We start from the raw sequence: 115,343 nt of genomic DNA on the forward strand, positions 1-115,343 counted from the left end.
AAGTAAAAATTTTTTTATAATCGATTATCTTTAATCAGAAAGGATTAAAATTATTCTATTTTTTCTAAAACAAATACATTATTGAAATAGGCTGTTTTATCAACTGGCAATAATAGGCTAAACAGAACTCCAAAAAAGTTGAAAAAGATGATGAAAGGAATAAGAAATACCTGTCTTACATTTTTATTATCAGGGAGAATATTCTTTATGTAATTTAAATTAAATTGAAAAATCACTTCAATATAATTTCCTGTTTTAAAATTCTCCATCACCTTAAAACCATTTTTTTGATACAAATGTTTTAAAGCCGGCGTTGTATATCTTGCAAAATCAGAGGGCATTTCATGCTCTTCCCACATAAAAGGAGTTGTAATCAGTGCTGTTCCATTTTTCTTCAAAACTCTATTAAATTCCTTTAATAATTCGTCAATATTAAAAACATGTTCTAAAACCTCAGTGCATAAAAGAGAATCAAATTGTTCATTTTCAAATGGAATTTTTTTGCCATCATAAAACTCATCGACTTCATTATAATTTTGTTCTCTTCCTTCAATCTTATAATCTACGCCAATGTATTCCTTTACGTTTACAAATAGTTTTTTATAGGGTTTCGTTCCACAACCAAAATCCAACAAAGAACCATCAAGTTTATGCGCATTTTTTTTTATGGCATTTCGAATCGATTTCCTGATCAAAAAATTATAATTGATGAAAAACCCGATAATTCCGGGATGGAATTTTTCTTTCTTAATCTTTTGTTTGATAAACTCTTTATACATTAAAATTCTTTTTTTCGATAGTAATTCAATCACTGTTATTTCAAATAAATAGATTCTAGTTCAGAAATATTTTTTTTGATGTTGTGTTTTTCAGCATACAAATGGAAAGCATTTTTTGAGAATTTATCCAATAATTCTTTATCGTCCAATAGCTTTAAAATTCTACATTTAAAACCATTTATATCCTCGTTACCAACAACAAACCCATTATGATTATCAATAATTAAATCTTTATTTCCGTCACAATTCGTAACTACGCAAGCTTTAGACAGTGCCAAACTTTCAATAACAGCATACGGCATTCCTTCATATCTTGAGGTTGAAAGATAAAACTTAGAATGACTGATAATATTAAAAACATCGGTTCTTTCTGTCCAATCTAAAAGTGTTACGTCATTACTCATGTCTAACTCCTGAATCAAACTTTTAACTGATTTCAACTGCCCTGATACCGGACCAACTCCCATTATGACTAAATGAATTTTATTTTCTTTATTGACCTCATGCATCACTCGTATCATTTGCTCAATATTTTTTTGATAGGACGGTCGACCAACGGTACAAATATATTCATCCGGCCACGTTTTAGGAATCGTTAAGGGATGTATTTTAGTTATTGGTTCAATACAGTTGTTGAAAACTATCGCGTTTTCTGGTTTATACCCAACTTCTTCTGTAGCGCGCTTTTTTTCTGATCGTGATGTAGCTAAAAGCAGACTGTTTCCATTGGCAAGAAACTTTTCAATACTTAAAAAAAAACTTCTTTTCAGGATGTTTTGCGTACTTAAATAAGAGAAAGCGTGCGGCGTATAAATTACTCTTATTCCTAATAATCTTCCCGTAATTCGGCCTACAATTCCACCCTTAGCGCTGTGTGCGTGTATTACATTTGGCTTTTCTTTTTTTAGAATTTTATACGTTTGAAAAAGTGATTTAATATCATCAACTATTGAAATATCTCTAAAAATAGAAACTCTGTATTCTTTTACTTTATTTCCATTTTTATCAAAAAAAGGTTTAATAGTGTCTTTTGTTCCGTGAATAACGATGTTTTCAAACGAATCAATATTCATATTTTCTAAAATAAGTCTCAAATAGACATCAACTCCGCCTATCGAATGTAATAAATGAACGATCTTTAGTTTTGCCATTTTCTGATGTAAAAAAATAATAATCGTTATTTATTTCTTGCGTAATTATAGTTAAAAATTCAAATGTATCACAAATTTAATAATTACAAAGTATTGCTTTCAATTAAAGGCAAATCACATTTATAAAATATATTCAGTTTCTTTGATTAAAAAAAATAACGATATTTACCAAAATTTTAATTTTTACCATTTAAATAAATTCAAATGAAAAAAACGTTTATGATTGCGACTCTAGTTGCTTTATTTTCATTGTCTTGTGGAAACAAGAAAGAGGAAACGACCCAGCAAGATGCCATTCAAGAGGTTGTGCCTACAGCGAATAATGAAGTAAAAATTGAAGTTACTGACTTTGACCGTTACGAAGGCAAAATTGTTTTGGGAACTAATGGTCAATGGTATTTAATAAAAGAAGGGGTTCGCTGGAGAACAAATTCTGTGGCTGCTACAGATGATTATATCAAAACGCTTCCTCCCGGCAAAGATTATGTTGTAAAAAATGTTCCTATGGAGACATTGCAGCAATTTTCAGAAGTTGGAGAAATTCTTCCAAAACTGGAATTTAAAAAAGATGTAATTAAAACCGCTAAATAAGCGGTTTTTTTATTCTAAAAATATTACGTAACAGTAAGTTTGTTCTTTTGTTGCAACCAATAACTGGCGAATATAGAAATCCATAACCCGCTGAAAACAATTCCATCAAAACGAAGAAGGAAGTCATCTGTAAGGTTTGAAGTAAAAAACAGGAAAAAGAAAGAAATTATGACTGGATTTTTCGTTTTAAATCCCATAAAAGCAATAAATCCAATATAAAGCAAAGCAACAATTGGTCCCAATATTCCAAATTTTAATAAATAATCTAAAAATTGATTGTGTGTTGGAAACTCATATTTTGTCAAAAATATTTGATTTGTTTCTTTAAAATACTTAATTAATTCTGTCTTCCCATCTGATGCTCCTACTCCAAAGGGAAGATTTTTAAGAGACAATTCCCAAGCTGATTTCCAGATTGATAATCGGGTTACAAACGAACTGTATACGGCTATTTCAGGATGATTTATTTCATCTAATTTACCTACTTTGTCCATATTCGAAAAAATCTGCGTCGAATACTTTTCTTTCATGTAAGGATCCTTTTGTAGGAATAAAAATAAAACGGAACCACTCAAAATCAGTGTTATTATTGCTTTTTTGAAAATAACTTTAAAACTATACCTTTTGGAAATTTGAAAATATCCAACCGTCATAAAACCAACCAAAGTAGCTAGTAAAGCCATTCTGGTATTCACGTATAAGACAAAGAAGAACGAGAGAATAAAAAGGGTTAAATTTCTAATTTTAAACCACTTATTCTCATTTATATTTGAAGGTTCAAACAAAAAATAAATATTAGAAAAAGCGACAAAAGCCAAATGCATATTGAGCGCGGGAGCATGAATCCCAATACTGTCAGAAAACACATAACCCATTTCCCAAAGATGAATTCCATTGAGGTATTTGAAAAAATGCTCCGGATCCAGTATTATAAAACGCACAAAAAAGAAAGTCATAATAAAAGTTGTACCCATGCAATAGGCTTTCAAAATTTTATGAAATTGAATTCGCTGATAGTTTCCAATTATAAAAAGTGGAAAAAAGAGCAGTGATAGACTTTTTTCCAATGATTTTAAACCAAGATCGTAAGAATTATTAGTTCCAAAAAACAATATTTCCATCAAAAATGGAGATGCTATTACCAACATAATCGGTAATTGGCTTTTTGAAATTTTTATTTTTTTTAAAAACAATAAATTAAAAACTACAAAAACGATTAAGAAAACTGTACATAGTTTTCTGAAAATTAATGTAATAGCAATTAAAAATAAAAATAAATTAAATACTTTGTCGAATGTCTTTTCTGAAATCTTCATAATACAATGCAAAATATATTAAAGGAAAAAGTCCTATTTTATGTCGGATGGAAGTGCCTAAATCTGGTTCAAATATCCCTTGAACTATAAAGTAAGCAAATAAAATTAATAAGGTCCACAACTCAAATTGATATTGTTTTCTGTTTTTTAAACATCTGGAAAACCGGACAAATAAAATATAAAAAATCAATAATTGCCAGATTACGAAAGCGAGTACTTGCGGAGATAAAATATGCTTTATTGCCTCGACAACAGGGACATTTACAGCCATAAAACCATAAACAATTCCAAATGCCTCTCCATACCAAGTGTCTTGCGAAATAGGTGATACGATTGCCGTATTAATACTGTTTTTATTCGCATTAGTAACATAATTTTCCCTTGTTTGCTTTGAAATATATTCTCCTTTTATAACTCCATGACTCAAGGATAAAAAAATGGCAATCAATAATCCATAAAAAATAGTAGAAAATGTTTTGTTCTCAAATTTGATAAACGATACTAAATACATCCCCACCGCAAGTATTGGCATTAAAAGATAATACGGTCTGAAAAATGAAAAACAAGCGATTAAAAAAAGTGAAAAAATAATTTTAAACAACGGTTTTCTATTGGACTGAAAAATAAAAGGAATGGTACAAAACATCAAAAAAGTAATAAATTCCTTAGTGGGCATAGACATGTATATTCCTAAAAGCAGCAAGGCAATGTAGACCAAAATATTTTTTACGTTCAGCTTATGGAAGTTAAAAGGTACGCCTATTTTATATAATATGTACGTTACAATAGGAAATTGAATCAGGGCAATAAGAAAAAAAGGAAGATGCCGCAAACCTGTAAGTTTGTAAAACATAATCGCGAACGGATAACTGCCTAACCAGCCTATTTCGTGACCCTTATCAAATACGATTATTACCGTATCATTAAAATATCTTTCCGGCAAAATATAAGGCGTCAGAAAGGCAATTATTAAATTATAAAAAAACAACCCTGTAAATACTGCCTTATTTTTTTTTATTAATGTTCGCATCTTTGCTTTTTATAGGAAAATCTTATTTTGTTTGTAAACAATCATACAACAAAAAGCTTTTTTTTTCAGTCTATTCTAATGAAATAGAACTACTACCTTGTCTTTTTTATAAATAATTATTGCTGTAACTATGTTCCAAAAAAGTAAACTCGAAACAAAAGCAATTGCCGCTCCGGTAAGAGAATATATTGGAATTAATATAATATTTAGAATTAAATTGACCAATACCGCAAAGATTAAGACAATTTGAAAAATACTCTGTCTTCCCGTCATATTCAAATATATCGCTGATACTCCAAAAAAAGAAGCCATTAATTGACCCACCATTAATATCAAAAGTGCTTGTTTCCCTTGTGTGTAATTTTCTCCAAAGAAATATAAAATATTTTCGGAAAACAAACAAACAAATAAAACCACCGGTAATGTCAACAAAACAATTATTCTGGCGCTGTGTTTCAATGCCTTTAATAGTTCTGTACGGTTCTTGTCCGTATAATGTTGTGCGATTTTTAAAGAAACAGAAATATACACTGAGTTATTAATCATAAACAAAATCGAAACTAACTTCATTGCAACAGCATAGTAGGCAACGGTTTCATCGCCTTTTAATTTTTTCAAAAACACCACATCAAAAGTCATCATCAAGAAAATAGCTAAATTGCTTATAGCCATCGGATATGATTTGTGAGCAATAAAGGAGTACGAAAATGGATTGGTGTCATTTAGCAATATTGAATCGTTTTTTTGCTTTTTGAAAAGACGAAAAATAATAATCGTTGTTATTATCGAAAGTGGAACAAATCCTATCAAAAAAGTATCTACCAAATAGGTTTCCTGATGGTAATGAAACAATACGACCGCCCCAATAATAACAAAAACATACTTAAAAGTATTTCTAAATAATTCAGCAATATAAATTTTGTCTAATGCCCGAATTGTTTCTGTATTAAATAAAGTTATCGAATAGAAAAATAACGCAATAATTGCCTTTGTCATCAGCAAATAAGTGCTTTTATCATTAAAAAAAACAGCAATTCTATTTGATCCAATGCTGAAAAACACAATTAATACCAGTAAACACAATACAAAAATAAGCACTATAATTTTTTTGTAAATTGATTTTAATTTTTGGGTTTCATTTGTGCTTTTTAATATCCCGGTAAAATATAATATGGATTGATCTGTACCTAGAACACAAATACTGCTTAGGACTAATAAAACCATCCTTATAAAGTCATATTGACCAATGATTTTTGGATCGTAATTATGAGTTAAAAATAAGGAAAATCCAAAAAGAGTGACTATCCCTACAATTCTTAAAAACATCGTTTTTAAACTCTGTAAAACAAATGGATTTTTTTTTATTTTATTGAAACCCATATTGATTTTTTTTCAAAATTTTAGGAAATTGAAGTCCTTGTAGTAAATAAATTTCTTTTGGATTCAGTTTTATCTTAAAAACTGCCTAAAAAGGCTTTACGCCAATTTTTCTTTTTTCATTTGACTTCTATAATACTTTAAAAATAAGTGAATAAAAATAAAGGAAAGCAAAAACAAAATTGGTAAAATCAATTTTAATCTTCCATTGACCGAGTTCGTAGTTTCAATATTTGATGTGGTGCTGTTGTCCTTTACAATTTTATTTAATCCAACCAATTTTACTCTGTATATTCCTTGTTCGTTAATTAAAGTCTCTTTGGTTTTAATAACATCATTCAGTTGCGTATTTTCATTATAATAGATTAGTTTATCACTTTTTTGAGCGCCATTTACCATATTTGAAAACCCATTCAAAATACCATTTATTTGTGAAATAATAGTGTCATTTTGAATCATCTTTATTTGAATATTATTAACCGTTTCTTTCTGGATCTTTTTATAATAATCTGTTTCGTTCAGATAGTTTATAATAGGCTCAACAGTTTCCGAATCGTTTATTGTTCTTTTGGTTTTGAAAGTAATTGCATGAGAGGTATAATTTTTACTGGTCATATTATCTTCCAAAATTTTATTAATATCTCGGCCCTCAGCCATTAACTTGATTAGCTCAAAATTTTCAGGTTTATTCTCAATAAATTTATAGACATCTACTATTGGCTTGACATCTATTTTTAGTATTTCTTTAGGCTTTTTTATCCCAACAACATCTTTAAGAAAAACAGTATCTCCTTCTTTGATTTTAGATTCAATCAAATCTATTTTAGAATACAAATAATCGGTGCTTCCAAAATTTGGGGTCGCTATAATTTGATGATCGTATGTTTTTTGTATTTCGTCTAAAAACATTCCCAAACCGACTCCAACAACCAATAAAATGATAATTATAATTGCATTTTTCACAAAAAACCGAATGCATTTGAATATCAAAGTACTAATTCCTTCAAAAAAACTTCTTATCTTTTTGGAAATTTGTGTTAAATCAATTTCCTGATCATCAGGATTATGTTGGGGTAAGTTTGCACTCATATTCTGTTTTTATTTTACGTTGAAAATTTGTTCCAATATTTTAATGGTAATCAAATAGGTTGGCTTTACTCCTGTTGTTCCCAGTCCGCCAGAAGCCAGTGTGCTACCCGTTTCTAGTGGATTATCCGAAGCATAATATGCATATCTAACTTTAACATCCAATGGAACGCTTTTTCTGATTTTGGAAGCGGACTGAATGGCCTTTTGATAATATGAACCTTCCATTTCCAGACCAATTACGCCCCATGTTGATTCGTGGAAAAACTTCAATAAATCCCTGTTTTGCAATGATGTTCCAAGTACAGTAACCATTGGTCCTGCAAAAACTGAAATTCCATTACCTTCAAACATATCTGCTGTTAATTCATTTTTGAAAAAATAATTATCTGCAGTTCCCTCATTGATATGCGCATTAGGAATCATAATATCTCCTTTTCCACCTTCCAAGATTCCTGCTTTCCCCATTATAGAAACGGATTCTACATTAAGCAAAGTCTCTTTTTTGTACGGTTTCAATAATTCATCGATAGTTTCATAGGCTTGCTCGCCAAAAGCATAATCCATGACTATTAATACTGGTTGTTTAGTTTTTGTATTAGCTTTTGGAAACGAAGTTTTAGCCCAATCCATTTTGGCTGTATCAAAAATTTGAACGTCAATATTCGTTCCAGATGTGTCTGGTAACGAAATCATTCCACATTTCAAAGCTACTTCTTCAACTTGATTGCGAACTTCATTTGCGCCTGACTTGCTTAATTCTTCATAAATAAAGAAATCTGATTTGCCTTTAAATTTGGTTTTTAAAACCTCCGTTGCAAAAATAGAGTTCATTACACTATGCATATTGGCACTGATAACATGAATTGGACGACCTAAAAGATTGTTTTCTTTCAAAACCTCCTTGATATTTGTTGCCCATATTTCACCATGAATATGATGTCCTAAACGTTCTCGCAAAATAGGACTGAAAGTTATCGTCCTTTTATTATCATCAACAACTTCTTCTATTGCCAATTTTCCTAACCAAAAAATCACGTGCAAAAAACGATCCGGTGAAGCAGCCGAACCAAATGCGTCGTAAATGTCCAATACTTCTTCAAATGTTCGTCCTAAGATGTTCGCTGCATGTGAAATCGCTTTCTCTTTTTCTACAAGCGTCAGTTTTTTATTTTGGGAAACCGCTTGTTCGAGTTTAAACCAATCGCGTGATACTTCACCGGCGTCATCCAGCAAAACTCTATTTCTGATTTTATGGGATTCGATGAAAATAAAGGTCAAATGCGTCAAAATATCATAAATATCGGAACGTCCGCGGGTAATTTCCACATTCATTTGTTCCTCATCAATTCGATAACAATTGCGTCGTCTTTTAGGTGGAACAATCGCTTTAAAATGAGATTTTGAATACCCTTCTTCCGAGGTTAAATTGATAAAACGACATTCTTCAATTCCTAGTGGAAGGCGTTCAATAACATATAAAAGTCCGTTTAATTCTACTTTTTCTTCACCAATATTTCCATATATTTCTGGGCGTAGCGCCAATAAAGCTTCTCTTAATGTGTCTCCAGAAATTCCCATTGGTTTATAAAAACCTCTATTGAATAAATGACGCATGGTAATGTACATTTTTTCAATAGCCGCCGATGATTCTTGTGCTCTGGATCTTGATATATTTCTAGTCTCTTTCATTCTTTTTTATTTTCTAACCCGTAAATGTAATTCTTTTATTTATTGTTTTAATAAATCCACAATACTCCTATCATTAGAAAGTCTTGGTATTTTATTCTGTCCGCCTAATTTTCCTATTGATTTCATATAGTCCTGAAATCCATTTTTTGCCACTTTTGTTACAACTACTTTTCGCAATACATTCCCCACAATCAGATCGTCATAATACATATTCTGTTTTCTCATGGCATCGTCTATTGCTTCCGCAAAAGCTCCGCTGTCTTCCGGTTCGTTCTCGAATTCTATAAACCATTCATGGTAAGGCAATCCTTCTGCTGGCGTGATCTGAGGCGCGACAGTAAATTCATTGATCCGAATAGTCGTCCCAATTATTGCTTCCTGCAACGCGCTTTCTACTTCCTTGCCAATCACATGTTCCCCAAAAGCCGAAATGTAATGCTTGATTCTTCCGGAAACAATAATTCGATACGGTTTTAATGAAGTAAACTGAACGGTATCGCCAATATTATATCCCCAAAGTCCCGCATTAGTAGAAATAATCAAAACATAGTTTACCTTCAATTCTACTTCGCCAATCGTATAACGTCTTGGTCCCGAACCTTCGGAATCCGTATAAAATTCGTCACTTTTTATAAATTCATAAAAAATTCCCGCATTCAACAGCAACAGCATTCCCTTTTCTTTTTGGGAATCTTGGTACGCAAAAAATCCTTCCGAAGCAGGGAAAAGTTCTATGCTGTCTACTTTTCGACCAATTAAATTTTCAAATTTGGCGCGATACGGTTCGTAGTTGACACCGCCGTAAATAAATAAATTGAAGTTTTTAAAGATTTCGCCAACTGGCTTCCCTCCTTTTTGTTGCAGTTTTTCAAAATACATTTGCACCCACGAAGGAATACCGGAAATCACCGTCATATTTTCGTTGAATGTTTCTTCCACGATCGCATTTACTTTGGTTTCCCAATCTTCGATGCAATTCGTTTCCCACGAAGGCATTCGGTTTTTTTGCAGATATTTTGGAACAAAATGAGCTACAATTCCAGATAATCTGCCCAGTTTTATACCATACTTTTTCTCTAGAATTGGGCTTCCCTGAAGAAAAATCATCTTGCCGTCAATAAAATCCGCTTTTCCCGTTTCATGGATATAATGCAAAATCGCATTTCGTGCCGCTTCAATATGAAAAGGCATCGATTCCTTAGTTAACGGAATATATTTTGCTCCGGAAGTTGTTCCCGATGTTTTGGCAAAATAGAGTGGTTTCCCTTTCCAAAGCACATTTTCCTCCCCTTTTACCACCCTATCCACATAGGATTTTAACCCTTCGTAATCACGAACTGGAACATTTTTGGCAAAATCGGCGCTTGATTTTATTGTATCGAAATGATGGTCAATGCCAAATTGCGTTCCCTTAGCTTCTTTAATTAATTTTTGTAAAACTTTGTTTTGGGTTGCAACAGGCTTAGTAGACCAAGCCTGTGTTTCTTTATATATTTTCTTTGCAAATAGTTTTGCAGCGACTGATTTTATTGACATTTTAAAAAATTTGTAAATTTAGTTTTTATTGCTTTTTCTGTGAAATAGAAAACAAAAATAGGGCGAAAGAGTAAAGAAAAAATCCCTAAAATTAATTGTTGATTCTCTTTTATTGCAAAAAAAAGAATGGTACTACTAACTGCTGGTACTATAAATCCGGCTTGTGTAATTTTAATAGTAGCATATTCTTGAGAAAAAGCCCAAACTTCAAGATTTTTCATAGAACTTGAAGTCCTGTAACCATCAAGATAATTGCTGTTTTTGGGAGGAAATAAATAGGAAACTAAACCCACTATTATAAAAATACTTCCACAAAATAATGGCATTTCGAGCCGTTGATGAATCCAATTCATAAATTATTTAGATTTCTTATTGGATAAATTGAATTTTACGTTTTTTTCCTCTTTCGCCACTTGTTCCCTTAATTCCAGTTCCTTTTTTGAGGGAGATAGATTAACGGGCGAAGGAATTTCTTCAGTTGCGGAAAGAATGGAATCTTTATTGAATTTGGCAAATTCCAATTCACCGGTTAATACTTTCTGAATCGATTTAATATACGCTTCGTTTTTCTTCAATGCAAATGATAAAGAATCTGCTTTTAAGGCTAATTGGGTGGCATCTTTTTTAAGTTGGGAAGACGAATAACCAGGAATATATTCACGTAAAGGGGTAAAGGCAATGATAAAAGTAGTAACCGTGATAATAATTATGGTGCTCAAAGTAATAAATACAAAAACATTCATCAAAGTAAGTTTTAAAGAAAATGTTTCTTCAAAAGTATCTTCGTTTAGAATTATTAAACGTCTTTTATTGAATAAATTTTCTTTAATTATTTTACGCTTTTGTCTTTTCTTGGACATCTAATTTGATTATTGAACAAATATAAACAATTAATGTCATTGATGTTATTTGTATAATTTCAACGCTTTTCACAAAACTGTAATTTTTTTTTAATAAACTTTTAACGTTGGCCAAACCAAATAATTGCCTTAAAATGAGTTTCTATTAATTAATTTATAATTATCTTTGTCACTAGTTTTTATTACAAATTTGCTTCGGCGTAAATTATTCAATCATGGGAAGATTAGGTGTTACAGAAATCCTTGTTATATTGGCGATTGTTTTATTACTTTTTGGAGGTAAAAAAATTCCAGAATTAATGAAAGGATTAGGAAGCGGAATTAAAGAATTTAAAAACGCCGCTAAAGACGGTCAAGCAGCCGATAAAAAAGAAGAAGAAGAAACAAAATAAAAAAAGGCTTTTCATAAATGAAAAGCCATTTTTTTTGTGGTTTAAATTATCATTGTCAATTGAATTCTCTTTCTATCGTCATCAACTTCCGTTACTTTTACCTGAACATGCTGGTGTAATTTAACCACTTCATTCACATCGCTGACAAAACCCGCTTTAAGTTGGGAAATGTGAACCAAGCCGCTTTCTTTCACTCCAATATCTACAAAACAACCAAAATTGGTAATGTTATTCACAATTCCAGGCAAAATCATTCCAGTTTTTACGTCTTTAATCGTTTTTACATTTGGGTCAAATTCAAAAACTTTGGCTGATTTTCTGGGATCTAATCCCGGTTTCTCCAATTCTTTAATGATGTCTTTCAATCCCAGTAAACCAATCTCAGGCGTGATGTAATTTTCGGGCTTTATTAAAGTCGTTTTTTCTGTATTGGCAATCAAATCATTGACGGTCAATTTCAAATCTTTGGCCATTTTTTCCACAATACCATACGCTTCAGGATGCACGGCTGAATTATCCAAAGGGTTTTTTGCATTCGAAATTCGGATAAAAGCCACACCTTGCTGATATGCTTTTTCACCTAATCTTGGTACTTTTTTTAGTTGTTTTCGATCTGTAAAAGGACCATTTTCGGAACGATATTGAACAATATTTTCAGCCAGCTTCTCTCCTATTCCACTCACATAACTCAATAAATGTTTACTCGCCGTGTTGATATTTATCCCCACTGAATTCACGCATCGAATCACCGTGTTATCGAGTTCTTCTTTTAACTTATTTTGATCAACGTCATGCTGGTATTGGCCTACGCCAATGGCTTTCGGATCAATTTTTACCAATTCGGCCAAGGGATCAGAAAGTCGTCTCCCAATAGAAATCGAGCCACGAACCGTTACATCATAATTAGGAAATTCCTCCCTTGCAATTTTAGATGCGGAATAAACAGATGCGCCAGCTTCGGAAACAATGAAAACTTGAACCGGTTTATCAAAAACTATTTTCTTAATAAAGAATTCGGTTTCACGAGAAGCCGTTCCGTTTCCTATAGAAATAGCGTCGATTTTATAGGAATTCACCATCGAACGGATTTTTTTCATCGCCATGGCTTCCTCTTTTTGAGGTGCATGTGGATAAATCGTTTCATTGTATAATAAATCTCCTTTTTCGTCTAAACAAACAATTTTACAACCGCTTCTAAATCCAGGGTCAATCGCCAGAATCCGTTTTTCACCCAAAGGCGGTGCTAATAATAACTGCCCCAAATTATTAGCAAAAACCTGAATCGAATTGGCATCAGCCTTAACCTTTGCTTCCTGCAAAGCTTCATTGGAAATTGCCGGATTCAACAATCGTTTATAACTGTCTTCAATTGCCAACTGTACGTGTGGTGTAGTTTTATTTTGACCTTTTAAAACTAATGCGTCAATAATATGATAGGCTTCATTAATATCAACTTCTACTTTAAACTTAATAAAACCTCCATTTTCCGCACGAAGAATCGCTAATAATCGGTGCGATGGCGCCTTAGTCAACGGTTCTGACCAATCGAAATATTGATTGAATTTCTGCGCGCCTTCATCGTCTTTTTTTGTTTTTACCACCTTTGTTGTAATGATTGCTTTACGTTCGTACAATCTTCGAAGTTGTTTTCGAACATAAATATTTTCGTTAATCCATTCGGCAATAATATCGCGCGCACCTTGTAGGGCTGCATCTTCATTGGTTATATTTTTATTCAAATATTTGGTAGAAATAAAATCGACATTATCATTATTTTGCGCCATAATGATTTTTGCCAATGGTTCTAATCCGTTTTCACGAGCGACATCGGCTTTGGTTTTTTTCTTTTTTTTATAGGGTAAATAAAAATCTTCTAATTCCTGTAAATCGAAACTGATTTGGATCTTTTTTTCTAATTCCGGGCTAAGAACATTTTGTTCCTGAATAGACTTTAAAATTGCTTCTTTCCTTTTTACAATAACTTCGTAATCCTTTTGGAATTTGGCAATTTGCTCAATAAAAACTTCATCGAGATTTCCAGTTGTATCTTTTCGATAACGGGAAATAAACGGAATCGTACAATCCTCTTTTAATAATTGAACCGTATTTTGAATATTAATTGCTTCCGTCGAAACATATTTGGCTATAAATTGTATATTGGTCATCCTGTAATTAGATAATTTTAAATGCATTACTCTGAAAAAGTTTTAATTAGAAAAAATGAAATCGTCTAATTAATTTTTAGCTAAAATAATAGCTTTTAACTTCAAATTTATATCAATTATGACTTTATTATATAGTTTTTTGACCTTAAATATTTTAGCTTTTATAATTACCGCTTATGACAAACGATTGGCGATTGTGCAAAAAAAAAGGATCTCTGAAGAAACTCTTTTAACGTTCGCTGCTGTTGGCGGCACAATTGGTTCGGCATTAGCCATGTATATTTTCCGTCATAAAACTTCTAAAAAATACTATCTCTTTAAGTTTTACAGAATTGTATTTATCCAAATATTAATTATTGGATGCCTATTTTATTTTGGCATTTTAAATGAAAATCACATTATAAAATCTAAATAATTACTTTTATTAATTACTTCAAAAGTAGCTTCTGGATATGCTTTTGCAAAAGCTGTTGGAATTTTTGTGTTTTTATATTCATTCCATTTAAACTCAAAACCAGCCAAAACAGTAGCTTTTTCTTCTAACCAATCTAATTCTTGCTGATCGTAAGTACGCCAGAAATAATTATTTGTTTTCGTTTTGTGATAATTTTGCTTTTTTATCCTCTCTGAAGCGAGATAATTTTCCCATAAATCTCCAACGTCATTTCTTGAATCCAATCGATTAAAATTATTGATAATTCCATTCCTGATTCCATTGTCATAAAAATACCAACGGCTGGATTTCACAATTTCCTTTCGAAGATTGCGACTGAATCCTTCTACTTTAAAGACAATAAACACTTTAGAAAGCAAATCTAAATAATTAGCAACGGTATTTTTAGACATTTGCAACTGATTTGCCAATTCTTGCAACGATACTTCTTTTCCTAATTGATACGCTATCAAACGAAGTAAATCATAAATTTTATCGGCATGTTTTATTCCTTCAAAAACTAAAATATCTTTGAGTAAATAGGAATTAATGATTTCAAATAAATAGTCTTTTTTATCTTCCCAGTCTGGATATTGAACTAGCTCCGGATAACCGCCAAACAACAATCGTTGTTCTAAATTTTCTACAGTTTGTTTGTAATTTTCTTGTACCGAAAATTCTATTTGTGCTAATGGAAAAAGGTATAAAGTGTTTTTTCGTCCTACTAACGGTTCGCCAAGATGATTATTTAAATCAAATACGGAGGAGCCTGTCGCAATTATTTTGATTCCCTCAATAGAATCTACAATTAGTTTTAAAATCAAACCAATATCAGGAATAGTTTGGGCTTCATCTATAACTAGTAAATCAATATTGAGTAATAATCGCTTGTAATTAGCTACGGAACGATCTTTGAGCAAATTAGCGTCATTGATATCTTCTCCGTTCAGTTGCAAATAACTTCCGGTAGGAATAGTTTGAAGGTAATTTTTTATTAGTTCAGTTTTCCCAACACGACGAGCGCCCAGTAAAATCAAAACTTTGTTTGGTAGTACTTTTTTACCAAAATCTTGAAATAGTGCTCTTTTTAAATAATTTTCCATTCTATTTAATTTAAAAATCTAAACCAAATATAATCAAAAAATAGTAATTCAGTCAATGCACTGACTGAATTTACATTAATTCAGTCAGTGCATTGACTGAATAAATGTAAATTCAGTCAATAAAAAATTTCTAACAAGAAATTTTATCCACTCTTGTTTGATGTCTTCCACCTTCAAATTCAGTATTTAAAAAAGCATCTACCATTTCTACTGCTTGCGGTATAGAAGTAAAACGAGCTGGAATACTGATTATATTAGCATTATTGTGTTGGCGAGCCAAAGTTGCTATTTCTTTGATCCAGCACAAAGCGGCACGAACTTTCTCGTGTTTGTTGGCTGCCATAGCGATTCCGTTTCCGCTTCCGCAAATAATGATTCCAAAATTAGCTTTTGCTTCCGATATGTCATTTGCAACAGCATGCGCAAAATCAGGATAATCTACACTATCTACAGAATCGGTTCCGTGATTAGTTACTTCATGTCCTTTTGCTTTAAGCATTTCAACAATTGCTTTTTTGTATTCTGGACCAGCGTGATCGTTTCCTATGGAGATTTTCATTTGTAAAAGAGTTAAGTTGTGTGCTACAAATTTAAATAAAGAAATTTAGTTTTGTTGAATTTAATTCTCGCTTTCTTTAATAGCGTAATTTGATCTAAACTAGTCCTTAAAATTAAAGTGTGCTTTAGATTCTATAACTATCAGATTGCTATTAGATTAGGCTTTATTAACAATTCTATTAAATCTACAAATGACTGTAAATCAATGTAGATTATATAATAAAATTGTTAATTTTTTACATTGTTAATAGCAAAACTTAATCACTTGATATTCAGTTAACTTTAAATTAACATACATTGTTTATAACTTTAGATAGAATATTAGAAGTTTTTTTGGGTTGTAACCAAAAAATAAGTAATCCAAAACCCACATTAGAAATCCAAATTTTGTTTGGTGAATTTTTAGAATAGTTATCATTATAAAAAAGTACTTTATTAACAAAAAATTTAAAAATACTTATTTACAAAAACGATTCATTTTACATTATTAACCATTGTTAATTAAAATTTAAAAACACTTTAAAACTAAACCTTTATCATAAAATAAGTATGTTGATAACTCTATATAACATCCTAAAACTTCATTTCAATACATTTTAAAATAAATTTATTGCCATTATTAACAAGCTATAATAACAACCAAAAAATAATTTAAATTTAATTTTTCTTTTTGTTTATATTAATATATGTTGATAACATTTAACTTTTAAAAAATTTAAAATCATGTTTTAGAAATGTAAACGCTATGAATTAATTAAACAATTCTAAGATTGTTATTCAGATTGTCTAAAATATCTTGAACCGCTTGAAAATCGTTTGGATGTACTTTTAGTTTAATCCCGCCTAAAGCTGCAGAATAAAAAGGAGCAACCGCTAATGTAGTTTCATTTTCAAAAAAATAATGAATTCCCTCCTGATCTAAAATATGTTTTAGAATAACAATTTCATGTGAGTAATTGAAAATAGCAATGGTTTGAAAGTCTTCCATTTTAATTGTTTTTATAAAGATACAACTATTCTGTAAAGTTATATTTTCTTTAAATCTGTTAACCATTTATTGATAACCATTAACTATTTCGTAATTTTATAGCTTATAAGAAAAGATCTATGAGCAAAAGATTAAGAAAGCCGATAAAAAAAGAGAAAGATTTCTCTGATAAAATATTAAAAATATTATCGCAAAGTGCTAATAAAGCATTCAATTACAAACAAATAGGAGCAAAGCTAGAACTCGATGATACCCAAAGCAGAAATCAAATTATTAAAGATTTGAAAATTCTCGCTTCCCAAGATAAAATTATCGAATCAGAACCCGGAAAATATTTAGTTAAAGCAGTAAGTAAAGATTATTACGAAGGTAAAATTGATATGACTGGTCGTAAGACAGCTTATTTCGTTTGTTCTGAACTGGAAGAAGATGTTTTTATTCCAACAAATAATTTGAATCACGCTTTAGATAAAGACATTGTAAAAGTATATGTTTACAACAAAAGAAAAGGTAAAAAACCAGAAGGTGAGGTAATTGAAGTAATTGAAAGAAATAAAACCGACTTTGTTGGTGTAATTGACATTCAAGCTAATTTTGCTTTTGTTTCTACAGCCAATCCAAAAATGTATACTGATATTTTTATTCCAAAAGATAAAATAGGCGAGGCGGAGCAAGGAGATGTGGTTTTGGTTCATATCGAAGATTGGCCAGCCAGAGCCGATAGTCCTTTTGGTTCTGTAATAAAAGTATTAGGGAAACCAGGAGAACACGATACCGAAATTCATGCCATTCTTGCGGAATACGGATTACCATCAGAATTTCCTATAGAAGTAGAAACATTTGCACAAAAAATAGATACTTCGATAGAAGCAAGTGAAATTGCGAAACGTCGTGACATGCGTGATACATTGACTTTTACGATAGATCCAAAAGATGCTAAAGATTTTGATGATGCTTTATCATTCAAAAAATTAGAAAATGGTAATTACGAAATTGGAATTCACATTGCTGATGTTTCCCATTATCTTCAGGAAGGAACAATCCTTGATGATGAAGCGTATCAAAGAGCCACTTCTGTTTATTTAGTGGATAGAGTAGTACCCATGTTACCAGAAGTGTTGTCAAATTTTGCTTGTTCGTTACGTCCAAATGAAGAAAAATATACATTCTCTGCTATTTTCGAAATAACGGAAACCACGCAAGTAGTCAATCAATGGTTTGGTAGAACTGTAATTTATTCGGATCAAAGGTTCTCTTACGAAGAGGCACAGTACATCATAGAGACGAAAGACGATGTTATACCATCAGCAATTTCTATAACTGGAAGTTCGTCTAAAGTTTCGAAAGAAATCGTTGCTGCAACGCTAAAAATGGATGAATTAGCTAAAATTTTTAGAAAAAGAAGAATGGCTGATGGCGCTATTTCTTTTGATAAAGTGGAAGTAAAATTCAATTTAGATGCTGATGGAGAACCGCAAGGTGTTTATTTTAAAGTATCAAAAGATGCCAATCATCTGATTGAAGAATTTATGCTTTTGGCAAACAGAAAAGTTGCAGAATTCATTGGAAAACAAAAGAAAACCTTTATTTACAGGATTCATGATGAGCCAAATGAAGATAAATTAATTGCCATGCAAACTTTAATTGCAAAGTTTGGTTACAAAATTGATTTTAGAAACAAAGGTGATATTTCAAAATCATTAAATGCTTTAATGGAAGAAGTGAACGGTAAAAAAGAACAAAATTTAATTGATACTCTTGCGATTAGAAGTATGAGTAAAGCCAAATATTCTACCGATAACATTGGGCATTACGGTTTAGCTTTTGAATATTATTCTCATTTTACATCACCAATTCGTCGTTATCCCGATGTAATGGTGCATCGATTATTGCAGCATTACCTGGACGGCGGAAAATCAGTAGATGAAGAAACGTATGAAACAAAATGTGTTCATTCTTCCACGATGGAAGGTTTAGCAACAAATGCGGAACGAGATTCTATAAAATACATGCAGGTAAAGTACATGCAAGATCATCAGGATCAGGAGTTTTTGGGTGTAATTTCCGGTGTTACAGAGTGGGGAATTTATGTTGAAATTATCGAAAATAAATGTGAAGGAATGTGTAGAATCCGAGATATAAAAGACGATTATTACACCTTTGACGAAAAACAATATGCATTAACTGGCGCAACTTCTGGAAAATTATTACAATTGGGAGATGAAATTTACGTTAAAGTAAAAAACGCCGATTTAGTTAAAAAACAGCTGGATTTTAATTTTTTAAGAAGAATTGAAGAACCAATAAAATAAAAAAATGAAAAAATTAGTCATTATTGCAGTTGTATTATTAAGCCAATTAACAAATGCTCAGGTAACTAGAAACTTAGGAGATTTTGATGACGTCAGAGTATTTGACAAAATCAATTTAAAACTGATTCCTGCTTCAGAAAATAAAACAATCATTACAGGAAATAGAGCGAATGAAGTAGAAGTGGTGAATAAAAACGGTATTTTAAAAATTAGAATGCCTTTTCCACAATTATTATCCGGTGATGATATCATAGTGAAATTATATTTTAAAAAGATTGAGGGTATTAGCGCAAGTGAAGGAAGTTATGTTTCAAGTGAAACTGATTTTAAACAAACAATATTAAATTTGAATGCAAAATCAGGTGCGGAGATTAACATAAACATAAATGTTGAAAAAGTGAATGTAAAAGCAAATGCAGGAGGAATAATTGAATTATCAGGAACAGCATTAAATCAAGATGTTGTTATTACTTCAGGAGGAATTCTAAAAGCAAAGGATTTACATACTACACAAACATCAATAAGCGTTTCTGCAGGAGGAAAAGCGGATATCTATGCTACAGCATTGGTAGATGTAAAAGTGAAAGCCGGAGGAGCTGTTTATATTTACGGAAAACCTAAGCAAATTAATAAAGAAGTTTTCATTGGTGGAACTATCATCGAAAAATAATAGTTTTGTAATTCTATTTGATAAATTTTAAATTTTAATGATAAACGATATTTTATCCGGTATTCCATGGGGAATTTTTTTAAGTTTTATGATAGGTCCTGTTTTTTTTATTTTATTGGAAACAAGCATTGTAAAAGGATTTAGAGCGGCATTAGTATTTGATTTAGGTGTAATATTAGGTGATATTGTTTTTATAGGAATTGCTTATTTAGGCAGCTATAGACTAATTCAAAGTTTAAAAGATAAACCGGCCCTCTTTATTTTTGGTGGAATATTGATGTTAGTTTATGGTATTATTTCTTTTATGCAATTAAAAAAAGAAGAAAAGGTAAATACTGATATAATTGACCGGGAGATTATTAAGAAGAATTACGGAAGTCTGTTTATAAAAGGTTTTTTTTTAAATATCATCAACATTGGTGTTCTTGGTTTTTGGCTGGCAATTATCATTTCTGTTGGACCAAAACTGGAAATGCAGACTTCCAGAATGATCACTTTTTTTGCAACGGTAATTTTATCTTATTTATTTATAGATTGTATTAAAATTCTATTAGCCAAACAGTTAAAAAATAAATTGACACCCAATAATATTCTTAAAATCAAAAAAGGGATTAGTATTGTTCTAATGATTTTTGGTGTTGTTTTAATCACTCAAGGTTGGTTTCCTAAGGAAAAACAAATGGTAAAAAATGCTTTTGAGAAGATTGAAAAATAAGTAAAGAAGCTTTTATTTCAAAAATTGAAAAGCCTAAATCAGATAGAAATATTCAGATTTAGGCTTTTTTTTATCTTGTAAATTATCATTTGCGACTAAGTAGAAAAACTAATCTTTAAAAGAAATTGCTCCTTCGGCCGAATGACAAAAAATGATAGTTTCTTAAATGAAATTATACGCCTTATATGGTTTGAAATTCTAAACATATAAGGCATATAAGTTTTAAAAAAGCACTGTAATAAATTTTATTTCTGATTGATATTTTCTTTATTTTTTAAGAAAAAGTTAAGCAAAAAAAAGAGATACAGGAATGTATCTCTTTTAGAGGCATCGTCCGGATTCGAACTCTAACTTTACTTGATTTTTCTTAAAAATTTGACATAAAAAAACCTCAAAATTACTGTGAAGGTTTAGAGGCATCGTCAGGATTCGAACTATAACTTTACTTAATTTTTCTTAAAAATTTGACATAAAAAAACCTTCAAATTACATTGAAGGTTTTAGAGTATTGTCCGGATTCGAACTATAACTTTATTTAATTTTTCTTAAAAATTTGACATAAAAAAACCTCCAAATTACTTTGAAGGTTTAGAGGCATCGTCCGGATTCGAACCGGAGTAGGAGCTTTTGCAGAGCCCAGCCTAGCCACTCGGCCACGACGCCAATTATTTATTGGTGTGCAAATATACTAAAAAAGTTAAAAAAGGAAAGCCAATAACGACAAAGTTTTGAAAATTCGTAATTACTAATTCTTAATTGGTAATTAACTTAACTTCTAGTTTCATCCATTTCTATGGTAACTGCTTCAACATCACCGCCAATAGGAGGATTTAATTTTGAAACTTCTAAAATTACTCTGGAAATAGAAGGAATTTCTTTGAATGTCCTACTGATTATGCGTTGTGCCACATGTTCCAATAAGTTGGATCTAATAGCCATTTCTTCTTCTACAATTCGATTTAAATGCACATAATCTACGGTGTCATTCAATTCATCTGATAATGACGACTGTCGTAAATCTGTTTTTATTTTTAAATCTACTCTATAATCCGAACCTATTTTGCTCTCTTCAACTAAACAACCGTGATACGAGAAGGTTCTGATATTTTTTAATTTTATAAATCCCATTTTTATAATTTTAATCTTGTGGTGTTTGAATCTTGGTAATTGGAGGTTACAGCTTGAATCGAAACAATTTTCTCTAATTCATCAACTGTAAAATGGATTGTATATGGGAATTTTTTAAGCGGTAATATTCTGATTTTGTTATATTTTACTTCAAAAAATGGAATGTTAGTTAACGTTAAAGCATAGTTTTTGAACTCTTTATAAAATAATTTACCCAATCCTTTTCTTGTAGATTCATGATATTCGGCTGCTTCATTAACTTCTTGTTTTGCTCTAGGAAGAATGGTGATTTTATAATTTTCTTTTAAAGCCATTTTTTGTCTAATTCTTTCAAAGCGTCTTTTAAAGGAATATAATCTTCGGGTTTAGCGTTTTTCATTCGTTCTAAAACCATTTCTTGTTGCCATAGCGGAACTTCATTCACTGTGTTGTCATTTATAGAAACGTCAGGAATATGTTTGAAAAAACTAATAAAAGTTTCGTAAAAATCGTCTGGAATTGTAACTGTTACTTGTCTCATGACCTTTGATATTCGTACAAAAATACAAATTTTTGTTTATAGTTTGTTCTTTATGGCGAATCTAACTACAAACCATAAACCACGAACTATAAACTTTTTATATCTTTGCTTAAATTAAACAAAAATATGTCAACCGAAGAAAAATCGCTCCATTTTATAGAACAAATTATTGAAGACAGTTTAGCAAGCGGTTTTCCTCAGGATAAATTGCGTTTTCGTTTTCCACCAGAACCGAATGGCTATTTGCACATTGGCCATGCCAAATCGATATGCTTGAACTTTGGTTTAGGATTAAAATACAATGCGCCAGTTAACCTGCGTTTTGATGATACTAATCCAGCGAAAGAGGAGCAGGAATACGTCGACGCTATCAAGGAAGATCTGAAATGGTTGGGTTTTAATTGGACGGAAGAATTATACTCTTCTGATTATTTTCAACAATTATATGATTGGGCTGTTGCGATGATCAAAAATGGTAAAGCATATATTGACAGTCAATCATCTGAAGATATGGCGATTCAAAAAGGAACTCCAACACAACCAGGTGTTGATGGTCCTAATAGAAACCGTTCTGTAGAAGATAATCTTACTTTATTTGAAGGAATGAAAAGTGGCAATTTTCCAGAAGGAAGCCATGTTTTACGTGCCAAAATCGACATGAAATCAACTAATATGTTGATGCGTGATCCTTTAATGTACCGTATTTTACACCGTCATCATCACAGAACCGGTAACGATTGGAATATCTATCCAATGTATGATTATGCACATGGAGAAAGTGATTATATCGAGCAAATTTCGCATTCTATTTGCACACTTGAATTTGTTATGCACCGTGAATTATACAATTGGTTTTTAGACCAAATTTATGATGATTTAAAAGTTAGACCACATCAATACGAATTTGCGCGTTTGAACTTGAATTACACCGTAATGAGCAAGCGCAAATTATTACAATTAGTTCAGGAAAATATTGTAAATGGTTGGGACGATCCCAGAATGCCTACCATTTCCGGATTGAGAAGACGTGGTTTTACAGCTGCTTCTATTCGTAAGTTTTGTGATATCATTGGTGTTGCCAAAAGAGAAAACGTCATAGATGTTTCACTTTTGGAATTTTGCTTGCGTGAAGATTTAAACAAAACGGCTCCCAGAGTTATGGCAGTTTTGGATCCAATAAAATTGATTATCACTAATTATCCAGAAGATAAAGAAGAATGGCTTGAAGCCGAAAATAATCAGGAAGATGAAAGTGCAGGATTTAGAAAAGTTCCTTTTTCAAGAGAATTATATATTGAGAGAGAAGATTTTCTTGAAGAAGCACCAGCTAAATTTTTTCGTTTGAGTTTAGGCAGAGAAGTTCGTCTTAAAAATGCTTATATCATTAAAGGTGAAAGTGTTGTAAAGGATGTCGCTGGAAATATTACGGAAATACATGTTACTTATGATGAAGACAGCCGAAGCGGAAGTGGGAGTGAAGCTAGTCAAAGAAAAGTGGCCGGAACTTTGCATTGGGTTTCTATCCAACATGCTTTAGAAACCGAAGTTCGTTTGTATGATCGTTTGTTTATCGATGAAGCGCCGGACAATCATAAAGAGAAAAATTTCTTGGAATTTATGAATTCTAGTTCTTTACAAATTGTAAAAGGATTTGTTGAGCCAAGTTTATCAGACGTAAAAGCGGATGAAAAATTTCAGTTTCAACGTTTGGGTTATTTTAATGTTGATAAAGATTCAAGTGAAGGTAAAATTGTCTTTAATAAAACCGTTGGATTGAAAGATGCTTGGGAAGAAAAAGGCAAGAAAGAAGAAAATTTATTGATGAACACTCAAAAAGAAATCAATAAATATGTAAAGGAAAAAGACGAGAATAATGCTGATTTGATTTTAAATTCTATCATTGAAAACATAAAAAGTATTGATAATTACAGTTTAATTATTCAGACAATTGTCAAAAATATCAAGAATGATAATAATTCCCTGTTGTTTTCTAATTTGATTTTGCACTATTCTGATAAAGTTAAAATTAAAGACATAGAAGAAGAGTCGTTGACTAAACTGTATTCGATGTCTTTAAAAAGTCAAATGGCTACCGTTAGAATTTTAGCTATTCAGAATTTACAAAATGATTTAAATAATTACAGTCTTTTTGAAACTCAACTTTCGGAAATTAAAAATGTTGAAAAAAACGAGAAAGTTCTGAAATTACTAAATGATTTAAAATTATAATACTCGATTAATCCTATAGATTTTTTTAATTGAAAGCGCCCGTAAAAGGCGCTTTTTGTTGTTATAGTAAATTCTTATTAAGATTATAAAAAACATAAGATTTAGTAATTAAAAACAACTTATATTAATGAAATTTAAGGCATTTTTTTAACTTTTACCATTTGGTTTATCGTAGGTTATTTTTTGAACAACATCGTGCTTTATTTACTGTTTTGGTCTTATAAAAAACAATTTAACGGCTTGTTAACAACACGATGTTAATAAAATTCGTAATTTTAGATTATTAACAACAAAAACAGAAATTATGTCAAATAACGCAGGAAGTACATTATTGGCTTTATTAACCGGTGCAGCTATCGGAGCTGGATTCGGAATTTTATATGCACCAGACAAAGGTTCCAGAACCAGAGAAAAAATTAACGATGGATATGATGAGGCCAAAAATAATTTAAAACATAAATATGAAAATGCAGCTGAAGAGTTGAAGCATAAAATTTCTCTTTTCAAACAAAATAATTTACAGGAAACTTATGATGAGATGCTTTCCAATGTGAGTCATAAAACGGAAGATGTAATTTCTTTTTTAGAAGAAAAATTGGCTAGTTTGAAAGAGCAAAATGCGAAGCTTCAAAAATAATATTGGTTACCATTACTAATTGATATTAAAATAATAGAGATATGGCTTTTGAAGAATTAAAAGAAAACACAGAGAATATTCATGAACAGCTGCAGTCTTTTTTGGAAAGCAACGTGGCTTATTATAAATTACGGGGTTTTAAGGTTGCAATGAAATCAACCACCATGATGCTTAAGTTTACCTTGATATTTATATGTTTTAGCATGGTTTTGTTATTTTGTTCTATAGCAGGAGCTTTTGCAATTGGTAAATATTTAGATAATTATCCTTTGGGATTTTTAATCATTGCAGGAGCATACCTTGTCTTAACAGGTCTTTTATTCACCATTAGAGATAGATTTTTTGAAGGGTCAGTATTAGAGAAATTTTCTGAAATATTTTTTAACGACGATTAAATTATGGAAACAAAAAGATATTCGTCCTATGCTCAGATAGATAGGGAATTGGAAATTTTAAAAATTGAAAAAGAAATTAGTTATCAAAAACTAGTTTTCGGGATTAAAAAAACCAAAGAGAGTTTGACACCGCAAAACATTGTTAGTGGTGTTATAGGTTCTTCATTGAATGCTTTTTCTGGTAATTACGGAACGCTAATAAATCTAGCAATTCCATACGTTACTAAAGCAGTTCCTTTTGTTTCCAAGGCTTTTCCAAAGGTTATCAAATGGGTATCAAAACTAAAAAGAGGCAATTAAGCCTCTTTTTTTATGTAGTGTTATATTTCTGTTTCGGGTTCTTCAGAAGCTGGAGGTGTTTGATGACCTGTATGATGTTCCTCATCGGCTTTTGGTTTTCTTTTTTTATTCTTATTTTTCATCATTTCCCCCACTTGATTGGAGGCGCTGAAAGAAGCGACCATATTATTCAACATATCACTTCCTGCCTGTGGAGAATTAGGTAACAAGATTAAATTAGAATTAGCGTCTGCGCCAATGGCTTGCAGCGTATCATAATGTTGCGTCACAACAATTAGTGCTGAAGCTTCCTGGGAGTTTATCCCCACTTTATTTAAAACATCTACACTTTCTACCAAACCTCTTGCAATTTCACGTCTCTGATCCGCAATTCCCTGTCCTTGTAAGCGTTTGCTTTCTGCTTCTGCTTTGGCTTTAGCCACAATTCTAATTCTGGATGCTTCTGCTTCAAATTCTGCTACTGTTTTTTCTCTATCGGCGGCATTGATTCTATTCATGGCATTTTTTACTTGAATATCCGGGTCAATATCAGTAACCAAAGTATTGATAATTGTATAGCCATAAGTGGTCATTGCTTCATTCAATTCTCTTTTTACCGCAATTGCAATATCATCTTTTCGTTCAAAAACATCATCCAGTTTTAATTTTGGAACTTCGGCACGAACAACGTCAAATACATAAGATGTAATTTGGTCATGAGGATATTCCAGTTTGTAAAAAGCATCATAAACGGTTTCTTTGATGACCATGAATTGTACCGATACTTTTAGTTTTACAAAAACATTGTCTTTCGTTTTGGTTTCGATGATAACATCTAACTGTTGAATTTTTAGATTAACGCGTCCAGCAATTCGGTCGATTAAAGGAATTTTAAGTTGAAGCCCCGATTGCCTCACACTCAAGAATTTGCCAAAGCGTTCAATGATGACGGAGGTTTGTTGTTTGACGGTAAAAAAAGAAGAAAGTAAAATAAATAATCCGAAGACAATAATAATAATTAGTGTAATGTTCATAGTATGAATAATTTAATTAATAAGTTACCGTTAAATTACAAAAAAACTTTAGGTTTGTCCTGATTAAATTTTAAAACATGAAAAAGATAGCATTAACTACTGTTTTTATACTGATTTCAATAGCAGCGTTGTCGCAATATAATTATAGAGATGCTAACAGGATTGGGATTACTTTTGGAGTAAATCAGTTTACATTGAATACTAATAATTTCCAGACCAATGCTGGCTCAGGATGGAACGGGGGACTTTCCGTTAGAGGAAATTTCTATAATGATTGGGATATGGTTTATGCATTGCAGTTTAGTGAAAACAATTTTTCAGTAGCCACAAAAAGCTTTTTTTTAACAAATGAAGCCGTGAATTACAAACTGCCATCAGCTCAAATAGCATTGCAGTTGAGTTACAAATTGATCGAAAATCATTTGAGTGTTGAGTTTGGTCCTTTAGTTCAAGTAAACGGAAAATTTAAAATTGATTCGAACAAAGAAAATAACAACATTTCCGGAACCGCATTGTTAGCCAAAGATATTGTGGATATTTCTAAATTTAATTTCTATCCAACTATTGGAATAACTGCCGGAGTTCGTCATTTGCGAGTTAATGTCTCGTATCAATATGGTCTGAACAATATGCTGGGTAACTTGAACACGAAGAATTTAGGCGTAAATTTCAAAGGAAATCCGGGAATTATCAATGCAGATTTGATTCTTTATTTATAAAAAACAAGAAAGCTCCCAAATTTGGGAGCTTTCTTGTTTTTTATAAAGCAGCTATTGCCTTCTGAATTCTCTTTATCGTTTCTTCTTTTCCAATTACTTCAACGATATCAAATAGGTGAGGACCTTTCAATGCACCAACCATACTCAATCGAAACGGTTGCATTACTTTACCCATTCCAATTTCGTTTTTCGTCATCCAATCTTTTACGATGGTTTCGATATTCATGGAGGTAAAATCGGTGATTTCCTCCACGACAGAAATTAATTCTTGCATCAATGTTGGCGTTTCGTCCTTCCAGTTTTTCCGCGCTTTTTCATCATACGATGTTGGAGACACAAAAAAGAAATCACTTAATTCCCAAAATTCCGAAACAAAATGGGCGCGTTCTTTGATTAAAGAAACCACTTTTATTAGAACACTTTGATCAACATTAAACCCTTTTTCAGCCAAAATAGGAGCGTAGGCTTTCGCCAAATCTTCATCTTTCTGTTTCACCAAATATTGGTGATTGAACCACTTGTTTTTTTCTGGATCAAATTTAGCTCCGGCTTTATGTACTCGACTCAAATCGAATGCTTCCACTAATTCTTCAAGTGTATATAATTCTTTTTCAGTTCCGTCATTCCAACCTAATAAAGCCAGAAAGTTGATTACAGCTTCCGGGAAAAACCCTTTTTCTCTGTATCCTGATGAAACACCTTCTTCAGTCTTCCAGTCCAATGGAAATACAGGAAATCCCATTTTGTCACCGTCTCTTTTTGATAATTTTCCGTTCCCGATAGGTTTCATAATCAATGGCAAATGTGCAAATTCAGGTGCTTGCCAACCAAAAGCTCGGTACAACAAAACGTGCAAAGGCATAGAGGGCAACCATTCTTCACCACGAATCACGTGAGTAGTTTCCATTAAATGATCATCCACTATATTAGCTAAATGATAGGTTGGCATTCCATCGCTTTTAAACAAAACTTTATCGTCTAAAAGATTTGTTTCAAATTTCACATCACCACGAATGATGTCATGCATATGCAATGTTTCGTTTACGGGAGTTTTAAAACGGATCACATAATGTTCTCCATCAGCGATTCTTTTGGCGGTTTCGTCTGCAGAAATCACTAATGAAGTGTCCAGTTTTTCTCTGTTATGGTGATTGTATATAAAAGTATTTCCTTGTTCTTCTTCTAATTTTCTATGTGCATCCAAAGCTTCTGCTGTATCAAAAGCATAATACGCATTACCGGAATTGATTAACTGATCCGCATATTGTTTGTACAAATGTTTTCTTTCGCTTTGACGGTAAGGACCAAATTTCTCATTTTTTCCAATCGTTTCATCTGGCGCAATTCCTAACCATTCCAGTGCTTCCATGATATATTCTTCGGCACCAGAAACATAACGGTTTTGGTCCGTATCTTCAATTCTTAAAAAGAATACACCATTATTTTTTTTGGCAAACAAATAATTGAATAATGCGGTACGAACTCCGCCAATATGTAAAGGTCCAGTTGGACTTGGTGCAAAACGCACACGAACTTGCTTCGACATTTTTGTAAATTTTGGTGCAAAGATAAATTAAATGGATTTGTAGATTGGTAGACTTCCTCTTTTTTTAGATAAATAAAGAAAGTATGAAAAGCTACCTCATTTCTACAGGAATTCTTTTATTCATTACAGCGAACCATAGCTGAGGGAAAAAGGATAAAACCATAGATGTGGGATAACCATAAGGCATTTGCGGGGAAACGTCATGGTATTCTAATATTTGGTACTTCTTTTGAGATTTAAAATGGTGATCGCTGTGGCGAGTAAGTTCATATAGAATAATTCTTCCAAGAACGTGATTTGAATTCCAAGAATGTTTCTCTGAAACTCGTTCAAATCTTCCGGATGCAAGGCGGTTTCTTTTTAATCCATAATGCTCAATGTAATTGATAGTTTCCAGTAAAAGAAAGCCAACAATTCCAGCAAACAAAACAAACAAAAAACCTTTGAAACCAAAAAACAAAAAAATTAATAGTAAATAACTAATTTGAATTATCGTAAACCAAAACATATCATTCTTAACAGAAAAGAAGGAACGATTATCAATGATATTTAATTTTTTTTGAATTTCCCAAGCTTTTTTATATGTTCCTATCACGGTTTGAAACCAAAAAGCATACAGGTTTTGATTGTATTTTGCCGTTGATGGATCTTCAGGGGTAGAAACATGTAAATGATGTCCGTGATTGTGTTCTATATAAAAGTGGGTATAATGACTTGGAATTAAAAGAAATTTTCCTAGAATTTTTTCGAAATGATTCTTTCTATGACCCAGTTCATGGGCGACGTTAATGCCATTAGCTCCAAGAATAACTCCAAGACTCAATGTCATCCCAATGATTTCGGTTTTGGATATTCCAGGTTGGGTAATTTTATACAAACAAAAAAATATTGCGCCATAAACAATGGGAACATTCAGGTAAAGTAAAACATCAAAAAACTTATTTTTTAATCTATCCGAAACGGTTTCTTGATCATAATTCTTTTGGTCTACTGGCAAAAGGAACTCTAAAAAAGGAATTATAACAAAAGTAAAGAGTAGTGCAGAGAACGACCAAAAATCACCTAAATATATTCCTAGAATACCAACAACAGGAATACTGTATGCCCATAAATATTTCATATCAAAAGATTTGCATAAATTTACTAAATCGTATCGGTTTTTCCAACTATTTAATTTTGCCTATTTTTTTAACGTTTTCTGATTGAGATAAATTTGTACTTTTAACGGTTATTAATAAGAAGTTAGAAATTTTGGAAGCAGGAAATGTTATTTTTCAAAAATTGGAGGCTTTTATCAAAAAGTATTATACCAATGAACTGATTCGGGGATTGTTATTCTTCGTCGGTTTAGGCTTGTTGTATTTTTTATTTACGCTTTTTGTAGAGTATTTTCTTTGGCTTAAGCCAATGGGAAGAAGGTTCTTGTTTTGGACTTTTATTTGTTTTGAAATTTTCCTGTTGTTCCGATTGATTTTGTTTCCAATATTTAAATTATTCAAACTCCAAAAAGGAATTGATTACAAACAAGCTTCAGGTATTATCGGAAATCATTTTACGGAAGTAAGCGATAAACTAACTAATTTTCTGCAATTATCAGATGCTGATAGTCAACAGCATAAGTCGGAATTATTAGTGGCCTCGATAGAACAAAAAGCGAGAACCTTGCAACCGATTCCTTTTGGAAACGCGATTAATTTAAATAAGAACAAAAAGTTCCTGCCTCTTGCATTATTTCCTGTTGTGGTTTTATCCTTCTTTTATTTGTCGGGTAACAGTACAATAATTTCTCAAAGTTTGAATAGAGTAGTGCATTTCAATTCGCCATTTTTGCCTCCGGCACCATTTAAATTCATTCTTTTAAGTACTAATCTGCAAACAGAACAAAACAAAGATTTCGTCCTTCATATAAAAACCGAAGGAAAAGTTGTCCCTGAAAATGCCACGATCTTTATTGATGATGAAAGTTATTTCATGGAAACCACTAAGTCCGGGGATTTTAAATTTAAGGTTTCAAAACCGGCCAAAAACGTTTTGTTTCACGTGGAGGCTAATGGAATCTCTTCTGAAGATTATGAATTGAAAGTAGTGACAGTGCCTACTATTTCTAATTTTGAAATGATATTAAACTTTCCGTCTTATCTAAATAGAAAAGCAGAATATATTAAAGGAACCGGAAACGCCATTATACCGGAAGGAACCAGCGTTACCTGGAAAATGAACACTCAAGCGACTCAAAATGTGGTTTGGAAGGATGTATCATCCGTTTTTCCTTTTTCGAAAGCAGAAAACACATTCAGTTTTTCAAAATATATTCTTCAAAATACAGAATATCAAATTCTTATCTCTAATGATAAAGTAAAAAACCATGAAAAGTTGGACTACCAGCTAACAATAATCAAAGATCAGTTCCCAACGATCAAAGTTAATACTGCTCCTGACAGTTTGAAGGTAGAAAAAAAGTATGTATTAGGTCAAATTTCTGACGATTATGGATTGTCTAAACTGCAAGTGGTTTATTATGAAAGAGACAAGCCGCAAACTGCTAAACGTGGAATAATTGTTGTTAAGGCATTAGTATTTGATCAATTCGTATTTACTTTTCCTGGAAATCTTCCGGTAGAACAAGGGACGTCTTATGATTACTATTTTGAGGTTTTTGATAATGACGCAATCCATCACTTTAAAAGCACAAAATCATCGGTTTTCTCCAATCGAGTTTCTACAGATGAAGAAAAGGAAGACCAGATTTTGAAGCAACAAAATGATAATATTAATAGTTTAGAGAAGTCTTTAAAAAATCAGGACAAACAAATTTCTGCCATTGAAAAAATTCAAAAGAGTGGTAAAGAGAAAAGTAATTTGGAATTCAATGATCAACAAAAAGTAAATGACTTTATCCAGCGTCAAAAACAGCAGGATGAAATGATGCAGGAATTTGCAGAAAAAATGAAAGATAATTTAGATAAGTTTAAAACGGATAAAAAGGACGAACTAAAAGAAGATTTGCAAAAACGTTTGGACAAAGCCGATAAAGACTTTGAGAAAAATCAAAAATTATTGGATGAACTTAAATCATTAAATGATAAGATTAAGAATGAAGACCTACTTGATAAATTAGAAAAATTCAAGCAAAATAGTAAAAACCAAACTAAAAATTTAGCACAATTAGTTGAACTTACTAAGCGTTATTATGTAGATAAAAAAGCAGAACAAATTGGGGATAAATTAGATAAGCTTTCTGAGAAAGAAGATAAGTTGTCGGAGAATGAAAAGGACAATAAATTAGAGAAGCAGCAGGAAATAAATGATGCTTTTGATAAAATTCAAGAAGATTTAAAAGATTTAGAAAAAGAAAATAAGGAATTGAAATCTCCAATGGATCTTCCAAAAGATGCAGAGAAGGAAAAAAGTATAGATGAAGATTTGAAGAAAGCTTCCGAAGAATTAAAAAAGCAAAATCAATCTAAAGCAAAACCGAAACAAAAAAGCGCAGCAAAAAAAATGAAAGAGATGTCCATGAAAATGGAACAAAGTATGGAAGGTTCCGAGAAGGAACAATTAGAGGAAGATGTCAAAATGTTGAGACAAATCTTAGATAATTTGTTGGCATTTTCATTGTCTCAGGAAGATGTGATGCTTCAATTTAAAGGATTGAAATCGGGTTCTCCTTCTTTTAATAAAAACATTAAAGTACAGCAAAATTTAAAACTACAATTCAAGCATGTTGATGACAGTTTGTTTGCGATGTCTTTGCGAAACCAAAAAATTGCGGAGGAGGTAACGAAAGAAATAGGTAATGTTCATTACAATATTGATAAATCGCTGGAGACTCTATCGGATTCACAAATTCCAAAAGGTCTGTCGCATCAGCAGTATACAATTTCGGCTGCCAACAAATTAGCGGATTTTTTGAGCGAAATTCTTAGTGGCATGCAGATGTCATTGTCCGGAATGGGTTCCGGTAAACCGAAGCCAGGACAGGGAAAAGGAATGCAATTGTCGGACATTATTAAAAAGCAGGAAGGACTTGGAGAAAAAATGAAAGAAGGAATAGAGAAAGGCAGTAAGCCAGGGGAAGGCCAGAAACCAAGAGATGGAGAAAAAGGGAAGAAAGGTTCTGGACAAAATGGAGAAAACGGGGAGGATGGTGAAGGAGATGCCAAAGCGATTATGGAAATTTATAAAGAACAAAAGCAATTGAGGGAAGCGTTGCAAAACGAATTAAATAAACAAGGATTAGGAGGAAACGGTCAAAGTGCTTTAGAGCAAATGAAGCAAATAGAGAAACAGCTTTTGAATATAGGTTTTAAAAACGAGACGCTTCAAAAAATCCTGAATGTAAAACAAGAATTATTGAAATTAAACACAGCGGTTCAGCAACAAGGACAGGAAAATAAGCGTCAATCGGAAACCAATAAAAAGGAATTCAACAATCAATCTAACGCATTGCCATCTGCTTTATTAGATTATTTGAATAGCATCGAAATATTAAATAGACAATCCTTACCTTTGCGCTCGAATTTTAATCAAAAAGTTCAAGAATATTTTAATAAAAAATGATCAATTTTAATTATGAAACTGATTTTACTTTAGACAACGAAGAAGCAATTGCTGCTTGGTTGACTAACGTTATTACTTCAGAAAACAAGAAAGAGGGAGAAATAAATTATATCTTTTGTGATGACGAATACTTACACAAAATCAATTTAGAATATCTAAATCACGATACATTAACCGACATCATTAGTTTTGATTATACAATGGGAAATGAGTTGAGTGGGGACATATTTGTTTCTATTGAACGTGTAAACGATAATGCTAAAGATTTCAATGTTGTTTTTGAAGAAGAATTGAAACGCGTTTTGGTTCATGGCATTCTGCACTATTGTGGTTATAAAGATAAAGGCGAAGCGGAAGAACTGCTGATGCGTTCTAAAGAAGATGAAAAAATCGCGTTGTTCCACGTGGAACTATAGATTAAATTTTAATGACAAAAGAGGATTGTTTCACGTGGAACAATCTTAAAAAGGATTTGTGTTGGTGTATAATGTTTCACGTGGAACAATAAAACAAAACCAAGGTTCAGGCGATTCAAAAATTGCTTCAATCTTAATTTTGAGTTTTCTCAGGACTAAATAATAAAAAAATGTTTCAAGAAGAATACGATGTAATTGTTGTTGGTGCCGGTCATGCCGGTTCAGAGGCTGCAGCTGCAGCTGCAAATTTGGGCTCCAAAACTTTATTGGTTACAATGAGTTTGCAGAATATTGCCCAAATGTCTTGCAATCCTGCCATGGGGGGAATTGCTAAGGGACAGATAGTTCGAGAGATTGATGCTTTGGGTGGTTATTCTGGAATTGTTTCGGACAAAACAGCGATTCAATTCAAAATGTTGAACAAGTCCAAAGGTCCCGCAATGTGGTCGCCAAGGGTTCAAAGTGACCGTATGCGTTTTGCTGAAGAGTGGCGTATGATGTTAGAAGGAACCCCGAATCTTGATTTTTATCAGGAAATGGTGAAAGGTTTGATTATAGAAAATGGAAAGATAAAGGGGATTCGAACTTCACTGGGAGTGGAGATTCGATCTAAATCGGTTGTGTTGACCAATGGAACTTTTCTGAATGGTTTAATTCATATTGGAGAGAAACAATTTGGCGGGGGACGAGCAGGAGAGAGTGCTGCCTATGGAATTACTGAAGATTTAGTGAATGCGGGTTTTCAGGCGGGAAGAATGAAAACAGGAACGCCTCCAAGAGTGGATGGTCGTTCTTTGGATTATTCTAAAATGAATGAAGAAAAGGGAGATGCTAAACCTGATAAGTTTTCTTATTCGGATATTACTGCGCCTTTGATTCATCAAAGATCTTGTCACATGACCTATACTTCTCTTGATGTTCACGATATTTTGAGAGAAGGTTTTGATCGTTCGCCAATGTTTAATGGTCGAATAAAAAGTCTTGGACCAAGATATTGTCCGTCAATCGAAGATAAGATTAATCGTTTTGCTGATAAAGAAAGACATCAGTTGTTTGTTGAGCCAGAAGGATGGAATACCTGTGAGGTTTATGTAAATGGGTTTTCCACTTCGCTTCCTGAGGATATTCAATTTAAAGCGTTGCGTTCTGTTGTTGGATTCGAGAAGGTGAAATTTTTCCGTCCAGGATATGCAATTGAATATGATTATTTCCCTCCAACACAATTAAAACATACTTTGGAAACCAAGTTAGTTGAAGGTTTGTATTTCGCTGGTCAAATAAATGGAACTACTGGATATGAAGAAGCAGCTTCTCAAGGCTTGATGGCAGGAATTAATGCGCATTTAAAAGTGCATGAAAAAGCGCCGTTAATATTGAAAAGAGATGAAGCATATATTGGTGTTTTAATTGATGACTTAATTACAAAAGGAACAGAAGAGCCATACAGAATGTTTACTTCTCGTGCTGAATACAGAACATTACTTCGCCAGGATAATGCTGATTTCCGATTAACACCAATGTCATATGAAATTGGGTTGGCTTCTGAAAAGCGTTTGCGTAGAATGGAGCATAAATTAAATCAATCTGAGAAAATGGTTGCTTTCTTCAAAGAAACTAGTGTTTCAGTTGCAGAGGCAAATCCTATTTTAGAGTCAAAAGATACGGCGCTAATTACACAAGGCGATAAAATGTTTAAAGTATTTTCGCGTCCGCAAATTGATTTAGAAGATATAATGAAATTTGAAAAAGTGGCGACTTATATTGCAGAAAACGATTTGGATCAAGAAATATTAGAACAAGCCGAGATCCAAGTGAAGTATTCTGGATACATTGAAAAGGAACGAAATAATGCTGATAAATTGCTTCGATTAGAAGATGTGAAAATCCCAGAAAATTTCGATTATAATAAAATCAAATCGATGTCAATAGAAGCTAAACAAAAATTAAGTAAGATTCGTCCTGTAACTATTTCTCAAGCTTCGCGAATTAGTGGCGTTTCGCCAAGTGATGTTTCGGTGTTGTTGATTTATATGGGACGATGAGAAAGTAATCAGTTTACAGGCAGTGTTCAGTAAAAAAATGAATGCTTATCAATACGTTCCACGTGAAACAAAATCTAATTTACATCTTATATAAAGGGATTCAGTTGCAAACTGCAACTGACCACTGAAAACTAAAAATGGACATTTTAAACAAAAAGCATTTTTTAACCGTTAAAGATTATTCCGTTTCTAAAGAAACATTTGAATTGTATCATGACGAAGAGTTGGACATGTTGATTACATCTCCGCAACCCAGTTTAGAAAATTTAGGAGAGTATTACGAAAGTGTAGATTACATTTCACATACAGACAGCAAACGATCCTTGTTTGAAAAAGCATATCATTTTGTAAAAAGCATCGCGCTTAAAAACAAACTTGATTTGATTAATTCATTGCAGCCTGATAAAGGAAGGGTTTTGGATATCGGAGCGGGGACAGGTGATTTTTTATCGGTGGCAAAACAAAACGGTTGGCAGACAATAGGAGTAGAGCCAAGCGATAAAGCAAAAACGATTGCAAAAAACAAAGGTGTTTCCTTTGTCGAAAAAACAACAGAATTGGAAAATCAATCTTTTGATGTTATTTCGATGTGGCACGTTTTGGAACACGTTCCTGATTTGGACGAACAGATAAAAGAATTGAAACGATTGCTAAAACCGAATGGGACTTTAATAATTGCAGTACCTAATTTCAAATCTTTCGACGCAAAACATTACGGAAAATTTTGGGCGGCTTACGATGTGCCAATTCATTTTTGGCATTTTTCAAAAACGGCGATACAATCTCTTTTTCAAAAAGAAAAAATGAATTTGGTAAAAGTACTTCCAATGAAGTTTGATTCTTTTTATGTTGCCTTGCTTTCAGAAAAATACAAAACGGGTAAAATGAATTTTATAAAAGCACTTTTCGTCGGATTACAGTCGAATTGGAAAGCCAAGAAGAATTTGGAGTATTCATCCCATATTTATATCCTAAAAAACAGTTAAATCTTATTTTAAGCGTATTTAAGCCTGTTTTTTGCCTTGAATCAAGTCTATTGTTGTCTTTTTTGAGAAGTTATTTTATATGAAAGCTATTGAATCGGGTTTTGATAAACTTAAATTATTAATAATACAATTACAATAACAAAAACTGATATCACAAATAAAGGTGCATTTTAAAAACTTTATGTCAATGCTACTTATTTTTTTATATTTTTGTCACACATACTTAAAAAATAAGAAATTCACCAAATGAAATCGAAGATTCACGAATACCAAAAAAGAAATATTAAAAATATGAGTAAAAAAGCATTAGTAATTATCGCACTTTCAATTACAATATTATCTTGTAATAAACCAGTAACTGCAGTTAAGGAAGTAAAAACAGCTTACGTAGATACTTCAGTGTTAATGAAAGAATATACCGAAGCAAAAGATCTTGAGGCTAAATACAAAGCAAAATCAGAGGAAAAAGGTAGACAACTAGATGCTGAGATTGCAAGATTCAAGCAAGAAGCAGCTGGTTTTCAAGCACAAGCACAAGCAAACGGACAAGCTTGGGCACAACAAAAAGGAGCTGAACTACAAAAAAGAGAACAACAATTAGGTGCTGCACAACAACAATTAGCACAAGAGTTGCAACAAGAAAGTGGAAAAGAAATGGATTCTTTGGTTAGTGGTGTAAAAAAATTCATCAAAACGTACGGGAAAGAAAAAGGATACACTTACATATATGGTACAGGTGATGCTGCCTCTATTTTATATGCTGAAGACAAATATGATATCACAAAAGAGATTATTAAAGAATTGAATGACAAATATAAATCTGCAACTCCAAAAGATGCAGAAGCTAAAAAATAATATTTTTAACTATTAATTCAAAATATGGCCTTCATCTAATATTTAGATTGGAGGCTTTTTTTTTGGCAGCTTAATCCCGCTTTTCATTTCAATCTCTCGTTTATAAAGCTTTTTTCTTACCCATAAAAGGAGCTTCCTGCGGTCGCTCTTTTCTGCTTAGAAAAAATTGCTTTCCAAATCTCGAGTATTTCCATTACAATCGGGGCTGAAAAACATTGGAATCAAATCAAAAATATTTTCCAAAAACTAAAATAGTAATTCTATTTTCAATATTTTAGCTATCTCTATACACGCCAAATGCAAACAATCTCTGAAGCCGCCTCTTACACCTTACAATTTATTAATCAAACGCATCGATCGGTATTTTTGACTGGTAAAGCAGGAACCGGGAAAACGACGTTGCTGCGAGAAATTATTCAAACCACTCACAAGAATACCGTAGTTGTCGCACCTACGGGAATAGCGGCGCTAAATGCAGGGGGCGTTACGATTCACTCGATGTTTCAGTTGCCTTTTGGAGGTTTTATTCCGGAATTCAATGTAGATTCTCAATTTTCAGAAAGCGTAAAATTTGAATCTAAAGATACGTTGCGCAGGCATTTTAAAATGAGCGGTTTGAAGAAATCGGTCATACGCAATATGGAATTGCTGATTATAGATGAAGTGAGTATGCTTCGAGCTGATTTATTGGACGCCATGGATTATATGATGCAAACCGTTCGTAAAAGGAATACTCCTTTTGGCGGTGTACAAGTATTATTTATTGGCGACTTGCTGCAATTACCTCCTGTAATCCGTGATGAAGAATGGCGCACACTGCGCAATTATTACAAAGGAAAATTCTTTTTCCATTCTCATGTCGTGCAGCAAAATCCGCCTTTATACATAGAATTGTCTAAAATTTTCCGTCAAACGGATGATAAGTTTATAGCCGTCTTAAATAATTTGAGAAACAATCAGATTTCACAGGAAGATATTCAAGCTTTAAATCAATACGTGAAACCGGATTTTGATTTAAAAGCCAACAAAGGTTACATTACTTTAACCACACACAATGTTAAAGCAGATACGATGAATGCGCAAGCTTTGGAAGATTTAGTGGGCAAAGAAGTGACGTACAATCCAGAAATTGTGGGCGATTTTCCCGATAAGATATTTCCGGTGGAGGAACATTTGAAACTCAAAATTGGTGCGCAAGTAATGTTTGTGAAAAACGATTTGTCTTTTGATAAAAATTATTTCAATGGAAAAATGGGTGTTATTAAATCCCTTTCGAGCCATGAAATTCTCGTTCATTTTCCAGAAGAAAACAAAACCATAGAAGTCGAAAAATACGAATGGCAAAATATTCGCTATAAAATAGACGAAACGACCAAAGAAGTTGCTGAAGAAGTTTTAGGGACTTTTGTTCATTATCCCATTAAACTGGCTTGGGCCATAACGGTGCACAAGAGTCAGGGATTAACTTTTGATAAAGCTGCGCTCGATGTTTCGCAAGTTTTTCTTCCAGGACAGGCATACGTGGCGTTATCGCGTTTGCGTTCGTTAGAAGGGCTTATTTTGCTGTCTCCACTGCGAATGAATGGCATTTCGAATGATCAGGATGTGATGGATTATTCGTTAAATAAGGCTTCTGATGAACTATTAAAGAATGCATTGCATTTCGAAACTAAAAATTTCATCCATAATTACCTGATTAACACCTTCGATTGGCAAGATTTAGCGCAAGAATGGCGCAATCATAAATACAGTTACAACGATAAATCAGAAATATCAGAGAAATCCAAACATGCGGTTTGGGCCAAAAAGCAAACGGAAGTCATCGAACAACTATTGGATCCATCAAAAAAATTTATATCACAATTGAATAAACTTTTTGGTCAGGAAACAGTCGATTTGAATCATGTTTCTGAACGTATTCAAGCTGCTTTCGGTTATTTCTTAAAACCAATGGATGATCTGGTTTTTGAAATCCTTTGGAAAATTGAAGAAGTAAAACGAATCAAGAAAGTAAAAGCGTTTTACGATGAATTAATTATTCTGGAAGAATTGCAAACCAAAGCGGTTTTGCGTTTGATGAAGGCCAAATTATTAATAGAAACTGTTGTCTCCGGCGAAACTATTTCGAAAGAAAAACTGACATCAGCAGAGATAAAGCAATATATAACCAAAAAAACGGATGCGATTCGGGAAGAATTCAAAAATGTAAATGTCACTTTGATTGATGATGAGAAAGATGTAGAACGCTATACTTCGAAAAAATCAAAAACAGCAATACCCAAGAAATCTACGGTTCAGGAAACCTATGAATTGTGGGTCGAAAAGAAATCAATTGAAGATATTGCCACAATCAGAGTATTAACTAAACAAACCATTTATTCGCATTTTGTAAAGCTTATTCAAACTAAAGCGGTATCTATTTCGGAAGTTTTACCGGAGGATAAAATGCAAGATTTAGCAACTGCTTTTGCCGGATACAAAGAAGAATCACTGAATACCTTGATGGAAAAACACGGTCATAAATTCTCTTGGGAAGAAGCTAGGATGTACAAAGCGAGTTTGAATTAAGGATCGTTAAAGAACGGCTATAAAAAAACCTATTCGATAAGAATAGGTTTTTTGTTTTATAGTGATTGAATCAATATCCAAGCTTCAGGATTGTGTTTTTTCTGAATCTCTTGTTTTGCTTTTTCAGCCTCTGCAATTGTGGCATAACTTCCGTAAAGTACCGGGAATAATCCATGTTTATTAGTAGCAATTCGGCGGGCTTTGTATCCTAAATGAATTAATTGATTAAATGTTTTTTGTGCATTTTTTTCTTCTCTATAAACTCCTGCCATAATATGATAGGACATTTTTACTTCCGTAGCTGATTTTACAGATAGTACTACAGCCGGAATTGGAGTTTCGATAAAAAAAGTAGCTTCTTGTATTTTATTTTGGACCTGTTTTTGAACAGCTGTTTCAACAAGTGTAGTTTGGGTTGCGATTTGGTTTTGATATATTGGATAACCAACGCTTCCGGTTAAACCCAGTCCCAAAACAAAAATAGCAGCGTATTTTAAATACGGATTCATTCTTCTTGTTTCCGGAATTAAAACAATTGGCTCTTTTTCTTCAATTGCCTGTATCTTTTGTTCGAAGATTTCTCTTTTCACAAGTGGAGAAACAAACGGACTTAAACCAAAAGAATTAGTCAAATAATTGGTTTGGTCGTATGGAGTAAATATTAAATTCGAATCGGCATTCAGGCAAAGATCACCTACATTTTTTATGGAATGAACACCATTTTCTTCCAATGCTTTTTTCCAATTGAAAACTTCATACTGAATAGCGCTTACGGCATATTCATAAGAAGTTTTTTCAGCTTGAGCGATATGATTGGCTAATAAACCGTCATTGTTCTTAAGGTTGGCATTGAAAGAAATCATTTTCTTTGGAGGAGAAAATGAATTCGAGCTTTCATTCAGTTGAGCCGATTGAATTTCGGTCAAAAAAGCTCCTAAACCCGGAACGGTTACACATTGATAACGGTATAAGAGCTGCGCGATGTATAGTTCGATTTTCATACTTACAAAGTTATACAACGAATATAGGTATCAAAATTTTATTCACAATTTTTATTAACAATCCGCTTTAAATTTTATACATTTCAATTTCAAATAATTAGCATGAAAGAACTAGATTTATTTTATTTATTGGCATTGCAAAGAATAGAAGGAGTGGGAGATATAATGGCAAAAAAACTGCTTACCCATTTTGGAAGTGCGGAAGCTGTTTTTAATACAAAAGCATCGCAACTTGCTGCTATTGATGGAGTAGGATCTGTTTTGTTGAAAAATTTAAAAGATAAATCAGTTTTCGAAAAAGCGACTCAGGAACTGGAGTTTATAAAAGCGAATGAAATCAATGCGGTTTATTTCCAAGATGAAGAATATCCCGAACGGTTGAAACATTGCATCGACGGACCACTTTTATTGTTCACATCAGGAAATATTAATTTAAAAAATAAGAAAATAATCAGCATCGTGGGGACAAGACAAATTACGTCTTACGGTATGGAATTCTGTAGAAAATTAATAGAAGATTTAGCACCGCTTGATCCTATAATCGTGAGTGGTTTTGCTTACGGCGTTGATATTGTGGCGCATCAATTGGCAATGGAACATAATTTACAAACGATAGGTGTTGTGGCTCATGGTTTGAACCAAATTTACCCGAAAACCCATAAAAAATATGTCGCTAAAGTCGAGCAAAACGGCGGTTTCATGACCGAGTTTTGGAGTTCCTCGAATCCGGACAAAGAAAATTTCGTAAAAAGAAACAGAATCGTAGCTGGAATGTCTGAAGCAACCATTGTAATTGAGTCCGCAGACAGGGGAGGTTCATTGATTACGGCCAACATGGCCAATGATTACAACCGAGATGTTTTTGCCGTCCCAGGTCGTGTTACGGACAAATACAGTCAGGGTTGCAACAACCTGATAAAAACCCAAAAAGCAAACGTCTTGACCAGTGCAGCCGATTTGATTTATATTTTGAATTGGGATATTCAAAAAGAAACTAAATCAGTGCAAAAGCAATTGTTTGTGACTTTAGAGGATGACGAACAAAAAGTATATGATTACCTTTTAAAAACGGGAAAAGAACTGATGGATATTATTGCCTTACGTTGTGATTTCCCTATTTATAAAATCTCAGGCATGCTGTTGAATATGGAACTCAAAGGCGTGATTCGACCTTTGCCGGGGAAATTGTTTGAGGCAATTTGATTTAATTATATAAGTCATTTAAGCTTTCGTGAAATAGTATTAAACTTAAAAAAAAACTTATATGACTTACATGTTTTAAAAATAGATTGTTACACCTCAAATCCTAATTTTTCTCTTACTCTTTTTAAAACGCCATTGGCAACAACTGCTGCTTTACCAGCTCCAGTTTGAAGCAAAGCATCAACTTCAGGAAGGTTGTTCATGTAGTAATTGTATTTTTCTCTTTCGGTTTTAAAAGTTTCTGTTATCAATTCAAAAAGGGCTTGTTTGGCGTGACCGTAACCATAATTTCCACCCAGATAATTGGCAGTCATTGTGGCTATTTGTTCTTCATTTGCTAATAATTTATATATAGCAAACGCATTACAAGTTTCTGGATTTTTTGGATCTTCCAGCGGCGTGCTGTCAGTTTCAATACTCATCACTTGTTTGCGCAACGCTTTATCATCCAGAAAAATATTGATAATATTATTCGCTGATTTACTCATTTTTCCGCCATTGGTTCCCGGAATCAGCATCCCGTCCTTTTGTATTATCGCTTCAGGAATCACAAACGTTTCTCCCATTTGGTGGTTGAAACGAGAGGCCACATCACGAGTAATTTCGAGGTGTTGCAATTGGTCTTTTCCAACAGGGACAAATTGGGCATCGTATAATAAAATATCGGCAGCCATCAACATTGGATACGAAAACAAACCAGCATTGACATCTTCCAGTCTATCTGCTTTATCTTTGAATGAATGGGCTAATGTCAAACGTTGAAAAGGAAAAAAACAACTTAAATACCATGATAATTCTGCTGTTTGTGGCACATCAGATTGTCTGTAGAAAACAACTTTATCAACATTCAAACCACAGGCAAGCCAAGCCGCTGCGGTGCTGTAGGTATTTGTTCGTAAGGTTTCACCGTTTTTTATTTGCGTTATGGAATGCAAATCGGCAATGAAAAGAAACGATTCATTTTCTGATTTATTTGATAATGCTATTGCGGGAATGATTGCGCCAAGTAAGTTGCCTAAATGTGGTGTTCCGGTACTTTGTACGCCGGTAAGTATTTTTGCCATCGTAATTTTAACTTTAACCGCAAAGTTCGCAAAGTTTTTTGCAAAGTTTGCACGGATTGTAATTTTTTTCCAAGACTAAAGTAGCCAAATTGAATTCTTTTAGCGCTATTTACATTGGATTCCTTACTTTTGACTTTATGAGAGGATTAAAAATTATTTTTTGGACACTTTGGCGCGTATGGTTTTATGTTTTAATGACCATTCCCATATTGCTGATGTTTCCTTTTTTAGTGCTTTCTATAGTAACTGAAAGTGGCTATCCTTATTTTTTTAAGATGGCTCGTATCTGGGCAAAATTCATTCTTTTCGGAATGGGTTTTTATTATAAAATTGATAAGAACCAAGAGCTGGAATCTAATAAAAGTTATATGATAGTGGCCAATCATACCTCGATGGTAGATATTATGCTGATGCTCGCAACGATTAAAAATCCATTTGTTTTTGTAGGCAAAAAAGAACTGTCAAAAATTCCTTTGTTTGGATTTTTCTACAAAAGAACCTGTATTTTGGTGGACAGGAATTGTTCTAAAAGTAAAATGGGTGTTTTTAATCGCGCTCAAAAAAGAATAAATCAAGGGCTAAGTATTTGCATTTTCCCTGAAGGCGGTGTCCCCGAAGATGAATCGGTATTATTAGATACTTTTAAAGACGGTGCTTTTCGTTTGGCTATAGAACATAAAATCCCTATTGTTCCCATTACTTTTGCAGACAATAAAAAAAGATTTTCCTATACTTTTTTCAGTGGTAGTCCTGGTTTTATGAGGGTCAAAATTCATTCTCATATAGAGACATTGGGAAAGACAGGGGAGAATAGAAAAGAGATGAGAGAAGAAGTTAGAGACATCATTTATTCTCAATTAGAGGAATTTGAGAGGACTGGAGATCAAAATAAGTTTGCTTTTTAGTAACTGATATAAAAAAAAGAGTTCACCTTGGTGAACTCTTTTTTAGTTTTATGCTTCTGCTAATTCTTTTATTCTAGCTTTAATTTTTTCTTCAAGCTCATCAGCTAATTCTGGATTGTCTTTTATTAAAGACTTAACAGCATCACGACCTTGTCCTAATTTGGTTTCACCATAACTAAACCAAGATCCCGCTTTTTTGATGATTTCAAATTCTACGGCAAGATCTAAAATCTCTCCAGTTTTTGAAATACCTTCACCATACATGATGTCAAATTCAGCAATTTTAAATGGCGGAGCCACTTTGTTTTTAACCACCTTTACTTTAGTTCTGTTACCAAGTACGTTGTCACCGTCCTTTATTTGAGTAGAACGACGAATATCTAAACGTACCGAGGCGTAAAATTTCAGTGCATTTCCTCCAGTTGTAGTTTCCGGATTTCCGAACATTACTCCAATTTTCTCTCTCAATTGATTGATAAAGAAAACAGTACAATGTGTTTTGCTGATTGTTCCAGTTAATTTTCTTAATGCTTGAGACATCAAACGGGCATGAAGACCCATTTTGGAATCTCCCATTTCACCTTCAATCTCACTTTTTGGAGTCAAAGCAGCAACGGAGTCAATGACAACAATGTCAATTGCACCTGAACGAATTAAGTTTTCAGCAATTTCTAATGCTTGCTCTCCATTATCTGGTTGAGAAATAATTAGATTTTCAATATCTACGCCCAATTTCTCCGCATAATTTCTGTCGAATGCATGCTCCGCATCTATAAATGCAGCAATTCCACCCGCTTTTTGAGCTTCAGCAATCGCGTGAAGTGTCAAAGTTGTTTTTCCAGACGATTCCGGACCGTATATTTCAATGATTCTTCCTCTTGGATATCCACCAACTCCTAAGGCTAAATCGATACCTAAAGATCCTGAAGAAATAGTTTCTACTTCCTCAATGGCTTTGTCTCCCATTTTCATTACAGTACCTTTTCCGTAGGTTTTATCTAATTTGTCTAGCGTAAGTTGTAACGCTTTCAATTTAGCTTCTTTCTCTGTACTCATCTTCTCTTTTACCTTTTCTTTCATCTATTTGTATTATTTTTTAAAATCGTAAAAAACTGACAGGATGAATAATTCCCCTGAAAATTTAATTTAGAGTAACATATATTTTCGTAAAAATAGTTCTTTTTTTGATGCGAAATTTCTCTTCCGAAAATATTTCTCAACCCTTATTTTATATTAAAAGAGAATAAATTATTTTCTTTTTTACAGGAATAATGCCTTCAGTTCAGTTGCGTCGTGAGGGTTCATTTTTCCAGCCAGAACCAAACTCAGTTGCTTGCGGCGTAAAGCGGCGTCAAAACGTTGTTTCTCCAGTTCTGTTTCTGGAACAATTTGGGGAACTTCTACAGGTCTTCCGGTGTCATCTACAGCTACAAAAGTATAAATAGCTTCATTAGCCTTAGTTTTGTTGCCAGATTCCCGGTCTTCTACCCAAATATCAATGTATATTTCCATAGAACTCTTAAACGCTCTGGAAACTTTAGCTTCAACAGTTACAACACTTCCCAAAGGAATGGCTCTGTTAAAAGCCACGTTATTTACAGATGCTGTAACTACAATTCTTCTTGAATGTCTTCTTGCCGCTATGCTTGCTGCACGATCCATACGGGCTAATAATTCACCGCCAAAAAGATTATTCAAAGGATTGGTTTCGCTTGGTAAAACTAAATCGGTTAATGTAGTTAAAGATTCGGAAGGATGTTTTGGTATCATTTTTTTTATCAATGTAATTATTTCTTGTAATGTAATTTGTACTTTTTAGTTTAACCAATAAACTGCCATTATAGCTGGAATAAAATAAATAACAATAGTTTTGGCGCCATCATAATCTTTAGCCAGTCGTTGTCCGAAAAGTAACATTAGTAAGGTGACGCAAGAAAATACAGCTCCATAAAAGCCAAAAATTCTTCCGTTGTTTACAAATAATTCGATACAGCCAACAACACTTAAAATACCAGAGATTAATTCTAAAATTAAAATATTCAGCAAGGCCAAAGGCACTTGATTCTTTAAAGGGGTTTTTGCAAAATGACCTTTTAACCATTCGACATTATCTTTCCAATAAAACAGTTTGTCGTAACCGGATTGAAGAAAAGTAATAGCCAAAAAAATTAAAATTAAAATAGAAGTAATGTTGTTCATGTTTTTATTTTTTGTGAATTAAACGGGTAAGTTTGATTGATAAATCGGTTAAAATTATTTTTGCATTTCCATTGCGTTCAATATGATACATAGCATCCGAAAGTTCCTGAAAGATATCATTTATATTATTGCCATTGACAAAGGGGGCAAAATTCTCGAGTTTGAAGTTCTCCACTTGCGGTTCTATATAAACTAAACTTGGAGTTTGATAATTCAACAACAATGCTTGACGGAACATATCAATACAAAAGTGTAAAAATTTCTTTTGGGTCTCTCTTCCCAAAGCTGCAATTTGCTCGCTCCATCGGATCAAATCCTGAATTGCTGCGGCATTTTCTTTGGCTCTAAAAGCGGCACGAACCCAATCAACAAACCATTTTTCAAAAAAAACAGATTCGCTGTCCGGTTGCAGTAATTGAAGTGCTTTGTTATAATTTCCCTGTGCTTGGTGCGCTATTTTTACAGCCGTTTTAGAGTCAATATTTTCTCTTAAAACTAGGGCTTCAGCAATTGTTTTTTCTGGTAAACCATTAAAATGTAAAACCTGGCAACGGGAACGAATCGTTTGAATGATATCTTCTTCGTTTTCCGAAATCAAGATAAAAACGGTTTTATCAGTAGGTTCTTCCAATAATTTCAATAATTTGTTGGAAGCGGCAGTGTTTAATTTATCAGCCATCCAAATAACCATTACTTTATATCCTCCTTCATAGGATTTTAAGGCCAAAGATTTTAGGATTTCTTGTGCGTCGTCGACTCTAATTTCCCCCTGTTTATTTTTAACGCCAAGAGTTTGATACCAATCAAATAAGCTTCCGTAAAGATTTTCGGTTAAAAACTGTCGCCATTCTGTAATGAAATCAATGCTTTTTGGCTTTGTCTTCACCTCTTCTGTGCTTACGGTCGGGTAAATAAAATGCAAATCCGGATGAGAAATTTTATTGAATTTCAGGTTACACGCTTCGTTTGAACCCAAGTTTTCTGCGTTTTGATTGCTGCAAATAATATATTGCGCATAAGCGATCGCCATAGCTAAAGTGCCGCTTCCTTCAGGACCAACGAACAATTGTGCGTGGGGAATTCTGCCCAGATTAGCACTTTTTGTCAAATGACTTTTAATATGTTCCTGACCTAAAATTTCTGAAAATTGCATAAAGCAAAGATAGAAGAAAATGGTTTAGTCTAAAATTTTAGGGCGCAAAGTTTCACGTTAGGAAGTTTGTAAAATGACAGTTGAATCAAGATGTTTTTTCGTTATTTAAATTAACATATTTCAGGATTAAAAAACAGTTATACTTATAAAAAGAAACATTTTTTATTAATTTACATCGATTTCGTTACTAAGTATGGGATTTATTTGATTTCATCAAATTTATTAATAGTCTAAAAGTTCTATATATGTTATCATTTCAAAAACAAACAAACTAAAAATAGACCTTATGAAAACTTTAAACGATTTTGATTTCAAAAATAAAAAAGCCATAATCCGCGTAGATTTTAATGTGCCTTTGGACGAAAATTTTAATGTGACAGATGCCACTCGTATCGAAGCTGCAAAACCTACAATTGATGCAATTCTTGCTCAGGGCGGAAGCGTAATTTTAATGTCTCATTTAGGCAGACCATCAGGTGTTGAAGAAAAATATTCATTGAAACATATTCTAAAAACTACGTCAGAAATACTTGGAGTTCCAGTTCAGTTTGCTTCAGATTGTATTGGTTCTGTCGCTAAAGATGCCGCTGCTAAATTACAGGTTGGGGAAGTTTTATTATTAGAAAATTTACGTTTTCATAGCGAGGAAGAAGCAGGAGATGTTGCCTTTGCAAAAGAATTAGCGTCACTTGGTGATATTTATGTTAACGATGCTTTTGGAACAGCACACAGAGCACACGCTTCGACTACAATTATAGCTCAGTTTTTCCCAACTGAAAAATGTTTCGGATTATTATTGGCTAAAGAAATCGAAAGCTTAAACAAAGTTTTGAAAAATAGCGAAAAACCAGTAACTGCAGTTCTTGGTGGATCTAAAGTTTCCTCTAAAATTACGGTTATCGAGAATATTTTGGATAAAGTAGACCACTTGATTATTGGTGGTGGAATGACATTTACTTTCGTGAAAGCGTTAGGAGGTAAAATTGGAGATTCTATTTGTGAAGATGACAAACAAGAATTGGCATTGGAAATTTTGAGATTAGCTAAAGAAAAAGGAGTTCAAATCCATATTCCTGTTGACGTCGTTGCTGCAAATGCATTTTCAAATACTGCCGATACTCAAATTGTTGACGTAAAAGAAATTCCTGATGGATGGCAAGGACTTGATGCTGGACCAAAATCATTGGAAAACTTCAAAAAAGTAATCATGGAGTCTAAAACTATACTTTGGAATGGACCATTAGGCGTTTTTGAATTGGAGAGTTTTGCTAATGGAACAATTGCTCTTGGTAAATATATTGCAGCTGCTACAGAAAATGGCGCCTTTTCTCTTGTAGGAGGTGGCGATTCAGTTGCTGCAGTAAAACAATTTGGGTTAGAAGATAAGATGAGTTATGTTTCTACTGGTGGAGGCGCTATGCTGGAAATGCTGGAAGGTAAAGTATTGCCGGGAATTGCTGCTATCCTCGAATAATATAATTCAAATTTGAAATTATTTTAGCGAATTTAAAATAATAGGATAATTTAGCTGTTCGCAATTTCAGACCTTACTAAATGGAATGATATTCGTGGGGAAGATATTAAACCTGGAATGAAGCTAAAAATATACAGATAATACAATAAACTTCTATAAATTTGGGTTTTATTTCACAATTAAATTATAATGAATAAAGCCCATTTTTTATTTCTTTTTATTTTCTTCATCTTCTTTTCCTGTGAAAAGAAAAATGATAATTTACCTCGAATAACAACTGGGAAAATTAATACGATTTCTGTTATTATTGACGATCAGTTATGGAATGGAGAAGTGGGAGACAGTATCCGAAATAAGTTTGCTTCACCAGTTATTGGTCTACCTCAAGAAGAACCTCTTTTTTCCATAAATCAATATCCGATTAAACTACTGGAAGGTTTCATGACCGATAACAGAGCAATTATAGTAGTAAAAAAAGGAGATGAAAATAAGTTTGAAATAAAGAAAAATAAGTACGCATCACCTCAAAATGTGTTTCATATTTCAGGGAAGACAGGAACTGATATAATAGAAATCCTCGAAAAGAATGCTCCAAAAATGATTTTGCTAATCAAGGAAACAGAAATTGCCGAAAGCCAGAGAATTAATAGCCAATCACTATTAAATCCGAAACTTATTGCCAATAAGTTCCATATTTCACTACAAATTCCTTCTAACTATGCCTATATACTTCATAAAAGTAAATTTATGTGGTTAAAAAAGGAAATTATCGGCGGTAATACAAGTTTGTTGATTTATGAAGTTCCAATAACTTCCATAAAAAAGAATTCCAATTTAATTGTCAGTATTATTAAAATGCGTGATTCAATTGCTAATTTATATATTAGTGGTACGGAGCCAAAATCTAATATGATTACGGAAGAGGCTTATGCACCTTATCTTTTCAAAATTACACTTGATGGAAAAAAAACGTATGAGACTAAAGGAACGTGGGAGCTAAAAAATGATTTTATGGCGGGACCTTTTATCAATTATGCCATTTTTGACAAGGAAAATAATAGATTTTTGGTGTTGGAGGGTTTCTGTTACGCGCCTTCAAAAGAGAAACGGGATTTGATGCATGAATTAGAATCCATCATAAAATCGGTTGTTGTTTTGAAAAATTGATTTTTATTTTCTTTAATTTGCATTTTATAAATAGTTTAAAAAGCGCACGATGTTAAAATGGAGTATAAAGCCTTTTGAGGCACTTTCTGTTCACGAACTATATGATTTGTTACGATTACGAAGCGAAATTTTTGTAGTAGAACAAAACTGTGTTTATCTTGACCTTGATGGCAAGGATAAGGTGGCATTGCATCTCTTTGGAGAATTCGAAGGGAAAATTGTAGCTCATGCCAGACTTTTTAAGGCAGGAATCAGTTTTGATAATGCTTCCATTGGCAGAGTAACCGTTGATGCGAATTATCGCGATAAAAAATGGGGTCATGACTTAATGCATGAAGCCATTACTGGTGTTCTGCTTCATTTTGGCGAAAGCAAAATCACCATTGGAGCTCAATTATATTTGAAAAAATTCTACGAAAGTCATGATTTTATTCAAACCAGCGAAATGTATTTAGAAGATGATATTCCGCATATTGAGATGAAAAGAGAGTAATTATATTTTCAAAATAAGAAATTCTACTCTTCTATCCAAAGATTCTTCTTTTCCAAGAGGGAATTTATTGCCGCAACCTTTATAGCTCATCCGAAGACTGTTAATATTTTTTGATATTAGATATTTAAAGACATTCCGGGCACGATTCAGTGAAAGTTTTCTTTCATGAGTAGCTTCATCTATTGCATCGTCAAAATTACTGGGTGTGCAACAGACATGGCCTCTAATTTCAAATTGCAGTGTTTGATGTTTTTGCAACAGCAAAGCAATTTTATCTAATTCTTTTTTTGATACTAAAGTGAGTTCGCTTCTTCCTAATGCAAAAAGAATGTTTTCTAAATAGATACGATCGCCAACCTTTTGGTTTTCTCGAAAGGAATTATAAATGCCTTTACCATAACTATTTTTCTTGACAACAAATAAGTCAACTCGTCTGTTTTTATAACGGATTTCTGTTAGGTTATCAATAGAGTCCGTTTGTATAATTACACGTCCTTTTCCCTCAATAATGACAATTTTATTTTTATTAAAACCATTATAAGTTAGAATGTCCTGGACCGTTTTTACTCTGCTTTTTGACAATTTATAATTATAATCGTTGTCTCCTCGGTCATCACAATACCCGTAAATTTGAATAGATTCTATTTTAGAAGTATCTGCATTTTTTGCAAAATCAATAATAGTTTTAATTTGTTGGTTGTAAAGATCAGATTTGTCAAATTCAAAATACACGGTCTGAACCGGTTTTTCTTGGGCTTTTAGATGGCTAAAAAACAATAAAACTAGTATTCGGAAAATAATATTCATTAAATTTTCAAAATAGATTTATACTCTGAATTGTTATCTAAAATCGTAATAGCTTTTTTAACTTCTGTATTATTTTTGATGTAATATTGATACAAACCCTCTTGGTATTGGTATCTTTTTATAATTTCATCTAAAATAAGATTCTTGATTTCTTTCTGATTTTTATCCAATAATAGGTCTTCGCTTTTTTGAAGTGCGCCAAGCAATTGTTGGTATTCTACGGTGATAGATTCCTCTATCTTTTCTTTTTTGGCTATAGCCAAAGTATTTTTCAATGCCAACTCGGTTTCCGTGTCAAAAGAGAATTTTTGGGATTTTAAAAACTGTTTAAAGTCTGAATAATCGGAATCAGAAATCGATGGGATGCGATCCCCTAAAGTTGGATTTTTATAATAATAACGAGTTACATAATTAAAAATCCCGTCATTTTTGATTAAGGCATTAGTGACTGGACTTAATTTTGTTTCAGTAAGTTCTATATCTGGCTGAATACCACCTCCATCATAAACTGTTCTTCCTTTTCGGGTTTTGAATGCGTTATATTTTTTTTCTTCAGTTCTTGGAGCCACGCCATTTTTGTCTTTATGAGCATAATCTAAAGCTTGAATACACCTTCCTGAAGGCGTGTAATAACGTGCAATTGTAACTTTTAGTTGCGTTCCATAAGTTAAATCAACAGGTCTTTGCACTAAACCTTTTCCGTAACTTCTGCTGCCCAATACAACTGCGCGATCCAAATCCTGCAAGGCACCGGAAACAATTTCAGAAGCAGATGCACTTTTGCCATTAACGATAATAATTAATGGTATCTCAGTGTCAACAGGCTCTTTGGTTGTCTTGTAGGTATTATTGTGTTTTTCTATTTTTGATTTTGTAGTTACAATGATTTCGTTTTTTGGAACAAAGAGATTACAAATATTCACAGCTTCATTCAAAAGTCCGCCTGGGTTGTCTCTTAAATCTAAGATAATTCTTTCGGCACCTTCCTTTTTTAATTGTTCTAGTGCCTCTTTTGTTTCAAGGGCAGCCTTTTTATTGAAATGCAATAAAACGATATAGCCTGTTTTTGCGTCAATTTTTCCAAAAAACGGCACCGACTTTATTTCAACTTCGTCAAGTACAATTTGGGTAATATTTGTTTTGCCTTGGCGGATGTATTTTATGTCTACCTTAGTGTTTTTTGCGCCTTTTAAGAGTTGTGAGGCATCTTCTTTGAAATCTGACAATAGCACATCGCCTATTTGAATAATTTCATCACCGGGCTTGAGTCCTGCTTTATCGGCAGGGAAATTTTTATATATTTCTTTTACCGTAAGCTTGTCCTCTTTCCGAGTTAATAAAGCACCAATTCCAGTATATTCTCCTGTATTATTAATTTTAAATTTTACGACATCCTGTTCATTGAAATATACGGTATAAGGATCCAGACTTCCTAACATTCCATTGATGGCTTTGTCCATTAACTCACCAGGATTCGTCTCGTCAACATAATTCTTATTGACTTCTTTAAAAAGCGTTGTGAATATCTCTATTTGCTTTGCAATTTCAAAAAAATCGTCCTTGAAACTCGCTCCAATAAATAGAAATGCTGAGGCAGCAACTGGAATTATGAATTTTTTTTGGAAAAAGAAGTTCATGGGTTTCGTTTAACTAAATTTGTTACCGCTAAAATAAGAATAAATAGTTAATAATAATTAAAGTATTGTATATAAAGGTTATATTGCTTAATTAGGGTAAGATAAAAATTATAGTTCTTGTAAACCCGGGATGTTTTCTGGTAATGAAGTTTTTATGTTTTGTTGCACAAATTTCTCAAACAATTGAATTGTCTTAGTATTAATTTCCTCATAAGATAAACGGTCTTTGCTTTGGTAAAATAACATAAATGCATATGGTTTATCCAGATTGTCCAGCAATAGATGTTTGTTGAGTCGGTAGGTTTCGCGTAGCACACGTTTGAAATAATTTCGGTCAACGGCTTTTTTAAAGTGTTTTTTTGAAACTGAAACCCCCATCTTGATTTTTTGTCCCGAAGTTTCGTAATTCTCCAATGAACCAGAATAATAGACTAAACGAAGTGGATATTTAGATACAGATTTCCCCTCGGAAAATAATAAGCCAATGGTAATTTTACTTTTTAGCTTTTCGTTTTTTGGATAAGTGAAGTTCATTTTAGGAGAAAAAAGACATGGATTTTAGCCCACAAAGTTACAATTAAACCATGAGTCTGTATATTGTTTGGGATTTAAAATCGGGCTAAAAATATATTTCTTACTTTTGTGGCTAATTTTTTAAGCATGCAAAAACTATTTTCGTATCCGATCTCTATAATTTATTACTTGTTTTTTGGTCTTATATTGGTCATTTTTCATCCTATTCAATGGTTTTGTTTTACTTTTTTTGGTTATCAGGCGCACAAAAAAAGTGTGGATTACATGAATTTTCTTTTAGTGCGATGTACCAATATTTTAGGAACTAGCTATAAATTTGAAAATATAAAAAATATTCCTGAAAATGTCCCTTTGATATTTGTTTCAAATCATCAAAGTCTTTACGATATTATCGCGATGATTTGGTATTTACGGCGTTTTCATTGTAAATTTGTAAGCAAGAAAGAATTAGGAAAAGGGATTCCAAGTGTTTCTTATAATTTGCGACATGGAGGTTCCGTACTGATTGATCGTAAAGACCCTAAACAGGCCATTCCTATTATTAAAGGTTTGTCTGAATATATTGAAAAATATAAGCGTTCAGCCGTTATTTTCCCAGAAGGAACGCGAAGTAAAACCGGTAAAGCAAAGGAGTTTTCCCAAAGCGGGCTAAAAATATTATGTAAATATGCACCATCTGCTTATGTGGTTCCGATAACTATAAACAATTCTTGGAAAATCGTTAAATACGGATTTTTTCCCCTAGGTTTAGGAAATCACCTTACCTTTGTAATTCATAAACCATTAGCAGTGAAAGATTATAGTTTTGAAGAGCTAATGGAAAAAACAGAAAAAACTGTTGTTCAAGGAATAAAAATTTAATTTATTATATAATGTCAATAAAAAACATTCGATTAGAAGTAATGCAGTTTTTGGAAAAAAACGTGGATAGCTTTGTTGATCAGTATCTAATCCCAGTAGAAAAAATATGGCAACCTTCTGATTTTTTGCCTAATTCTGAAAGTGATACTTTTTTTGATGAGGTTAAGGAATTACGTGAAATTGCAAAAGAATTACCTTATGATTTCTGGGTAACTTTAGTTGGTGATACCATAACCGAAGAAGCGCTACCAACCTACGAATCTTGGTTAATGGATGTAGATGGTATTGATAACGTTGAGAGAAATGGATGGTCTAAATGGATCAGACAATGGACCGGTGAGGAAAACCGTCACGGTGATTTGCTTAATAAATACTTGTATTTGTCCGGTCGTGTGAACATGCGTGAAATCGAAATGACGACACAACACCTTATAAATGATGGTTTTGATATTGGTACCGGAAGAGACCCGTATAAAAACTTTGTTTATACCAGTTTTCAAGAATTGGCAACCTATGTTTCTCACAATAGAGTGGCACAAATGGCGAAGAAATATGGGGATAACAAACTGTCTAAAATGTGTAAAATGATTGCTGGTGACGAAATGCGCCATCATCATGCCTACAGCGAATTTGTGAACCGAATTTTTCAAGTTGACCCGAGCGAAATGATGCTTGCTTTTCAATATATGATGAAAGCAAAAATTGTTATGCCAGCTCATTTCTTGAGAGAATCAGGGCAAAAAATCAGTACTGCTTTTGAACAGTTTTCTGATTCGGCGCAACGAATTGGAGTTTATACCGCTGCGGATTATGTAGATATTATGCAAAAGTTAATTGACAAATGGGAAATTGATAAGATTTCAGGTTTGACCGATGAAGCGGAGAAAGCTCGTGATTATTTGATAAAATTGCCGGGAAGAATGGCTAAAATTTCAGAAAGAATGGTAATACCACAAGAATCTCATATTTTCAAATGGGTAGAGCCTGCTTTAGCAAGATAGATTTCTGAGTTCGAACTAAGAATAATGATGTTGAATTTTGAAGTTGTTGCTTCAGGATTCAACATTTTTAATAAATACCAATTTCACAAATGATTAACGAAAATATAATTGACAAAACCATTCTTTTTGTTAAAGAAAAATTAGAAAATGCCGAAGGTGGACACGACTGGTTCCATATTGAAAGAGTGTACAAAAACGCTGTTTTAATTTCCAAAAATGAAGTTTGTGACCCAATAATCATTCGTTTAGGTGCTTTGCTTCACGATATTGCGGACAGTAAATTTCATAATGGAGATGAAACAGTTGGTCCCAGAATAGCCCGGGAATTTTTAGAATCTCAAAACTCGGCCGAAGAAACCATTGAACACGTAGTAAATATCATTGAAAACATCTCTTATAAAGGCGGTAATTTCGAAAAGAAATTCTCTTCTATTGAATTGAATATTGTTCAGGACGCAGACCGCTTAGACGCCATAGGAGCTATAGGAATTGCCAGAGCATTCAATTATGGTGGGTTTAAGAATAGAGCGCTCTATAATCCTAAAATTGCCCCAAAAGCTAAGATGTCAAAGGAAGAATACAAAAAGAATGATTCTCCAACTTTAAATCATTTTTACGAAAAGTTATTACTGCTTAAAGATAAGATGAACACCGAGACTGGGAAACAAATTGCACAAGAAAGACATAATTATATGCAAGGGTTTCTTTCTCAGTTTTATGCGGAATGGGAAGGGGAAAAATAAATATCCACGATATGTAGAGACGCACTGCAGTGTGTCTCTACAACGTGATTATTTTTAAATAATTCCTTTTGCTTTCATTTCTATAATTACATCTGCAGCGTTTTTAAAAGTTGGCGCTTGTTCAACAATACTTCCCACTCTTTTTTTATTGAGTTTAAAGGTTATGTCATTTTCCGTTGTAAATAGGAGAGCGGTCAAAAAAGGGTTATTCATATAGGGAGCTAATATAATAAAAGTCTCATCTATAGTGTGGAAACTTTCAGCTTCTTCTGTTTTGTAACGTGCCGTAATCGAAAGACTAAAAATGTCATCATTCAACACGGGGCGAACGTAAATGTTTTTTAATTCGGTATCACCAATAGTCTTGGCCAAAGTTAATTTAGCGTAAGTTCCATTTTGGATGCTTTCTTTTACCTTTTCCCAAAATTGGGCAAATACAGGTTGGTAAGACATAAGTTGAATTTAAGATATTGTATTATATTTCGTAAAGGATCAATCAAAGCCCGTCAATCCGGACTATTTGTTTTTTATTTCCCTTTAAAAGTCGCTTTTCTTTTCTCTAAAAATGCTGTCGTTCCTTCTTTAAAATCTTCGGTTCCAAAACATTTTCCAAAAGCTTTTATTTCGGTTTCATAGCCGTTGTTGCCTTCTTTAAAGTTGGCATTGACTGCTTTTATGGCTTTGCCAACAGCATACGGAGAGTTCTTTATTATTTTATTGGCCACACTTACACAATAATCTAAAAGTTCGGATTCAGGAACGACGTGATTCACCAGTCCAATTCTGTAAGCATCTTGTGCGGTTACCATTCCTGCGGTCATAATCATTTCCATTGCGCGACCTTTGCCTACTAATTGTGGCAAACGTTGTGTTCCTCCATAACCCGGAATCAATCCAAGTGAAACTTCTGGAAGCCCCATTTTAGCATTTTCAGAAGCGATTCTGAAATGACACGCCATGGCTAATTCTAATCCGCCACCAAGAGCAAAACCATTAACAGCTGCGATTACAGGAGTTTTTAAATTTTCTATAAAATCAAATAATTTTGCTTGTCCTTCAGCGGCCAATTGCATTCCTTCTTCGATAGAAAAGTTAGCAAATTCTGCAATGTCTGCTCCGGCAACAAAAGCTTTTTCGCCACTTCCAGTTAAAATGATAACACGAATTTCATTGTTTTTACCTAATGTTTTAATTGCTTTATGCAAATCAGAAATAGTTGTTGCATTCAGTGCATTTAGTTTTGTAGGACGATTAATGGTAATCGTTGCAATATTATTTTCTGTTGTAATTAAAATACTTTCGTAGTTCATAATTATGATTTTAGGTGTTAATTATTGGCAGTGAAACCGTAAAAGTAGTTCCTTTTCCAAATTTAGACTCAAAGGTAATCGTTCCTTTGTAATTTTCTATAATGTTTTTAATAATACCAAGTCCAAGACCCATTCCGCTGCTTTTAGTAGTGAACTTTGGTTCAAATATGCGACTGATATCTTTCGTCTGAATTCCAATCCCGTTATCAGCAACAGTTATTAAGACGTTATTTTGCTCTTTTTTTACAGTTACAATTATAGATTTGGTTTCTTGGTTTTCAGGAATGGCTTGAATCGCATTTTTAACCAAATTTGTAATTATTCGAATGAGTTGTGTTCGATCTATTTTTGAGATAATTTCAGGTGAATCACTTTTAAAAACAATATATTCTTCATTGAAAATGTCCATTGCCAAGTCTACTACATTAACGACATTTAGTGTTTCATTCTGTTGTGCCGGCATCGAAGCAAAATTTGAAAATGCCGATGCAACGGCGCTCATTGTATCAATTTGTTGAATCAGTGTCTCAGAATAATCTTTCATCTTTTGTCTTACCTCTACATCATTTGGATCAAATTTTCTTTGAAAACTTTGCACTGTCAATCGCATTGGCGTCAGTGGATTCTTGATTTCATGTGCAACTTGTTTCGCCATTTCGCGCCAAGCTTCTTCACGTTCGCTTTGGGCTAATTTTATTGCGCTTTTTTCCAGTTTATCCACCATTCCGTTGTACGCTTTTATCAACAGATTGATTTCTTTGCTACTGGCTTCTAATACGATTTTTTCATTTTTTTGATTCAAACTAGTTTCGCTTAACTTGTCTGAAATCGTTTTTAGCGATTTTGTAATATAAGTCGAAAGAAAATAGGCTATGGCAAAAGCCACAATCAGCATAAAAGAATACACCTGACCCAAACGAATCAAGAAACTGTTTAATTCATTTTCATAGAAACCATCATCTTCCACATAAGGGAGATTCAAAATCCCAAGCGTTTTAAATTTGTCATCTTTTATCTGACTATAAGACGATCGATTCTTTACTCCATTGATAGTTTTAATGTCTACATATCTTTTTTCTATGGAGGAACGAACTAATTTGAGGATGTATTTTGGTATTGGAGGCGATACTTTGTCTACAGAAAATGATTCCTTGGATGATTTTAGCAATTTTCCGTTTAAACTGTAAATGTTAATTTCAATACTATGGATTTGAGCCAGTTCATGAATTTTATCTTTAAAAATCAAACCTAAATTCTCAGTTGTCAAAGGATACGTTGTGGTAGAAAGCACATAATTTATATGTTCTTTTATTGCATCTTCCTTTCGTTCTAAGCGCTCTTGATGGTATTCTTTGGCTTCGTTTTTGAATTGGATAATCGAAATAGAAGCTAACAAAATGGAGGCCATGATTATCAATACAATCATGGATAGGAAAATCCTGATTCGTAAGGAAAGCATCGACATTTTAAAGTTCTTGAACATAATTAAGATTGATTTCTCTCTCGAATGCGTTTGTAAAATTTAAACCCAAGCATAATTAAAATTGAAAAAAGAAAAATCCCAATTACGCCGTAAATCCAGTTGACTGCATTTTTTAAAATGACTAAAAATACCACTGCAAAAAGGATAATAGTTGCGCCTTCATTCCATAATCGCATAAAAGTTGTTGTGTATCTTACTTCATCGTTTTGCAATTGTTTGAATATTTGTTGGCATTTCCCATGATACAAATACAATGCAAATACAAAACCAAGTTTTACGTGCATCCACGGCATTTTTAACCAAGCTTGACCTAAATCAGTAAATAACAACATCCAAAAAGCAAATATACTCGCTAAAACTGCCGATGGCCAAGTTATGATATACCAAAGACGATACGTCATTATTTTGTATTGTTTTTGCAAAATTTCCTTTTCTGGAGAAGGTTTTTGAGCGGCTTCAATTTGGTAAACAAATAAGCGGACAATATAAAATAATCCCGCAAACCAGGTGATTACAAAGATGAGGTGCAAAGATTTAAGGTAATTATAATATTCCATTGGTAGTTTGAATCAATTTAGTATTTATTTCTTTTTTTAGAAAATAGCCGGTCAGTATTGTTGATAAGATATCCGCAATTGGGAATGCAATCCATATTCCAAAAATACCTAAAAAATTTGGTAGTATCAGCACCAGCGGAATTAGGAAAAATCCTTGTTTGCTCAAAGTCAATAACAGGGCTTTTTTTGCTTTTCCAGCAGCTTGAAAATAGGCTGCACCAATTAACTGAATAGCAATAACCGGGGAAGCCGCAAAAACCCAACGTAACGCTTCGGGGGTTTCTGCAATTACTTTTGGGTCTGTGGTAAAAACGGATACTATAGGTTTAGCAAAAAGTAAGATGACTACAAAAATAAGTGAAGCTAAAATTGCTGCGTATTTTATCGAAAGCTGTACACTTTCTTTAACTCTTTCATAATTTTGAGCGCCATAATTAAAACCAGCAATAGGGAGAAAACCTTGCGTAATTCCCAGAATTGGAAACAAAGCAAACATCAACATTCTGCTGATAATTCCGTAAATAGCAACGGAATGTTCACCGCCATAAGTGTACAAAATATGATTTAAAATTATGGCTAAAATACTAACCACGCCTTGTCTGGAAAATGTGACAATGCTCAGTTCCGATATTTCTTTTACAATTAGAAGTTTAAACTTAAAATGTCTTGTTCGCAGTTTTAATTCACTTTTAAAAAGAAAAAACCACAAGACAAACAAGAAACATGAAAAATAGGATATGGCTGTAGCCAAAGCAGCGCCAAACATTCCTAAATCCAAATATTTTATAAAAATAATATCTAATGTAATATTTATGAAAGCAGGAATAATCATGGCAACCATGGCGAATTTAGCTTTGCCTTCCGCTCGAATAATATTGTTGCCCATCATACAAAGTGCTAAGAATGGAACCGATATTATGATCGGAAAGAAAAATTCTCTTGCGGGTTTCATAATAGCTCCTTTTGCACCAAAAAGCAACAGCATCTCATTGCTAAAGAAAAGGCCAAAAGCAACAAAAATGAATGACAATAAAAAAGTCATCATAATTTGATTGGCAAAAGTAGTTTTTGCTTTTTCCCTGTTATTTGCTCCCAATGCTCTCGAAAGAACAGAGCCTCCGCCCACACCAATCGCCATTCCCAGAGAAGAAATCAAAAAGGTGATGGGCAAAACTACGGTTACCGCTGCAATGGCCAAAGAACCAATCCATTGCCCAACAAAAATGGTGTCAATTAAAATATTGACCGACATGAACAAAATACCAATGGAGGACGGAACTGCTTGTTTTATCAAAAGTTTTTTGATGTCCTGAGTTCCTAACTCATCGGCAGAAACAGTCATTTAAGCGTTTATTTTTTCGGAGTCAACGTTAACGGATGATGAGGCGTTCGACCAATTTGTAATCCAATTACTTACCGTTTTACACCAATCGTCGCCATCATTTAAACAGGGAATAGCCATAAAATTTTCGCCACCATGAGCTTTAAACTCATGATTGGCTTCCATGGCAATTTCTTCCAAAGTTTCTAAACAATCAGATACAAAAGCCGGCGTTACAACAGCAAGATTTTTAATTCCTTTTTCAGGCATTTTGTTTACTTCAATATCTGTGTAGGGCGTCAACCATTTGTCTCCCGCTAAGCGAGATTGAAAAGTTTGGCTGTATTTACCTTCTGGAATTCCCAATAATTTCACCACTTGTTTTGTGGTTTCGTAACATTGGTGGCGGTAGCAAAATTCATGTGCAGGTGACGGCGTGTTGCAACAAGAACCGTCTATTTTACAATGGGATTTGGTGATATCAGTCTTGCGAATGTGACGCTCCGGGATTCCGTGATAGGAGAATAACAAATGATCGTAATCATAACCAGCTAAATGTCCTTTAATCGAATCAGCTAGGTTTTGTAAATAATCGGGTTTGTTGTAGAACGCAGGAACAATGGTAAATTTCATTTCTGGGAAATATTTTTTACGGTGTTCTTCAGCTAATTCTAAAATGGTTGTTGTAGACGCCATTGCGTGTTGTGGGTACAATGGAAAAAGCAGTACTTCATTTACGCCTTTGTCGTGCAGTTCTTGTAAGCCTGACAAAAGCGAAGGATTTCCGTAACGCATCGCTAGGGAAACAGGAACATCAACTAATTTTTTTACTTTGGCGTGCATTCTTTTGGAGATAACCACAAGCGGAGAACCTTCGTCCCACCATATTTTTGCGTAAGCGGCAGCCGATTTTTTAGGTCTTGTTTGTAAAATTATTCCACGAACTAATAATGCTCGTAACAAAAACGGAACGTCAATTACGTATTTGTCCATTAAAAATTCATCTAAATAGGGTTTAACATCTTTAGCAGTTGGACTTTCCGGAGAACCTAAATTAACTAATAATACACCTTTCATGTTGTCTTTTTTTGTTGCTACAAAAGTAAATAAACTTACTTTTTTATAAATTGCGATTAACTATTTTTTATTTATTGTTCAATATAAGAAATCAATTGTTTACTGCATATTTGGATTGATTGACATCAAATATTTCTTAGGCGTGGTGGCAAATTTCTTTTTGAAAGCCGCTATAAAGTGACTTCCGGTGCTGTATCCAATTTTCAGTCCCACTTCGTTTACATTATAAGAACCGCTGTCGAGTAATTTTCGAGCAAAATCCATTTTATAGTCAAATAAAAATCCGTAAACGGTGTCGCCATAAATTTGTTTGAAACCCATTTTAAGTTTCTTTAAATTCAAACCTATTTCGTCGGCCAATTCTTGTAATCCAGGCGGTTCGGCCATATTGGCAATGATGATTTCTTTCGCTTTTTTGATTTTTATTACATTGTCTTCGTCTATCAAAAATGGACATTGTTCTGCGTTTGGATCTTCGGTTCTATTGAAATACAAACTCAATAATTCGTATCCTTTTCCTTTATAATACAGGTTTTTAATCGAAGGATGCAAGCTGTAATGAAACAGTTGCGACAAAACAATTGCCATAGATGGGCTGATGTTTCCTTCATTATAATATTTTTTGTCCTTATTGTCAGCACTTAAAAAAGTAATATAGTCCGCTTCGGTTGAAAATAAAGCATGAAATTTTTTGATGGAAATAATAACAGAAATCACCCATGAATTTGGCGCCAATTCCAGATTTAAAGGCAGTTCTTTTTGTGGATTGTACAATAGCAATGATTTTTCCTCTTTCAATTCCAATGCATAATTTCCTTGATTAAAGATAAACTTCGCATTTCCTTTTAATCCAAAATGAAACTGAATCAATCCGCTGCTTACTTCACGTTGGGCTTGAAAGGCATCGGTGCTGTCATTCTGAAAGCGAATGAGCGTAAAGTCATCTTCAATTTTTATGATTTCTTGAGAACCCATAGCGATATTTTTTTAATATGAAAATGATAATTAACAAGTTTATTTATTTAGAAACGTTCTGAATAAGGCGTTCAAAAAAACGCGTTTCTGCTACAAAAATAAGGGTTTTTATAATAAAACAACGATTTAAAACTAAAAAATCACATAGCGACACAAAAAGTACTTCTAGCGTTACTTTTATAAATACTATAGTTCTAATTTTGTTCCACTTTCTGGAAAAGTGCATATATGGAAAACAATAACAAATTAAAGCATCATTATTTTTACTCCGTTGGATTGAGTTATAAAAAGGCAGATGCTGAGATCAGAGGTAAATTCAGTTTAGATGCTACTGCAAAAAACCGTTTACTCGAACAAGCTAAGACTGAAGGAATAGAAAGTTTAATCGTAACTTCTACTTGCAACCGCACGGAAATTTATGGTTTTGCAGAACACCCTTTTCAATTAATAAAACTGATTTGTGAAAACAGTCAGGGCTCTGTTGAAGAATTTCAAAAAGTAGGATTTGTATATAAAAACCAAGAAGCAATTAGTCATATGTTTCGTGTAGGAACCGGTTTAGACAGTCAGATTCTAGGGGATTTCGAAATTATTTCCCAAATAAAAACTAGTTTTATTCAATCAAAATCTTTCGGTTTGGCCAATGCCTTTATGGAAAGATTGGTGAATGCCGTTATCCAAGCCAGTAAAAAAATAAAAACTGATACACAGATTAGCTCAGGCGCTACTTCGGTTTCTTTTGCTGCAGTTCACTATATTTTTAAGAATGTAGAAGATATTGGAAACAAAAATATACTCTTGTTTGGCACTGGGAAAATTGGTAGAAATACCTGTGAAAATTTAGTTAAACATACTAAAAACGAGCACATCACTTTGATCAACAGAACTAAAGAAAAAGCAGAGAAATTAGCTGGGAAACTGAATTTAATTGTAAAAGATTATTCTGAACTACATCTGGAATTACAAAAAGCAGATGTTGTTGTTGTCGCTACCGGAGCCCAAAATCCAACTATCGATAAGGCGATTCTGAATTTGAAAAAACCATTGCTGATTTTGGATTTATCCATTCCAAAAAATGTAAATGAAGATGTTCTGGATTTAGAAGGGGTTACGCTGATTCACATGGATTATTTATCTCAAATGACAGATGAAACTTTAGAAAACAGGAAAAAACATATTCCGGCAGCGGAAGTTATAATTGAAGAAATAAAAGAAGAATTTAATATTTGGACGAAAGGCAGAAAATTTGCTCCAACTATTAATGCTTTGAAAGCAAAACTGAATGCCATAAAAAATTCAGAATTGGATTTCCAAAGTAGAAAAATTTCAAATTTTAATGAAGAACAGGCCGAAATCATCAGTGCCAGAATTATCCAAAAAATAACAACTCACTTTGCCAATCATTTGAAAGACGACGACACTATGGTGGACGAAAGTATAGAATGGATTGAAAAAGTTTTTAAAATTGGAGCTACCGCAAGATAATGAATAAAACAATACGCATAGGAACCCGCGATAGTGAACTCGCGCTTTGGCAAGCCCATAACGTCGAAAAAAGACTGAACGATTTAGAATATAAAACCGAAATTATAGCGGTAAAATCACAAGGAGATATCATTCTTGACAAACCACTTTACGAATTAGGAATCACAGGAATTTTTACCAAAACTCTCGATATCGCCATGATCAACGGTCAGGTTGATATTGCAGTGCATTCCATGAAAGATGTTCCTACGGCTTTGCCAATAGGAATTGCGCAGGCTGCCGTTCTGGAACGAGCCAATACTTTGGATATTTTGGTATATAAAGGAAACCTTGATTTTCTTATTGGAGAAGGTACAATAGCAACAGGAAGTTTGCGTCGTCAAGCGCAATGGCTCAATAAATATCCAAATCACAAGGTAGTGGATTTGCGCGGAAACGTAAACACGAGAATGCAGAAATTGCAGCAAAGTGATTGGAACGGAGCCGTTTTTGCGGCAGCAGGATTAGAAAGAATCAACTTGAAACCTTCTAATTATATTGATTTGGATTGGATGATTCCAGCGCCGGCTCAAGGTGCAATGGTCATTGTCGCTATGGCAAATGACAATTTTTGTAGAGAAGCAGTTTCGGAATTGAATGACATAGAAACCGAAGTGTGTACACACATTGAAAGACAGTTTTTAAAAACACTCGAAGGTGGTTGCACCGCACCAATTGGCGCTTTAGCAGTTTTTGTAGAAGATGATATTTTGTTCAAAGGCGTTTTATTTTCTATCGATGGAAAGCAAAAAATCGAAATCGAAAAAACCGTTCCAGTCCAAGAATGGAAAAAACTAGGTTTTTATTGTGCCAAAGAAATTTTAGAAAATGGCGGGATAAAATTGATGTCAGAAATTAAAAACAATTTGAAGAAATAATGAGCCAAACAAGCATATTATCCACCAAAACATTGTCGGCAGAACAAAGGCAAGTATTTCTTGATGCTAATTTTGATCTTTTAGAACAGGATTTCATCGCAATAAAAAACAATCTTTTCGAACTCAATACAATCAACAACAACTTGATTTTTAGTAGCCAAAATGCTGTTTTAAGTTTGATAGAACAAAACGGTTGGGAAGTTTTAAAGACTAAACCTGTTTTTTGTGTCGGTATTAAAACCAAGGAATTACTAGAATTACATGGTTTTACAGTTGATGTTTATTTAGATTACGCCTCTGAATTAGCCGAAATAATCACTTTAATTTACAATAAGGAAAGTTATACTTTTTTGAGCGGAAATTTGCGTAAAGAAACGTTGCCTAAAGCATTAAAAAGTGCCGGAATAACTTTTAATGAAATCGAAGTTTATCAAACAACATTGGCACCTTTTAAAATATCAGACCAAGAAAATTTTGACGGAATTTTATTTTTTAGCCCATCTGCCGTTGAAAGTTATTTGACAAATAATAAAATTAAGAATGAAGTTTGTTTTTGCGTAGGCACTACTACAGCATCAGCATTAGAAGCAAAGAAAATTAAAAACATAGTAATTGCTGAAACACCAACTATCGAAGAGGTGATTTTGGAAGTTATTGAATATTATACAACGGAAAGCATCTAGCAATCTGCTAAAATTTAAATACATGATTAAGAACGACCTATTTTTAAGAGCACTAAAAGGAGAAACAGTACAACGTCCACCAGTTTGGATGATGCGTCAAGCCGGAAGATATTTACCGGAATTCATCGCTTTGCGTGATAAATATGATTTTTTCACCCGTTGTCAAACGCCAGAATTAGCTGCCGAAATTACGGTTCAGCCAATACGTAGAATTGCTCCCGATGCGGCCATTTTGTTTTCGGATATTTTGGTAATTCCACAAGCAATGGGAATAGAGGTGTTGATGAAAGAAAATTTCGGTCCTTTTTTACCAAATCCAATTCGTACGATTCAGGATGTGGAGAAAGTAATCGTTCCAGATGTTAATGAAACATTAGGGTACGTTTTTGACGCTATCAAATTGACCAAAGAAATGTTGAATGATGAGGTGCCGTTAATTGGTTTTGCAGGTTCACCTTGGACAATTATGTGTTACGCCGTGGAAGGGAAAGGTTCTAAAAGTTTTGATATGGCCAAAGGATTTTGTTTCCAACATCCAGAAGCAGCGCATGTTTTATTGCAAAAAATTACCGATACCACTATTTTATATTTAAAAGAAAAAGTAAAAGCGGGAGTAAATGCCGTTCAAATTTTTGACTCTTGGGGCGGAATGTTATCTCCAGTGGATTATCAGGAATTTTCCTGGAAATACATCAACCAAATCATTGAAGCTTTAGCCGATGATGCGCCAGTAATTGTTTTTGGAAAAGGATGTTGGTTTGCGCTTGGTGAAATGGGAAAAAGTAGAGCATCAGCATTAGGTGTTGACTGGACTTGTTCTCCACGAAATGCACGATACTTGTCTGGTGGAAATATCACTTTACAAGGAAATTTTGATCCTTCAAGATTATTATCGCCGATTCCGGTGATTAAGAAAATGGTACACGAAATGATCGATGAATTCGGAAAAGATAAATACATCGTGAATTTAGGTCACGGAATTTTACCAAATATTCCTGTGGATCACGCCAAAGCGTTTATTGATGCGGTTAAAGAATACAATCAATAAGATTTCATAAAATGCTAAACGAAGGATTACGAGATCAGGAAAGTATTCGAATAGACAATGTGCTAAAAACGTTGCTTTCTTTAGTTTCTGTGCCTAAGTTTTGGAATTTAGAAGATAAAATCAACATAGAAGATCAATTGAAAGACTTTGGTTTAAACATTCAAAGTCTGATTGATTTAAATGAAACGGATTTAATTACGCATTTGTTACGGTGCCATTTAGATTGGAATCAGTTAGAGCAATTTGCTGATTTTTTGATTGGCTTTTCAAAAGAGAAGCAGTTTAATTTTTCTGAAAAATCGATTGTCATTTATAATTATATCCAACAGGAAAGCAAAGTGTTTTCATTTGGAATTAATAGTAAAATAGCTGCTGCAAAAGTAAATTTATAGATGATAACCTCCGAGAACTTCATTATTGATAAATTGAAATCTTCAGATGCCAATGAGTTGCATTTGTTTATAATGAATAATGCGGAACGATTTCGCAGATTTTTTCCGCTTACACTTTCCAGTAACGCAACAGTAGAAAAATCAGCAGAATATATTGAAATTAAAGAGAAAGAAATTCAACAAAAAGTAAATTTCACCTTTGCCATTAGAGAAACAGATTCCCAAAAAATCATTGGATTGATTATCATTAAAAAGATTGATTGGACAAAAAGAATTGGTGAACTTGCTTATTGCATCGGAAGTAATTTTGAAGGAAAAGGTCTGGTTACAAAAGCAGTTAAAGCCATTTCAGATTTCGCTTACAATGAATTAGATTTGAAAATACTTCAAATTATTGCTCATAAAACGAATCTTGCAAGTGTAAAAGTTGCTCAAAATTCTAATTTTATTTGGAAAAAAACGTTGCTAAATGAATTCACTCCTATTAATGAAGCTCCATTAGATATGGAATTATATGAACATATGAATGAAAAATAAATTCTACCAATATATACAAAACCTGCAAGACCAAATCTGTAAAGGATTAGAAGTTTCTAATTATTTAGTAGAATTGAAAACTAAATTTTCCTTTCTATATTTGTAATTAACAAATGCACCAAATAATGACTGAAAAAGAATTACATGATTATTTAAAGACAAACTATCCAATCGAAAATGAAAAATGTGAGTGGAAAGAATTTAAGTCCTTAAAAAGTGCTGTTTCAGGAAGAACTGGTGATGATGTCATCTCTTATGTTTCTGCGATTGCAAATATGCAAGGAGGGAGTTTAGTAATTGGGATTCAAGATCAAACACATGCTGTAATAGGAATTCAAGAATTTGCAGAATATACCATTGAAAACATCAGATATAGAGTTGTTGGTAACTGCCCTAATCTAAATGCAGATCTTTTTAAGGTTGAACAATTCATTTCTTCAGATACAAATAAAGCGGTTTGGGTATTTCATATACCGAAACATCAATTTAGATTGCCGGTTTATGCTCATAAAAAAACTTGGCAACGTATTGATGATAATTTGGTCGAAATGACCAAAGCAAGATTGGATGCAATTCTTGAACAAGTTCAGGTTAACGAAGATTGGTCTAAAGGCATTATTCCAGAAGCATCTTTAGAAGATTTAGATTCAGAGGCTATGAAAAAAGCTAGGGTTGAATTTAAAAAAAGAAATCCTAAGTATTCTGATGAAGTTGACAATTGGAATGATTTGGATTTTTTAAATAAAGCAAAACTTACGATAAAAGGAAAGATAACTAGAACAGCTCTAATTCTTTTAGGAAAAGATGAATCAGAACATTATTTAGGTTCTTCTGTGAAAATCAGATGGAATCTAAAAACGATTGATAATCAAGATAAAGATTTTGAAATATTTTCTATTCCATTCATATTATCTGTAGATGAAGTTTATAAAAAGATTAGAAATTTAAAATACCGCTATTTACGTGATGGGACATTATTTCCAGACGAAGTGTTGCGATACGAGCCATTTATTATTAGAGAATCTTTAAATAATGCTATTGCGCATCAGGATTATTCTAAAGGGGCAAGAATTAATGTTGTTGAATTTGAAGATGATCATTTAGTGTTTTCTAATTATGGCTCATTTTTACCAAAATCAGTTGAGGATGTGGTTTTGAATGATACGCCCGAAGAAGTGTATCGGAATCCATTTTTGGTTGAAGCAATGAAAAATTTAGATATGATTGAAACCCAAGGTGGTGGTATTCGAAAAATATTTAACTTCCAAAAACAAAGGTTTTTTCCACTTCCAGATTATAATTTCGAAGATAATAAAGTTAAAGTAACGATAACGGGCAAAATTTTAGATGAAAACTTTGCTAAAATTCTTATAAAAAACTTAAATTTAGGTTTAGATGAAATCATTTTGTTGGATAAAGTTCAAAAACACAAAGAAATTTCAGAAAATGAATTTAAGCATCTAAAAAAATTAAAGTGTGTTGAAGGTAGAAGACCTAATATTTATTTATCATATAAAATTATTGAATCTACGAATGACGAAGATTTAAAAGTTGAATATCTGGCTAATCGAAGTTTTGATGATTCTCACTTCAAAGATATGATTCTTGAATATTTAAGAAAATTTGGAAAAACAAAAAGAGATAAAATTGAGAATTTAATTATTCCAAAACTTTCCGCTATACTTACAGAAGAGAAAAAGAAAAAGAAAGTAGCTAATTTTCTTTTTTCCTTAGGGAAGGAAGGGAAAATAAAGTGTACACCTGGGTATTATTGGGAACTAATTTAGATACTTTTAGTCGCTTTTTAGTTGCTTTTTAGTCACTTTTTAGTCGCTTTTATTTTTAAAGCATTATTATTTAGTGGTTTAAAAAAAACTGAAAAATAATTTAAACACTTTTAACTTAAAATGAAACAACAATTTTACACTTACATACAAAACCTGCAAGACCAAATCTGTAAAGGATTACAAGTAGTTGAAGGTCAAGCCAAATTTCGGGAAGACCTTTGGGAACGGCCGGAAGGCGGAGGAGGAAGAACCCGCGTGATCGAAAATGGAAAAGTTTTCGAAAAAGGCGGGGTTAATATTTCGGCAGTTCACGGGAAGTTACCCGAAGCTATGCAGAAAATGTTCAACGTAGGTGAAGCTGATTTTTTTGCGTGTGGATTGAGTTTGGTATTGCATCCAAAAAATCCAATGGTTCCTACGGTTCATGCCAATTGGCGCTATTTCGAAATGTACGATGATAACGGAAACGTGATTCAGCAATGGTTTGGTGGTGGACAAGATTTAACACCGTATTATTTGTTTGAAGAAGATGCGATTTATTTTCATCAAACGTGTAAAACGGCCTGTGATAAACATAATCCGGAATTTTATCCAAAATACAAGAAACAATGTGATGCTTATTTTTGGAATGCACATAGAAATGAATCACGAGGAATTGGCGGATTATTTTTCGATTATTGTAAAGAAACGGAGACCATGACTATGGAGAACTGGTTTAATTTCGTTTCAGAAGTGGGGAATAGTTTCCTTGAAGCTTACGTTCCTATTGTAGAAAAAAGAAAAGACTTACCATATACGCCAGAACAAAGAACGTGGCAGGAAATACGTCGCGGTCGTTATGTCGAATTTAATTTGGTTCATGATAAAGGCACTTTATTTGGACTAAAAACCAACGGAAGAATCGAAAGTATTCTGATGAGTTTGCCACCCAATGTGCAATGGATCTATGACCATCATCCGGAAATTGGAAGCGAGGAAGAAAAATTAGTAAACGTATTAGAAAAACCAGTTGATTGGATTTAAATACTTAAACCATTAAGAAATTAAGAAAAACTAAATGTAATACCTTAATGAACCTTAATTTCTTAACGGTTCAAACAAATAAATTAAAGTTTAACTTTAAACAAAAATATATGTTCCCATTACACAGAGGCAGAAGATTAAGAACCAATGAATCTATTAGAAGTTTAGTTCGTGAAACCAGTTTAAGTCCATCGGATTTTATGTTTCCCATGTTCATTGCTGAAGGAGAAAATTACAACGTAGAAATTGCTTCAATGCCAGGAATATTTCGTCGTTCCATCGATTTGACGGTAAAAGAAATTCATGAATTATTCGCCTTAGGTATTCGTGCAGTAAATATTTATGTGAAAGTCAGTGAAAATTTAAAAGACAATACAGGACTGGAAGCTTGGAATCCAAACGGATTAATGCAAAATGCCATTCGTGCCATCAAAGCCGCTTGTCCTGAAATGATTGTAATGCCAGACGTAGCTTTAGATCCTTATTCTATTTACGGACATGACGGAATTATTACAAACGGTGATGTAGAAAATGATGCAACAAATGATGCTTTGGTCAAAATGGCTGTTTCTCATGCGCAAGCCGGAGCCGATTTTGTGGCACCATCGGATATGATGGACGGACGCGTGTTGCGTTTGCGCGAAGGTCTTGATGCTGCCGGTTTTCATAACGTAGGCATCATGAGTTATTCGGCTAAATACGCTTCGGCATTTTACGGGCCGTTTCGTGATGCGTTAGACAGCGCTCCTGTTGACGCCACTGAAATTCCAAAAGACAAAAAAACATACCAAATGGATTATGCCAATCGCATTGAAGCGATCAAAGAAGCGTTGTGGGATGTGGAAGAAGGCGCTGATATGGTGATGGTAAAGCCAGGAATTGCTTATTTAGACATCGTTCGCGAGGTTAAAAATGCGGTAAATGTTCCTGTAACGGTTTATCATGTTTCGGGTGAATACGCGATGATTAAAGCCGCTGCTGAAAGAGGTTGGTTAGATCACGATAAAATTATGATGGAACAATTAATGTGTATCAAAAGAGCAGGAGCAAGTTTGATTTCAACTTATTTTGCCAAAGAAGCTGCGATACTTTTAAATAAATAACTCATGAAAAAAATACTATTCTTATTCGCCTTTTTACTCATCATTTCCTGTAAGAAAGAAGAACCCCAAAAGGAGCCTTTATATCCAACTTCTGCAAAGGAAACGACCCAAAATCTGGAAGAATTAGGAAAGGAAATTTTTCAAGGGAAAGGAAATTGTATTTCCTGTCATGAAGTGGACAAAAAACTAATTGGTCCCAGCCTTCAGGATATTGCAAAAATATACAAAGAAAAGAATGGTAATATCATCGCCTTCCTGAAAGAGGATGCCAAACCATTAGTTGATCCAAGTCAGTACGAAGTAATGAAAACTAATTTTGCACTTACCGAGGAGATGTCTGACGAGGAGTTAAAAGGATTAGAAGCGTACATTTATAGTAATTTAAAATAGTTTATACGGAACTCGTTTCAGTTTCTGGAGCTATTCCTGCTGTCCGTTATATCTTTTTTGCCTCGTTAAAAAACGAAGCAAGAAAAGGATGCCACTTCCATCAGGGCTAAAAAACAAGAACCATTCGTCTCTGCGAGTGGTTTTTTTACATCCATTATTTTTTTTCTTTGTGAAATTTGCTAAAACTTTGTGTATTTTGCAGTTCATTTTTATTTTATGGAAACAGCATACATCAAAACGCCTTTAGGAATCGCTACAATTATTGGTGATGAAAATGGAATTTTGGTAATTTCAGTCTCGGATAAAGGAGAAATTTCGACAATCATTCCAACGATTTTAAAGGATGCTGTCTCGCAACTTAACGATTATTTTGAAGGAAAAAGAAATGATTTCGATTTTAAATTAAACCCGAAAGGGACTGATTTTCAACAAAAAGTTTGGAAGGGATTACTGGAAATCCCATTTGGGAAAACGATGTCTTACATGGATTTATCCAAAAAACTGGGTGATGTTAAAGCCATTCGAGCCGTGGCTTCTGCCAACGGGAAAAATCCGCTTTGGATTGTGGTTCCTTGTCATAGAGTCATTGGAACTGATGGTTCATTAACAGGATATGCAGGAGGTTTGTGGCGCAATAAATGGTTATTAGAACACGAAAATCCTACAACACAACAAAGTCTTTTTTAGTTGTTTGTGAATAAATTTCTTATATTCGTTTAAGAAAATCCGTTCCAATCTGTAAAATCCGCGTCATCTGCGTGCCCTAAAATGATAGAAAAAATAAACCTCAATAATATCCTATTTCTTGATATAGAAACCGTTCCGGAAGCGGAGGATTTCAATACATTAGATTCTGAAATGAAAGACCTTTGGGAGCACAAAACCCAATACCAGCGCAAAGACGAATACACGCCGGAGGATTTTTATGATCGAGCGGGAATTTGGGCCGAATTTGGGAAAATCGTTTGTATCTCTGTAGGTTATTTTACAATCAAAGGCGATATTCGAAATTTTAGGGTGACTTCTTTTTTTGGTGAAGAAAAGAAAATTCTTCAAGATTTTAATAATTTATTAAACACTCATTTCAACCAGCCACAACATGTTTTGTGTGGTCATAATGCTAAAGAATTTGATATTCCATTTATCGCCAGACGAATGATTATTAACCAAATTGCTATTCCCAACAAGTTGAACTTATTTGGAAAAAAACCATGGGAAATACCACATTTAGACACATTGGAATTATGGAAATTTGGAGATTATAAACATTTTACTTCTTTAAAATTGTTGTGTAAAGTTCTCGGAATTCCTTCTCCAAAAGGAGATATTGATGGCAGTCAGGTGGGACATGTTTTTTACGTAGACAAAGACATTGACCGCATTGTAACCTATTGTGAAAAAGACACGATTGCCGTTGCACAGATTTTTTTGAGATTACGCAGAGAAGAATTGTTAATTGAGGACGAGATTATTCATGTATAAAAAATCAATGGCAATTTCAATTTCGAAAATCAATACTACTGCGTAACATATAGATTTGGGTTTGATATTGACCTTGTCTTTTTGCTATTGTCATTGCAATTGATTTATTACATTTACAAAAATTATGAATTATGGTATTGAGTAGATTTTGGTTGGTCATTTTTATTTCAGCAATTGTATTTGTACTATTTAGTTTATTTTCTGGAGACAGTTATACCATTGACCACGTTTTGAACGGAAAGAAAGATGATCCAATTCTGGTTTCGGAGAAATTTGCCGAAGAACTTCCTGCTTTTATTAAAGACAGCATTAAGACAGCGCCAGAACAAACCATGATTATCAATCGGGATACGCTAAATGCGGATACGACTTATGTTTTTAAGAATAAAACCGTAAAAATTTACAGTGGTGTTCAAAAATCAGATGGTTTATTACCAACTTGTAAAAGTACTTTGCTAGATTTAGTTCTTCCGCTGATGGCTTATTTGGCCTTTTTCTGTGGTTTGATGGAACTTTTAATCATTTCCGGAGCTTCTGGAAAGTTGGCTAAAGCATTGAGTCCTGTTTTTGTAAAAGTGTTTCCGAGTATTCCAAAAAATCACCCTTCTATTTCCTACATGACTTTAAACTTTGCTGCTAATTTTCTGGGCTTAGATTCTGCTGCAACTCCTTTTGGTCTAAAAGCCATGGAGAGTTTGCAAGAAATAAATCCAGAGAAAGATAAGGCAAGTGATGCGCAAATTATGTTTATGTGTTTGCATGCTTCGGGTCTTACTTTAATCGCTACTTCTATTATAGGATATCGTGCTGCGGCTAATGCAAGCAATCCTGCTGATGTGATGTTGCCTTGTATTATCACTTCTTTTATAGGAACAATTGCAGCCTTTTTAATTGTTGGAATCAAACAAAGAATCAATTTCAAAAGTGCTTCTCTAGTGATTGTATTGATGACATTAATAGCCGCAATTGTTGGTTTGTTGATGTATGTGAACCATTTGGATTTAATTGGAAAAAACTATTTCACTTCTAATCTTTCCGCTTTAATATTAATTGGAATAATTGCTTTTACATTGATTTTTTCATTTATAAATGAAAAGAAATTTACAGAAGCATCTACAACCGTTTTTGAGACTTTTGTAGTAGGAGCCAATAATGGTGTGAAAACCGGAGTGACTATTTTTCCTTATGTTTTGGGAATGCTAGTTGCCATTTCTCTATTCAGAAACAGTGGTTTATTTGAAATTATTAGCAATTGGATCGCTTTCATTTTTTCAAATATGGGTGTAAGTAAGCAAATTACGGATGCTTTACCGGTCGCTTTACTTCGTCCCTTTAGTTCTGCAGGGTCAAGAGGATTTTTGATTGATTCGATGAACACTTTTGGAGCTGATTCCTTGACTGGAAGATTAAGTAGTATTTTTCAATGCAGTGCCGAAAGTACTTTTTATGTGATTGCCGTTTATTTTGGTTCTGTAAATATTAAAAACACGCGTTATGCACTAGGAACGATGCTTATAGTAGATTTGATTTGTGTAATCACAGCAATTTTTGTGGCGACTTGGTTTTTTTAAGAACACCACTATTATTTGGTTCCATTTAAATTCAAAATGATATAAATAGATTTCCCCATGAACAAAAGTTTTAATGAATTTTCACTAGGTCTCTTTGCTTGGCAAATGTTTATTCTTTTAATGTTGTTTGGATTTTGTTATCTCCTTTTTTTATTGATCAAAAAATTAAGAAGATAATTTCATATTCTTTCTACGATGAAAAGAAACTTGCACATAGTCAAAGTTCGCTGTGAGGCATTCTATATACAGAAAAGGTAAACGGTATACATTATATTAAATTAATTTGTAATATAATATTATTCGTTTCAAATAAACATAAAAAGCCTCACAATCATGGAGGCCACTGAAAAAGTCCTCATATAAAAAATAGAGACAAAATCATGATGAAAAAATGAAATAAACGCTCTGATAATCAATTTATTGAGATTCAAAACGTTTGATTCAAAAATATAAAAAAGAGAAAGGCTTAAACTAATTTAAAGTTTAAGCCTTTTTATTTATCGTTAGTTTTTCAGTGCCCTCCATGATTGTGAGGCTTTCTTTTGAACTTATTTGAAAATGATTATTTCTTAATAAATGATTTAACAACAGTTTCTTGACCATTGTTTAATTCGAAGAAATAGATTCCTTTGCTTAAATTGCTTACATTAATTTCACCACCAGAAGTTTTTCCAGTTTGAATTTGGAATCCTAGAGAATTGAAGATTTTGTATGAGCTTACTTTATTTTCTTTTACAGAAACATTCAATACTTCCGAAGTTGGATTTGGATATAGTACAAATGCTTCGTTAATAGTTTCAGTTTTTGATGTTTTTGCAAGGGCTATTTTAGCTGTTGAAACGTAAGCGGTCCCTACCCCTACAGCGTAAAATGCGTTAGTCGTTGCGATCACCTCAAGAGAACCTGCGCCATATAAATCTGTAGCGGCTTGAATTCCGTATGTTCTTGCATTTGCGTAAGTAGAACTTGATGTCATGTAAACACTTTCCATACGGTAAGTGATTTTAGCTGCTTTATCAATTCCAATTCCTGTAACACTATATGAACTTCCTTTGTCGTTAGTTCCCGTTTTGCCTTCCGTTAAGATATAAAACCAGTGATTTAAAACGCCACTATTGTTATGAACACCGCATTGATCATTGCTTGAAGTTGGTCTGCACCTCGTTTGACTTGTCCAATTTGTACCGCCGTAAGTATCTGGTTGTCCTTCGCTTTTAGGATTGCTCATAGAACGTAAAGCAAGATGTCCTGCTCTTCTTTCAATATCTTCCCCAATTAACCAACGTTGTTTGGTTGGTGCTGCAAAATATTCGATACAGGCTCCCCAAATATCTGAAAGAGCTTCATTCATGGCTCCTGATTCATTTTTGTATGCTAGGTTTGCCGTACTTGAACAAACTGCATGTCCTATTTCGTGCGCTGCTACATCAATTGATGTCAAGATGTCGAAATAAGTTCCGCTTCCATCACCATAAGTCATAACACTCCCATTCCAGTAAGCATTGTCATAAGCATTGCTGTAATGAACGTAACTTTTTATTGCTGCTCCAGCATTATTATAACTATTTCTTCCGTGAACGGTAAACCAGTAATCATAAGTTTTTTCAGCTCCCCAATGAGCATCTAATGCTCCATTGTCCTTATTAACATTATTAAATTCAGCAGCAGTCCAGTTGTTATCTACATCAGTAAAATTAACAGCTGCTGTGTAGCTTGTTCCCTTTTTCATATTGTAAGTCAAAACTCCGCTTCCACGAGTTGCATCAGATAAAATGTATGACGCTCCGCTAAGTGAAGTTTGAATAGCTTGCGTTCCGCTGTAACGGGTATCAGCATTAGCCGCTATAAAAGCGGTAGCTAGAGTTTTATTTTCTGTTTTTTTGTCAACTGATGGTTTTGATCCGTTGCTGAATTCACCTAAATGCTTAATAGTAGCGTTGTATAATAAAGTTACTCCAGTTACAGCATCAACATAGATGTCTCCACGACTTACTGGATTTGTAGCATAGATGTCAAATTTGTAAGCTAAGCGAAGTTGTTCCGTTTTTTTACCGTTGTTATCTTCATCTTCAAGTGGAAGCAATACCAATTCCCCTGCAGGTTTTTGATAGTTGTTTATTTTGGCTTCAGCTGGTGAATCCCAAAGATATTTTGAAGCTCCAATTTGTTGCAGCGCACGGTTAAATGCCTGTTCTTTTGATAAAGAAGGGCGTGTATTAACATTGTCTAATTGATAGAACTCTCCGCTCATTGATTCTAGTTTCCCAGATTTCGAATGAAGGGTATAAGTTGAAAATTCCACTTTTACTCCTTGGTGAAATAATTGAAATTTTTCGTGTGAGATTCCTAATTTGTCTGTTTCTGATTTTGTTTTAGAGAAACTAGAATTGTTTTTTAAACCTAAAAGTTCTACGAATGCGGTTTGAGAATCAGTAGATTTATAAGTTGATTTTTCATTAAAGGTGATTAAGGATGGTTTTCCTCTTTCATCTGTGAATTTTTGTTTCACATTTTTGTTAGCATCTTGTGCATTTGCTTCAAAAGCAAAAATAGAAACGCTAGCCAGTACTGCAATTTTTCCAAGTAGTTTTGTTGTCATTAATTTGGGTTTTTGGTTAGTTTTGATTCGTTAAATTAAAAAATTAATTTTTCAAATTTAACAAAAAACATATACTATGTTATTAAAAACTGTTTTTATTTTTTATTTAATGCAAAATAAAAGGAGTTTTTATCAATAAAGTAGTGTCAAGGCTGATGCAGCAAGGTATCAGTAAATAAGAAAAGGAGGCATCTTTTTAAGACAACCCCCTTTTCATCGAAGAAAAAATAAATATTATTTTTTGATAAATTTCTTAGTCATTCTTTTTTGACCGTCGTTTACTTCCAAGAGATAAATTCCAGCTCCTAATTTGCTAACATTGATTGCGTTTTCAGAAATTTTACCAGACTCAACTTGTTGACCTAAGTAATTCATAACACTATAAGAAGCATTTCTGTTATCTGCCATTGTAACATTTAAGAATTCATTAGCGGGGTTTGGAGACATTGTATAATCAAAAATGTTATTTTCGTTACCCAAATCACCTGCAAAACTTGTATTAAATGCTGTGATAGCCGCACCTCCAATATTTACTGTATAGTCTTCTACTTCTCCATAAGAAAAAGTTTCACAAGCAGTTTGAGCTGCATTGTATTTCATAGAAACTCTCATTCTTGTTGCTCCTGCCAAAGCAGTTGTTGGAACATTAAATGTCGCTGTTAAGTTAGCGCTGCTAGAAGAAGATCCAGAAACGATTTGTTCGGCAGTTTCAAAAACACCGTTTTTGTTATAGTCAATCCAGATTTTCCAATATTCAGTATATGCTGAGCCACTAAAACCTGCGCTAAATAAAATGGTGTTTGAACCATAAGGTACATTTCCTGTCAAAGCTGTAAAGTTTCCGTATCCTGCATTTGCACCACTTGTATTAGCAATTCCACCTAAACCAACATAGTCGATATATTCAGACGCTGCATTACTTCCTTTTGAAACGCAATACGTTACTGTAGTTCCTGATGTTGTAACATTTACTACATTACTTGCAGCAGATAAATTACCGGCAGCATCTTTTGCTTTTACAGAGAAAGTGTAAGCTGTAGCAGCAGTTAATGCTGAAACAGCATAAGTAGTTCCTGTAACTGTGGCTTTTAAAGTAGCCCCTTGATAAACATTATATCCTGTAACTGCTACATTATCAGTAGAAGTTGTCCAGGATAAGTTTGTTGTTGTTGAAGTAGTTCCTGAAGCTGCTAAACCAGCTGGTGTAGATGGTGCGATAGTATCAGCTGATCCAGCATATGCGGCACCAACCCCTACGGCATAAAATGCATTTGTAGTAGCAATTACTTCAGCAGAACCAGCTCCAAATAAGTCGACTGCTGATTGAATACCATATGTTCTTGCATTAGCATAAGTAGAACTTGCGGTCAAGTAAACGCTTTCTAAACGATAGGCTATTTTTTCCGCGTTAGCTATTGTAATCCCAGTTACATTATATGCGCTTCCGATATCATTTGTCCCTGATTTACCAATAGATAAAATATAGAACCAGTGATTTAATACTCCACTATTAGTATGTACACCCCCTGAATCTGCAGTTCCTGTATACCAATATGTACCTTTGTAGGTATCTGGTTGTCCTTCAGCATTAGGATTGCTCATAGAACGTAATGACAAATGTCCTGTTCTTCTTTCGATATCTTCGCCAATTAACCAAGTTGATTTCGTTGGTGCTGCTGAAAACTCAATACAAGCTCCCCAGATATCTGAAAATCCTTCATTCATTGCACCCGACTCATTTAAGTAAGTTAAGTTGGCTGTATTGCTACAAACGGCGTGACCAATTTCGTGACCAGCAACATCTAATGCCGTCAATATGTCAAATCCACCAGTTCCGCTACCATCTCCATAGGTCATTACAGAACCGTTCCAAAAAGCATTATTATTGTCTGGATATCCAGCCGCAATTAAGTTATAATGGACATAACTTTTTATTTTTGCTCCGGCATTATCATAACTATTACGACCATGTTTAGTCGAAAAATAGTCGTATGTTTTTTCGGCACCCCAATGTGCATCTAAAGCTCCGTTATCTTTATTTGTATTATTAAATTCCGTAGCGGTCCAGTTATTATCTACATCGGTAAAATTAGTTGTAGGATAGGTAGCCGTTCTCGCCGAATTATAGGTTTGAACTCCTAAACCACGGGTCGCATCAGATAAAATATACGATGAACCACTTAATGTAGTTTGAATGGACTGAGTTCCACTATAACGTGTTGCAGCATTAGCAGCAACGAAAGCAACAGTGCTCGCTTTTCCTTTTGACATTTCCGCAGAAGTTGCATGGCTGCCGTTGCTATATTCACCAAGATGTTTGATAATTGCATTGTAGAGTAATACCTCGCCTGTAACAGCGTCAATATACACGTCGCCACGACTTAGTGGTAGTGAAGCATAAATGTCAAATTTATAAGCCAAACGTAAGTTGTTGTCTTTTAACTTTGAAGTTGGACCATCTAACATAGGAAGTAAAACTAACTCTCCAGTTGGTTTTTGGTAGTTCATTGCTGTAGCATCTTCTGCTGAATCCCAAAGATATTTTTTAGCGCCAATTTTTTTCAATGCGCGGCCAAAAGCTTGTTCTTTTGATAGAACAGGCTGAATATTTACTTTATCCAATGAATAAAAATCACCACTCATTGATTGTAATTTTCCAGATTTGGAGTGAAGGGTGTAAGTAGAAAATTCTACTTTTATTCCTTCGTGGTACAATTGGAATTTGTCATGCGAAAATCCTAATTTGTCTGTTTCTGATTTTGTTTTAGAGAAATTAGAATTAACTTTTAATCCTAATTGTTCTGTAAATGCTTTCTGAGAATCTGATGATTTGTAGGTTGATTTTTCATTAAAAACGATTAATGAAGGTTTCCCTCTCTCATCAGTAATTTTTTGTTGTACATTTTTCCCTGCTTCTTGTGCGTTTGCTTGTAAAGCTAAAAAAGAAACAGATGCAAACAAGGCAATTTTTCCAAGTAATTTTGTTTTCATGTATTCGTGGTTTTGGTTAGTTCTGGCGACGAATTTAACAAAAAAATAACACAACAGTCATTTTTTGTTAAATAATTCCACATTTTATTACCTATACCCATAAAACGCTGAGAACTTTGTATTTGTTTAAGCCACGATTAAGAGCGCGAATTCTCAAAAATTGTAAAGCAAAAAAAATGCATCCGTTTATAGGATGCATTTTTTTAGTGTAATGTAAATCAAAAATAATTTAATTTTAACCAATGATCATTTCAGGAATTTCACCTTCAATTATTAAATTTGCTTCGGTGGAAGCAATTATATGTTCTACGGTTACTCCCGGAGCACGTTCTAAAAGTTTGAATCCTTTCGAAGTTATTTCCATTACGGCTAATTCAGTAACTACCTTTTTGACACAGCCAACTCCTGTTAATGGAAGTGTACATTTTTTTAGGATTTTTGATTCTCCAGCTTTGTTGACATGCATCATGGCAACGATAATATTTTCGGCGGAAGCCACTAAATCCATCGCGCCTCCCATTCCTTTAACCATTTTGCCTGGAATTTTCCAGTTAGCGATGTCACCATTTTCTGAAACTTCCATGGCTCCAAGAATTGTCAAATCAACATGTTGTCCACGTATCATTCCAAAACTCAGTGCCGAATCAAAAAAACTGGCGCCGGGTAAGGTTGTGATTGTTTGTTTTCCGGCATTGATGATGTCAGCGTCTTCGTCTCCTTCAAATGGGAATGGTCCCATACCAAGAACGCCATTTTCGCTTTGAAATTCAACGTCAATTCCTTGTGGGATATAATTTGCTACTAACGTCGGTATTCCGATACCAAGATTCACGAAATAACGGTCTTTTAATTCTTGTGCAATTCTTTTTGCAATTCCTATTTTGTCTAACATAAATAAAACTGTTTAGATTTTTTAAACCATTAAGAAATTTAGGTTCATTAAGTTTAATAAATAAAGAGTTATCTCTACTATCTATTTGTCTACTATTTATTTTCTTTCTCTAACGGTTCGTTGCTCTATTCTCTTTTCGTATTTCTCTCCTTGAAAAATGCGCTGTACAAATATTCCAGGAATATGAATTTGGTTGGGATCAAGTGTTCCAGCTTCAACTAATTCTTCCACTTCAGCAACCGTTATTTTCGCTGCACCTGACATACAAGGATTGAAATTTCTAGCTGTTCCTTTGAAGATTAAGTTCCCTGCGGTATCTCCTTTCCAAGCTTTTACGATAGCAAAATCAGCATTGAAAGCATGTTCCATGATATGCATTTTTCCATTAAATTCCCTAACTTCCTTACCGGCTGCTACTTCGGTTCCGTAACCTGCAGGGGTAAAAAAAGCGGGAATTCCAGCTTGCGCGGCACGACAACGTTCCGCTAATGTTCCTTGAGGGATAAGATCAACTTCTAGTTCCCCAGAAAGCATTTGGCGTTCAAATTCCGCATTTTCACCTACATAAGAAGAGATCATTTTTTTGATCTGACGCTTTTGCAAAAGCAATCCTAGACCAAAATCATCAACACCTGCATTATTTGAAATACAGGTTAAATCTGTAGTTTCTTTTTTTACTAATTCGGCGATACAGTTCTCTGGAATACCGCATAATCCAAAACCACCTAACATGACAGTCATGCCGTTTTCAATTCCTTGAAGTGCGTCTTGAACGTTATTTACTCTTTTATTGATCATATAATTAGTTGCTTATTCTTGAATTTTTAAAAATCGAACCATTTTGAAACGAATTGTCTTAGCCCTGATAAGAGCGAAAATCTTTTTTATGGGCAAATCCCGTAAAGTTTGACCATAAAAAGATTACTTCACTATGTTCTTATTTTAATTGGAGTTCAGTGAATTTCATTGGTAACGTAGAGCGGAAAAAGCTCCATTAGACAACAATTTTACAATTCGAATTCTTCAGTGTCTTGTTGTATATTAGTGGTGTCTTTTACTTTTGGTGCAGAATAACAATCTACTTTTATGGAAAGATTCGGGGGTCTGTTGAAATCTTCTTTAGAGACTTTAAGACCTGAATCAGCATAACAAAGTTTCATGAAATAAGCCCAAACCGGCAATGCTGCAGTTGCACCCTGTCCGTAAGTAATGCTTTTGAATCGAGCGGAACGGTCTTCACAGCCAACCCAAACACCCGTTACAAGATTAGGAACCATTCCCATAAACCAACCATCGGACTGGTTTTGGGTAGTACCTGTTTTACCTGCGATTGGATTTTTGAATTGATATGGATAACCAGTCCAACGATTGTCGCCATTTCCTCCATAGGTGGTGCGCAATCGATCTCCAGATCCACCTTCAGTTACTCCTTCAAGTAATTTTATAACTGCAAATGCGATGTCTTTATTTAAAACATCATGCGATTCAGGTATTGGTTCGTAGATTACTGTGCCACTTTTATCTTCTATTCTATTTAAGAATTGTGGTTTTGTGTAAACACCTTGGTTAGCAAAAGTGCTGTAAGCGGCAACCATATCTTCTACGGTGATTTCTACTGCTCCTAATGCGATGGAAGGTTGTGTTGGAATTTCTGATTTAATCCCAAGTTTGTGCGCTAAATCTACCACTGCTTCAGGACCTACTTTGTCCATTAATTTTGCAGATATTGTATTTATGGAATTAGCCAAAGCTCTTTTTAAAGTGACCATTCCTCGGTATCTGTTGTCAGAATTTTTTGGTGTCCAAGATTCAGTAACATGGTGACGTCCCACGGGAATTGTAAATGGTGAATCTATTATGGAATCACAAGGAGACATGTTCAATTGTTCGATAGCTGTTGCATAAACAAATGGTTTGAATGTGGAACCTACTTGTCTTGCTCCTTGTCCTACGTGGTCATACTGAAAATATTTGTAGTTAATACCACCAACCCATGCTTTTATATTACCCGTTTGTGGTTCCATAGCCATAAGTCCAGACTGTAAAAAATGCTTGTAATACCGGATAGAATCCAGCGGAGTCATTATAGTATCTCTTTCTCCTTTCCAAGAAAAGACTGTCATTTTTGTTTTTTCGTTGAACGATTTTATAATTTCGTCATCACTTTTATCCTGTGATTTTAAAACTTCCCAACGGTGTGAGGATTTCATGGCCTGATTCAGAATTCGCTGTGTTTCTTTAGTTGAAATATTAACAAAGGGAGCGTTTTTATTTCCTTTTGATTGAATAAAAAATTCTTCTTGAAGGTTTGCCATGTGAGCAGCCACTGCTTCTTCAGCATGCAACTGCATTCTTGAATCTATGGTAGTATAAATTTTTAAGCCATCTTTGTAAACATCATAATCAGAACCATCTGGTTTTTTATTTTCTTCAGCCCATTTTTTTAGGTAATCACGCAAATATTCTCTAAAATAAGTAGCCGTTCCATCTTTATGGGTTTCTAATTTAAAATGTAAGGTGATAGGTAAACTTTGTAATTTTACTTTTTGATCTTCTGTGATGATATTTTGTTTCTCCATTTGCAGAAGCACCACATTTCTGCGATTTTTTACTCCTTCTGGATTTCTAACCGGGTTGTATAATCCCGAGTTTTTAAACATTCCAACTAATATTGCTGATTCGTCAATTGTTAAATCTTTCGGTTCTTTTGAAAAATAGGTTTTTGCAGCAGAACTAACCCCTACAGAATTATTACCAAAATCATATACGTTACAATACATGGCAATGATTTCATTTTTAGTGTATTGCCTTTCTAATCGAATTGCAATAATCCATTCTTTTACTTTTTGGACAATTCTAAAGGGTAAAAATTTAGAGCCTTCACCATGAAATAATTGTTTGGCGAGTTGTTGCGTTAATGTACTCGCTCCTCCGCTTGTTCCTAAACTGGCAATGGCTCTCAAAGTTCCTCTGCCGTCTACACCGGAATGCTCATAAAAACGCGCATCTTCCGTTGCCACTAAAGCTTGAACCAGATTTTTTGGTAAATCTGAATATTTTAATTGTGACCTGTTTTTTTCGAAATATTTTCCTAAGACCACGCCGTCAGAAGAGATAATTTCCGTTGCTAAATTGGAGTCGGGGTTCTCTAAATCTTCAAAAGAAGGCATTGAACCCAAAAGGCCCCACGAAGCAAATAAGAAAAATAAACCGATAGCACCTAATCCATAAAAGAAGATTTTCCAAAATTTCTTTTTATAATAGGTTATGTTTTTCTCTATGTTTTTAGTCTGATTGTTGTTTTTTTTGACAGCCATAATACTATTTTAATCTTTTTTTTCTATTCTAAAACCAACCTCTGTAATCCCATCTAAAAATATTACACCTGGAACTTTTCCAGTTTCCCGAACAGCTTGTTTAATGTGAACTTTATACTTTCCTTTGAACTTTTCGTTTTCTTTATAAATGAGTTTACTTTCTTTTATGTCAGAAAATCCATCGCCAAGCAGCGATCCGTCCGGATTTGCCATTTGGTATTCAAGAGTGTCCACTTTTGTAAAGCCATTTGGACTTTCAACAGCAACGATTAAAAACAGATTATTGTATTTATAATTGTTGTTATCTCTCAAATTTATGAATAAATTATATCGTTTTGTTGAATCTAATTCCGGCAGATCAAATGTCACAATACTGTCTTTATGCCACGCACTTCCAACAGATTTGTATTCATCAAAAACTCTTTTTTTATCACATGAAAAAAAAAGTAATATAACCAAAAGAATTAAAGCGCTATTTTTTAGGCTCATTTTTAGTAATAATTATAGGTTTTCTTGCGATTACGGGTTTTTTGTCAGCAATGTTTTTGTCAACAGGGTTTTGTCTATTGTTATTTGCAGGCTTATTGTTGGGGTTGTTATTATTATTTGCTACAATAGCATTTTCACCTGGTTTGCGTTTTTTAGGATGTTTTTTCTTTGCTTTTGGTTGATCAAATCGAGTTAAACTCTCTTGACCCATGGCATTGTTAAAGTTTTTTTCTGGTTCCACAACAATTTCTATTGCAAAATCTTCCAATGAAGAAACTTTGTTTTTCAACTTGTTTTCAGCAATGATTTCTTTAACTTGTTCAATTTTCAATACATGCCAATTAGCAAAATTATTAGTATAAGCAAACCACATTAATCCTTTGAAAATATCTTGTTTTTGACAAATGGCATCTCCTTTTTCAGTTACCAATTTTGTTTCAAAATCAGGAAAACCTTTCAAAGCGTCCATATAAGTATCTAACTCATAGTTCAGGCAGCATTTTAATTTGCCGCATTGTCCAGCTAATTTTTGAGGATTCAATGACAATTGTTGGTAACGCGCGGCTGAGGTATTTACACTTCTAAAATCCGTTAGCCAAGTGGAACAGCATAATTCTCTTCCGCAAGAACCAATACCGCCTAAACGTGCCGCTTCTTGGCGGAAACCTACTTGTTTCATCTCGATTCTGGTACTGAATTCTTTCGCAAAATCTTTAATCAAAGCGCGAAAATCAATCCGATCGTTTGCCGTATAATAAAAAGTGGCTTTAGAACCATCACCTTGAAATTCAATATCGGAAATTTTCATTTCCAGTTTTTGAGCAATCGCTAATTCACGCGCTCTAACTTTCATTGGTTCTTCTTTATCGCGCGCAGTTGACCAAATGTCAATATCTTTTTGAGATGCTTTTCTGTAAATTTTTGGAACTTCGTTGCTGGAAGAATTTATTCCTTTTTTCTTCATTTGGATTCGGACCAATTCCCCTGTCAGGGTGACAATTCCTATATCGTGACCTGGAGAAGCAACCGTGGCTACAATGTCTCCCATGCTTAAAGTCAACTTTTCAGTATTGCGGTAAAACTCTTTTCTTCCGTTTTTAAAACGTACCTCAACACAGTCAAAAGGAGCCTCGCCATTAGGCAAACTCATGTTAGAAAGCCAATCGAAAACCGTTAATTTGTTGCAGCTATCGGTGCCGCAAGTCCCATTATTTTTACAACCCTTAGGTGTACCACCATCAGAAGTTGAACAACTTGTACATGCCATAATTTTATATGTAGTGTTGCAATGATAGCAACTTAAGTTCTTAAAAAGATTAATGTGTAAAGATAGTATTTTTTAATTTTAAGTTACAATGACTTAAAACCTCAAAAAAGCATAAATTTTTAATAAAAAAAACCATTATGATTTGGTTCATAATGGGTTAATTTTACAGGATTTTTTATAAAAATATCACGTTTCTTTTACTGTAATTATTTTCACGGGACACGCTTTTGCGGCTAATTCACAATGTTCTGTAATTGTGTGATCATGCGATTTTAACGTAAAAAAACCCTTTGCATTTTGCGAATGGATTAAAACCGATTTCCCGTCTTTTTTGGACATTTGAAACTGTGCCGGTGCCATTTCCACGCAATAATTGCAGCCAATGCATTTGTCTCTTTGCAGGGTTACAATGACCATTAGGCTTCTACAATTTTATATAATTTATCGGACATTCGGATTCTAAAAGGCAGTTTGAAAGTGCAGTCATCTCCTTTTGTAGCTTTGTCCGCAACAGCATCATTAACATACATTTCTTCGATAATCATTTCTTGTGCGCCTGTACTTGGTCCCGTTACTAAAATTTTATCTCCAATTTTTATGTCGTAAGCTTCGATTTTGAATTGGCCAATAGTTGCTTTTGGAAAATAATGAGTTCCTTTTCCAACGTATACTTTCTTCTGCGTTGCCAAAGATCCGGAAACATCACTCCATTCGCCTAATTCTTGTCCGAGGTAATATCCGGCCCAAAAACCACGGTTGTAAACGGTGTTCAGCGCTTCCATCCAAATAGTCACTTTTTCTTTAGAAAAGGTTTCTTCGTAATAACTGTCAATCGCCTCGCGATAGGTTTTGATGACGGTGGCCACGTATTCGGGCGCACGTCCACGACCTTCAATTTTCAAGACTTGAATGCCGGAATCAACAACCTGATCTAGAAAATCAATGGTGCACAAATCTTTTGGCGACATCATGTATTCGTTGTCCAATTCGATTTCAAAACCAGTTTCCTGATCAATTACCGTATATTTTTTGCGACAGTTTTGTTTGCAGGCACCACGATTTGCTGAAGAATTATTAGAATGTAAACTCAAATAACATTTTCCTGAAACCGCCATACACAAAGCACCGTGACCGAAAATCTCAATTTCTACCAAGTTGCCGTTTGGTCCTTTTATAGATTCTTTTTTAATTTGTTCGGTGATACTCTTTACTTGGCGCAAACTCAATTCCCGACTTAAAACCATCGTATCGGCAAACAAACTATAGAATTTTATGGTTTCAATATTAGTTACATTTAATTGAGTTGAAATATGAACTTCCATTCCGATGCCTCTCGCCATGGCAATCACTGCTTGGTCCGATGCAATTACAGCGGTGATGTTTGCTTCTTTGGCTTTGTTTAATAAAGTTTTAACCACTGATAAATCATGGTCGTAGATTATCGTGTTTAAAGTCAAATAGGTTCTGATTTTTTTTGCTTTACAGCGACGGGCAATTTCTGGTAAATCGTCCATGGTGAAATTTACCGTTGCGCGTGCTCGCATATTCAATTGTTCTACTCCAAAATAAACAGAATCTGCACCATTGTCTATTCCAGCTTGAAGAGACTCAAAGTTCCCGGCGGGAGCCATAAGTTCAATTTTATTGTTTGGGGTCATGATAAATTAGTCTAAAATTTTATATAATTTATCAGATAATCGAATCCTAAAAGGCAATTTGAAAGTGCATGTGTCTCCAGAAATGGCAATTTTTGAAGCGACTTCATTAACAAACATATTCTCAATTGTCATTTCTTGTTCGCCGGTTGTAGAACCTTTGATTAGAATTTTATCGCCAATTTTGATTTCATCTTCTTCAATAAGAAACTGGCCAATACTTGGTTTTGGAAAAAAGTGAGTTCCTTTTCCAATGTATATTTTCTTGACTTTTTGTTCTTTTTTAAGCGCAGTTTTCGGTTTGTCTGCAACAAAAACGCCATGAGTTTCTTCGTTATTTTTGAAAGTCAAAACGTCTGATTTCCCTTTTTTGAAAATCATATTCCCGTTTTTGATTCCTCTTCGAATGGCTTTTTGTTCTTCTTCCGGAAGATGCGTTACAGTCATACATTCTGAAGAACAACAACCTTCCATAGCAGATTTGCATTCTTCACATTGAATGAAAAGCAAATGACAACCTTCATTCACGCAATTAGTATGCACATCGCAAGGCTTTCCGCATTGGTGACATTGAGAAACAATATCGTCTGTGATTCTTTCGCCTAAGCGATGATCAAACACAAAGTTTTTTCCGATGAATTTGCTTTCTAAACCTTCCGCTTTTACTTGTCGCGTGTATTCAATAATTCCGCCTTCAAGTTGGTACACATTTTCAAAGCCTTTGTGTTTGAAATAGGCGCTGGCTTTCTCGCATCGAATTCCTCCGGTGCAATACATCAGTACTTTTTTGTCTTGTTTGTGTTCTGAAAGTTGCTCTTCAATGATTGGTAAACTTTCACGGAACGTATCTACGTCTGGTTTTATGGCTTTGGTAAAATGTCCTATTTCGCTTTCATAATGATTACGCATATCAACCACAATGGTGTCAGGATCTTCGAGCAATTCGTTGAACTCCTTAGCTTTTAAGTGAATTCCAATATTAGTAACATCAAAAGTTTCATCGACTAAACCGTCAGCCACAATCTTGTCACGGACTTTTACGGTGAGTTTCAAAAAGGAGTGGTCGTCATGCTCTACGGCAATATTCAACCGAATGCCTTTCATGAAATCATAGGCTTCAATAGAATCTTTGAACGCATAGAAATTATCAGCAGGCAATGATAATTGGGCGTTGATCCCCTCACTGGCTACATAAATTCTGCCCAGAACCTCTAAAGGATTCCACGCTAGAAATAATTCGTTACGAAATTGTGTTGGATTTTGAATTTGCGCATAAGCATAGAAAGACAAAGTTAATCTTTGCTTTCCGGCATCATCGATCATGATGGCTCTTTCTTCTGCGCTTAATGTGTTATACAGTTGCATGCTATAAACAGTTTAAGTTGAAAAAATTATTTTTGCAAAAGTAAGGAAAAAGTTGCTGCGTTGCAAAGTTGTCGAGGGCCTGTGTTTTTTAGCCCTGATGGAAGGGAAAATCCTATGCTTTTTAGCATAGATTGGAATGACAGCAGGATTAGCTCCAAATAAAAAAATCATACAAAGTTCACGTAGTTTATAAATAAAAAACCCTTTCAGAGTTTAAAACTCAGAAAGGGTTAGTACATTCTAAAATAGAATTTTTAACAATACTCGTTGAAAGCGTCTTTTAAGTTTTCAGCGATTAATTCTGCTGGGCGACCTTCAATGTGATGACGCTCTAACATGTGAACTAATTCACCGTCCTTGAACAAAGCGATGCTTGGTGAAGATGGAGGAAAAGGAAACATAAATCCTCTTGCTGCATCTACAGCATCTTTATCAACACCTGCAAAAACTGTAATTAAATGAGCTGGTTTTTTAATGTTATCTAGGCTCATTTTTGCTCCTGGACGTGCATTTCTTGCCGCACAGCCACAAACAGAATTAACTACTACAAGAGTCGTTCCTTCAGATTTTATTGCGTTTTCTACTGCTTCAGCTGTATGTAATTCTTGAAAACCGGCGTCAGTTAATTCAGCACGCATTGGTTTTACCATTTCTTCTGGATACATATTTTTTTTATTTTAAATAAATAATAACTTTAAGTTGCAAAGTTACAAAGTTTACAATCAAGTATAGGAGTTCAATTATAAAGTTTTGTTATAGTTTGATTTCTATTTCATTGCTTTGAAAGCCACTTGAAAAATAGCTTTAATGAATAGCATTTTTGGGCATTTTAGAATGACCTGAATATCTTCTTTTAATGAAGTTTCTTCATCTAAAAATTTGAAAATTAATGTTGGATTTCCTTTTTTGAACATCGAAGAAAAAATAGAGGAACCCAATTCATTTTTTCGATCTAAAATATCTAATAATAACAAATCATAAAACCAGAATTTGGTTATTTTGTGAAACTTCGTGAAGTCCGTTTCAGTTTGAAGGAACGTAACTAATTCGGTAGATTTTCTATCAGAATTTTTAAAAGTATAACCGGTACTTGCTTTAGTCCAACCACCGGAAGTACCGATATTTATTACATTTTTGGTATTCAATTTCCAAAAAGGATAACAAGTCATAGGAATACTTCCTTTTTCTTTCTCTATGATTTCGTAATTACTAATGCCAAGATTTTGGATATAATTTTCAATTTCAGTTTCATATTCCGCTTTTTCAAGATGATTGTGAGAGAACAAAGTGTATTCTAATAAAGCTTCCGTTTTAGAAGTGGGCAAAACATACATAAAACGAGTGTTCCCCTTTTGTTCTACCGAAAAATCCATGAATGTTGCCTGATCTGGATTGAAAATTTCTTGTTCACTTTTGATAAACCAACCAATAAAATGCTGTTGTAAAACAGGATATTTGGTTTGATTTTCTACCTTTTGTTTGGTGTAAATGCTATTGAAGAGTTTGGAACAGGAAAAACTTTCAGAATCAGTTTGTATCAGAATTAGATTTTCCGATTCTTCAATTGCAGTTACTTTCTGGTTGAGGAAAGTGATGTTTTCTTGTTTCGCAATCAAATCAAATACTTGGTTGTAAAAATCCAAGCCTTTCACCATGTTGTATTGATACGGTTTTAAATCTAAATTTCTTCTGAAGTTTTTATTGGCAAATAATGCCAAATCCCATTTTTTGGAAATAGACTTCTCCCAAATTACTTCTTCTTTTGCCCAAAAACACCAGGTTCTGTCGTTAGTTTTTTTGGTGTTTTCATCCAATAACAAAATGCGTTTGTTATTAAATTTACCGGATTGCATCATTTTATAAACGGTCATCATAGCGGACAAGCCGGTTCCAGTAAAGATATAATCGAAGTGTTTCATTTGAAAAATTGACAATTACATCAAAAATAGACATTTTATTCTTTTAGTTTCTCTAAAATTATTTTAAACTCTTTCGGTTTTATGTAGTTGTTGTCTTGAAAAATGATTTCGTTATCACTATTTAAAACACATAAAACGGGATAGTTCAGCTGTTTGTTGACGGTTCCTAATTGTAAAGCCAGTTCATGTATTCCGGAATTATTACCTGTGGATTTGAACTTAAAAGTAGCTTCGTTAAAAGTAATTGTTCGTTCTTCTCCCCCATTAAGATCAATAAAATAAAAATTGTCGTTTAATTCCTTTATGATGTTTTCGTTTTTGAAAGTTGTGTTTTTCATCGCATGACAAAATTGACACCAATCCGTGTGAATAAAAATGACAACTTTCCTTTTCTCAATATTTTGAAGACTATCTATTTGTTCAAAGGAAACCAAGTTTAGCTGCGCAAAACCAGATGGATTCACCGAAAATAACAACATTAGTATTAGAAATTTTTTTCTCATTTACTTTAAATTATAGCGCAGCCCGAAAAAGCTGCGAATACCTTGGTTAGGGCCATAAACGTAAGTAGTGTCAAATGTTAATCCGTAAGGATTTTCAGGTGTTGCCAGTACTTGTCCGTTATTGTTATATTCTACATTTTTGTCAAAAGGATCATTTGTTCTGGAAATCAAAAAAGGATTATTCTGTTTCGGCAGAAAATTCAAAATGTTTTTAATTCCGGCATAGAACTCAAAATTTTTCCAACCAGAATAGGTGAGTTGTATGTTTTGTAAACTATACCAGGGCGAATTTGGACTTCGAGGATCTAAAGTACTCAATAATGGTAATTTCATTGGTCCGTATACATTTCCGGTATAGTCAATATTCAAATCGATTGTTTTTATTTTATACGATACACTCCATGTAGCAGTAAAATTTTCGGTTAGAAAGGGCGTTTCTTTTACGCCGTTTTCAACATTTTTATTATTAAGAAACGAAGCGCCTGTTATAATCTTTAATCCGTTAGGAAAATTGACGTCTATATTTGTGCTAATTCCTTGGCTTATGGCGTATCCATTGATGTTGTCATAAATTATTTTATTGGGATCGGTTTTGTAATCGGAAACAATTTTATTGCTGAATCGGGTGTGGAAAAGAGCGGTTTCAATTCCGATAAATGTTCCATTGCTGAAATTAATTTTCTTGATATAATTCAAATTAACATTTATGGATTGTTCCGGCTTCAAGTTATTAGCAACTACAATTTCCCGAGCACCTGTTAAAGCAGCATGATCTTCGGTAAATAAATTGACAACTCTAAAACCCGTTCCAGCATTCAAACGAAGGATGTTATTGTCGTTCAATTTCCATTTATAGGCTACGCGAGGTGTCAAAATACTCCCGTGAAAAGAATTGTAATCATAACGCATCCCTAATAATAATTTGTGTTTTTCAGTGAACGTAATTTCATCCTGAACAAAAATCCCCGGTAACCAGGTTTTCTCTGGATTGTTTTCTCCTGAAACTGATGTTACAGGGGTGTTATCGTCATAATAATTATATCTGGTCGCAATTCCAGCAAGCATATCATTTTTTCCTAATTTCTTATCCCAAATTAATTGTAGAAAACCAATTTTTTGGTTGGCAATATAATTTGTTAAACCGTAACGACTGTCTTGATAATGTACGTTTCCAGAAAACGAAAGCGTAAATTTTTCTTGAAATGGTAATTGATAACTTCCTATTAGTTCCGCTCGTTTCGTGTAAATACTTTCACCGTAAATCTCATCTCCTCCACGGTATTTTTTCTCCCAGCGCGTGTCACCGCCAAAACGGTCTTCATAGACCGCACGTGCCGCTATAGTGAATAATCGATTTTCGTTTCTGTTAAAAGTCCATTTCTGAAAAAGTGAAATCCGATCTGAGAGCGAAACATCAGTAAATCCATCCTTATCGTTGTCAATTCTATTATTATATTTGAAATAATTTACTCCTATTAATGCCGTTGCTTTCTTGCCAACATTCCATTTAACCCCTAAGTCTACATTAGTTTCAAGCCAAGAGGTGGTAAAAACATCCGCGGAGAATAAAGGAGCATTTATTGGGTTTTTAGTAATGATATTAATTAAACCTCCTACAGCTTCACTACCGTACAATGAGGATGCGGGACCTTTTACAATTTCAATTCTTTCTACTAAAGAATTTGGAATTCCGGATAATCCGTAAACAGTTGATAAACTGCTCACGATTGGCATTCCGTCTATTAAAACTAAAGTATACGGACCTTCTAATCCGTTGATATGAATGTCACCCGTATTGCAAACGCCACAATTAAGCTGCGGTCGTACTCCATTTACGTTTTGCAATGCTTCATAAATACTTGCAGTAGGATTTTTTTTGAAAAATATTGGGGAATAAACTTCAACAGGAACGGCACTTTCTAATCTTTTTACCGCTTTCAATGTTCCCGATACAACCACTTCGTTCAGTTGATTTTCAATAGTAGTGAGTTCAAAATCTAGGATTGTATTTTCTTCTTTTTTGACAATTATATTTTTTTTTGAGGTTTGAAAACTGTTGGCGATCACCTGAATTTTATAATTTCCTTCTGGGATGTTTTCTAATTTAAAGTTACCTAAGCTATCTGTTTCGGTTTTATGATTAGTTCCCATTATGACAATAGTTGCTCCCGGAACACCATTTTTTTCTGATGAAACGAGTCCCGATACAAAAGTTTTTTCTTGTGCGTAACTAAAATTTACAACAAGAGAAATAAACACAATAACTAATTTTTTCACGGTACTTAAATTAAATTTAGGTAAAGCTAAAAATTATATTTTGCAAAACAAATTTTTTAATTACTTTTGTATCAATAATTTAAATTCAGCCATGGGAAAATCTTTAGAAGAAGTTCACGGATCGGTCGTCACACAAAATAAGAAATCAGTACTCAGAAAAATATTAGCTTTTTTCGGACCTGCCTATTTAATTAGCGTTGGTTATATGGATCCCGGAAATTGGGCAACGGATATTGCCGGCGGAAGCCAGTTTGGTTATGCTTTACTTTGGGTTTTATTGATGAGTAATATGATGGCGCTTTTATTGCAAAGTTTAAGTGCCCGACTTGGGATTGTTACCCAACGTGATTTGGCGCAAGCCTCACGAGAAACCTACTCCCCGTTTATAAATTATATTCTTTATTTTCTTGCAGAAATTGCTATTGCAGCTTGTGATCTTGCCGAAGTATTAGGAATGGCCATTGGTATTAATTTGCTATTTGATATTCCGCTTATTGAAGGGGTGATTATAACCGTTTTAGATACTTTTTTATTGTTGTTTCTAATCAATAAAGGCATCCGAAAAATGGAGGCTTTCATCATTGTTTTAGTTGCAATTATTGGCTTCTCCTTTATTTTTGAAATGATTTTTGCCCAGCCAGAAATGGGGAAAGTGATTTACGGTTTAATCCCATCAATGCCCAATGAAGCGGCGCTGTATATTGCCATCGGGATTATTGGGGCAACGGTAATGCCTCATAATTTATACCTGCATTCCTCATTAGTGCAAACCAGAAACTTCGATCGGAGTAAAGCAGGAATAAAGCAGGCCTTAAAATATAATTTCATAGATTCCACAATTGCATTAAACTTGGCTTTTTTCGTAAATGCCGCTATTTTAATATTGGCAGCAGCCACATTTTATAAAAACGGTATGTTTGAAGTAGCTGAAATTCAGGACGCACACCGGTTTTTAGCACCGCTTTTAGGAAGTAAATGGGCGCCCATATTATTTGCAGTGGCTTTGATTGCGGCAGGACAAAGTTCGACAATTACAGGGACTTTAGCTGGTCAAATTATTATGGAAGGCTATTTGAACTTGCGAATTCAACCTTGGGTTAGAAGAATAATTACCCGATTAATAGCGATCGTTCCAGCGGTAATTGTAATCTCTATTTTTGGCGAAGGAGTTACCGGAAAATTACTGATTTTAAGCCAGGTTATTTTGAGTTTACAACTTGGTTTTGCAATTATTCCGTTGATTCATTTTGTAAGCGATAAATCAAAAATGAAAGGATTTCACATTGGCAGAGTCACCCAAATTGCTTCTTGGCTTGTTGCCACGATTATTGTTTCACTGAATGCCAAACTGGTTTTTGATGAAATAAACGGTTGGCTGGAAACTTCAAAAAACCCACTATTATTATGGTTTACGGTGGTTCCTTTAGCTTTTGGATTCCTGGTATTGTTGCTTTATATTGTATTCAAGCCTTTTATTGCCCGAGCAAAAATAGATATTCAAAATCATTCGCCACATAGTTTAAAACTACAATTTTCCAAAACTGGAAGTTATACTAAAAAGAATATTGTGGTCTCTGTCGATTTCTCCCGTGCAGATGAGGTGGCGTTAAATAACGCTTTTGAATTAGGGGGAATTGATGCTGCATACACTTTGATTCACGTCGTAGAAACGGTAGGAGCGATGGTTTATGGTGAAAATATTGATGACCATGAAACTTTGATAGACGAAAAACTATTGAAAGAATACCGAGAAATGCTGTTGGAAAAAGGATTTAAAGTAGAAATAAAATTGGGATTTGGAAAACCAAACAAAGTGATTCCTAACATCATTAATGAAGGGAATTACGATATTTTGGTCATGGGAACTCATGGTCATACTGGATTCAAAGATTTAGTCTTTGGAACTACCGTAAATAAATTGCGTCATAAAATTTCCATTCCGTTGCTAATAGTAAAGAATTAAATTTTTGTGCTGAATTTATTTCAGTTTCAGGAGCTATTTACTTCGTCAGTTCGCTTCGCTCGTGTCCCGCTATCAGTTGTACTCTTTGTCGTTTACAGAAAAACAGTAAAGGATTTCCACTACAAAAGAAGTTCACTGAACTCCGATAAGAATCTAAATCACTAATCTTCAACCCTAATCAATATGACTTTTTCAGAAGAAAATTACCTTAAAACTATATATCATTTAACGATTGTTTCAGATTCAGAAATAAGCACTAATGCCATCGCTGAAATGATGGAAACCAAAGCATCATCTGTGACGGATATGCTTAAAAAATTAGCTGAAAAAGATTTACTAAATTATAAAAAATACCAAGGTGTTTCATTGACCGAAAAAGGGAAACTATCTGCAAAAATGATTGTGAGAAAACATCGACTTTGGGAAGTTTTTCTGGTTGAAAAATTGGATTTTTCTTGGGATGAGGTACACGATATCGCAGAACAATTAGAACACATAAAATCCGAGAAACTCATCAATAAACTGGACGATTTTCTGGGAAATCCAACAGAAGATCCACATGGCGATCCCATTCCGGATGTTAATGGACGAATCATTAAAATTGAAAAACAATTGCTTTCTGAATTACATGAAAATCAAATGGGAATTTGCGTTGGCGTTAAAGATACCTCTTCAGAATTTCTAAAATATTTAGACAAGCAAGGAATTGCATTGGGTTCTTTGATTGAAATAGTAGCAAAAGAAAGTTTCGACTTATCATTAAAAATTAATGTGGACAGTAGAGATTTGACTATTTCAAATAAAATTGCCAGTAATCTTTTTGTGAAGTTGAATTAGGAAATTTGGCGTTATCTTTGAAAGAACTATACTAAAAACAATCAATTATGAAAAAGGCACTACTGTTATTTCTAGTCTTATTTAATATGCTGGCATTCGGACAAAACACGCCCAAAGAAAATATTAAATATGTAAAAATTGCGCAGAAAAAGTGTCTTAAGAAAACAGGCTATCAAATTGTTTTTAAAGAATTAGTAAGTGATTCCCGTTGTCCTGACGGCGTTACTTGTATTTGGGCTGGCGAAGCTTCAGCTATCGTTTCAGTGTATAGAGATTCAAAACTAATTGAGGATAATACGATGGTTTTTTCAATGAAAAACATTGAGGAAAACAAAAAATGGTTCTCTAAATATCTTCCAAAAAAGCAAAGTAAAATAAAAAATGTCGGTGTTTTTCCTTACCCAAAACAAGGCGTAGTCGTTGACAAGAAAGATTATTATATAAAAATTGGATATATAAAATATGTGGCAACAGAGCGGTAATTCCTGTTCTTATAATTGCTGCTTCATCCTCACTTCTCTTTTTTTAAATAATACTTATTACCCTGCTATCGTATTAGAACCCTATTGAGGAAATGCTCCATCGCACAGAATCTCGACGCCTTCGATAGCATCAATTTGTGTCCAGAAATAGCGGCACCCTTTTCCCCTTGACCTAGGGATGTTTGAACATAAAGTAATGAACTTAAGTTTTTCCTTTTTCCGTTAATTGGTGTCAAAGTTCTACTGGGGCGCATGTTTCTAATTTCGTACAGATCAAGTAATGAAGTAGCTTCATTTACAGGAGTTTGAACCGTGTTAAAAGAGGAGATTCTATACTGAAATACTTTATCAAAAGTGCTTTGTCCCGTTGCTGTCAGTTCTTTCGGTGCTATTAACACCTGGAATAGCAGTAGCAGAATTGTCTATTACAATATCAGAAATCCCTTTTAATCAAAAAGAAACGTGACATTTAGCGTAAATAACAATAAAACTAACTTTTTCATAATTAGTTGATATTGGTTCATTTTGATTTGAAATCAATTGCAACATAATAAATGCAAGATGTGCTCATTTTCTACATAATAATTTTTTTTGAAAAATAGCCAATGAAATCAATGATTTTAAAAAAAAGACAGTTTGCTTTTTTCATAATTACAGGTGCTAAATCGAGGTTCCTTATAGTTTTCTCCTTTTAAATTATTAAGAAGATACTGATTAACATTCCATAGTAATTCTATAATTTCAATTGCTGGTTAGGAGTAAAGCTAAAAGTCCTGAAATTATATTTGAAATACATCGTAATTTCAATTTCAAATCAGAAACCATTATTTTGAGTTAAAATGTAAATGACTGATTTTGGATGTAAAAATACATTTTTGTACTATGTAAGTTTAGTTACTTTTAATGAAAAAACTTAAATTAACAGGTAGATTTATTTTAAATTTATTTTAATGCTTTTTTTAAAATAGTACAATTGCATTGTCTTTTTATTTTTAAGGTTTAAAAAAGAATAAATTTGAAACAACAATTTTAATGACAACCACAATCATCATCGCCACAATTTTTTTTAGATTTTTTCTTCCAGAAGAATTTTCTAATTAAAAAAGCCACAGCAACTGCTAGTGCGACAAAGGCTATAATTTTCTGAATATCCATAATTTGTTATTTTAGAATTTGATATGAAACCAAGGCGACAATATAGGCAAAGCCACTCATAAATATTAATTGTCCTAAGGGCCATTTCCATGTATTTGTTTCTTTTTTTGTAATGGCAAGTGTACTGGCACATTGCAAAGCAAAAGCATAGAATAGCAATAATGATATTCCGGAGGCGAAATTGAATATCTTTTCTCCAGTTACAGGATTGATTTCGGCTGCCATTTTATTTTTTATGGTGACTTCATTTTCGTTACCGCCTACGCTGTAAATTGTGGCTAATGTACCAACAAATACCTCTCTGGCAGCAAATGAGCTAATAATGGCAATGCCTATTTTCCAATCGTAACCTAAAGGCGAAATTGCAGGTTCAATAGTTTTTCCCATTAAACCAATATAAGAATTTTCTAGCTTTTGTGAAGCTACTGCATTTTCAAATTCTGTTTTTGACAGTGGCTTATCTTTCGTTTTTTCAAGTACTATTTTTTCCGCTTGATTAAAATTTTCTCCAGGACCGTAAGAGGCTAAAAACCATAGAACAATTGAAATTGCTAAAATAATTTTCCCTGCTCCAAAAACAAATGCCTTTGTTTTTTCGATAACATTAATCCCAACGTTTTTGAAAAGGGGCAATTTATAGTTAGGCATTTCAACAACGAAATAGGTTTTTCCTTTTATTTTCAGAATTTTATTTAAAATATATGCAGAAAATATAGCCATACCAAAACCCAAAAGATACAATAGCATCAAGGTCAATCCTTGCATATTTATAATCCCAAAAACACGTTCGTCAGGGATTACTAATCCGATAATAATGGCGTAAACAGGTAATCTTGCTGAGCAGGTTGTAAAAGGGGTTACTAAAATGGTAATCAATCTTTCTTTCCAGTTTTCTATATTTCGAGTTGCCATAATTGCAGGAATTGCGCAGGCTGTTCCAGAAATAAGCGGCACCACACTTTTGCCTGATAAACCAAATTTTCGCATAATTTTATCCATTAGGAAAACTACTCGACTCATATAGCCACTTTCTTCGAGAATGGAAATAAACATGAATAGGAAAGCAATCTGTGGGATAAATATTAAAATTCCGCCAATTCCGGGAATGATTCCCTGTGAAATTAAATTGGTTAAAACTCCGGCAGGTAATTTTTCGCTGGTGAAAGCACTTAAGGATGCAAAAGTACTGTCGATAAAATCCATTGGGATTTTCGACCATTCGAAAATAGATTGAAAAATTACAAATAGAATCAAAAAGAAGATAACGTAGCCCCAAACTTTATGAGTGAGCACACGATCCAGTTTGCTTCGAAAATCTTTGGCGACGGTTTCATCAATTTTCAATCCTACTTTCAGCACATCGTTGATAAACTGATAGCGTTTTATGGTTTCTTTTTGTTGCAAACGTTTTAAGTCTGAGTGCGATTTGGTAAACGAACTTCTGATTTCATTACGATCTAAATTCAGGAAGTTTACATCCTGTGTAATCACCAACCACAATTTATATAATAATTGATTGGGAAATGTTTTGCGAAGTGTATTAAAATATTCAGGATCAATACTGGATGCATTCAAACATGGTTCTGTGGAGATTATTTTGTAAGTGACAATCAATTTTTTTAAGGCATCAATTCCAAAACCTTTTCTTGAACTAATTAGTGCAATCTTAGTTTTTAGGTGTTGCTCAAGATAAGGAATGTCTAGTGTTATTCCTTTATACTCCATTCTATCCGCCATGTTTATGACTAGAATAGTTGGGATTTCTAAATCTTTTATTTGGGTAAAAAGCAGCAAATTACGTTTCAAATTTTCGACATCAGTAACCACAAGAGCTACGTCAGGATATAATTTGTCGTTTTTATTCAATAACAATTCAATAACTACATTCTCATCAATTGAACTGGCATTCAAACTATACGTTCCGGGTAAATCCAGAATATTAGCTTTGACATTAGTAGGTAATTTGCAAAATCCCATCTTTTTTTCAACGGTGATTCCGGGATAATTACCCACTTGTTGGTTTAAACCGGTCAATTGATTAAAAACCGAAGTTTTCCCTACATTAGGATTTCCTATGAGAGCGACATTAATATTTCGATTGCTTACCATAAGTTGGTTTTGATTATTTCAACTTCGATTTCTCTGGCTGTTTCCACCCGAATAGCAACATGGGAACCATTATTGATATTCAAATATAAAGGATCTCCAAAAGGAGCAATTTGAAGTAATTCCACCATGTTTCCTGGTAAACAACCCATTTCTAATAGCTTCAAGGGAACAGTGTCAATATCAAAATCTTTGATAATGGCTTTTTCGCCTTTTTTGAGAGAATGTATCGTAGTTCGCAAATCTTATTTAGATTGAATTAAGATTGCAAAAGTACATATTATTATACCAAAATAAATGATAATTATCATTTTTGTACTTTTTTTGGGTAAATCAAAGCTACTATTTTTCAGCTTCTTATTGAATTAATAATGAATTGAAACGGTTGAAATCCAAATTTTTAATTGTCTTCTATTCTGTGCATAAAAAATTAATATCTTCTATTAAACGTTTCATATCCTCTTTATTTGTTCCGTCATAAAAACCTCTTACTCTTCTTTTGGTGTCAACCAAAACAAAATTCTCGGTATGAACCATATCATACAATTGTTCCGGTTTTCCTAATTTGACAGCCAAATAGGATTTTCTGGCCATCGTATAAATCGTTTTTTTGTCTCCGGTGACCAAGTTCCATTTGCTGTCAACAACTCCATTTTTGATCGCATACGCTTTCAAAACGGGAACGCTGTCAGTTTCTGGAAAAACCGTATGTGACAATAACATTACCTTGGGGTTATTAATGATTGCTTTTTGAACTTCGACTAAATTAGTGGTCATCTTTGGACAAATAGAACCGCAGGTAGTGAAGAAAAAATCAGCAACATACACTTTACCTTCATAATCTTTTTGGGTGATCGTTTTTCCGTTTTGGTTTACAAAAGAAAAATCAGCAATAGTGTGATATTTACTGATGTATTGAACGGTACTGTCGACCAGCTCAGGATTTACGTCTGCAGGATTAAAGATGGGCAGCGATTTGCTAGGTTTAAGAGCAACATAAAATAAGTAAATCGTTAGGATAGAGAAGACTAATAAAACACCAAAGAACTTTCGGTATTTATATAAAATAGATTTCATAAAAGTAATTTGGTACAAAAATACAAAAAGAGTTCTTAATTTGAAGTATTTAGCAAAATGCAGTTTTAGTCCGAAATTTAACAAAATTTAAAAATTTTATTGATAAGTTTGTGTATACGTTTAAACCATTATATAAAATGAAAAATCAGTTTAATAAACAATTTCTTTTTGTGATTCCTGCAATCTTTGGACTCACTGTCAGTCAGGCTCAGAATGTTCCTGTAAAAATGAATCCAGGAATTGACATTTCCAATATGGATAAAAAAATTAAATCAAACGATGATTTTTTCCGCTTCGTCAACGGAGCTTGGCTTGATAAAACGGAAATTCCAAGTGATAGAACTTCATGGGGAAGTTTTAATGAATTGCTTAAAAAAACGGATAAAGATGCATTGGATATATTGAAGGAGGCTTCAAAAAACCCGATGTACAAGTCAAGTACGGATCAAGGGAAAGCCATTAATCTTTTTAAATCTGTCTTGGATACCGTAGCACGAGATAAAAAAGGAATTGAACCATTAAAAAAGTATTTGGCAAAAATTGATGCGGTAAAAAACATTCAGGATTTACAAAAATTATTGGTTGAAATGGAACCAATTGGAGGAATTGGCTTTTTTGGAGTTGGAGTTGGTGCCGATGAAAAAAACAGCAAAAAAAATTCCGTGAGTCTTGGAGTAGGAAGATTAGGTTTGCCGGATAAAGATTATTATTCTTCTGAGGATAAAGATTCGAAAGAAAAAAGAGATAAATACGTACTTCACGTTGAGAGAATGCTACAGTTTATTGGTGAAAACCCTGCAAAAGCGAAGGAAAGCGCGATTAAAATTCTAGCTTTAGAAACAGCAATGTCCAAGCCAAGATTGGATAGAGTAGAACGTAGAGATGATAGATTGCAATACAATCCGATGACTATTGCCGATTTACAGAAAATGACTCCGGCAATCAACTGGCAAAATTATTTTTCAGGTATTGGTTTTTCAAAATTAGATCAGGTAATCGTTAGCCAACCAAGATACATGAAAGCGCTGCAAACTGTTTTTAAAGAAAACAAAGTAGCGGACTGGAAAGAATATCTAAAATGGTCTTTGCTTAATAAATCAAGTGGTCAATTGTCTACTAAAATTGAAGTTGCTAATTTTGATTTCTACGGTAAAACGTTGACTGGCGCAATCAAACAAAGACCTCGTGAAGACCGAGCTTTGCAAACCGTTAATAACACTATTGGCGAAGCCTTAGGGAAATTATACGTTGAGAAAATGTTTCCTGCTGAAGCAAAAGCAAAAGCAGAGAAAATGATTAAAAATGTGATTTTGGCCTACCAAAACAGAATCAACAATTTGACTTGGATGTCTGAGGCAACTAAAGTTAAAGCAGTTCAAAAATTAAATAAGATCACGATCAAAATTGGTTATCCAGACAAATGGAAAGACTATTCTGCTTTGAAAATTGCAAGTACTGAAGAGGGAGGAAGTTTCTTTGAAAATGTTCAAAACCTTTCTCGTTGGAATTTTCAAGAATCGTTAGATAAACTTAAAAAACCAGTTGATAAAACAGAATGGGGAATGTCTCCTCAAACGGTAAATGCATATTACAATCCTTCTTATAATGAGATTGTATTTCCTGCAGCTATTTTACAACCGCCTTTTTATAATTATCAAGCGGATGAAGCGGTAAATTATGGTGGAATTGGAGCGGTGATCGGACACGAAATTTCTCATGGATTTGATGATAGTGGTGCTAGATACAATGCAGATGGAAATCTTGTAGACTGGTGGACAGCCGAAGATTTAAAACAATTTACTGCTCTTGGTACAGCATTAGCCGACCAATACAGCGCTCTGGAGCCATTGCCGGGTATTCATGTGGACGGGAAATTTACTTTAGGCGAAAACATAGGTGATTTAGGCGGGGTAAATGCTGCTTTTGATGGATTGCAGATGTATTTAAAAGAAAATGGAAATCCAGGATTAATCGACGGTTTTACTCCTGAACAACGTTTCTTTATTTCATGGACAACAGTTTGGCGTACAAAAATGCGTGACGAGGCTTTAAAAAGTCAAGTAAAAACAGACCCGCACTCTCCGGGAATGTATCGTGCTTATGTGCCAATTCAAAATCTGGATGAATTTTATAAAGCTTTTGGAATTCAAAAAGGTGATGGAATGTATGTTGAACCAAGTAACCGAGTGAAAATTTGGTAATTGATATTATTTTGAAAAAAAAATTCAATTCACGAAACACGGCATAAAATCGATTTATCTCCTATTATTAATTTAAAATTGTATTAAGAGATTACCCCAATAACTAATTAACTATTAAAAATGAAAAAAAACACGAATAAGCATTTACTTTTTGTAATTCCCGCAATTTTAGGTTTTACAATTAGTCAGGCTCAGAATACTTTGATAACTAAAGAGCCAGGAATTAATGTTAATTACATGGATAAAAGTGTAAAACCAAACAATGATTTCTTTCGGTATGTGAATGGAACTTGGTTAAATAATACGGAGATTCCAAGTGACAGGACTAGATGGGGAAGTTTTGATGAATTACGTCAAAAGACCGATAATGATGCTTTGTCAATTTTAAAAGAGGCCACAACAAATCCTGCGTATAAGTCCAATACTGATCAAGGAAAAGCGATCAATCTATACAAATCGATATTAGATACTGTTGGAAGAAATAAATTAGGTATAAATCCGTTAAAACCCTATTTAAAAAAGATAAATGCAGTAAAAAACACTAAAGACTTAGAAGCATTATTGATCGAAATGGAACCTATCGGTGGCATTGGATTTATGGGTGCCGCTGTTGGAACGGATGCAAAGAACAGTAATAGAAACGTAATTAATTTAGGTCCTGGGGGCGTAGGCTTACCAGATAGAGATTATTATGTTTCTGATGATGCCGATTCAAAAGAGAAACGTGCAAAATATGTTTTACACGTTGCTAAAATGTTGCAGTATCTTGGTGATAAACCAGCAGTTGCTAAAATGAATGCGGAAAAAATTCTAGCGCTTGAAATTGCGATGTCTAAACCAAGGATGGACAGAGTAGAAAGACGGGACCGTCGTAAGTCCTATAATCCAATGAGCATTAAGGATCTTCAGAAATTAACTCCATCTATCGACTGGAATAATTATTTCACAAAAATTGGTTTGGCAAAAGCAGATACAGTAATCGTATCGCAACCTAAATACATGGCTGCTCTAGAAACTATTTTTAAAGAAAATAAAGTAGAAGATTGGAAAGCATACATGCGTTGGAGTTTATTGAATAGAGCTTCTAGCCAATTATCAACAAATATAGAAAATGCCAATTGGGAGTTTTATGGAAGAACTTTAACGGGTGCAATTAGTCAAAGACCACGTGACGAAAGAGCACTTCAAACGATCAATGGCGCAGTTGGAGAAGCTTTAGGGAAATTATATGTAGAGAAAAAATTTCCTGCTGAAGCCAAAGTCAAAGCAGAAAAAATGATTAAAAACATATTCCTTGCTTTTGAAAACCGTATCAATAATTTGTCATGGATGTCAGCGGAAACAAAGGTTAGTGCGCTTGCTAAATTGCACAAATCAAGAATAAAAATCGGTTATCCTGATAAATGGAAAGATTATTCGGCCTTGACAGTTAAAAGTCCACAAGAAGGCGGAACGTATTTTGACAATGCAAAAAACATGGCAAAATGGCGTTTTGATGAAAACATAGCCGAATTGAACAAGCCAGTTGATAAAGAAAAATGGGGAATGTCACCACAAACTGTAAATGCATATTACAATGCATCTAATAATGAAATTGTATTTCCGGCCGCTATTTTACAGCCGCCTTTTTACAACTATCAAGCCGATGAAGCGGTAAATTATGGTGGAATTGGAGGCGTTATAGGTCATGAAATTTCACATGGTTTCGATGATTCAGGAGCGAGATACAATGCTGACGGAAATCTAGTAGACTGGTGGACAGCAGAAGACTTGAAACAATTTTCCGCTTTAACAGGAGCGCTTGCCGCACAATATAGTGCCTTGCAGCCAATACCGGGAACATTTGTGGATGGTAAATTTACGCTTGGAGAAAATATTGGAGATTTAGGTGGAGTGAATGCAGCTTATGATGGTTTGCAATTGTATCTGAAAGAAAATGGAAATCCGGGATTAATTGACGGATACACACCAGAACAACGTTTCTTCATTTCTTGGTCTACAATTTGGCGTTCAAAAACACGTGATGAAGCATTGAAAAACCAAGTCAAAACAGACCCACATTCACCAGGAATGTATCGTGCTTATGTTCCTTTGCAAAATGTAGATACGTTCTATCAGGCTTTCAATATTCAAGCCAATGACGGAATGTATATTGCACCGGAAAAACGAGTACGAATCTGGTAATAATTATTCTATAATAGCAAAAGGTCCCATTTGTGTAAGCAGATGGGACCTTTTTTATTTGTTAGCTACTTTTTGATTCCGTCCTTTTCTCAACGAATAATTCACCATATATAATCCAAATAAGGTAACCCCACCGCCTATAGCAATGGAAGCATTGAGCGTTTCTCCAAAAATTATGGCACCTAAAATCACGGCAATAATTGGGTTTATATATGCATAAATACTACTTATTTGTGCTGGTAAATTTTGCAGTGCATAAATAAAGGCAATAAAAGTAAGAACAGAGCCAAAAACAACTAAATAAGCAATTGACCACCAGGAAATAGCTGGAATAGAACTTAACGATACGGACGAGCCAGTAGCGCCAGTATAAGCAAAAAGCAAAATACTGGAGAGAAACATCTGTAATCCTAAACTGAAATAAGGATTAAAACTTGCTGCTTTTTTCTTAGTGTACAAAGTTCCAAAAGCCCATGTTAAAGTTGAAATAAGTGAAATAAAAATCCCAAATCTAAAATCGGGTTTTATAAAATCGCTCAAATGATCGTAAAAAATTAGACAAATACCACCAAAACTCACTATTAAACCAATTACAGCTAATCTTGCCAGTCTTTCGCCTCTAAAAAAGCTTATTATAACAATCCATAATGGAACAATAGCGCCAATTATCGCTCCTAAACCACTACTGATATACTTTACTCCCCAAGTGCTAAGACCGTTGCTCAAAACAAAATTTAGGACACTCAGAATTAGGATTGTTTTCCATTGCTTTCCTTTTGGCCAAGGAGTCTTCTTGAACAAGAAAAAGGAAATATAGAGAAAACCGCCAATAAATTGTCTAATAGCGGCGAGTTGTAAAGCAGGCATGTGTTTTACACCTTCTTTTGAAGCAATCCAAGTGGTACCCCAAAAAAGACTGACCCAACATAAAGCTAATATTGGTAATCCAATGGAGTTGACTTTAGACGAAACCGCATTTTTGATTTTAGTTTTCACGTTATAAATTTGGTTTGGTAAAATTATAATTTAATTTAGTCTGTATATTATCACTTAAAATGGTTTTTCCAATAGAAACATTTTCATGGTTAAATTTTGGCAACGCTAAATTCAAATCCATTGCTTTTTGGGTGTAATAATTTTCTCGTGTAGGATGAAAAGGAGTTGCCGCATTGAAAGTTTCATTCCAAGAATTGGTCTCAATAATTTTTAGAATAATACCAATGCAATCTTGCTGATGAATAAGGTTTATTGGCGCTTCAGGATTATCGATGTTTTCACGACCAGCTAGAAATCTCACAGGATGTCTGTCTTCGCCAATTAAGCCACCAAAACGAAGAACAGTAGTTTTGAAGTGCCTATTGCTTTGCAAAAGCTGTTCTGCTTCGACTAATTGTTTGCCACTTTCCGTATCTGGATTTAGTGGAGATTCTTCGGTTACAATATCATTTTCTTCTCCATAAATGGAAGTGGAACTAACAAAAAGAACATTTTTAACAGATGATTTTTCTATAAATGGAATTAATACTTTTATTTTTTCAACAAAATTTTCTTTGTTGCTTCCTCGTAATTTTGGTGGTATATCAATGATTAAAGTACTCCTTTCCTGTAAAAACGATTCGACAGTACCCGATACACTTTTGCTGTCAAGCGAAACTAAAAAAGGACTAATTCCTTCGTTTTCCAATGCTAAAAGTTTCTCTGTAAAAGTTGTCGATCCATTCACCGAAAATCCTTTTCCTAATAAGGCTTTCGCCAAAGGCAAACCCAACCAACCGCAACCTAGAATGCTAATTTTTGTCATTTTTATTTTTAAGTTATTTGACTTTTAAACTGTCTTTTGCAACCATTAAACTGTCTTTTACAATAGGAGTTACAATGCCAATATTCAAAGTGTTTACAGCCACAACTGGGCTTGGTTTTATCGTTTCTTTAATTACCACGGCATCATTCAAAACAAAAGGAGTTGGCATCATCCAATCTTCTCTTTTTACGATATTAAATAATGGATTGTGCAATAAATCAAAAGAACTTTCCATTAATTCCATTTTCAATGGAGTTGTGGCATCTATACTGAACTGCATTTCTAAAGGAAAATTGTCTACCACATAGTAACTCAAAATTTTCTTTCCGTTTCGTTGATATTTAGAACTTTTTTGTCCTAAAGTGCTCGCCCCATTTGCTTTGAAATTATAAATAGTCATTTTTTCATTGGCATAAATGTCATAACGATTTACTTTTCGGTTGGGTGAAATCTTTATTTTCAAATACCTTTGATTACCTACAATTCTATCTTCCAGAAATTCGATACTTGGTTTTTTAAGATTTTTTATTGGAGCTTCTTTTGAATAAGTAAACCCGGAATTATATTTACTGAACAAAGGTGTTTCATTCAAATCCTTAGCATCTTTTGGGTTTTCACCCAAATAGTTTTTGGTCCAAGAGTCAAGGTTACTGTCATAAGTTGCCCAACTTGCCTTGTTGGTATCGGCATTATAGATATACAACAAACTATTTGATTTGGCTTTGCCAAATTCATAACCGGAACTATAATGTGCTTTCGCAAAAAAGCCAATAGCGAGTGCAAAAAACAATAAGGACCACAATCCTTTTTTGGCGAAAGCCCCAAAAACAGGTAATAATAATGCAAAAGTTAAAACAGTAAGTAGTGCACTTCCAAATAATACTTTTAATCCCAAACCGACAGGAAACATTTGAATAAATGGCACTATGATTAATAAGGCTGGGATGCTACAAATAAGATTTAGTGTTTTATTTGACCTTTGCGTAATAATAAAAATTCCAAAAGAAAATAGTCCAAAGTAAATGGGAATGATCAAAAATCCTGCACCTTGCAAACTAATAGCAAGACCTCCGTTGATGATAATCCATAAAAATAACGGAGCAACATAATGATTCATCGTCACTTTTTTGGCTGAAAAAAGCTGATAAAACGCTAAACTAATTGCTATGCCCAAAAGAACAAAAGCAGCAATATAGGCATGACCATTATAGGTAAATCCGTTGAGTAAATCATTGTATTGCGGATAGATTTTCAGCAATGCTTTCCATCCAAAAAAAGTGATTAATCCGGTAATAATTAAGGAACTCGAAAACGGAATAAATCCTTTTAAAATTTCAGGGAATGATAAAATGCGTTTTGCAATTCCTAGAAACAGTAAAAATACAAAGAATACCAAAGCGATTATTGCCATTGGTAAAACCCAATCAAATGGATAACTTATAAAAGTATAGGGAATGGTGAAATAAACATAATCTTCAGTAGCTTTTGTAGTCCTCAAATCAGCATTCGAAAAATAATTCAGCAAGGGCATTAAGTACGAGCCTTGATGTGTCAATGTATTTGTATTTAAATGATTCATATCATCTTGGGCGGTGTGATAATTAAAATGATCATCGATAAAGGCAAAATTATAACCTTGAATATTACCTTGCTCTCTAAAAACCGTCAAATCCGTATCATTGGGCAACATTTTATAAATGCTGTACATTAGCGAGTTCGAAACAGGAAAAGTCGCTTTTGCTGCAGCGAATTCTTTCACCAATCCTGCGTTTCCTTTGTTGGTTTCCATCAGCATATAACTTGGACCCGAGGAACCGCGCGCTTCAAAATTCAAAACCAAACCTACGTTTTTTGCCCACGGATGTTGGGTTACAAAAAGTGCGGCACCATTTAACCCTAATTCTTCAGCATCCGAAAAGAGAATTATGATATCATTTTTATGCTGTTTTTTAGTATACAAGAAAGCGCGAACACTTTCCATGATGGTAGCTACGCCTGATGCGTCATCACTTGCGCCATGCGAGTAGGAATGTGGTGCGCTGTCATAGTGCGAAAGCAAAAGCAAGGCTTCAGAACTATTGGTTCCTTTTATACGAGCCAGTATATTTTTAGATTTCACTAGATTTCCCCAATCGCTTAGTGTAAATCCTTCCTGGACGGAAGTTTCTAACCCTAATTTATGGAGTTCTTTTATAAGATAATCAGCCACTACTTGATGATTATCCGAACCTACATAATGAGGCTGTTTTGAGATGGCTTCTACTTGGGTCAATGCTCTTTTGGTTGAAAATCCAGAAAGGGATTCTGCTTCGCTAGAAGTCCAATGAGGCATCATTGTAAAGTAAATCAATCCCAGAATCACTAGGATAAATAAACTGGCAAAAAATGAGGAATAATCTTTTTTCATTATTGGTTAGATAGATTTTGGGGTTGTGGTATTAAATGTCTTTTTTAACTAACATATAAAAATCATTGTCCAAAACCATGTAGCCTTGGTCATAAAGGAAATAGTAGGTATTTCCTGTTTTAGTCTGTAAAATATTGGTAAAAAATTCGAAATCAAAACCCTTGCTTAATAGTTTTGCCCGAGTGGTTTTTGATTTTCCTTCAATATTGAGTTCGGATAGAATGCGGTAATTCTTGCGCAACTTATTGTTGATGTTGCGCATAAAATTAGTGCTGTCTTTGTTTATCTTGTTATTGTAGGCATTACGGCAACCGTCGCTACAAAACTTTTTGTCTTCGCGGCCTACAATCTTTTCTCCACATTCTAAGCAGGTTTTGTTCATGGATTGATTCTTTTTATTTCGTACAAATCGGTTCTGCGGTCTTTTAAGATTCTGGCGCTTCCATGTTCATGAAGCTCTTTAAGCAAATTCAGGTCTACATCTACTATCAAAGTCATTTCAGTATTAGGAGTCGTTTCCGCTTTTATTCCGGTGCTCGGAAATGCAAAATCTGAAGGCGTAAAGACAGCAGATTGTGCATATTGAATATCCATATTGTTCACTTTTGGAAGATTTCCAACGCATCCGGCAATGGCGACATAACATTCGTTTTCTATGGCTCTGGCTTGCGCGCAGTGTTTTACTCTTATATAGCCACTTTGGTTATCTGTTAAAAATGGTACAAATAAAATGTTCATTCCTTCATCGGCCAATATTCTTGATTGTTCAGGGAATTCAACATCATAACAAATCATAATTCCTATTTTTCCGCAATCAGTATCAAAAGTTTTAATTTGGGAACCGCCTTTCATTCCCCAGTGAAGGACTTCATTTGGAGTGATATGAATTTTATAATACATTTCAGAGGTTCCGTCTCTTTTACAAAGAAACCCAACATTATACAAAGTGCCATTTTCTAGATAAGGCATACTTCCTGAAATGATATTAATGTTATAAGAGATGGCAAGTTCCTGAAATTTTTTGCGAATGGGATCTGCATATTTCGCAAGCTCTCTAATGGCATCAGGTTCTGATAAATGATTGTAATCTGCCATAAGTGGGGCAATAAATAACTCCGGGAAAAGGGCGAAGTCACTTTTATAACCGGATATGGCATCAATAAAAAATTCAGCTTGTTCAAATAATGCCTCCAGATTTATTAACGGACGCATTTGCCATTGAATCAATCCAATTCTTATGATGCTTTTTTGAGTATTTATTAATTGGGGACTTTCATCATAATAAATATTGTTCCATTCTAATAATACAGCAAATTCTTTGGAATCGGTGTCTCCTGAGAGATAATTTTTCATAATTCTCATTACGTGAAAATCATTACTCAATTGAAAAGAGAGCACTGGGTCATGCAATTCTTTTCGTTTTACTTTTTCGATATACTTTTTCGGAGTCAGTTCTTTAGCGAATTTGTTATAATTTGGAATCCTTCCGGCAAAAACTATTGCCTTTAGGTTCAATTTTTCACATAATTCTTTTCTAGCATCGTACAATCTTCTGCCAAGACGCAAACCTCTATAATCCGGATGAATAAATACATCAATTCCATATAAGATTTCCCCTTTGCGATTGTGTGTCGAGAAAGTAAAATTCCCTGTTATTTTAGCGTAATCAGAATTTTTATCTACTAAAACTTCGTCTACAATTAACGAAAAGGCTGCACCTACCACTTTTTTATCTGCTAAAATTACCAGTTGGCCGTCAGGAAACATGGAAAGTATTTGCTCAATATCTTGTTCTTTCCAATACGAGTCTTCTAATTCCGGATAGGATTTTAGCATTGACTTTTTTAACTCCTTATAGTCTTCAATCTGTAAATTTCGTAACTCTACTTTTTTTATTTTTGACTGCATAAAAAGTTGATTTCCATCAAATATAATCAAAATATTCCATTTACAAACGTTTACAAATAGTTACAACCGAAAGTAAGTAGTTATCTACCGAATAAATTTTTGAAGCCACCGCATCTTTGCAATGTTGATACGAAAGAACGTTTCAATAAATAACTTATATACACTAACATTTAAATTTTACACGCCATGAATGCATTAAGAAACAAAGTACAGTTAATTGGACACGTAGGGAATGATCCGGAAATCAAAACTTTTGACGGAGGAAAAAAACTTGCCAATTTTACAATAGCGACAAACGAAAGCTACAAAAACGATAAAGGAGAAAAAGTAGAGGAAACGCAATGGCACAAACTTGTAGCTTGGGGGAAAACTGCCGAAATCATAGAAAAATACGTAACTAAAGGAAAAGAAATTGCCATAGAGGGTAAATTGACTCACAGAAGTTACGATGATAAAAATGGTGAAAAACGATATATCACAGAAGTTGCGGTTAACGATGTGTTGCTTTTAGGAAAATAGATTTCGGCTTGTTATTCCGATAGCCTTTAGAATTAAATACCTCTTTTTGTTGTAGTTTTTTATGATAAATTAAAAACTACAGCAAAAAGCGGTATTTTTTTTAGGTGTTCATTAATTCCTGAAAGTAATCTACAAATTTCCCCAGATGTAAACCATCCATTAATCCGTGATGAACATGAACCGAGAGAGACATGGTTTTTTTACCATTTTCGGCAACCATCATTTTACCGAAAGAAATTTTAGGGCAACTATCCGGAAAACTATAATTTCTTGCGTGTGAAAGCGAGGTGAAATTCAGCCAAGGAATTGATGAAAAATGAATTACATTATCCTCTTCAAAAGTTCTTGTAAAAAGACCTGTTGTATTTTGAATGCGTTCAATTTCTGCGCGAGCAGTTTTTTCAAAAACAGTAAAATCAGCATTATATTGAATCAAAGAAAAACCAAAAGTACCATCTTCACGTCCAATTGTTGCCGAGCCATTGATTTGGTCATGAATGAAGATTTGATTCTCTAAAATTCTGTAACGAAACGATTCAATCGTATTAACCGCTATTAATGTTTTGTGTAAGTAATAAATGAAAAACGAGGTGTCTAAGGCTTTTGCTGCCTTATAAGCTTTGGTACAATCTATTTTGACAGTTGCACCAAAAAAAGGTTCTTCCATTTGTTTAAAAAACAGAAAGTGTTCTTTTCTATTCCAATTTTCTATATCTAAAAGTGTTTTCAAGATGGTGTAACGTTATATTGTTGTCAAAAGTACAGTTATTCTAGTAATCCTTAAATTCATTTTCAGAAATTTTAATTGTAAATCGGTACTGAAATGCAAGCACCTAAAAACGGAAGTTTTGAGGCATAAAAAAAGCCCTAAAAGAAATTTCTTTTAGGGCTTTTTGATATAATGAATTAGATTATTTTACTCTGAAAGTAACTTTTCTAACTAATTTTCTTGCAGCATCTGAATCTTTATCAACTGAAGTGTCTTCACCAGCAGCGATTACATTCAATCTTGAAGCATCGATATTAGCTTTTACTAAAGTGTTTTTTACATTATTAGCTCTTGCATTAGATAATTTATCATTGTATGCAGATCTTCCTAATTCGTCAGCATGACCAATAATGTCAATTGAAGCAGAAGGATTGTTTCTTAAGTAAGTTAAGATAAAATCAGTACCTTCAGAAGAAACGTTTGTTGGCTTAGATTTATCGAAATCAAAATAAACAGCTACATAACCACCATTAATTAAACTTTTAATTAATTCGTTGTCATAAACAGTAGTTGTATCACCTGATTTACTAGCATAATTTTTCAAGATGTAAGCTTCTGTTTCGTCAGGAACGTTATTGTTGTTTTTGTCAATAGATCTTCCTTTAGTGT

At 33.7% G+C, this 115,343-nt stretch carries 105 protein-coding genes, 1 tRNA gene and 1 pseudogene (1 of these 107 cut by a window edge); 44 read left to right on the plus strand and 63 right to left on the minus strand.

The features are described from left to right. Positions 1–50 precede the first annotated feature (50 nt). On the minus strand, positions 51–779 hold the full coding sequence (locus C4S35_RS01780; protein ID WP_103998779.1) for a class I SAM-dependent methyltransferase: 729 nt from the start codon (positions 777–779) through the stop codon (positions 51–53). Between the two features lie 35 nt (positions 780–814). Beyond that, entirely contained in the window at positions 815–1,930 is a 1,116-nt protein-coding gene (locus C4S35_RS01785) for a glycosyltransferase (protein WP_103998510.1), read from the minus strand. Between the two features lie 204 nt (positions 1,931–2,134). On the opposite strand from C4S35_RS01785, the gene C4S35_RS01790 reads away from it, so the two are divergent. Beyond that, complete coding sequence (locus C4S35_RS01790; RefSeq protein WP_103998511.1) at positions 2,135–2,521, plus strand: hypothetical protein; 387 nt, start codon at positions 2,135–2,137, stop codon at positions 2,519–2,521. 23 nt (positions 2,522–2,544) lie between these two features. Here the strand turns inward: C4S35_RS01790 and C4S35_RS01795 are convergent, their stop codons facing one another. The 8 genes from C4S35_RS01795 to C4S35_RS01830 all read right to left on the minus strand — a co-directional run bounded on the left by C4S35_RS01795 (position 2,545) and on the right by C4S35_RS01830 (position 11,418). Next, positions 2,545–3,669: an O-antigen ligase family protein gene (locus C4S35_RS01795; RefSeq protein WP_244175174.1), complete on the minus strand. Its 1,125-nt coding sequence runs from the start codon at positions 3,667–3,669 to the stop codon at positions 2,545–2,547. A gap of 130 nt (positions 3,670–3,799) precedes the next feature. After that, positions 3,800–4,867, minus strand: a complete 1,068-nt coding sequence (locus C4S35_RS01800; RefSeq protein ID WP_103998513.1) for a hypothetical protein — start codon at positions 4,865–4,867, stop codon at positions 3,800–3,802. 75 nt (positions 4,868–4,942) lie between these two features. Further along, positions 4,943–6,247, minus strand: coding sequence for a lipopolysaccharide biosynthesis protein (locus C4S35_RS01805; RefSeq protein ID WP_103998514.1), 1,305 nt, complete (start codon positions 6,245–6,247; stop codon positions 4,943–4,945). 96 nt (positions 6,248–6,343) lie between these two features. Next, entirely contained in the window at positions 6,344–7,333 is a 990-nt protein-coding gene (locus tag C4S35_RS01810; RefSeq protein WP_103998515.1) for a hypothetical protein, read from the minus strand. A 9-nt stretch (positions 7,334–7,342) separates the two neighbouring features. Next, a complete protein-coding gene (locus C4S35_RS01815; RefSeq protein ID WP_103998516.1) occupies positions 7,343–9,022 on the minus strand; it encodes a DUF6909 family protein in 1,680 nt (559 codons plus the stop codon). A gap of 39 nt (positions 9,023–9,061) precedes the next feature. Further along, positions 9,062–10,558, minus strand: a complete 1,497-nt coding sequence (locus tag C4S35_RS01820; RefSeq protein WP_103998517.1) for a GH3 family acyl-acid amido synthetase — start codon at positions 10,556–10,558, stop codon at positions 9,062–9,064. Then, the gene (locus C4S35_RS15540; protein WP_103998518.1) at positions 10,549–10,911 is read right to left on the minus strand and encodes an SdpI family protein; all 363 of its coding nucleotides are present in this window, start codon (positions 10,909–10,911) and stop codon (positions 10,549–10,551) included. The genes C4S35_RS01820 and C4S35_RS15540 overlap by 10 nt, the downstream gene beginning before the upstream one ends. A 3-nt stretch (positions 10,912–10,914) precedes the next feature. Continuing rightward, positions 10,915–11,418: a peptidase gene (locus C4S35_RS01830; RefSeq protein ID WP_103998519.1), complete on the minus strand. Its 504-nt coding sequence runs from the start codon at positions 11,416–11,418 to the stop codon at positions 10,915–10,917. Positions 11,419–11,633: 215 nt separating this feature from the next. Here C4S35_RS01830 and tatA point away from each other — a divergent pair, with 215 nt between their 5' ends. Next, on the plus strand, positions 11,634–11,810 hold the full coding sequence (tatA, locus tag C4S35_RS01835; protein ID WP_103998520.1) for a twin-arginine translocase TatA/TatE family subunit: 177 nt from the start codon (positions 11,634–11,636) through the stop codon (positions 11,808–11,810). 41 nt (positions 11,811–11,851) lie between these two features. On the opposite strand, the gene C4S35_RS01840 is transcribed toward tatA, so the two are convergent. Beyond that, entirely contained in the window at positions 11,852–13,975 is a 2,124-nt protein-coding gene (locus C4S35_RS01840) for a Tex family protein (protein ID WP_103998521.1), read from the minus strand. 118 nt (positions 13,976–14,093) lie between these two features. On the opposite strand from C4S35_RS01840, the gene C4S35_RS01845 reads away from it, so the two are divergent. Continuing rightward, complete coding sequence (locus tag C4S35_RS01845) at positions 14,094–14,390, plus strand: DUF1294 domain-containing protein (protein ID WP_244175175.1); 297 nt, start codon at positions 14,094–14,096, stop codon at positions 14,388–14,390. Here the strand turns inward: C4S35_RS01845 and C4S35_RS01850 are convergent. From C4S35_RS01850 to C4S35_RS01860, 3 genes are all read right to left on the minus strand, one after another. Next, positions 14,369–15,511, minus strand: a complete 1,143-nt coding sequence (locus C4S35_RS01850; protein ID WP_103998523.1) for an ATP-binding protein — start codon at positions 15,509–15,511, stop codon at positions 14,369–14,371. The genes C4S35_RS01845 and C4S35_RS01850 overlap by 22 nt on opposite strands. A 130-nt stretch (positions 15,512–15,641) precedes the next feature. After that, on the minus strand, positions 15,642–16,070 hold the full coding sequence (gene rpiB / locus C4S35_RS01855; protein ID WP_103998524.1) for a ribose 5-phosphate isomerase B: 429 nt from the start codon (positions 16,068–16,070) through the stop codon (positions 15,642–15,644). A gap of 753 nt (positions 16,071–16,823) precedes the next feature. After that, a complete protein-coding gene (locus C4S35_RS01860; protein ID WP_103998525.1) occupies positions 16,824–17,057 on the minus strand; it encodes a hypothetical protein in 234 nt (77 codons plus the stop codon). Positions 17,058–17,176: 119 nt separating this feature from the next. On the opposite strand from C4S35_RS01860, the gene rnr reads away from it, so the two are divergent. From rnr to C4S35_RS01875, 3 genes are read left to right on the plus strand one after another with little or no spacing between them, the layout of a single operon-like run. Then, positions 17,177–19,369, plus strand: coding sequence for a ribonuclease R (gene rnr / locus C4S35_RS01865; RefSeq protein ID WP_103998526.1), 2,193 nt, complete (start codon positions 17,177–17,179; stop codon positions 19,367–19,369). A gap of 4 nt (positions 19,370–19,373) precedes the next feature. Next, entirely contained in the window at positions 19,374–20,039 is a 666-nt protein-coding gene (locus C4S35_RS01870; protein WP_103998527.1) for a head GIN domain-containing protein, read from the plus strand. 37 nt (positions 20,040–20,076) lie between these two features. Beyond that, on the plus strand, positions 20,077–20,754 hold the full coding sequence (locus tag C4S35_RS01875) for a LysE family translocator (RefSeq protein WP_103998528.1): 678 nt from the start codon (positions 20,077–20,079) through the stop codon (positions 20,752–20,754). A 592-nt stretch (positions 20,755–21,346) separates the two neighbouring features. Here C4S35_RS01875 and C4S35_RS01880 read toward each other — a convergent pair. The 4 genes from C4S35_RS01880 to C4S35_RS01895 form a co-directional block, all read right to left on the minus strand. After that, a tRNA-Cys gene (locus C4S35_RS01880) sits at positions 21,347–21,417 on the minus strand. A 105-nt stretch (positions 21,418–21,522) separates the two neighbouring features. Beyond that, positions 21,523–21,882 carry a dihydroneopterin aldolase gene (gene folB, locus C4S35_RS01885; protein WP_103998529.1) on the minus strand — a complete coding sequence of 120 codons (360 nt, stop codon included), beginning with the start codon at positions 21,880–21,882 and terminating at the stop codon, positions 21,523–21,525. Positions 21,883–21,884: 2 nt separating this feature from the next. Then, on the minus strand, positions 21,885–22,196 hold the full coding sequence (locus tag C4S35_RS01890) for a hypothetical protein (protein WP_103998530.1): 312 nt from the start codon (positions 22,194–22,196) through the stop codon (positions 21,885–21,887). Beyond that, positions 22,187–22,402 carry a hypothetical protein gene (locus C4S35_RS01895; protein ID WP_103998531.1) on the minus strand — a complete coding sequence of 72 codons (216 nt, stop codon included), beginning with the start codon at positions 22,400–22,402 and terminating at the stop codon, positions 22,187–22,189. The genes C4S35_RS01890 and C4S35_RS01895 overlap by 10 nt, the downstream gene beginning before the upstream one ends. Before the next feature lie 126 nt (positions 22,403–22,528). Between C4S35_RS01895 and C4S35_RS01900 the strand changes: the two genes are divergently transcribed. The 4 genes from C4S35_RS01900 (at position 22,529) to C4S35_RS01915 (ending at position 25,963) form a co-directional block, all read left to right on the plus strand. After that, complete coding sequence (locus C4S35_RS01900; protein ID WP_103998532.1) at positions 22,529–24,631, plus strand: glutamine--tRNA ligase/YqeY domain fusion protein; 2,103 nt, start codon at positions 22,529–22,531, stop codon at positions 24,629–24,631. Positions 24,632–24,935: 304 nt separating this feature from the next. After that, complete coding sequence (locus C4S35_RS01905) at positions 24,936–25,268, plus strand: YtxH domain-containing protein (RefSeq protein WP_103998533.1); 333 nt, start codon at positions 24,936–24,938, stop codon at positions 25,266–25,268. Between the two features lie 41 nt (positions 25,269–25,309). Then, on the plus strand, positions 25,310–25,663 hold the full coding sequence (locus C4S35_RS01910; RefSeq protein ID WP_103998534.1) for a competence protein: 354 nt from the start codon (positions 25,310–25,312) through the stop codon (positions 25,661–25,663). 3 nt (positions 25,664–25,666) lie between these two features. Next, positions 25,667–25,963, plus strand: a complete 297-nt coding sequence (locus tag C4S35_RS01915) for a DUF6327 family protein (protein WP_103998535.1) — start codon at positions 25,667–25,669, stop codon at positions 25,961–25,963. Positions 25,964–25,983: 20 nt separating this feature from the next. On the opposite strand, the gene C4S35_RS01920 is transcribed toward C4S35_RS01915, so the two are convergent. After that, positions 25,984–26,976 (minus strand): SPFH domain-containing protein, encoded by a 993-nt coding sequence (locus C4S35_RS01920; protein ID WP_103998536.1) that lies wholly within the window; start codon positions 26,974–26,976, stop codon positions 25,984–25,986. Between the two features lie 77 nt (positions 26,977–27,053). Between C4S35_RS01920 and C4S35_RS01925 the strand changes: the two genes are divergently transcribed. After that, complete coding sequence (locus C4S35_RS01925) at positions 27,054–27,695, plus strand: porin family protein (RefSeq protein WP_103998537.1); 642 nt, start codon at positions 27,054–27,056, stop codon at positions 27,693–27,695. 40 nt (positions 27,696–27,735) lie between these two features. Here C4S35_RS01925 and gltX read toward each other — a convergent pair whose 3' ends face one another. Further along, positions 27,736–29,241, minus strand: coding sequence for a glutamate--tRNA ligase (gltX, locus tag C4S35_RS01930; RefSeq protein WP_103998538.1), 1,506 nt, complete (start codon positions 29,239–29,241; stop codon positions 27,736–27,738). Positions 29,242–29,332: 91 nt separating this feature from the next. After that, positions 29,333–30,361, minus strand: a complete 1,029-nt coding sequence (locus tag C4S35_RS01935) for an alkane 1-monooxygenase (protein ID WP_103998539.1) — start codon at positions 30,359–30,361, stop codon at positions 29,333–29,335. A gap of 131 nt (positions 30,362–30,492) precedes the next feature. On the opposite strand from C4S35_RS01935, the gene C4S35_RS01940 reads away from it, so the two are divergent. The 6 genes from C4S35_RS01940 (at position 30,493) to C4S35_RS01965 (ending at position 40,668) form a co-directional block, all read left to right on the plus strand. Beyond that, the gene (locus C4S35_RS01940; protein ID WP_103998540.1) at positions 30,493–33,801 is read left to right on the plus strand and encodes a DUF4175 family protein; all 3,309 of its coding nucleotides are present in this window, start codon (positions 30,493–30,495) and stop codon (positions 33,799–33,801) included. Further along, positions 33,798–34,217 carry an rRNA maturation RNase YbeY gene (gene ybeY / locus C4S35_RS01945; protein WP_103998541.1) on the plus strand — a complete coding sequence of 140 codons (420 nt, stop codon included), beginning with the start codon at positions 33,798–33,800 and terminating at the stop codon, positions 34,215–34,217. The genes C4S35_RS01940 and ybeY overlap by 4 nt, the downstream gene beginning before the upstream one ends. Before the next feature lie 170 nt (positions 34,218–34,387). Further along, positions 34,388–36,259, plus strand: coding sequence for a tRNA uridine-5-carboxymethylaminomethyl(34) synthesis enzyme MnmG (mnmG, locus tag C4S35_RS01950; RefSeq protein WP_103998542.1), 1,872 nt, complete (start codon positions 34,388–34,390; stop codon positions 36,257–36,259). A 137-nt stretch (positions 36,260–36,396) separates the two neighbouring features. Continuing rightward, entirely contained in the window at positions 36,397–37,245 is an 849-nt protein-coding gene (locus tag C4S35_RS01955; protein ID WP_103998543.1) for a class I SAM-dependent methyltransferase, read from the plus strand. 246 nt (positions 37,246–37,491) lie between these two features. Continuing rightward, positions 37,492–38,100: an OmpH/Skp family outer membrane protein gene (locus C4S35_RS01960; RefSeq protein ID WP_244175176.1), complete on the plus strand. Its 609-nt coding sequence runs from the start codon at positions 37,492–37,494 to the stop codon at positions 38,098–38,100. A 297-nt stretch (positions 38,101–38,397) separates the two neighbouring features. Continuing rightward, complete coding sequence (locus C4S35_RS01965; RefSeq protein ID WP_103998544.1) at positions 38,398–40,668, plus strand: helix-turn-helix domain-containing protein; 2,271 nt, start codon at positions 38,398–38,400, stop codon at positions 40,666–40,668. Positions 40,669–40,724: 56 nt separating this feature from the next. On the opposite strand, the gene C4S35_RS01970 is transcribed toward C4S35_RS01965, so the two are convergent. Continuing rightward, on the minus strand, positions 40,725–41,669 hold the full coding sequence (locus C4S35_RS01970) for an HU domain-containing protein (protein ID WP_103998545.1): 945 nt from the start codon (positions 41,667–41,669) through the stop codon (positions 40,725–40,727). Positions 41,670–41,771: 102 nt separating this feature from the next. Here C4S35_RS01970 and dprA point away from each other — a divergent pair, with 102 nt between their 5' ends. After that, entirely contained in the window at positions 41,772–42,872 is a 1,101-nt protein-coding gene (gene dprA / locus C4S35_RS01975) for a DNA-processing protein DprA (protein ID WP_103998546.1), read from the plus strand. 89 nt (positions 42,873–42,961) lie between these two features. Here the strand turns inward: dprA and trpS are convergent, their stop codons facing one another. Beyond that, a complete protein-coding gene (trpS, locus tag C4S35_RS01980) occupies positions 42,962–43,936 on the minus strand; it encodes a tryptophan--tRNA ligase (protein ID WP_103998547.1) in 975 nt (324 codons plus the stop codon). 137 nt (positions 43,937–44,073) lie between these two features. Here trpS and C4S35_RS01985 point away from each other — a divergent pair, with 137 nt between their 5' ends. Next, a complete protein-coding gene (locus C4S35_RS01985; RefSeq protein ID WP_103998548.1) occupies positions 44,074–44,841 on the plus strand; it encodes a lysophospholipid acyltransferase family protein in 768 nt (255 codons plus the stop codon). 48 nt (positions 44,842–44,889) lie between these two features. Here the strand turns inward: C4S35_RS01985 and recA are convergent, their stop codons facing one another. The 4 genes from recA to C4S35_RS02005 form a co-directional block, all read right to left on the minus strand. Next, positions 44,890–45,897: a recombinase RecA gene (recA, locus tag C4S35_RS01990; protein WP_073209530.1), complete on the minus strand. Its 1,008-nt coding sequence runs from the start codon at positions 45,895–45,897 to the stop codon at positions 44,890–44,892. 204 nt (positions 45,898–46,101) lie between these two features. After that, positions 46,102–46,611: an acyl-CoA thioesterase gene (locus C4S35_RS01995; RefSeq protein WP_103998549.1), complete on the minus strand. Its 510-nt coding sequence runs from the start codon at positions 46,609–46,611 to the stop codon at positions 46,102–46,104. 45 nt (positions 46,612–46,656) lie between these two features. Then, a complete protein-coding gene (locus C4S35_RS02000) occupies positions 46,657–47,040 on the minus strand; it encodes a DoxX family membrane protein (RefSeq protein ID WP_103998550.1) in 384 nt (127 codons plus the stop codon). Between the two features lie 4 nt (positions 47,041–47,044). After that, positions 47,045–48,193, minus strand: a complete 1,149-nt coding sequence (locus C4S35_RS02005) for a DNA polymerase III subunit (RefSeq protein WP_103998551.1) — start codon at positions 48,191–48,193, stop codon at positions 47,045–47,047. Positions 48,194–48,479: 286 nt separating this feature from the next. Here C4S35_RS02005 and C4S35_RS02010 point away from each other — a divergent pair, with 286 nt between their 5' ends. The 3 genes from C4S35_RS02010 (at position 48,480) to C4S35_RS02020 (ending at position 51,327) form a co-directional block, all read left to right on the plus strand. Then, entirely contained in the window at positions 48,480–49,667 is a 1,188-nt protein-coding gene (locus C4S35_RS02010) for a phosphoglycerate kinase (RefSeq protein WP_103998552.1), read from the plus strand. Between the two features lie 189 nt (positions 49,668–49,856). Then, positions 49,857–50,834, plus strand: coding sequence for a DUF4837 family protein (locus C4S35_RS02015; RefSeq protein WP_103998553.1), 978 nt, complete (start codon positions 49,857–49,859; stop codon positions 50,832–50,834). 49 nt (positions 50,835–50,883) lie between these two features. After that, positions 50,884–51,327 carry a GNAT family N-acetyltransferase gene (locus C4S35_RS02020; RefSeq protein WP_103998554.1) on the plus strand — a complete coding sequence of 148 codons (444 nt, stop codon included), beginning with the start codon at positions 50,884–50,886 and terminating at the stop codon, positions 51,325–51,327. On the opposite strand, the gene C4S35_RS02025 is transcribed toward C4S35_RS02020, so the two are convergent. The 3 genes from C4S35_RS02025 to rnpA all read right to left on the minus strand — a co-directional run bounded on the left by C4S35_RS02025 (position 51,328) and on the right by rnpA (position 54,305). Beyond that, positions 51,328–52,134 (minus strand): OmpA family protein, encoded by an 807-nt coding sequence (locus C4S35_RS02025; protein WP_103998555.1) that lies wholly within the window; start codon positions 52,132–52,134, stop codon positions 51,328–51,330. Next, positions 52,134–53,771: a S41 family peptidase gene (locus C4S35_RS02030; protein WP_103998556.1), complete on the minus strand. Its 1,638-nt coding sequence runs from the start codon at positions 53,769–53,771 to the stop codon at positions 52,134–52,136. Before C4S35_RS02030 ends, C4S35_RS02025 begins: the two co-directional genes overlap by 1 nt. 108 nt (positions 53,772–53,879) lie before the next feature. Continuing rightward, positions 53,880–54,305: a ribonuclease P protein component gene (gene rnpA, locus C4S35_RS02035; RefSeq protein ID WP_103998557.1), complete on the minus strand. Its 426-nt coding sequence runs from the start codon at positions 54,303–54,305 to the stop codon at positions 53,880–53,882. A 126-nt stretch (positions 54,306–54,431) separates the two neighbouring features. Here rnpA and C4S35_RS02040 point away from each other — a divergent pair, with 126 nt between their 5' ends. The 3 genes from C4S35_RS02040 to C4S35_RS02050 all read left to right on the plus strand — a co-directional run bounded on the left by C4S35_RS02040 (position 54,432) and on the right by C4S35_RS02050 (position 56,910). Continuing rightward, on the plus strand, positions 54,432–55,166 hold the full coding sequence (locus C4S35_RS02040; protein WP_103998558.1) for a lysophospholipid acyltransferase family protein: 735 nt from the start codon (positions 54,432–54,434) through the stop codon (positions 55,164–55,166). Between the two features lie 11 nt (positions 55,167–55,177). Further along, a complete protein-coding gene (locus C4S35_RS02045; protein WP_103998559.1) occupies positions 55,178–56,167 on the plus strand; it encodes an acyl-ACP desaturase in 990 nt (329 codons plus the stop codon). 89 nt (positions 56,168–56,256) lie between these two features. Beyond that, positions 56,257–56,910: an HD domain-containing protein gene (locus C4S35_RS02050; protein ID WP_103998560.1), complete on the plus strand. Its 654-nt coding sequence runs from the start codon at positions 56,257–56,259 to the stop codon at positions 56,908–56,910. 54 nt (positions 56,911–56,964) lie between these two features. Here the strand turns inward: C4S35_RS02050 and C4S35_RS02055 are convergent, their stop codons facing one another. The 7 genes from C4S35_RS02055 to C4S35_RS02085 all read right to left on the minus strand — a co-directional run bounded on the left by C4S35_RS02055 (position 56,965) and on the right by C4S35_RS02085 (position 63,633). Next, positions 56,965–57,363: a hypothetical protein gene (locus tag C4S35_RS02055; RefSeq protein ID WP_103998561.1), complete on the minus strand. Its 399-nt coding sequence runs from the start codon at positions 57,361–57,363 to the stop codon at positions 56,965–56,967. Positions 57,364–57,437: 74 nt separating this feature from the next. After that, positions 57,438–58,220: an enoyl-CoA hydratase/isomerase family protein gene (locus C4S35_RS02060; RefSeq protein WP_103998562.1), complete on the minus strand. Its 783-nt coding sequence runs from the start codon at positions 58,218–58,220 to the stop codon at positions 57,438–57,440. 10 nt (positions 58,221–58,230) lie between these two features. Continuing rightward, a complete protein-coding gene (locus C4S35_RS02065; RefSeq protein ID WP_425269130.1) occupies positions 58,231–59,703 on the minus strand; it encodes an ATP-binding protein in 1,473 nt (490 codons plus the stop codon). 2 nt (positions 59,704–59,705) lie between these two features. Next, complete coding sequence (locus C4S35_RS02070) at positions 59,706–60,260, minus strand: CopD family protein (protein WP_103998564.1); 555 nt, start codon at positions 60,258–60,260, stop codon at positions 59,706–59,708. After that, on the minus strand, positions 60,247–61,602 hold the full coding sequence (locus tag C4S35_RS02075) for an MATE family efflux transporter (RefSeq protein WP_103998565.1): 1,356 nt from the start codon (positions 61,600–61,602) through the stop codon (positions 60,247–60,249). The genes C4S35_RS02070 and C4S35_RS02075 overlap by 14 nt, the downstream gene beginning before the upstream one ends. Continuing rightward, the gene (gene hemH, locus C4S35_RS02080) at positions 61,603–62,658 is read right to left on the minus strand and encodes a ferrochelatase (protein WP_103998566.1); all 1,056 of its coding nucleotides are present in this window, start codon (positions 62,656–62,658) and stop codon (positions 61,603–61,605) included. Positions 62,659–62,757: 99 nt separating this feature from the next. Next, entirely contained in the window at positions 62,758–63,633 is an 876-nt protein-coding gene (locus tag C4S35_RS02085) for a helix-turn-helix domain-containing protein (RefSeq protein ID WP_103998567.1), read from the minus strand. 228 nt (positions 63,634–63,861) lie between these two features. Between C4S35_RS02085 and hemA the strand changes: the two genes are divergently transcribed. From hemA to C4S35_RS02150, 13 genes are all read left to right on the plus strand, one after another. After that, positions 63,862–65,118, plus strand: coding sequence for a glutamyl-tRNA reductase (gene hemA / locus C4S35_RS02090; RefSeq protein ID WP_103998568.1), 1,257 nt, complete (start codon positions 63,862–63,864; stop codon positions 65,116–65,118). Next, positions 65,115–66,035: a hydroxymethylbilane synthase gene (hemC, locus tag C4S35_RS02095; protein ID WP_103998569.1), complete on the plus strand. Its 921-nt coding sequence runs from the start codon at positions 65,115–65,117 to the stop codon at positions 66,033–66,035. The genes hemA and hemC overlap by 4 nt, the downstream gene beginning before the upstream one ends. Further along, positions 66,035–66,718 carry a uroporphyrinogen-III synthase gene (locus C4S35_RS02100; protein ID WP_103998570.1) on the plus strand — a complete coding sequence of 228 codons (684 nt, stop codon included), beginning with the start codon at positions 66,035–66,037 and terminating at the stop codon, positions 66,716–66,718. Before hemC ends, C4S35_RS02100 begins: the two co-directional genes overlap by 1 nt. 22 nt (positions 66,719–66,740) lie before the next feature. Further along, a complete protein-coding gene (hemE, locus tag C4S35_RS02105; RefSeq protein ID WP_039108302.1) occupies positions 66,741–67,766 on the plus strand; it encodes a uroporphyrinogen decarboxylase in 1,026 nt (341 codons plus the stop codon). Between the two features lie 11 nt (positions 67,767–67,777). Beyond that, the gene (locus tag C4S35_RS02110; protein ID WP_103998571.1) at positions 67,778–68,158 is read left to right on the plus strand and encodes a hypothetical protein; all 381 of its coding nucleotides are present in this window, start codon (positions 67,778–67,780) and stop codon (positions 68,156–68,158) included. Next, the gene (locus C4S35_RS02115) at positions 68,159–68,695 is read left to right on the plus strand and encodes a GNAT family N-acetyltransferase (RefSeq protein WP_103998572.1); all 537 of its coding nucleotides are present in this window, start codon (positions 68,159–68,161) and stop codon (positions 68,693–68,695) included. A gap of 125 nt (positions 68,696–68,820) precedes the next feature. Continuing rightward, the gene (locus C4S35_RS02120) at positions 68,821–70,482 is read left to right on the plus strand and encodes an RNA-binding domain-containing protein (protein WP_159916616.1); all 1,662 of its coding nucleotides are present in this window, start codon (positions 68,821–68,823) and stop codon (positions 70,480–70,482) included. Positions 70,483–70,602: 120 nt separating this feature from the next. Beyond that, positions 70,603–71,505: an oxygen-dependent coproporphyrinogen oxidase gene (hemF, locus tag C4S35_RS02125; RefSeq protein ID WP_103998574.1), complete on the plus strand. Its 903-nt coding sequence runs from the start codon at positions 70,603–70,605 to the stop codon at positions 71,503–71,505. A 110-nt stretch (positions 71,506–71,615) separates the two neighbouring features. Beyond that, positions 71,616–72,608, plus strand: a complete 993-nt coding sequence (hemB, locus tag C4S35_RS02130; protein ID WP_103998575.1) for a porphobilinogen synthase — start codon at positions 71,616–71,618, stop codon at positions 72,606–72,608. Positions 72,609–72,611: 3 nt separating this feature from the next. Further along, a complete protein-coding gene (locus C4S35_RS02135) occupies positions 72,612–72,998 on the plus strand; it encodes a c-type cytochrome (RefSeq protein WP_103998576.1) in 387 nt (128 codons plus the stop codon). Between the two features lie 216 nt (positions 72,999–73,214). Beyond that, on the plus strand, positions 73,215–73,685 hold the full coding sequence (locus C4S35_RS02140) for a methylated-DNA--[protein]-cysteine S-methyltransferase (RefSeq protein WP_103998577.1): 471 nt from the start codon (positions 73,215–73,217) through the stop codon (positions 73,683–73,685). An 81-nt stretch (positions 73,686–73,766) separates the two neighbouring features. Continuing rightward, entirely contained in the window at positions 73,767–74,480 is a 714-nt protein-coding gene (locus C4S35_RS02145) for a 3'-5' exonuclease (RefSeq protein WP_103998578.1), read from the plus strand. A gap of 131 nt (positions 74,481–74,611) precedes the next feature. Beyond that, a complete protein-coding gene (locus tag C4S35_RS02150; RefSeq protein ID WP_103998579.1) occupies positions 74,612–76,051 on the plus strand; it encodes a nucleoside recognition domain-containing protein in 1,440 nt (479 codons plus the stop codon). A 562-nt stretch (positions 76,052–76,613) separates the two neighbouring features. On the opposite strand, the gene C4S35_RS02155 is transcribed toward C4S35_RS02150, so the two are convergent. The 14 genes from C4S35_RS02155 to C4S35_RS02220 all read right to left on the minus strand — a co-directional run bounded on the left by C4S35_RS02155 (position 76,614) and on the right by C4S35_RS02220 (position 95,325). Beyond that, positions 76,614–78,650: a M4 family metallopeptidase gene (locus C4S35_RS02155; RefSeq protein WP_103998580.1), complete on the minus strand. Its 2,037-nt coding sequence runs from the start codon at positions 78,648–78,650 to the stop codon at positions 76,614–76,616. A gap of 234 nt (positions 78,651–78,884) precedes the next feature. Next, on the minus strand, positions 78,885–81,641 hold the full coding sequence (locus tag C4S35_RS02160; protein WP_103998581.1) for a M4 family metallopeptidase: 2,757 nt from the start codon (positions 81,639–81,641) through the stop codon (positions 78,885–78,887). A 235-nt stretch (positions 81,642–81,876) separates the two neighbouring features. Then, complete coding sequence (locus C4S35_RS02165; protein WP_103998582.1) at positions 81,877–82,533, minus strand: CoA transferase subunit B; 657 nt, start codon at positions 82,531–82,533, stop codon at positions 81,877–81,879. A gap of 96 nt (positions 82,534–82,629) precedes the next feature. Next, a complete protein-coding gene (locus C4S35_RS02170) occupies positions 82,630–83,331 on the minus strand; it encodes a CoA transferase subunit A (protein ID WP_103998583.1) in 702 nt (233 codons plus the stop codon). A gap of 209 nt (positions 83,332–83,540) precedes the next feature. Continuing rightward, positions 83,541–85,850: a penicillin-binding protein 1A gene (locus tag C4S35_RS02175; protein ID WP_103998584.1), complete on the minus strand. Its 2,310-nt coding sequence runs from the start codon at positions 85,848–85,850 to the stop codon at positions 83,541–83,543. 9 nt (positions 85,851–85,859) lie between these two features. Then, positions 85,860–86,339, minus strand: coding sequence for a gliding motility lipoprotein GldH (locus C4S35_RS02180; protein ID WP_103998585.1), 480 nt, complete (start codon positions 86,337–86,339; stop codon positions 85,860–85,862). Beyond that, positions 86,323–87,606, minus strand: a complete 1,284-nt coding sequence (locus tag C4S35_RS02185) for a PSP1 domain-containing protein (protein ID WP_103998586.1) — start codon at positions 87,604–87,606, stop codon at positions 86,323–86,325. Before C4S35_RS02185 ends, C4S35_RS02180 begins: the two co-directional genes overlap by 17 nt. A 186-nt stretch (positions 87,607–87,792) precedes the next feature. Beyond that, entirely contained in the window at positions 87,793–88,023 is a 231-nt protein-coding gene (locus C4S35_RS02190; RefSeq protein ID WP_103998587.1) for a ferredoxin, read from the minus strand. Further along, positions 88,023–89,264: a peptidase U32 family protein gene (locus C4S35_RS02195; protein ID WP_103998588.1), complete on the minus strand. Its 1,242-nt coding sequence runs from the start codon at positions 89,262–89,264 to the stop codon at positions 88,023–88,025. Before C4S35_RS02195 ends, C4S35_RS02190 begins: the two co-directional genes overlap by 1 nt. Positions 89,265–89,270: 6 nt before the next feature. Further along, the gene (gene trhO, locus C4S35_RS02200; protein ID WP_103998589.1) at positions 89,271–90,626 is read right to left on the minus strand and encodes an oxygen-dependent tRNA uridine(34) hydroxylase TrhO; all 1,356 of its coding nucleotides are present in this window, start codon (positions 90,624–90,626) and stop codon (positions 89,271–89,273) included. A gap of 254 nt (positions 90,627–90,880) precedes the next feature. Continuing rightward, on the minus strand, positions 90,881–91,291 hold the full coding sequence (locus tag C4S35_RS02205) for a BrxA/BrxB family bacilliredoxin (protein ID WP_103998590.1): 411 nt from the start codon (positions 91,289–91,291) through the stop codon (positions 90,881–90,883). A 102-nt stretch (positions 91,292–91,393) separates the two neighbouring features. Continuing rightward, positions 91,394–92,545 carry a lycopene cyclase family protein gene (locus C4S35_RS02210; RefSeq protein ID WP_103998591.1) on the minus strand — a complete coding sequence of 384 codons (1,152 nt, stop codon included), beginning with the start codon at positions 92,543–92,545 and terminating at the stop codon, positions 91,394–91,396. Between the two features lie 35 nt (positions 92,546–92,580). Further along, positions 92,581–93,048, minus strand: coding sequence for a thioredoxin family protein (locus tag C4S35_RS02215; RefSeq protein WP_103998592.1), 468 nt, complete (start codon positions 93,046–93,048; stop codon positions 92,581–92,583). Then, positions 93,049–95,325, minus strand: coding sequence for a TonB-dependent receptor (locus C4S35_RS02220; RefSeq protein WP_103998593.1), 2,277 nt, complete (start codon positions 95,323–95,325; stop codon positions 93,049–93,051). Between the two features lie 91 nt (positions 95,326–95,416). Between C4S35_RS02220 and C4S35_RS02225 the strand changes: the two genes are divergently transcribed. The 3 genes from C4S35_RS02225 (at position 95,417) to C4S35_RS02235 (ending at position 98,607) form a co-directional block, all read left to right on the plus strand. Then, the gene (locus C4S35_RS02225; RefSeq protein WP_103998594.1) at positions 95,417–97,288 is read left to right on the plus strand and encodes an Nramp family divalent metal transporter; all 1,872 of its coding nucleotides are present in this window, start codon (positions 95,417–95,419) and stop codon (positions 97,286–97,288) included. Between the two features lie 183 nt (positions 97,289–97,471). After that, a complete protein-coding gene (locus C4S35_RS02230) occupies positions 97,472–98,125 on the plus strand; it encodes a metal-dependent transcriptional regulator (RefSeq protein WP_103998595.1) in 654 nt (217 codons plus the stop codon). 47 nt (positions 98,126–98,172) lie between these two features. Next, entirely contained in the window at positions 98,173–98,607 is a 435-nt protein-coding gene (locus C4S35_RS02235; protein WP_103998596.1) for a hypothetical protein, read from the plus strand. A gap of 84 nt (positions 98,608–98,691) precedes the next feature. Here C4S35_RS02235 and C4S35_RS02240 read toward each other — a convergent pair. The 5 genes and pseudogenes from C4S35_RS02240 to C4S35_RS02260 form a co-directional block, all read right to left on the minus strand. Then, a pseudogene (locus C4S35_RS02240) lies at positions 98,692–98,990 on the minus strand (ferric enterobactin receptor); the annotation flags it as partial. A 646-nt stretch (positions 98,991–99,636) separates the two neighbouring features. Next, positions 99,637–99,762 carry a FeoB-associated Cys-rich membrane protein gene (locus C4S35_RS02245; RefSeq protein WP_103998597.1) on the minus strand — a complete coding sequence of 42 codons (126 nt, stop codon included), beginning with the start codon at positions 99,760–99,762 and terminating at the stop codon, positions 99,637–99,639. 6 nt (positions 99,763–99,768) lie between these two features. Next, complete coding sequence (gene feoB, locus C4S35_RS02250) at positions 99,769–101,871, minus strand: ferrous iron transport protein B (protein WP_103998598.1); 2,103 nt, start codon at positions 101,869–101,871, stop codon at positions 99,769–99,771. Further along, the gene (locus C4S35_RS02255) at positions 101,865–102,110 is read right to left on the minus strand and encodes a FeoA family protein (RefSeq protein ID WP_073211342.1); all 246 of its coding nucleotides are present in this window, start codon (positions 102,108–102,110) and stop codon (positions 101,865–101,867) included. The genes feoB and C4S35_RS02255 overlap by 7 nt, the downstream gene beginning before the upstream one ends. 169 nt (positions 102,111–102,279) lie before the next feature. Then, positions 102,280–102,945, minus strand: a complete 666-nt coding sequence (locus C4S35_RS02260; RefSeq protein WP_103998599.1) for an SCO family protein — start codon at positions 102,943–102,945, stop codon at positions 102,280–102,282. A gap of 137 nt (positions 102,946–103,082) precedes the next feature. Between C4S35_RS02260 and C4S35_RS02265 the strand changes: the two genes are divergently transcribed. Both C4S35_RS02265 and C4S35_RS02270 read left to right on the plus strand, forming a co-directional pair. Beyond that, positions 103,083–105,146 (plus strand): M13 family metallopeptidase, encoded by a 2,064-nt coding sequence (locus C4S35_RS02265; RefSeq protein ID WP_103998600.1) that lies wholly within the window; start codon positions 103,083–103,085, stop codon positions 105,144–105,146. Positions 105,147–105,266: 120 nt separating this feature from the next. Continuing rightward, entirely contained in the window at positions 105,267–107,330 is a 2,064-nt protein-coding gene (locus tag C4S35_RS02270; RefSeq protein ID WP_103998601.1) for a M13 family metallopeptidase, read from the plus strand. 54 nt (positions 107,331–107,384) lie between these two features. Here the strand turns inward: C4S35_RS02270 and C4S35_RS02275 are convergent, their stop codons facing one another. From C4S35_RS02275 to C4S35_RS02295, 5 genes are all read right to left on the minus strand, one after another. After that, positions 107,385–108,326, minus strand: a complete 942-nt coding sequence (locus C4S35_RS02275; RefSeq protein WP_103998602.1) for a DMT family transporter — start codon at positions 108,324–108,326, stop codon at positions 107,385–107,387. A 1-nt stretch (position 108,327) separates the two neighbouring features. Next, positions 108,328–109,131 carry an SDR family oxidoreductase gene (locus C4S35_RS02280; protein ID WP_103998603.1) on the minus strand — a complete coding sequence of 268 codons (804 nt, stop codon included), beginning with the start codon at positions 109,129–109,131 and terminating at the stop codon, positions 108,328–108,330. A gap of 13 nt (positions 109,132–109,144) precedes the next feature. After that, a complete protein-coding gene (locus C4S35_RS02285; protein WP_103998781.1) occupies positions 109,145–111,466 on the minus strand; it encodes a M28 family peptidase in 2,322 nt (773 codons plus the stop codon). A 103-nt stretch (positions 111,467–111,569) separates the two neighbouring features. Further along, positions 111,570–111,920: a hypothetical protein gene (locus C4S35_RS02290; protein ID WP_103998604.1), complete on the minus strand. Its 351-nt coding sequence runs from the start codon at positions 111,918–111,920 to the stop codon at positions 111,570–111,572. Continuing rightward, positions 111,917–113,446 carry a bifunctional GNAT family N-acetyltransferase/carbon-nitrogen hydrolase family protein gene (locus C4S35_RS02295; RefSeq protein ID WP_103998782.1) on the minus strand — a complete coding sequence of 510 codons (1,530 nt, stop codon included), beginning with the start codon at positions 113,444–113,446 and terminating at the stop codon, positions 111,917–111,919. The genes C4S35_RS02290 and C4S35_RS02295 overlap by 4 nt, the downstream gene beginning before the upstream one ends. Positions 113,447–113,632: 186 nt before the next feature. Here C4S35_RS02295 and C4S35_RS02300 point away from each other — a divergent pair, with 186 nt between their 5' ends. After that, entirely contained in the window at positions 113,633–113,965 is a 333-nt protein-coding gene (locus C4S35_RS02300) for a single-stranded DNA-binding protein (protein WP_103998605.1), read from the plus strand. A 100-nt stretch (positions 113,966–114,065) separates the two neighbouring features. Here C4S35_RS02300 and C4S35_RS02305 read toward each other — a convergent pair whose 3' ends face one another. Continuing rightward, positions 114,066–114,695, minus strand: coding sequence for a chloramphenicol acetyltransferase (locus C4S35_RS02305; RefSeq protein ID WP_103998606.1), 630 nt, complete (start codon positions 114,693–114,695; stop codon positions 114,066–114,068). A gap of 181 nt (positions 114,696–114,876) precedes the next feature. Further along, a protein-coding gene (locus C4S35_RS02310; protein WP_103998607.1) for an OmpA family protein crosses the window boundary here: on the minus strand, positions 114,877–115,343 show its end. It continues 805 nt past the right edge of the window; 467 of the gene's 1,272 nt are visible here — the last part of the coding sequence; its start codon lies off the right edge, out of view; its stop codon occupies positions 114,877–114,879.

It is taken from the genome of Flavobacterium urumqiense, from assembly GCF_900108015.1.
In the GTDB taxonomy this organism is placed as follows: Bacteria; Bacteroidota; Bacteroidia; order Flavobacteriales; family Flavobacteriaceae; genus Flavobacterium; species Flavobacterium urumqiense.

Bases quoted from the DNA above. Each gene is read 5' to 3' on its own strand.
- C4S35_RS01780 (WP_103998779.1), bottom strand. From the start codon at position 779: ATGTATAAAGAGTTTATCAAACAAAAGATTAAGAAAGAAAAATTCCAT.
- C4S35_RS01785 (WP_103998510.1), bottom strand. From the start codon at position 1,930: ATGGCAAAACTAAAGATCGTTCATTTATTACATTCGATAGGCGGAGTT.
- C4S35_RS01790 (WP_103998511.1), top strand. From the start codon at position 2,135: ATGAAAAAAACGTTTATGATTGCGACTCTAGTTGCTTTATTTTCATTG.
- C4S35_RS01795 (WP_244175174.1), bottom strand. From the start codon at position 3,669: ATGTTGGTAATAGCATCTCCATTTTTGATGGAAATATTGTTTTTTGGA.
- C4S35_RS01800 (WP_103998513.1), bottom strand. From the start codon at position 4,867: ATGCGAACATTAATAAAAAAAAATAAGGCAGTATTTACAGGGTTGTTT.
- C4S35_RS01805 (WP_103998514.1), bottom strand. From the start codon at position 6,247: ATGGGTTTCAATAAAATAAAAAAAAATCCATTTGTTTTACAGAGTTTA.
- C4S35_RS01810 (WP_103998515.1), bottom strand. From the start codon at position 7,333: ATGAGTGCAAACTTACCCCAACATAATCCTGATGATCAGGAAATTGAT.
- C4S35_RS01815 (WP_103998516.1), bottom strand. From the start codon at position 9,022: ATGAAAGAGACTAGAAATATATCAAGATCCAGAGCACAAGAATCATCG.
- C4S35_RS01820 (WP_103998517.1), bottom strand. From the start codon at position 10,558: ATGTCAATAAAATCAGTCGCTGCAAAACTATTTGCAAAGAAAATATAT.
- C4S35_RS15540 (WP_103998518.1), bottom strand. From the start codon at position 10,911: ATGAATTGGATTCATCAACGGCTCGAAATGCCATTATTTTGTGGAAGT.
- C4S35_RS01830 (WP_103998519.1), bottom strand. From the start codon at position 11,418: ATGTCCAAGAAAAGACAAAAGCGTAAAATAATTAAAGAAAATTTATTC.
- tatA (WP_103998520.1), top strand. From the start codon at position 11,634: ATGGGAAGATTAGGTGTTACAGAAATCCTTGTTATATTGGCGATTGTT.
- C4S35_RS01840 (WP_103998521.1), bottom strand. From the start codon at position 13,975: ATGACCAATATACAATTTATAGCCAAATATGTTTCGACGGAAGCAATT.
- C4S35_RS01845 (WP_244175175.1), top strand. From the start codon at position 14,094: ATGACTTTATTATATAGTTTTTTGACCTTAAATATTTTAGCTTTTATA.
- C4S35_RS01850 (WP_103998523.1), bottom strand. From the start codon at position 15,511: ATGGAAAATTATTTAAAAAGAGCACTATTTCAAGATTTTGGTAAAAAA.
- rpiB (WP_103998524.1), bottom strand. From the start codon at position 16,070: ATGAAAATCTCCATAGGAAACGATCACGCTGGTCCAGAATACAAAAAA.
- C4S35_RS01860 (WP_103998525.1), bottom strand. From the start codon at position 17,057: ATGGAAGACTTTCAAACCATTGCTATTTTCAATTACTCACATGAAATT.
- rnr (WP_103998526.1), top strand. From the start codon at position 17,177: ATGAGCAAAAGATTAAGAAAGCCGATAAAAAAAGAGAAAGATTTCTCT.
- C4S35_RS01870 (WP_103998527.1), top strand. From the start codon at position 19,374: ATGAAAAAATTAGTCATTATTGCAGTTGTATTATTAAGCCAATTAACA.
- C4S35_RS01875 (WP_103998528.1), top strand. From the start codon at position 20,077: ATGATAAACGATATTTTATCCGGTATTCCATGGGGAATTTTTTTAAGT.
- folB (WP_103998529.1), bottom strand. From the start codon at position 21,882: ATGGGATTTATAAAATTAAAAAATATCAGAACCTTCTCGTATCACGGT.
- C4S35_RS01890 (WP_103998530.1), bottom strand. From the start codon at position 22,196: ATGGCTTTAAAAGAAAATTATAAAATCACCATTCTTCCTAGAGCAAAA.
- C4S35_RS01895 (WP_103998531.1), bottom strand. From the start codon at position 22,402: ATGAGACAAGTAACAGTTACAATTCCAGACGATTTTTACGAAACTTTT.
- C4S35_RS01900 (WP_103998532.1), top strand. From the start codon at position 22,529: ATGTCAACCGAAGAAAAATCGCTCCATTTTATAGAACAAATTATTGAA.
- C4S35_RS01905 (WP_103998533.1), top strand. From the start codon at position 24,936: ATGTCAAATAACGCAGGAAGTACATTATTGGCTTTATTAACCGGTGCA.
- C4S35_RS01910 (WP_103998534.1), top strand. From the start codon at position 25,310: ATGGCTTTTGAAGAATTAAAAGAAAACACAGAGAATATTCATGAACAG.
- C4S35_RS01915 (WP_103998535.1), top strand. From the start codon at position 25,667: ATGGAAACAAAAAGATATTCGTCCTATGCTCAGATAGATAGGGAATTG.
- C4S35_RS01920 (WP_103998536.1), bottom strand. From the start codon at position 26,976: ATGAACATTACACTAATTATTATTATTGTCTTCGGATTATTTATTTTA.
- C4S35_RS01925 (WP_103998537.1), top strand. From the start codon at position 27,054: ATGAAAAAGATAGCATTAACTACTGTTTTTATACTGATTTCAATAGCA.
- gltX (WP_103998538.1), bottom strand. From the start codon at position 29,241: ATGTCGAAGCAAGTTCGTGTGCGTTTTGCACCAAGTCCAACTGGACCT.
- C4S35_RS01935 (WP_103998539.1), bottom strand. From the start codon at position 30,361: ATGAAATATTTATGGGCATACAGTATTCCTGTTGTTGGTATTCTAGGA.
- ybeY (WP_103998541.1), top strand. From the start codon at position 33,798: ATGATCAATTTTAATTATGAAACTGATTTTACTTTAGACAACGAAGAA.
- mnmG (WP_103998542.1), top strand. From the start codon at position 34,388: ATGTTTCAAGAAGAATACGATGTAATTGTTGTTGGTGCCGGTCATGCC.
- C4S35_RS01955 (WP_103998543.1), top strand. From the start codon at position 36,397: ATGGACATTTTAAACAAAAAGCATTTTTTAACCGTTAAAGATTATTCC.
- C4S35_RS01960 (WP_244175176.1), top strand. From the start codon at position 37,492: ATGAAATCGAAGATTCACGAATACCAAAAAAGAAATATTAAAAATATG.
- C4S35_RS01965 (WP_103998544.1), top strand. From the start codon at position 38,398: ATGCAAACAATCTCTGAAGCCGCCTCTTACACCTTACAATTTATTAAT.
- C4S35_RS01970 (WP_103998545.1), bottom strand. From the start codon at position 41,669: ATGAAAATCGAACTATACATCGCGCAGCTCTTATACCGTTATCAATGT.
- dprA (WP_103998546.1), top strand. From the start codon at position 41,772: ATGAAAGAACTAGATTTATTTTATTTATTGGCATTGCAAAGAATAGAA.
- trpS (WP_103998547.1), bottom strand. From the start codon at position 43,936: ATGGCAAAAATACTTACCGGCGTACAAAGTACCGGAACACCACATTTA.
- C4S35_RS01985 (WP_103998548.1), top strand. From the start codon at position 44,074: ATGAGAGGATTAAAAATTATTTTTTGGACACTTTGGCGCGTATGGTTT.
- recA (WP_073209530.1), bottom strand. From the start codon at position 45,897: ATGAGTACAGAGAAAGAAGCTAAATTGAAAGCGTTACAACTTACGCTA.
- C4S35_RS01995 (WP_103998549.1), bottom strand. From the start codon at position 46,611: ATGATACCAAAACATCCTTCCGAATCTTTAACTACATTAACCGATTTA.
- C4S35_RS02000 (WP_103998550.1), bottom strand. From the start codon at position 47,040: ATGAACAACATTACTTCTATTTTAATTTTAATTTTTTTGGCTATTACT.
- C4S35_RS02005 (WP_103998551.1), bottom strand. From the start codon at position 48,193: ATGCAATTTTCAGAAATTTTAGGTCAGGAACATATTAAAAGTCATTTG.
- C4S35_RS02010 (WP_103998552.1), top strand. From the start codon at position 48,480: ATGAAAACTTTAAACGATTTTGATTTCAAAAATAAAAAAGCCATAATC.
- C4S35_RS02015 (WP_103998553.1), top strand. From the start codon at position 49,857: ATGAATAAAGCCCATTTTTTATTTCTTTTTATTTTCTTCATCTTCTTT.
- C4S35_RS02020 (WP_103998554.1), top strand. From the start codon at position 50,884: ATGTTAAAATGGAGTATAAAGCCTTTTGAGGCACTTTCTGTTCACGAA.
- C4S35_RS02025 (WP_103998555.1), bottom strand. From the start codon at position 52,134: ATGAATATTATTTTCCGAATACTAGTTTTATTGTTTTTTAGCCATCTA.
- C4S35_RS02030 (WP_103998556.1), bottom strand. From the start codon at position 53,771: ATGAACTTCTTTTTCCAAAAAAAATTCATAATTCCAGTTGCTGCCTCA.
- rnpA (WP_103998557.1), bottom strand. From the start codon at position 54,305: ATGAACTTCACTTATCCAAAAAACGAAAAGCTAAAAAGTAAAATTACC.
- C4S35_RS02040 (WP_103998558.1), top strand. From the start codon at position 54,432: ATGCAAAAACTATTTTCGTATCCGATCTCTATAATTTATTACTTGTTT.
- C4S35_RS02045 (WP_103998559.1), top strand. From the start codon at position 55,178: ATGTCAATAAAAAACATTCGATTAGAAGTAATGCAGTTTTTGGAAAAA.
- C4S35_RS02050 (WP_103998560.1), top strand. From the start codon at position 56,257: ATGATTAACGAAAATATAATTGACAAAACCATTCTTTTTGTTAAAGAA.
- C4S35_RS02055 (WP_103998561.1), bottom strand. From the start codon at position 57,363: ATGTCTTACCAACCTGTATTTGCCCAATTTTGGGAAAAGGTAAAAGAA.
- C4S35_RS02060 (WP_103998562.1), bottom strand. From the start codon at position 58,220: ATGAACTACGAAAGTATTTTAATTACAACAGAAAATAATATTGCAACG.
- C4S35_RS02065 (WP_425269130.1), bottom strand. From the start codon at position 59,703: ATGTTCAAGAACTTTAAAATGTCGATGCTTTCCTTACGAATCAGGATT.
- C4S35_RS02070 (WP_103998564.1), bottom strand. From the start codon at position 60,260: ATGGAATATTATAATTACCTTAAATCTTTGCACCTCATCTTTGTAATC.
- C4S35_RS02075 (WP_103998565.1), bottom strand. From the start codon at position 61,602: ATGACTGTTTCTGCCGATGAGTTAGGAACTCAGGACATCAAAAAACTT.
- hemH (WP_103998566.1), bottom strand. From the start codon at position 62,658: ATGAAAGGTGTATTATTAGTTAATTTAGGTTCTCCGGAAAGTCCAACT.
- C4S35_RS02085 (WP_103998567.1), bottom strand. From the start codon at position 63,633: ATGGGTTCTCAAGAAATCATAAAAATTGAAGATGACTTTACGCTCATT.
- hemA (WP_103998568.1), top strand. From the start codon at position 63,862: ATGGAAAACAATAACAAATTAAAGCATCATTATTTTTACTCCGTTGGA.
- C4S35_RS02100 (WP_103998570.1), top strand. From the start codon at position 66,035: ATGAGCCAAACAAGCATATTATCCACCAAAACATTGTCGGCAGAACAA.
- hemE (WP_039108302.1), top strand. From the start codon at position 66,741: ATGATTAAGAACGACCTATTTTTAAGAGCACTAAAAGGAGAAACAGTA.
- C4S35_RS02110 (WP_103998571.1), top strand. From the start codon at position 67,778: ATGCTAAACGAAGGATTACGAGATCAGGAAAGTATTCGAATAGACAAT.
- C4S35_RS02115 (WP_103998572.1), top strand. From the start codon at position 68,159: ATGATAACCTCCGAGAACTTCATTATTGATAAATTGAAATCTTCAGAT.
- C4S35_RS02120 (WP_159916616.1), top strand. From the start codon at position 68,821: ATGACTGAAAAAGAATTACATGATTATTTAAAGACAAACTATCCAATC.
- hemF (WP_103998574.1), top strand. From the start codon at position 70,603: ATGAAACAACAATTTTACACTTACATACAAAACCTGCAAGACCAAATC.
- hemB (WP_103998575.1), top strand. From the start codon at position 71,616: ATGTTCCCATTACACAGAGGCAGAAGATTAAGAACCAATGAATCTATT.
- C4S35_RS02135 (WP_103998576.1), top strand. From the start codon at position 72,612: ATGAAAAAAATACTATTCTTATTCGCCTTTTTACTCATCATTTCCTGT.
- C4S35_RS02140 (WP_103998577.1), top strand. From the start codon at position 73,215: ATGGAAACAGCATACATCAAAACGCCTTTAGGAATCGCTACAATTATT.
- C4S35_RS02145 (WP_103998578.1), top strand. From the start codon at position 73,767: ATGATAGAAAAAATAAACCTCAATAATATCCTATTTCTTGATATAGAA.
- C4S35_RS02150 (WP_103998579.1), top strand. From the start codon at position 74,612: ATGGTATTGAGTAGATTTTGGTTGGTCATTTTTATTTCAGCAATTGTA.
- C4S35_RS02155 (WP_103998580.1), bottom strand. From the start codon at position 78,650: ATGACAACAAAACTACTTGGAAAAATTGCAGTACTGGCTAGCGTTTCT.
- C4S35_RS02160 (WP_103998581.1), bottom strand. From the start codon at position 81,641: ATGAAAACAAAATTACTTGGAAAAATTGCCTTGTTTGCATCTGTTTCT.
- C4S35_RS02165 (WP_103998582.1), bottom strand. From the start codon at position 82,533: ATGTTAGACAAAATAGGAATTGCAAAAAGAATTGCACAAGAATTAAAA.
- C4S35_RS02170 (WP_103998583.1), bottom strand. From the start codon at position 83,331: ATGATCAATAAAAGAGTAAATAACGTTCAAGACGCACTTCAAGGAATT.
- C4S35_RS02175 (WP_103998584.1), bottom strand. From the start codon at position 85,850: ATGGCTGTCAAAAAAAACAACAATCAGACTAAAAACATAGAGAAAAAC.
- C4S35_RS02180 (WP_103998585.1), bottom strand. From the start codon at position 86,339: ATGAGCCTAAAAAATAGCGCTTTAATTCTTTTGGTTATATTACTTTTT.
- C4S35_RS02185 (WP_103998586.1), bottom strand. From the start codon at position 87,606: ATGGCATGTACAAGTTGTTCAACTTCTGATGGTGGTACACCTAAGGGT.
- C4S35_RS02190 (WP_103998587.1), bottom strand. From the start codon at position 88,023: ATGGTCATTGTAACCCTGCAAAGAGACAAATGCATTGGCTGCAATTAT.
- C4S35_RS02195 (WP_103998588.1), bottom strand. From the start codon at position 89,264: ATGACCCCAAACAATAAAATTGAACTTATGGCTCCCGCCGGGAACTTT.
- trhO (WP_103998589.1), bottom strand. From the start codon at position 90,626: ATGCAACTGTATAACACATTAAGCGCAGAAGAAAGAGCCATCATGATC.
- C4S35_RS02205 (WP_103998590.1), bottom strand. From the start codon at position 91,291: ATGTATCCAGAAGAAATGGTAAAACCAATGCGTGCTGAATTAACTGAC.
- C4S35_RS02210 (WP_103998591.1), bottom strand. From the start codon at position 92,545: ATGAAACACTTCGATTATATCTTTACTGGAACCGGCTTGTCCGCTATG.
- C4S35_RS02215 (WP_103998592.1), bottom strand. From the start codon at position 93,048: ATGAGAAAAAAATTTCTAATACTAATGTTGTTATTTTCGGTGAATCCA.
- C4S35_RS02225 (WP_103998594.1), top strand. From the start codon at position 95,417: ATGGGAAAATCTTTAGAAGAAGTTCACGGATCGGTCGTCACACAAAAT.
- C4S35_RS02230 (WP_103998595.1), top strand. From the start codon at position 97,472: ATGACTTTTTCAGAAGAAAATTACCTTAAAACTATATATCATTTAACG.
- C4S35_RS02235 (WP_103998596.1), top strand. From the start codon at position 98,173: ATGAAAAAGGCACTACTGTTATTTCTAGTCTTATTTAATATGCTGGCA.
- C4S35_RS02245 (WP_103998597.1), bottom strand. From the start codon at position 99,762: ATGGATATTCAGAAAATTATAGCCTTTGTCGCACTAGCAGTTGCTGTG.
- feoB (WP_103998598.1), bottom strand. From the start codon at position 101,871: ATGGTAAGCAATCGAAATATTAATGTCGCTCTCATAGGAAATCCTAAT.
- C4S35_RS02260 (WP_103998599.1), bottom strand. From the start codon at position 102,945: ATGAAATCTATTTTATATAAATACCGAAAGTTCTTTGGTGTTTTATTA.
- C4S35_RS02265 (WP_103998600.1), top strand. From the start codon at position 103,083: ATGAAAAATCAGTTTAATAAACAATTTCTTTTTGTGATTCCTGCAATC.
- C4S35_RS02270 (WP_103998601.1), top strand. From the start codon at position 105,267: ATGAAAAAAAACACGAATAAGCATTTACTTTTTGTAATTCCCGCAATT.
- C4S35_RS02280 (WP_103998603.1), bottom strand. From the start codon at position 109,131: ATGACAAAAATTAGCATTCTAGGTTGCGGTTGGTTGGGTTTGCCTTTG.
- C4S35_RS02285 (WP_103998781.1), bottom strand. From the start codon at position 111,466: ATGATGCCTCATTGGACTTCTAGCGAAGCAGAATCCCTTTCTGGATTT.
- C4S35_RS02290 (WP_103998604.1), bottom strand. From the start codon at position 111,920: ATGAACAAAACCTGCTTAGAATGTGGAGAAAAGATTGTAGGCCGCGAA.
- C4S35_RS02295 (WP_103998782.1), bottom strand. From the start codon at position 113,446: ATGCAGTCAAAAATAAAAAAAGTAGAGTTACGAAATTTACAGATTGAA.
- C4S35_RS02300 (WP_103998605.1), top strand. From the start codon at position 113,633: ATGAATGCATTAAGAAACAAAGTACAGTTAATTGGACACGTAGGGAAT.